Origin of the sequence: Paenibacillus pasadenensis DSM 19293 (genome assembly GCF_000422485.1) — a bacterium.
GTDB lineage: Bacteria > Bacillota > Bacilli > Paenibacillales > Paenibacillaceae > Paenibacillus_O > Paenibacillus_O pasadenensis.
Window position 1 is genome coordinate 1 of sequence record NZ_AULW01000015.1, and the last position, 111,864, is coordinate 111,864.

The 111,864-nt window shown below is 65.6% G+C and carries 112 protein-coding genes and 1 riboswitch (1 of these 113 only partly in view); of the genes, 25 read left to right on the forward strand and 87 right to left on the reverse strand.

Annotation, left to right across the window (positions count from 1 at the left end):
• The coding region (locus H582_RS0102455; RefSeq protein ID WP_028597231.1) for a Tn3 family transposase at positions 1-229 on the forward strand (229 nt) is incomplete at its 5' end.
• Between the two features lie 162 nt (positions 230-391).
• On the forward strand, positions 392-1,450 hold the full coding sequence (locus tag H582_RS0102460; protein WP_028597232.1) for a hemolysin family protein: 1,059 nt from the start codon (positions 392-394) through the stop codon (positions 1,448-1,450).
• A gap of 133 nt (positions 1,451-1,583) precedes the next feature.
• Here the strand turns inward: H582_RS0102460 and ndk are convergent, their stop codons facing one another.
• From ndk to H582_RS0102480, 4 genes are all read right to left on the reverse strand, one after another.
• Positions 1,584-1,988, reverse strand: coding sequence for a nucleoside-diphosphate kinase (ndk, locus tag H582_RS0102465; RefSeq protein ID WP_028597233.1), 405 nt, complete (start codon positions 1,986-1,988; stop codon positions 1,584-1,586).
• A 121-nt stretch (positions 1,989-2,109) separates the two neighbouring features.
• Positions 2,110-5,568 carry a CARDB domain-containing protein gene (locus H582_RS0102470; RefSeq protein WP_028597234.1) on the reverse strand — a complete coding sequence of 1,153 codons (3,459 nt, stop codon included), beginning with the start codon at positions 5,566-5,568 and terminating at the stop codon, positions 2,110-2,112.
• A gap of 333 nt (positions 5,569-5,901) precedes the next feature.
• The gene (locus H582_RS30640; protein WP_084136501.1) at positions 5,902-6,075 is read right to left on the reverse strand and encodes a DUF3934 family protein; all 174 of its coding nucleotides are present in this window, start codon (positions 6,073-6,075) and stop codon (positions 5,902-5,904) included.
• 58 nt (positions 6,076-6,133) lie between these two features.
• The gene (locus H582_RS0102480) at positions 6,134-6,499 is read right to left on the reverse strand and encodes a GIY-YIG nuclease family protein (protein WP_028597235.1); all 366 of its coding nucleotides are present in this window, start codon (positions 6,497-6,499) and stop codon (positions 6,134-6,136) included.
• A gap of 156 nt (positions 6,500-6,655) precedes the next feature.
• On the opposite strand from H582_RS0102480, the gene H582_RS0102485 reads away from it, so the two are divergent.
• Positions 6,656-7,822: an MFS transporter gene (locus H582_RS0102485; protein WP_028597236.1), complete on the forward strand. Its 1,167-nt coding sequence runs from the start codon at positions 6,656-6,658 to the stop codon at positions 7,820-7,822.
• Positions 7,823-7,995: 173 nt separating this feature from the next.
• Here the strand turns inward: H582_RS0102485 and H582_RS0102490 are convergent, their stop codons facing one another.
• The 13 genes from H582_RS0102490 to rlmD all read right to left on the reverse strand — a co-directional run bounded on the left by H582_RS0102490 (position 7,996) and on the right by rlmD (position 22,005).
• Positions 7,996-8,487 carry a DMT family transporter gene (locus H582_RS0102490; RefSeq protein WP_043110829.1) on the reverse strand — a complete coding sequence of 164 codons (492 nt, stop codon included), beginning with the start codon at positions 8,485-8,487 and terminating at the stop codon, positions 7,996-7,998.
• On the reverse strand, positions 8,484-9,200 hold the full coding sequence (locus tag H582_RS0102495) for a Crp/Fnr family transcriptional regulator (RefSeq protein ID WP_164820153.1): 717 nt from the start codon (positions 9,198-9,200) through the stop codon (positions 8,484-8,486). The genes H582_RS0102490 and H582_RS0102495 overlap by 4 nt, the downstream gene beginning before the upstream one ends.
• A gap of 29 nt (positions 9,201-9,229) precedes the next feature.
• Entirely contained in the window at positions 9,230-9,682 is a 453-nt protein-coding gene (locus tag H582_RS0102500) for a DMT family transporter (protein WP_228551470.1), read from the reverse strand.
• 65 nt (positions 9,683-9,747) lie between these two features.
• Positions 9,748-10,191, reverse strand: coding sequence for a zinc ribbon domain-containing protein (locus tag H582_RS0102505; protein ID WP_084136503.1), 444 nt, complete (start codon positions 10,189-10,191; stop codon positions 9,748-9,750).
• A gap of 26 nt (positions 10,192-10,217) precedes the next feature.
• Entirely contained in the window at positions 10,218-11,960 is a 1,743-nt protein-coding gene (locus tag H582_RS25655; protein ID WP_101809149.1) for an ABC transporter ATP-binding protein, read from the reverse strand.
• Positions 11,957-13,846 (reverse strand): ABC transporter ATP-binding protein, encoded by a 1,890-nt coding sequence (locus H582_RS0102515; protein WP_052332900.1) that lies wholly within the window; start codon positions 13,844-13,846, stop codon positions 11,957-11,959. Before H582_RS0102515 ends, H582_RS25655 begins: the two co-directional genes overlap by 4 nt.
• 1,095 nt (positions 13,847-14,941) lie before the next feature.
• Positions 14,942-15,373, reverse strand: a complete 432-nt coding sequence (locus H582_RS0102520; RefSeq protein ID WP_028597242.1) for a rhodanese-like domain-containing protein — start codon at positions 15,371-15,373, stop codon at positions 14,942-14,944.
• A 114-nt stretch (positions 15,374-15,487) separates the two neighbouring features.
• Positions 15,488-16,408 carry a LysR family transcriptional regulator gene (locus tag H582_RS25660; RefSeq protein ID WP_052332901.1) on the reverse strand — a complete coding sequence of 307 codons (921 nt, stop codon included), beginning with the start codon at positions 16,406-16,408 and terminating at the stop codon, positions 15,488-15,490.
• A gap of 72 nt (positions 16,409-16,480) precedes the next feature.
• Positions 16,481-17,200, reverse strand: coding sequence for a YebC/PmpR family DNA-binding transcriptional regulator (locus H582_RS0102530; RefSeq protein WP_028597243.1), 720 nt, complete (start codon positions 17,198-17,200; stop codon positions 16,481-16,483).
• A gap of 243 nt (positions 17,201-17,443) precedes the next feature.
• Entirely contained in the window at positions 17,444-18,601 is a 1,158-nt protein-coding gene (locus H582_RS0102535; protein ID WP_028597244.1) for a cobalamin-independent methionine synthase II family protein, read from the reverse strand.
• A 777-nt stretch (positions 18,602-19,378) separates the two neighbouring features.
• The gene (locus H582_RS0102540) at positions 19,379-19,867 is read right to left on the reverse strand and encodes a DoxX family protein (protein ID WP_373864122.1); all 489 of its coding nucleotides are present in this window, start codon (positions 19,865-19,867) and stop codon (positions 19,379-19,381) included.
• A gap of 74 nt (positions 19,868-19,941) precedes the next feature.
• The gene (locus H582_RS0102545; RefSeq protein WP_028597246.1) at positions 19,942-20,538 is read right to left on the reverse strand and encodes a TetR/AcrR family transcriptional regulator; all 597 of its coding nucleotides are present in this window, start codon (positions 20,536-20,538) and stop codon (positions 19,942-19,944) included.
• A 261-nt stretch (positions 20,539-20,799) separates the two neighbouring features.
• A complete protein-coding gene (rlmD, locus tag H582_RS25665) occupies positions 20,800-22,005 on the reverse strand; it encodes a 23S rRNA (uracil(1939)-C(5))-methyltransferase RlmD (protein ID WP_052332902.1) in 1,206 nt (401 codons plus the stop codon).
• A 51-nt stretch (positions 22,006-22,056) separates the two neighbouring features.
• Between rlmD and H582_RS25670 the strand changes: the two genes are divergently transcribed.
• From H582_RS25670 to H582_RS25680, 3 genes are all read left to right on the forward strand, one after another.
• Positions 22,057-23,379: an endospore germination permease gene (locus tag H582_RS25670; protein ID WP_164820152.1), complete on the forward strand. Its 1,323-nt coding sequence runs from the start codon at positions 22,057-22,059 to the stop codon at positions 23,377-23,379.
• Positions 23,380-23,405: 26 nt separating this feature from the next.
• Complete coding sequence (locus tag H582_RS25675) at positions 23,406-24,815, forward strand: spore germination protein (RefSeq protein WP_240478912.1); 1,410 nt, start codon at positions 23,406-23,408, stop codon at positions 24,813-24,815.
• Positions 24,816-24,900: 85 nt separating this feature from the next.
• Positions 24,901-25,986: a Ger(x)C family spore germination protein gene (locus H582_RS25680; RefSeq protein WP_052332904.1), complete on the forward strand. Its 1,086-nt coding sequence runs from the start codon at positions 24,901-24,903 to the stop codon at positions 25,984-25,986.
• A gap of 118 nt (positions 25,987-26,104) precedes the next feature.
• Here the strand turns inward: H582_RS25680 and H582_RS0102570 are convergent, their stop codons facing one another.
• Together H582_RS0102570 and H582_RS0102575 are read right to left on the reverse strand one after the other, a co-directional pair.
• Positions 26,105-27,400: an MFS transporter gene (locus H582_RS0102570; protein ID WP_028597247.1), complete on the reverse strand. Its 1,296-nt coding sequence runs from the start codon at positions 27,398-27,400 to the stop codon at positions 26,105-26,107.
• Between the two features lie 62 nt (positions 27,401-27,462).
• Positions 27,463-28,011, reverse strand: a complete 549-nt coding sequence (locus H582_RS0102575) for a cysteine hydrolase family protein (RefSeq protein ID WP_028597248.1) — start codon at positions 28,009-28,011, stop codon at positions 27,463-27,465.
• A 125-nt stretch (positions 28,012-28,136) separates the two neighbouring features.
• Between H582_RS0102575 and H582_RS0102580 the strand changes: the two genes are divergently transcribed.
• Positions 28,137-28,499 (forward strand): DUF423 domain-containing protein, encoded by a 363-nt coding sequence (locus H582_RS0102580; RefSeq protein ID WP_028597249.1) that lies wholly within the window; start codon positions 28,137-28,139, stop codon positions 28,497-28,499.
• A gap of 118 nt (positions 28,500-28,617) precedes the next feature.
• Here H582_RS0102580 and H582_RS25685 read toward each other — a convergent pair whose 3' ends face one another.
• Both H582_RS25685 and H582_RS31555 read right to left on the reverse strand, forming a co-directional pair.
• A complete protein-coding gene (locus H582_RS25685; protein ID WP_043110832.1) occupies positions 28,618-28,914 on the reverse strand; it encodes a hypothetical protein in 297 nt (98 codons plus the stop codon).
• A 37-nt stretch (positions 28,915-28,951) separates the two neighbouring features.
• Entirely contained in the window at positions 28,952-29,215 is a 264-nt protein-coding gene (locus tag H582_RS31555) for a hypothetical protein (protein ID WP_127464492.1), read from the reverse strand.
• Positions 29,216-29,233: 18 nt separating this feature from the next.
• Here H582_RS31555 and H582_RS0102595 point away from each other — a divergent pair, with 18 nt between their 5' ends.
• Positions 29,234-29,542, forward strand: coding sequence for a hypothetical protein (locus H582_RS0102595; RefSeq protein WP_028597250.1), 309 nt, complete (start codon positions 29,234-29,236; stop codon positions 29,540-29,542).
• Positions 29,543-29,700: 158 nt separating this feature from the next.
• Positions 29,701-30,978, forward strand: a complete 1,278-nt coding sequence (locus H582_RS0102600; RefSeq protein ID WP_028597251.1) for an N-acetylmuramoyl-L-alanine amidase — start codon at positions 29,701-29,703, stop codon at positions 30,976-30,978.
• Between the two features lie 96 nt (positions 30,979-31,074).
• Here H582_RS0102600 and H582_RS0102605 read toward each other — a convergent pair whose 3' ends face one another.
• Positions 31,075-31,953: a LysR family transcriptional regulator gene (locus H582_RS0102605; RefSeq protein ID WP_028597252.1), complete on the reverse strand. Its 879-nt coding sequence runs from the start codon at positions 31,951-31,953 to the stop codon at positions 31,075-31,077.
• A 135-nt stretch (positions 31,954-32,088) separates the two neighbouring features.
• Here H582_RS0102605 and H582_RS25690 point away from each other — a divergent pair, with 135 nt between their 5' ends.
• Complete coding sequence (locus tag H582_RS25690; protein WP_052332905.1) at positions 32,089-32,994, forward strand: DMT family transporter; 906 nt, start codon at positions 32,089-32,091, stop codon at positions 32,992-32,994.
• A gap of 79 nt (positions 32,995-33,073) precedes the next feature.
• Here H582_RS25690 and H582_RS0102615 read toward each other — a convergent pair whose 3' ends face one another.
• The 6 genes from H582_RS0102615 to H582_RS0102640 form a co-directional block, all read right to left on the reverse strand.
• A complete protein-coding gene (locus H582_RS0102615; protein WP_028597253.1) occupies positions 33,074-33,307 on the reverse strand; it encodes a hypothetical protein in 234 nt (77 codons plus the stop codon).
• A 156-nt stretch (positions 33,308-33,463) separates the two neighbouring features.
• A complete protein-coding gene (locus tag H582_RS0102620) occupies positions 33,464-36,238 on the reverse strand; it encodes an FtsX-like permease family protein (RefSeq protein ID WP_028597254.1) in 2,775 nt (924 codons plus the stop codon).
• Complete coding sequence (locus H582_RS0102625; RefSeq protein WP_043110833.1) at positions 36,232-36,918, reverse strand: ABC transporter ATP-binding protein; 687 nt, start codon at positions 36,916-36,918, stop codon at positions 36,232-36,234. The genes H582_RS0102620 and H582_RS0102625 overlap by 7 nt, the downstream gene beginning before the upstream one ends.
• A gap of 166 nt (positions 36,919-37,084) precedes the next feature.
• Complete coding sequence (locus H582_RS29725; RefSeq protein ID WP_084136507.1) at positions 37,085-38,281, reverse strand: sensor histidine kinase; 1,197 nt, start codon at positions 38,279-38,281, stop codon at positions 37,085-37,087.
• Positions 38,278-39,012, reverse strand: a complete 735-nt coding sequence (locus H582_RS0102635) for a response regulator transcription factor (protein ID WP_028597257.1) — start codon at positions 39,010-39,012, stop codon at positions 38,278-38,280. Before H582_RS0102635 ends, H582_RS29725 begins: the two co-directional genes overlap by 4 nt.
• Before the next feature lie 153 nt (positions 39,013-39,165).
• Positions 39,166-39,552: a hypothetical protein gene (locus H582_RS0102640; RefSeq protein ID WP_028597258.1), complete on the reverse strand. Its 387-nt coding sequence runs from the start codon at positions 39,550-39,552 to the stop codon at positions 39,166-39,168.
• 132 nt (positions 39,553-39,684) lie between these two features.
• Positions 39,685-39,839: riboswitch (FMN riboswitch) on the forward strand.
• Positions 39,840-39,992: 153 nt separating this feature from the next.
• Between H582_RS0102640 and H582_RS0102645 the strand changes: the two genes are divergently transcribed.
• Positions 39,993-40,949, forward strand: a complete 957-nt coding sequence (locus H582_RS0102645; protein WP_052332932.1) for a DMT family transporter — start codon at positions 39,993-39,995, stop codon at positions 40,947-40,949.
• A 114-nt stretch (positions 40,950-41,063) separates the two neighbouring features.
• Here H582_RS0102645 and H582_RS0102650 read toward each other — a convergent pair whose 3' ends face one another.
• The 4 genes from H582_RS0102650 to H582_RS32320 all read right to left on the reverse strand — a co-directional run bounded on the left by H582_RS0102650 (position 41,064) and on the right by H582_RS32320 (position 44,530).
• Positions 41,064-41,372, reverse strand: coding sequence for an MGMT family protein (locus H582_RS0102650; RefSeq protein WP_028597260.1), 309 nt, complete (start codon positions 41,370-41,372; stop codon positions 41,064-41,066).
• A 20-nt stretch (positions 41,373-41,392) separates the two neighbouring features.
• Positions 41,393-41,707: a DUF6509 family protein gene (locus H582_RS0102655; RefSeq protein WP_043110834.1), complete on the reverse strand. Its 315-nt coding sequence runs from the start codon at positions 41,705-41,707 to the stop codon at positions 41,393-41,395.
• Complete coding sequence (locus H582_RS0102660; protein WP_028597262.1) at positions 41,707-43,650, reverse strand: ATP-dependent DNA helicase; 1,944 nt, start codon at positions 43,648-43,650, stop codon at positions 41,707-41,709. Before H582_RS0102660 ends, H582_RS0102655 begins: the two co-directional genes overlap by 1 nt.
• Positions 43,651-43,849: 199 nt before the next feature.
• Positions 43,850-44,530, reverse strand: a complete 681-nt coding sequence (locus H582_RS32320) for an NAD(P)H-binding protein (protein ID WP_028597263.1) — start codon at positions 44,528-44,530, stop codon at positions 43,850-43,852.
• Positions 44,531-44,583: 53 nt separating this feature from the next.
• Here H582_RS32320 and H582_RS32325 point away from each other — a divergent pair, with 53 nt between their 5' ends.
• On the forward strand, positions 44,584-44,742 hold the full coding sequence (locus tag H582_RS32325) for a hypothetical protein (RefSeq protein WP_164820151.1): 159 nt from the start codon (positions 44,584-44,586) through the stop codon (positions 44,740-44,742).
• A gap of 1,100 nt (positions 44,743-45,842) precedes the next feature.
• Here the strand turns inward: H582_RS32325 and H582_RS0102675 are convergent.
• From H582_RS0102675 to H582_RS0102700, 6 genes are all read right to left on the reverse strand, one after another.
• Positions 45,843-46,280, reverse strand: a complete 438-nt coding sequence (locus H582_RS0102675) for a PaaI family thioesterase (protein WP_043110835.1) — start codon at positions 46,278-46,280, stop codon at positions 45,843-45,845.
• Entirely contained in the window at positions 46,277-47,965 is a 1,689-nt protein-coding gene (locus tag H582_RS0102680) for a long-chain-fatty-acid--CoA ligase (protein WP_028597265.1), read from the reverse strand. Before H582_RS0102680 ends, H582_RS0102675 begins: the two co-directional genes overlap by 4 nt.
• Positions 47,966-47,986: 21 nt before the next feature.
• Positions 47,987-49,768, reverse strand: coding sequence for an acyl-CoA dehydrogenase family protein (locus H582_RS0102685; protein WP_028597266.1), 1,782 nt, complete (start codon positions 49,766-49,768; stop codon positions 47,987-47,989).
• A gap of 54 nt (positions 49,769-49,822) precedes the next feature.
• Positions 49,823-51,007 carry an acetyl-CoA C-acyltransferase gene (locus H582_RS0102690; protein WP_028597267.1) on the reverse strand — a complete coding sequence of 395 codons (1,185 nt, stop codon included), beginning with the start codon at positions 51,005-51,007 and terminating at the stop codon, positions 49,823-49,825.
• 40 nt (positions 51,008-51,047) lie between these two features.
• Complete coding sequence (locus H582_RS0102695; protein ID WP_028597268.1) at positions 51,048-53,447, reverse strand: 3-hydroxyacyl-CoA dehydrogenase/enoyl-CoA hydratase family protein; 2,400 nt, start codon at positions 53,445-53,447, stop codon at positions 51,048-51,050.
• Between the two features lie 163 nt (positions 53,448-53,610).
• Positions 53,611-55,875, reverse strand: a complete 2,265-nt coding sequence (locus H582_RS0102700) for a heterodisulfide reductase-related iron-sulfur binding cluster (protein WP_028597269.1) — start codon at positions 55,873-55,875, stop codon at positions 53,611-53,613.
• A gap of 186 nt (positions 55,876-56,061) precedes the next feature.
• Here H582_RS0102700 and H582_RS0102705 point away from each other — a divergent pair, with 186 nt between their 5' ends.
• The 4 genes from H582_RS0102705 (at position 56,062) to H582_RS0102720 (ending at position 59,361) form a co-directional block, all read left to right on the forward strand.
• On the forward strand, positions 56,062-56,643 hold the full coding sequence (locus H582_RS0102705; RefSeq protein WP_028597270.1) for a TetR/AcrR family transcriptional regulator: 582 nt from the start codon (positions 56,062-56,064) through the stop codon (positions 56,641-56,643).
• Positions 56,644-56,690: 47 nt separating this feature from the next.
• On the forward strand, positions 56,691-57,452 hold the full coding sequence (locus H582_RS0102710) for an electron transfer flavoprotein subunit beta/FixA family protein (protein WP_028597271.1): 762 nt from the start codon (positions 56,691-56,693) through the stop codon (positions 57,450-57,452).
• Positions 57,453-57,469: 17 nt separating this feature from the next.
• Entirely contained in the window at positions 57,470-58,435 is a 966-nt protein-coding gene (locus H582_RS0102715) for an electron transfer flavoprotein subunit alpha/FixB family protein (protein WP_028597272.1), read from the forward strand.
• Between the two features lie 92 nt (positions 58,436-58,527).
• Positions 58,528-59,361 carry an SDR family oxidoreductase gene (locus H582_RS0102720; RefSeq protein WP_373864126.1) on the forward strand — a complete coding sequence of 278 codons (834 nt, stop codon included), beginning with the start codon at positions 58,528-58,530 and terminating at the stop codon, positions 59,359-59,361.
• Between the two features lie 97 nt (positions 59,362-59,458).
• Here the strand turns inward: H582_RS0102720 and H582_RS29730 are convergent, their stop codons facing one another.
• Positions 59,459-60,799: a PDZ domain-containing protein gene (locus tag H582_RS29730; protein ID WP_164820165.1), complete on the reverse strand. Its 1,341-nt coding sequence runs from the start codon at positions 60,797-60,799 to the stop codon at positions 59,459-59,461.
• Between the two features lie 139 nt (positions 60,800-60,938).
• On the opposite strand from H582_RS29730, the gene glsA reads away from it, so the two are divergent.
• The gene (gene glsA, locus H582_RS0102730) at positions 60,939-61,880 is read left to right on the forward strand and encodes a glutaminase A (RefSeq protein WP_028597274.1); all 942 of its coding nucleotides are present in this window, start codon (positions 60,939-60,941) and stop codon (positions 61,878-61,880) included.
• 17 nt (positions 61,881-61,897) lie between these two features.
• Here the strand turns inward: glsA and H582_RS0102735 are convergent, their stop codons facing one another.
• Both H582_RS0102735 and H582_RS0102740 read right to left on the reverse strand, forming a co-directional pair.
• Positions 61,898-62,998 (reverse strand): ATP-binding protein, encoded by a 1,101-nt coding sequence (locus tag H582_RS0102735; protein ID WP_028597275.1) that lies wholly within the window; start codon positions 62,996-62,998, stop codon positions 61,898-61,900.
• A 119-nt stretch (positions 62,999-63,117) separates the two neighbouring features.
• On the reverse strand, positions 63,118-63,795 hold the full coding sequence (locus H582_RS0102740) for a Na-translocating system protein MpsC family protein (protein ID WP_228551508.1): 678 nt from the start codon (positions 63,793-63,795) through the stop codon (positions 63,118-63,120).
• Positions 63,796-63,970: 175 nt separating this feature from the next.
• On the opposite strand from H582_RS0102740, the gene H582_RS29735 reads away from it, so the two are divergent.
• Positions 63,971-64,684, forward strand: coding sequence for an HAD family hydrolase (locus tag H582_RS29735; protein WP_052332907.1), 714 nt, complete (start codon positions 63,971-63,973; stop codon positions 64,682-64,684).
• Positions 64,685-64,696: 12 nt separating this feature from the next.
• Here H582_RS29735 and H582_RS0102750 read toward each other — a convergent pair whose 3' ends face one another.
• Together H582_RS0102750 and H582_RS0102755 are read right to left on the reverse strand one after the other, a co-directional pair.
• Complete coding sequence (locus H582_RS0102750) at positions 64,697-64,912, reverse strand: hypothetical protein (protein WP_028597277.1); 216 nt, start codon at positions 64,910-64,912, stop codon at positions 64,697-64,699.
• A gap of 84 nt (positions 64,913-64,996) precedes the next feature.
• Positions 64,997-65,326 (reverse strand): antibiotic biosynthesis monooxygenase, encoded by a 330-nt coding sequence (locus H582_RS0102755; protein ID WP_028597278.1) that lies wholly within the window; start codon positions 65,324-65,326, stop codon positions 64,997-64,999.
• Between the two features lie 116 nt (positions 65,327-65,442).
• On the opposite strand from H582_RS0102755, the gene H582_RS25715 reads away from it, so the two are divergent.
• Positions 65,443-66,462: a DMT family transporter gene (locus tag H582_RS25715; RefSeq protein WP_228551509.1), complete on the forward strand. Its 1,020-nt coding sequence runs from the start codon at positions 65,443-65,445 to the stop codon at positions 66,460-66,462.
• Positions 66,463-66,483: 21 nt separating this feature from the next.
• Here the strand turns inward: H582_RS25715 and H582_RS0102765 are convergent, their stop codons facing one another.
• Positions 66,484-66,744 (reverse strand): HPr family phosphocarrier protein, encoded by a 261-nt coding sequence (locus tag H582_RS0102765; protein WP_028597279.1) that lies wholly within the window; start codon positions 66,742-66,744, stop codon positions 66,484-66,486.
• Between the two features lie 157 nt (positions 66,745-66,901).
• Here H582_RS0102765 and H582_RS31560 point away from each other — a divergent pair, with 157 nt between their 5' ends.
• Entirely contained in the window at positions 66,902-67,039 is a 138-nt protein-coding gene (locus tag H582_RS31560; RefSeq protein WP_153783691.1) for a hypothetical protein, read from the forward strand.
• A 148-nt stretch (positions 67,040-67,187) separates the two neighbouring features.
• On the opposite strand, the gene H582_RS0102775 is transcribed toward H582_RS31560, so the two are convergent.
• The 11 genes from H582_RS0102775 to H582_RS0102825 all read right to left on the reverse strand — a co-directional run bounded on the left by H582_RS0102775 (position 67,188) and on the right by H582_RS0102825 (position 79,117).
• Positions 67,188-67,793, reverse strand: coding sequence for a thymidine kinase (locus H582_RS0102775; RefSeq protein ID WP_028597280.1), 606 nt, complete (start codon positions 67,791-67,793; stop codon positions 67,188-67,190).
• A gap of 62 nt (positions 67,794-67,855) precedes the next feature.
• A complete protein-coding gene (locus tag H582_RS0102780) occupies positions 67,856-68,905 on the reverse strand; it encodes a M42 family metallopeptidase (RefSeq protein WP_028597281.1) in 1,050 nt (349 codons plus the stop codon).
• A 31-nt stretch (positions 68,906-68,936) separates the two neighbouring features.
• Positions 68,937-70,238: a pyrimidine-nucleoside phosphorylase gene (locus H582_RS0102785; RefSeq protein WP_028597282.1), complete on the reverse strand. Its 1,302-nt coding sequence runs from the start codon at positions 70,236-70,238 to the stop codon at positions 68,937-68,939.
• Between the two features lie 202 nt (positions 70,239-70,440).
• Positions 70,441-71,148 (reverse strand): purine-nucleoside phosphorylase, encoded by a 708-nt coding sequence (gene deoD / locus H582_RS0102790; protein ID WP_028597283.1) that lies wholly within the window; start codon positions 71,146-71,148, stop codon positions 70,441-70,443.
• Between the two features lie 64 nt (positions 71,149-71,212).
• Positions 71,213-72,385, reverse strand: coding sequence for a phosphopentomutase (gene deoB / locus H582_RS0102795; protein ID WP_028597284.1), 1,173 nt, complete (start codon positions 72,383-72,385; stop codon positions 71,213-71,215).
• Positions 72,386-72,516: 131 nt separating this feature from the next.
• Positions 72,517-73,191 carry a deoxyribose-phosphate aldolase gene (gene deoC / locus H582_RS0102800; protein WP_028597285.1) on the reverse strand — a complete coding sequence of 225 codons (675 nt, stop codon included), beginning with the start codon at positions 73,189-73,191 and terminating at the stop codon, positions 72,517-72,519.
• A gap of 208 nt (positions 73,192-73,399) precedes the next feature.
• Positions 73,400-73,657, reverse strand: coding sequence for a hypothetical protein (locus tag H582_RS0102805; protein ID WP_028597286.1), 258 nt, complete (start codon positions 73,655-73,657; stop codon positions 73,400-73,402).
• Positions 73,654-75,090, reverse strand: coding sequence for a dihydropyrimidinase (gene hydA / locus H582_RS25720; protein ID WP_052332908.1), 1,437 nt, complete (start codon positions 75,088-75,090; stop codon positions 73,654-73,656). The genes H582_RS0102805 and hydA overlap by 4 nt, the downstream gene beginning before the upstream one ends.
• Positions 75,087-76,382, reverse strand: coding sequence for an NAD-dependent dihydropyrimidine dehydrogenase subunit PreA (preA, locus tag H582_RS0102815; protein WP_028597287.1), 1,296 nt, complete (start codon positions 76,380-76,382; stop codon positions 75,087-75,089). The genes hydA and preA overlap by 4 nt, the downstream gene beginning before the upstream one ends.
• 21 nt (positions 76,383-76,403) lie before the next feature.
• Positions 76,404-77,843: an NAD(P)-dependent oxidoreductase gene (locus H582_RS25725; RefSeq protein ID WP_052332909.1), complete on the reverse strand. Its 1,440-nt coding sequence runs from the start codon at positions 77,841-77,843 to the stop codon at positions 76,404-76,406.
• A complete protein-coding gene (locus H582_RS0102825; RefSeq protein WP_028597288.1) occupies positions 77,822-79,117 on the reverse strand; it encodes a M20 family metallo-hydrolase in 1,296 nt (431 codons plus the stop codon). Before H582_RS0102825 ends, H582_RS25725 begins: the two co-directional genes overlap by 22 nt.
• 209 nt (positions 79,118-79,326) lie before the next feature.
• Here H582_RS0102825 and H582_RS0102830 point away from each other — a divergent pair, with 209 nt between their 5' ends.
• Positions 79,327-80,688 carry a PucR family transcriptional regulator gene (locus tag H582_RS0102830; RefSeq protein ID WP_028597289.1) on the forward strand — a complete coding sequence of 454 codons (1,362 nt, stop codon included), beginning with the start codon at positions 79,327-79,329 and terminating at the stop codon, positions 80,686-80,688.
• Positions 80,689-80,781: 93 nt separating this feature from the next.
• Here the strand turns inward: H582_RS0102830 and H582_RS0102835 are convergent, their stop codons facing one another.
• From H582_RS0102835 to H582_RS0102875, 8 genes are all read right to left on the reverse strand, one after another.
• Positions 80,782-81,471, reverse strand: a complete 690-nt coding sequence (locus H582_RS0102835; protein WP_028597290.1) for a hypothetical protein — start codon at positions 81,469-81,471, stop codon at positions 80,782-80,784.
• 314 nt (positions 81,472-81,785) lie between these two features.
• Complete coding sequence (locus H582_RS0102845) at positions 81,786-83,375, reverse strand: aminotransferase (protein ID WP_255309700.1); 1,590 nt, start codon at positions 83,373-83,375, stop codon at positions 81,786-81,788.
• Between the two features lie 31 nt (positions 83,376-83,406).
• Positions 83,407-84,888: a CoA-acylating methylmalonate-semialdehyde dehydrogenase gene (mmsA, locus tag H582_RS0102850; RefSeq protein ID WP_240478913.1), complete on the reverse strand. Its 1,482-nt coding sequence runs from the start codon at positions 84,886-84,888 to the stop codon at positions 83,407-83,409.
• Positions 84,889-84,946: 58 nt separating this feature from the next.
• A complete protein-coding gene (locus H582_RS0102855) occupies positions 84,947-85,828 on the reverse strand; it encodes a nitrilase-related carbon-nitrogen hydrolase (RefSeq protein ID WP_028597294.1) in 882 nt (293 codons plus the stop codon).
• An 82-nt stretch (positions 85,829-85,910) separates the two neighbouring features.
• Positions 85,911-86,969, reverse strand: a complete 1,059-nt coding sequence (locus H582_RS0102860; protein ID WP_240478914.1) for an ABC transporter substrate-binding protein — start codon at positions 86,967-86,969, stop codon at positions 85,911-85,913.
• A gap of 73 nt (positions 86,970-87,042) precedes the next feature.
• Positions 87,043-87,981: an ABC transporter permease gene (locus H582_RS25730; protein ID WP_084136517.1), complete on the reverse strand. Its 939-nt coding sequence runs from the start codon at positions 87,979-87,981 to the stop codon at positions 87,043-87,045.
• Positions 87,978-88,790, reverse strand: a complete 813-nt coding sequence (locus tag H582_RS0102870) for an ABC transporter permease (RefSeq protein WP_028597296.1) — start codon at positions 88,788-88,790, stop codon at positions 87,978-87,980. The genes H582_RS25730 and H582_RS0102870 overlap by 4 nt, the downstream gene beginning before the upstream one ends.
• Positions 88,787-89,575, reverse strand: a complete 789-nt coding sequence (locus H582_RS0102875; RefSeq protein WP_028597297.1) for an ABC transporter ATP-binding protein — start codon at positions 89,573-89,575, stop codon at positions 88,787-88,789. Before H582_RS0102875 ends, H582_RS0102870 begins: the two co-directional genes overlap by 4 nt.
• 317 nt (positions 89,576-89,892) lie before the next feature.
• Here H582_RS0102875 and H582_RS25735 point away from each other — a divergent pair, with 317 nt between their 5' ends.
• Entirely contained in the window at positions 89,893-91,149 is a 1,257-nt protein-coding gene (locus H582_RS25735) for a DNA glycosylase AlkZ-like family protein (RefSeq protein ID WP_043110837.1), read from the forward strand.
• 104 nt (positions 91,150-91,253) lie between these two features.
• Here the strand turns inward: H582_RS25735 and H582_RS0102885 are convergent, their stop codons facing one another.
• The gene (locus H582_RS0102885) at positions 91,254-91,769 is read right to left on the reverse strand and encodes a DinB family protein (RefSeq protein WP_043110838.1); all 516 of its coding nucleotides are present in this window, start codon (positions 91,767-91,769) and stop codon (positions 91,254-91,256) included.
• 170 nt (positions 91,770-91,939) lie between these two features.
• On the opposite strand from H582_RS0102885, the gene H582_RS0102890 reads away from it, so the two are divergent.
• Both H582_RS0102890 and H582_RS0102895 read left to right on the forward strand, forming a co-directional pair.
• On the forward strand, positions 91,940-92,530 hold the full coding sequence (locus tag H582_RS0102890) for a CGNR zinc finger domain-containing protein (RefSeq protein WP_028597299.1): 591 nt from the start codon (positions 91,940-91,942) through the stop codon (positions 92,528-92,530).
• A 22-nt stretch (positions 92,531-92,552) separates the two neighbouring features.
• Positions 92,553-93,023, forward strand: coding sequence for a GNAT family N-acetyltransferase (locus tag H582_RS0102895; protein WP_043110839.1), 471 nt, complete (start codon positions 92,553-92,555; stop codon positions 93,021-93,023).
• 109 nt (positions 93,024-93,132) lie between these two features.
• Here the strand turns inward: H582_RS0102895 and H582_RS0102900 are convergent, their stop codons facing one another.
• From H582_RS0102900 to H582_RS0103000, 21 genes are all read right to left on the reverse strand, one after another.
• Positions 93,133-93,924: an SDR family oxidoreductase gene (locus tag H582_RS0102900; protein ID WP_028597301.1), complete on the reverse strand. Its 792-nt coding sequence runs from the start codon at positions 93,922-93,924 to the stop codon at positions 93,133-93,135.
• Positions 93,925-94,005: 81 nt separating this feature from the next.
• Complete coding sequence (locus H582_RS0102905) at positions 94,006-95,076, reverse strand: lactonase family protein (RefSeq protein ID WP_240478916.1); 1,071 nt, start codon at positions 95,074-95,076, stop codon at positions 94,006-94,008.
• Between the two features lie 22 nt (positions 95,077-95,098).
• A complete protein-coding gene (locus H582_RS0102910; protein WP_043110840.1) occupies positions 95,099-96,988 on the reverse strand; it encodes an LTA synthase family protein in 1,890 nt (629 codons plus the stop codon).
• Positions 96,989-97,102: 114 nt separating this feature from the next.
• Entirely contained in the window at positions 97,103-97,492 is a 390-nt protein-coding gene (locus H582_RS0102915) for a DUF350 domain-containing protein (protein ID WP_028597304.1), read from the reverse strand.
• On the reverse strand, positions 97,486-98,178 hold the full coding sequence (locus H582_RS0102920) for a hypothetical protein (protein ID WP_028597305.1): 693 nt from the start codon (positions 98,176-98,178) through the stop codon (positions 97,486-97,488). The genes H582_RS0102915 and H582_RS0102920 overlap by 7 nt, the downstream gene beginning before the upstream one ends.
• On the reverse strand, positions 98,175-99,377 hold the full coding sequence (locus H582_RS0102925; RefSeq protein WP_028597306.1) for a glutathionylspermidine synthase family protein: 1,203 nt from the start codon (positions 99,375-99,377) through the stop codon (positions 98,175-98,177). The genes H582_RS0102920 and H582_RS0102925 overlap by 4 nt, the downstream gene beginning before the upstream one ends.
• Positions 99,374-100,012: a hypothetical protein gene (locus H582_RS0102930; RefSeq protein ID WP_028597307.1), complete on the reverse strand. Its 639-nt coding sequence runs from the start codon at positions 100,010-100,012 to the stop codon at positions 99,374-99,376. Before H582_RS0102930 ends, H582_RS0102925 begins: the two co-directional genes overlap by 4 nt.
• A gap of 21 nt (positions 100,013-100,033) precedes the next feature.
• Positions 100,034-100,255, reverse strand: a complete 222-nt coding sequence (locus H582_RS0102935; protein WP_028597308.1) for a hypothetical protein — start codon at positions 100,253-100,255, stop codon at positions 100,034-100,036.
• 171 nt (positions 100,256-100,426) lie between these two features.
• Positions 100,427-100,732 (reverse strand): HNH endonuclease, encoded by a 306-nt coding sequence (locus tag H582_RS0102940; RefSeq protein WP_028597309.1) that lies wholly within the window; start codon positions 100,730-100,732, stop codon positions 100,427-100,429.
• Positions 100,732-102,780, reverse strand: a complete 2,049-nt coding sequence (locus H582_RS25740; RefSeq protein ID WP_240478917.1) for a peptidoglycan D,D-transpeptidase FtsI family protein — start codon at positions 102,778-102,780, stop codon at positions 100,732-100,734. The genes H582_RS0102940 and H582_RS25740 overlap by 1 nt, the downstream gene beginning before the upstream one ends.
• Positions 102,777-103,244, reverse strand: coding sequence for an SACOL1771 family peroxiredoxin (locus H582_RS0102950; RefSeq protein WP_028597310.1), 468 nt, complete (start codon positions 103,242-103,244; stop codon positions 102,777-102,779). Before H582_RS0102950 ends, H582_RS25740 begins: the two co-directional genes overlap by 4 nt.
• An 85-nt stretch (positions 103,245-103,329) precedes the next feature.
• Positions 103,330-103,737 carry a metal-sensitive transcriptional regulator gene (locus H582_RS25745; protein WP_084136522.1) on the reverse strand — a complete coding sequence of 136 codons (408 nt, stop codon included), beginning with the start codon at positions 103,735-103,737 and terminating at the stop codon, positions 103,330-103,332.
• A gap of 160 nt (positions 103,738-103,897) precedes the next feature.
• Positions 103,898-104,116 (reverse strand): cold-inducible protein YdjO-related protein, encoded by a 219-nt coding sequence (locus H582_RS0102960; protein ID WP_028597311.1) that lies wholly within the window; start codon positions 104,114-104,116, stop codon positions 103,898-103,900.
• Between the two features lie 76 nt (positions 104,117-104,192).
• Positions 104,193-104,972 carry a GNAT family N-acetyltransferase gene (locus H582_RS0102965; protein ID WP_028597312.1) on the reverse strand — a complete coding sequence of 260 codons (780 nt, stop codon included), beginning with the start codon at positions 104,970-104,972 and terminating at the stop codon, positions 104,193-104,195.
• A gap of 137 nt (positions 104,973-105,109) precedes the next feature.
• Positions 105,110-105,541 (reverse strand): organic hydroperoxide resistance protein, encoded by a 432-nt coding sequence (locus H582_RS0102970; RefSeq protein WP_028597313.1) that lies wholly within the window; start codon positions 105,539-105,541, stop codon positions 105,110-105,112.
• 91 nt (positions 105,542-105,632) lie between these two features.
• A complete protein-coding gene (locus H582_RS0102975; RefSeq protein WP_028597314.1) occupies positions 105,633-106,022 on the reverse strand; it encodes a hypothetical protein in 390 nt (129 codons plus the stop codon).
• A gap of 140 nt (positions 106,023-106,162) precedes the next feature.
• Positions 106,163-106,489: a hypothetical protein gene (locus H582_RS0102980; RefSeq protein WP_028597315.1), complete on the reverse strand. Its 327-nt coding sequence runs from the start codon at positions 106,487-106,489 to the stop codon at positions 106,163-106,165.
• Positions 106,490-106,569: 80 nt separating this feature from the next.
• The gene (locus H582_RS25750) at positions 106,570-107,550 is read right to left on the reverse strand and encodes a serine hydrolase domain-containing protein (protein WP_052332910.1); all 981 of its coding nucleotides are present in this window, start codon (positions 107,548-107,550) and stop codon (positions 106,570-106,572) included.
• 176 nt (positions 107,551-107,726) lie between these two features.
• On the reverse strand, positions 107,727-108,644 hold the full coding sequence (locus tag H582_RS25755) for a hypothetical protein (RefSeq protein ID WP_043110841.1): 918 nt from the start codon (positions 108,642-108,644) through the stop codon (positions 107,727-107,729).
• A gap of 186 nt (positions 108,645-108,830) precedes the next feature.
• On the reverse strand, positions 108,831-109,409 hold the full coding sequence (locus H582_RS25760) for a TraR/DksA C4-type zinc finger protein (protein ID WP_052332911.1): 579 nt from the start codon (positions 109,407-109,409) through the stop codon (positions 108,831-108,833).
• A 162-nt stretch (positions 109,410-109,571) separates the two neighbouring features.
• Complete coding sequence (locus H582_RS0103000) at positions 109,572-110,306, reverse strand: metallophosphoesterase family protein (RefSeq protein ID WP_052332912.1); 735 nt, start codon at positions 110,304-110,306, stop codon at positions 109,572-109,574.
• Positions 110,307-110,446: 140 nt separating this feature from the next.
• Here H582_RS0103000 and H582_RS0103005 point away from each other — a divergent pair, with 140 nt between their 5' ends.
• The gene (locus H582_RS0103005; RefSeq protein ID WP_307719981.1) at positions 110,447-110,893 is read left to right on the forward strand and encodes a GNAT family N-acetyltransferase; all 447 of its coding nucleotides are present in this window, start codon (positions 110,447-110,449) and stop codon (positions 110,891-110,893) included.
• On the opposite strand, the gene H582_RS0103010 is transcribed toward H582_RS0103005, so the two are convergent.
• Together H582_RS0103010 and H582_RS0103015 are read right to left on the reverse strand one after the other, a co-directional pair.
• Positions 110,894-111,166: a hypothetical protein gene (locus H582_RS0103010; protein WP_028597318.1), complete on the reverse strand. Its 273-nt coding sequence runs from the start codon at positions 111,164-111,166 to the stop codon at positions 110,894-110,896.
• 266 nt (positions 111,167-111,432) lie between these two features.
• Positions 111,433-111,864 carry the 3' portion of a hypothetical protein gene (locus H582_RS0103015; protein ID WP_028597319.1) on the reverse strand. 21 nt of this gene lie beyond the right edge of the window, so the window shows 432 of its 453 coding nt (coding positions 22-453); the start codon falls outside the window, past its right edge — the gene reads right to left on this strand; the stop codon is at positions 111,433-111,435.

The following is a 111,864-nucleotide window of genomic DNA, read 5'->3' on the forward strand; positions in this document are numbered from 1 at the left end:
AAGTGCGTTGAACATTATCATCAATGCAATTAGCGTTTGGAATACCGTCTATCTCCAGCAGGCAACTGAACACCGCAAAAAGCAAGGTAAGCTTCAGGAAGAACTGCTAAATCACATTTCCCCCCTTGGATGGGAGCACATCAATTTTCTAGGTGAATACAAATTCAACTTCAAGCAGAATACGTCTCTCAACTCATTACGACCGCTGAAACAACAGGAAGGTGAGTGATCGGTAGTCCGGGCGGTGTAGCCCGGACTATTGGGCTTAGAGTAAGAAAAAACGCTAAGCCAGGTACATCCGAAGGCTTAGCGTATATTATCGTTAAAATGTTGGCGGTACCCCTTCAATCGATAAGATGGAGGTGAATCCCTCCTCATGGAGGGAATCCGCTTGGATGGAATCATTGGCTTGAATCTCTTTTTGGTGGCGGTATTCATCGGCCTCACCGCCTTTTTTGTCGGAGCCGAGTTCGCGATCCTCAAGGTCCGGATGTCCCGGCTCGACCAGCTCGTCGCCGAAGGCAGCAAAAAAGCGGTCAAAGCGCGCAAGGTGGCGGCGGATCTCGACTACTACCTGTCCGCCTGCCAGCTCGGCATCACGATTACCGCGCTCGTGCTCGGCGCGCTCGGCGAGCCGACGGTCGAGCGCATGCTTCACCCGCTGTTCGAGCGCTTCGACGTGCCGGCGGCCGTCTCGACCGTGCTGTCGTATGCGATCGCTCTGTCGATCATCACGTTTCTGCACGTCGTCATCGGCGAGCTCGCTCCCAAGACGCTCGCCATCCAGTATGCCGAGAAGATGACGCTGCTGCTCGCCGGACCTCTCTATACGTTCGGCAAAATCATGTACCCGATCATCGTCGCGCTCAATAACTCCGCCCGCGCCTTGCTCCGCCTGTTCGGCGTCAAGCCGGCCGGACATGATTCGGTGCACTCCGAGGAGGAGCTGCGGCTGATCGTCGCCCAGAGCTACGAGAGCGGCGAGATCAACCGCACCGAGCTCGACTACCTGAACAATCTGTTCGACTTCGACGGCCGCAAGGTCGGCGAGATCATGATTCCGCAGGTTTCGATCGTCTCGGTGCCCGGCGGCCTGCCTCCGGAGGCGCTGCTCGAGCAGATGGACCGGCATGGCTACACCCGCTATCCGGTCGCCGCGCCGAGCGGCGGCGGCTACCTCGGCTACATCAACGCCAAGGAGATGCTGACGGGCATGGCCGCCGGCCGCAAAGCCGGACTCGATACGCTCACGCATCCGCTCCCCCGCTTCAAGGAGAGCGCCTCGATCCGCGACGTCATGATCAAGATGCAGCAGAGCCGCGCCCATATGGCGCTCGTCATGACCGAAGCCGGAGCCCCGGCCGGCCTCGTGACGCTGGAGGACATCCTGGAGGAGATCGTCGGCGACATCCGCGACGAAGCTGCCGGCCAGCCGCTGTCCGCCTTCTAGCGCAGCGTGCGCGGGCCGGACGGGCTGGAGCGCCGGGTCAGGTCAGGTGCTCGCGTCGACATGAAGAAGCCTCGCGCACTTGGCGCGAGGCTTCTTTCTTGTTGCGGCTCTCATTCGGCCGAGCTGACGCCGCTCAGCGGATGAAGAAGCGCTCGATTTCGATGCGGGCGTTGTCGATGGAGTCGGAGCCGTGGATGACGTTTTCCGACACGTCGAGGCCGTAGTCGCCGCGGATCGTGCCGGGCGCGGCATCCGCCGGGTTGGTCGCGCCGATCAGATAGCGGGAGTTCTTCACCGCCGCCGTGCCTTCCACGATCATCGCGAACGAAGGGCCGGACGTGATGTAGTCGACCAGCTCGCGGAAGAACGGCTTTGCTTCCAGATGGCCGTAATGCTCCTTGGCGGTCGCCTCGCTGACCTGGATCAGCTCCGCCTTGACGACGGACAGGCCCTTCTTCTCGAAGCGGGAGACGATCTCTCCGATCAGTCCCCTCCGTACCCCGTCGGGCTTGATCATGACGAATGCTCTTTCGCTCATCTGCCTTCCTCCTTCTGCTTCCTGCTTCATCGTACCTGACATGAGGCCATGTCCGGCGTGAGCGATGTCACATGTTCGCACCCACAGGAAACAGTTCGACAAAGACCGCCCGAGGTCCTGCCTAGTTGAAGGTCAGATTGAAGCCGCTCTGCACGTAGTTCGTGCCGGCATAGGCGATGTTGCTCGTCTGCAGATTGTTGAACGTGGCGGCGCCGTTGCCGGTATAGGTGAAGATCGCCGCCCCTAGATGCGGTCCGGAGAAGCGCGAGGTCGTGATGCCGTCGCGGCCGGTGCCGTTGATCGTGACGGAGTTGAACACGATGTTGGAGAAGCCGCCGCCGTAGCCGAACTGGATGCCGTCGCGTTGGGCGTCGACGATGTCGATGTTCGTGAACGTCACGTTTCGGATCGCGTCATTGGACGCTTCCAGGTCGATCGCGCCGCGCTCGCCGTTGTACAGATCCTGGCTCGTGCCGCAGCGCAGGATCGTCGTATCGGAGAACGTGATGCCGGTATTGTTCGCGAAATGGTAGCCCGGGAACACCGTGTTCATGCGCAGGCCGGAGCCGCCGACGCAGTCGACGATGACGTTGCGCTCGGCCTTGTGGCCGCTGCCGCCGAAGAAGGCGATGCCCGCCGCGCGCCAGTTGTTCTCGATCGTATTGGACGAGAACGTGTTGTTGACGCCGGCCGGAGCGCCGTTCACGTCGCTCGTCCAGACGGCGAGGCCGTCGTCGCCGTTGCCCCGGACGCTGCTGTTGCGGACGGTCGAGCCGCTCGTGCCTTGGGCGAAGTTGACGCCGTCGGCCAGATTGTTGCGGATGCGGCTGTTCTCGATGACGAGGCCGGTCGCCGTGATCGCCGGCGTATGGGCGTAGTCGCCGACCCAGAAGCCGCATTCGAAGTGCTCGACCCAGACATTGCGGATGGACGAGTTCGTGCCGAAGTTGTCCATGAAGCCTTTGTAGATGGCGTTCTGGCCGTAGCGCGAGCGCAGCTTGGAGTTCAGATAGACGTTGCTGAAGTCCAGCTTGCCCGAGATACGCAGCGAGATGCCGCCGGATGCCGCGTTCGGGTTGGTGAACTGGATGTTCGTATGCCACATGCCCGCGCCGGTGATCGTCAGGTTCTGGATCATGCTGCTGGCCGAGCCGATTTCCCACATGCCGTTCAAATGGAACGTGCCGGTCGGGATGTACAGCGTCTTGCCGCCCGACACGGCTGCGGTCACGGCGGCCTTGAAGGCGGCCAGATCGTCCTGGCCGTCGTTCGCGACGGCGCCGTACTGCGTCACGGAGACGGAGTTCGCCGGCTGCGCGATCGCGGCCGGAACGTTCTCGATCTCGAGGAAGTCGACGCCGTACTCGATGCTGTCTCCGGCCGGCTTCTGGACGCGCACGACGTCGCCCGGCTGCAGCGGCGTGTCGAGCTTCCAGTGCACCTCGTCGAAGCGGAACAGCGGCCTGCCGCCGCCCGGAGCGTCAGCCGGCATGTCGCCGGAGAAGTACTGCCAGTTGTAGTAGGACGAGACCGGCACGTTTTTCACCTTGGTCCCGTTGACGTACAGGTCGAGCGAGCCGCTCAGGCCCATGCCGTCGGCCGAGTCGGGCATCGTGTAGCGCATCGTGACGCCCGCTCCGCCTTCGTTCGGACGGACGGTCCACTGCGCGTAGGAGCCGCTCGACGGCAGCGAGATGTAGGCTTGGCCGGACGCTTCCGAGGCGGTCAGCGCCTGGTTGAACGTCGGCGCGGTCATGAGCGCCGCTCCGCCGCCGCGCGTCGCGTCTTCCGTGTCGTAGCGCGTGTACGGCACGCTCGCGCCGCGGGCGGAGTAGACCGTAAGCGGCGTCTGGCTGGCGTTGTTGCCTTGCTTGGCGGGCAGCTCGTTGCCGTCGGCGGTCACGGAGAGCGCGGCCGTGTACGAGCCGCTGACGGCCGTCCAGCTGCCGGAGAGCGCGACGTTCGCCGTCGCGCCTGGCGCGAGGCTGCCCGTGTACGAGCCGCTGAACGTCTGCACGGTCGCGCCCGCGGACGTCTTGAGCGTCACGCTGACCGGATGCGCGCCGCCTGCGGTGGCGATCGTGCCCTGGTTTTTCAGCTGTACGGTGAAGCTCACGCTGCTGCCGGCCGACGGAGCGGACGGCGTCCAGGAGACGGTGCCGACGAGGTCGGAGCTGGACAGCGGCGAGACGGTCAGATTGGACGGATGCGCATAGCTGTTGTTGCTCTCGTTCTGCTCGAAGACGGCATTGCCCTCATCGGCCTTGGCGCCGATCGCGTAGGAGCCGGCCGCCTTGGCGCCGATCGCCAGCGATACGTTCGCCGACGCGCCGGCTGCCAGCGCGGGAGCGGCTGCGGTTCCGGCCAGCTCGCCGTTCACATAAAAGCCGACCGAGGATGCCGCGGCGGCTGCGCTGCCGCTGTTGCGGACGGTCGCCGTCAGCGTGATCGCGCTGTCCTCGGCCGGAGCGGACGGCGTCCAGCTCATCGTCTGGATCGTCAGATCCGGATTGGCCGCCGGCGTGCCGAATACCTGGAACTCGGCGATCTGTCCGGCCGGAGCGCCGCTGTTGACGGAGATGGCCAGCTGCAGCCGCTTGACGGTCGCGCTGAGCGGGATCGTCACGGTGTTGCCCGTCGCCGGATTGAACGTGTAGGACTGCGCGGCCTTCAGGCTCGTGAAGCTGGTCGTCGTCTGGTCATGGCCGAGCACCTGGATCGTCTGGTTGCGCGTCGCCCATTCCGTCGCCGGATTCAGCTTGAGCACGATCGACGTGATCTGATGGTTCGCCCCGAGATCCAGCGTCAGGCTGCTCGGGTTGCCACCGCCCTCCCAGTAGGTCGAGGTCGAATTGTCGTTGGCGTTGGCCGCGACATACGTCTGCGTGCTGCTCGACGCGCTGATCGACTTGCCGATGGCGACATTGGAGCCCGGAGCCGGGGTCGGCGTCGCCGTCGGGGTTGCCGTCGGCGTAGGTGTCGGAGTCGGGGTTGCCGTCGGCGTAGATGTCGGGGTCGGGGTCGGGGTCGGCGTTGCCGTCGGAGTCGCGGTCGGGGTCGGAGTCGGAGCCGAGGCGCCGTAGATTTCCAGCTCGGACAGCTGCGCGGCCGGCCATGCGGTGTTCGCCGAGAAGCTCAGGCGGACGTAGCGAGCGCTGGCGGCCGGGAAGCTCGCCGTCGCCGAGTTGCCGCCCGCGGCTGGGTCGAACACATAGCTAGCCGAGGCGGCCAGCGTCGAGAAGCTGCTTCCGTTCGCGCTGCCCTGGATCGTCAGCGTCTGGGTCCGCTTCTCCCAGGCAGCGGGCAGCTTCATGACGACCTGATCGATGGAGACGCTGGCGCCCAGATCGACCTGGACCCACTGCGGAAAGGCGTTGTCCGTGCTTTCCCAGTATGTGCCCGCATTGCCGTCGCGAACGTTTTCCGGAGCGTACGTCTGCGTGTAGCCGCTCGAGGAGACCGCCTTGCCGAGCGCGAGATTGGGACCGCCTGCCGCTTCCGCCGGGCGCGACGGCCCTACGGCCGCCAGCACCGTCGTGAGCAGCAGCAGTCCGGCGAGCGAGATGGACTTGAAGTTCATGTACGTTTTCTTCCTCCCTTTAATGACAGCGTTTGCAAACCTTCCTTTCGCTTGCGGAAGCCTCCTTTCCCCGGAAAGATACCCCCATTATAAGTCAGGCTCGGCCGCGCGCTGAGGGGCGATCCTACGACAATCAGGTGCGATTCCATGCAAGCGCTAGACGGGACCGCATCGGAAGGGCACGGCAAAAAAACCCGGCAGCGTCTGCCGGGGGAACCGCTATGCCCTTCGGCTGAAGCTGCCGGAGGTTCAGGTGATATCGGACCCGCTCAGGCGAGGCGCGCTCGCCCCGACTGAACGGGTTTCAGCGAAGTGCTCCGTTCAGGGAAGCGCTCAGCTGGAAGGCTCGCTCTGGCGCGCCGCCTTCGCTTCCTCGGCCTTTTTCTGCAGCCCCTTGCTCACATAGGGCTTGGGCTTGCTCTTGGCCCGCCGCTCGGCGGCCTGCCAGCGGTTCCAGCCCTTTTTGCCCGTGCCGCGGCCTGTGCCGCCGCCTTTGGACTTGCTCATGTTCGTCTCAGCTCCATTCGTCTCCCCATCGTACCCGATCGGAGAGCCGGGGGCAAATCTAATCGCGCGAAAGACGGTTGTAGCCGGCGTCTCCATACGGCTGCAGCTTCTCCAGCCAAGGCTTCAGCAGCAGCTTGAGCTCCCACTTGATGTCGGTCATCTTGACCGGATCGAATTCCTTGCGCTCCAGCTCCGCGTACTCGAACGCCTCCTCCCCGTGCTCGTTCCAGTCGCGCTGCACGTCGAGATTGGCGAACCTGCCCATGCGCAGCTGCGCTTGCAGCGTCGTCCACTTGTTTTTCAAGTTCGGGTAGGCGGCGAGAAAGATCTTGCCGTTCGTCCGGTTCGTGAGGCGGATGACGCCGAGATAGGTCTTCATTTCCTTGTATTGCTCCTGCAGCTCCTTGCGCCGGTTCTTGTCCATCGGATGCCTCGCTTTCTGATTCACTAAATCAGTAATTTAGTAAATTCTAACGTCCGCTCCTCGGCCTGTCAACCGTCGGCGGCTTGTTTTTTCGGCTTCGCTTGGCGGATCGGCCCGTCAGAGGTAAGATGGATGGGGTTGGAAAGGAAGATCAAGATGAACTCGCTGAAGCTGTACTTTTGGTTCTATTTCGTGCTTTATTCGGCCAATGCCATTTACGGGACGTTTGCGCCGGTCTATTTCCGCCAGCTCGGATACGGCAGCTCCGACATCGGCCTGCTGCTCAGCATCGGCCCGTTCATCGCCGTGCTGGCCCAGCCGGCATGGGGCTCGCTCGCGGACAAGGCCCGCTCCAAAAACGCCGTGCTCGCGGCGCTGCTGGCGGGCAGCGGCCTGTCGATGCTGCTGTTCCCGCTGTCGTCCGCGCTGCCGTGGCTGATCGTCGCAGTCGGGCTGTTCACCCTGTTCCAAAGCTCCACCGGCGCGATCACCGACGCGATCACGCTGGAGGCGCTAGGCCGCGAAGCGTCCCGCTTCGGCCGCATCCGGATCGGCGGCACGCTCGGCTTCGCGGCGATGAGCGTCGGCTTCGGCATCTATGCGGAAAAGGTCCGGCTCGAAGGCATGTTCACGGCCTACGCGGCCGTCATGGGCGCGACGCTGCTGCTGCTCCTGCTCTACCCGCGCGTGCGGGGCCATCAGTTCGGCGGCCGCAAGCTGAATTTCCTGCATCTGCTCCGCAACCGCCGGCTCATGCTCTATATGGGCCTTTGCTTCGCCATCCATATGACGCTCGGCTACTACTACGCGTTCTTCCCGCTCTACTTCACGGAGATCGGAGCCGGCAAAGACCTGCTCGGCTGGTCGATGGTCGTCTCCGCGCTCGGAGAGCTGCCGTTCCTGCTGCTCAGCGCCCTCATCCTGAAACGGTTCTCCGTCTCGGCGATCCTGCTGGCGGCAGGCGGCGTGTCGGCGCTGCGCTGGCTCCTGTACGCGGAGATCGGCTCGATCTACGGCGCGCTCGCGGTGCAGGCGCTGCACGGGCTGACGTTCATCGTCGTCGCCGTCACGATGTCGGTGTACATCAACAAAGAGGTCGCGCCGGAGCTGCGGGCGAGCGGGCAGACGCTGAACGCGCTGCTGAACGCGGGCGCGGCGCGCATCATCGGCACCTATGCTGGCGGCTACGCGGTCGAGGCGTCGAGCCTGCAGGACGTGTTCCGCTACGCCGGCCTGCTGCTGCTCGCGGCGCTCGCGCTATTCGCGCTCGCGATCCGCCTGCTGGAGAAGCGCGGGCTGCCGGGAGCGTCGCGCGCGGGCTGACGAGCGGATAGGCGCACGGCGCAGACGGCAGCCGGACGGACGTTCGGCCGTCATGCGGACCGCTTGATTCCATAGGACAAAAAAGCGGGACGAGCCCGGCATGCTGCCGGTTTCGTCCCGCTTTTTTTGCAGATCAGATCCTAGTCAAGGGCGGCTCCGCCCGCAGGCTCCCCTCACGCGATGTCCTGCCCCGCTTCCGCAGCGGCGGGCAGGACCCGCTCCTTGCTACGGCCGCGGCCGCCGAGCTTGAACACGACGATGCCCGCAGCCAGCAGCAACACGCCGGCGAGCCGCGTCGGCTCCAGCGGCACCCGCTCCAGGCCGAGCCAGCCCATCGAGTCCCACAGCATGGCGAACGCCAGCTGCGAGCAGAGCGCGAGGCTGACGGCGAACGTCGGACCGAGCCGCTTCACGCCCTGCACCATGCAGGTGACGACGCCGATGCCGATCAGGCCGCTGAAGGCGAACCACGGCTCCATGCCGGCCAGCTGGAACAGCGCCGCTCCTTCCGCCGCCAGCCCGAGCAGCAGCGCCGCCGCGAAGCCCATGCCGAGCACGAGCGTCGTCGTCGTCCACATGCCGGCTTTGCGGTCGACGTTCGCGTTGAACAGATTTTGCAGGCTCAGCAGCAGTCCCGATGCCACAGCCCAGATGATGCCCGTCATTCCGATCGTCCTCCCGATTTCGGTTCGTAGATGTTTTCCTGCGCGAGCGCCGCAAGCGCGTCCCGGTCGCGGACCGCGATGCTCGAGCGCGCCCGCTCGATGAGCCCGTCGCGCGCGAACTGCAGCAGCACCCGGTTCAGATGCCGGTAGCTCGTGCCGATCAGGTTCGCCGCGTCTCGCAGCGCGCCGGCTTCCAGCCGGGCAGACTCGCGGCCGTCCTCCGCTCCGCAGACGCTGAGCAGATAGCTGGCGAGCCGCACCTCGACCGGATAGAGCAGGTTGAAGCTGAGCGAGTTGTTCTTCATCTGGAACTTGCGCGTGATGACCCCGAGCAGGAAGCGCAGGAACGGCGCATGATCGGCGGCCAGCCGGTCCGCCTCGCGGTACGGGATGCGGATGAGCGTCGCCGGCGTGACCGCCTCGACCGTATTCATCAGCTCCAGCCCGCGCTGCACGTACTCGATGTCGCCGAGCATCTCTGGCGGTCCGAGGAACGAGAGGATGAGCGACTTGCCGTCCGGCGTCGTCGTGTACACCTTGATCTTGCCCGCGGCGAGCAGCAGCAGGCTGTCCGATCGTCCGCCCTGGCGGACGATCGCCTCGCCCGGCTCGGCCGTGACGAGCGACGCCCGCCGCGCCAGCTCCGGCGGAATCGCCTCGCCGAGGCCCAGCTCAAGCAGATGCCGCCGGATCGTCTCCGCTTCGCTTTCCATCCTCATGCCTCCTCTCTGGCGCTGCCCGGTCATCCGATCGCCAGCAGCAGCACGCCGCCGGCCATGAGCGCGAAGCCGGCCGCCTGCGCCGGGCCGACGCTGATTCGCTTCGAGCCGAGCCAGCCTCTCCACTCGATCAGGAACGTGAGGGCGAGCTGGCCGAGCAGGACGAGCGACGTCGTCAGCGTGATGCCGATCTGATGGATGGCCGTCACATTGCCGAAAATGATGAGCGCGCCGAGCGCGCCTCCGGTCGCGTAGACCGGCTTGACCGCCAGCAGCGTCCGCGGCTGCAGGCCGCGCAGCAGCAGCGCGAGCGCGAGCGCCCCGACGAAGCCGGTCAGCTGCGTCAGCGCCGCCGCCTGCCAGGTGCCGATCGCTTCGCCGATGACGCTGTTGGCGGCGCCCTGCAGCGTGATGAACCCGCCGGCCGCGATCGCGGCGAGGATGCCTTTCATGATGATGCCCACTCCATTCCTCATCCGATGGTTTTCCCTACGAATCGTACTTTAACCGTTCGGATCGGAAAGGAAAAGGACATATGTCCTCAGCCGAAGAAGAGATCGGCGATCGTGCTTCCTTCGCCGCTTTTCTTTCCGCGAAGCACGTCGGGATCGGACACCTTCACCAGGCCGCAGCCCTGGCAGCTGACGAACAGATAATGATGATGCTGCAGGTCGATCAGCTTGCTGAGGCCCGTCCCGGTCATCGCGACCTCGGTCGCCTCCGCCTCGTTGCCTCCGCAGTCCCTGCACCGGAACCGACGGCAGACGAAGTCCTCGAGGGACTCGCCGCCTTCGCGGTCCCAATCGCCGCTGTCCTCGCTGGCATCGGCCTGCCGGACGGCGGCTTCATCCGCCTCGTCGCCGCTCGGCTCGAGGCCGGTATCGAGATGCTCCGGCAGCACCTCGTGCCGGCACTCGGGACAGATGCTTCCTTGCAGCACGACCGTTCGGCCGCACCATGGACATTCGATCGGATGGTCGTTCATCGGATCCTCTCCTCGCCTCGTTAAAGTCAATGCTGGGAAACCTGCCGCTCCTCGAACTGATGGCGGTGCAGCTCGCGATAGCGTCCGCCGGCGCGCATCAGCTCATCATGGGTGCCCCTCTGCTCGATGCGCCCTTCGTGCAGCACGAGAATCTGATCCGCGCGGCGGATCGTGCCAAGCCGGTGGGCGACGACGATCGATGTCCGGCCTTTCATGAGGCTGGCCATCGCCTTTTGGATCTCCAGCTCCGCGAGCGTGTCGACGCTGCTTGTCGCCTCGTCGAGCAGCAGCACATCCGGGTCGGCCAGCAGCGTGCGCGCGATCGAGATGAGCTGGCGCTGGCCCAGGCTCAGGTTGCCGCCCTCCGGAGCAAGGCGGGTGTCGTAGCGGTCCGGCAGCTTCTGGATGAAGCGATGCGCCTGCGCCGCGCGCGCCGCCGCCTCCACCTCCGCGTCGCTCGCATCGAGCCGACCGTACCGGATGTTCTCGCGGACGGTGCCGCTGAACAATTGCGTCTCTTGCAGCACGATGCCGATCCGGCTGCGCACGTCGTCGCGATGCAGCGAGGCGAGGTCGACGCCGCCGATGGAGATCGTGCCGGAGGTCGGATCGTGGAAGCGCGCGAGCAGCGAGACGATCGTCGATTTGCCGGCGCCCGTCGGGCCGACGAGCGCGGTCATCGTGCCGGCCGGGACGGCGAAGGAGACATCCCGCAGCACCGCTGCGCCTGCGCCATACCCGAAGCCGACCTCGCGGAACTCGACCTCTCCCTGCAGGACAGGCGGCCGCTCGCAACGCTCCGCGGCGGAGCGCTCCGGCTCCGTGTCCAGCGTCTCGAAGATGCGCTCGGCGCCGGCGACGCCGGCTTGGATCAGGTTGTACTGGTTGGCCAGCTCGTTGACCGGTCCGCTGAACTGGCGGGAATACCCGAGGAAGCTGACGACGAGGCCGACCGAGGCGAGCTCGCGCGAGGCGAGCCAGCCGCCGGCCGCCGCGATCAGCAGGTAGTTCAAGTGGCCGAGCAGATTCATGGACGGCCCCATCAGGCCGGAGTAGATCTGCGCCCGCGTGCCGGCCGCCCGCAGCCGCTTGTTGACAGCGGAGAATTCGGCTGCTGCGCGCTCCTCTTGGTGAAACAGCGTGACGACGTGGCGGCCGGTCACCGTCTCCTCGATGCGGCTGTTCGCCTCGGCGAGCTCGACCTGCTGCAGCTTGAACTGGCTGCGCGTCGTGCGGGCGACGAGCCGCGCCACGCCGTATAGCAGCGGCACCGTCGAGACGGCGACGAGCGTCAGCAGCGGCTGCAGCCACAGCATGAGCGCCAGGCTGCCGACGATCGAGATGACGCTGGAGATGAGCTGCACGAGGCTCTGGTTCAAGCTGTTCGAGACGTTGTCGAGGTCGTTGGTCGTGCGGCTCATCAGCTCGCCGTGCGAGCGCTGCTCGTAAAAGCCGACGGGCAGCCGCTGCATGCGGGCGAACAGCTCGCCGCGCAGCTGCCAGACCGTGCGCTGGGTGACGGCGGCGAGCAGCCGCGCCTGCAGCCAGCCCGCCAGGCTGCCGAGCAGATAGACGGCGGCCAGCGTCAGGCAGATCGCGGCGAACCCTCCGCTGCCGCCGATCAGCGCGTCGAGCGCTTGCCCGGTCAAATACGGAGCTGCAAGCGCGCAGCCCGAAGCGCCTAGCGTCGAGACGCCGATGGCGAGCAGCAGGCGGCGGCTTTGCAGCAGATAGGCGCCGAGGCGGCGCAGCGCCGTGGAGGTTTTCATGCGGGCTCCGCCCCTTTCTGGGATTCATCCAGCTCTCGGTAAAGGGGGCTCGACGCCAGCAGCTGCTCCTGCGTGCCGACAGCGGCCAGCCGCCCTTCGTCCAGCACGACGATCCGGTCGCAGCGGCGCAGCGAGGCCAGCTTCTGCGAGACGAGCAGCAGCGTGCAGCTCTCGCCCATCCGCTCGATCGACTCGGTGATCGCCGTCTCCGTGGCGGCGTCGACGGCGCTCGTGCTGTCGTCGAGCAGAAGCAGCTCCGGCTTCAGCAGGAGCGTGCGCGCGATCGACAGCCGCTGCCGCTGGCCGCCGGACAGGTTGACGCCTTTTTGCCCGAGCCGGGTGCCGTAGCCCTCCGGCAGCGCGCCGACGAAGCCGGCCGCAAAGGCGCTGCCGGCCGCTTCGAGCATGTCGGACTCCGGGGCGTCCGGGCGGCCGTAGCGGATGTTGTCCGCGATCGAGCCGCTGAACAGATGCGCCTGCTGAAGCACGAGTCCGACCTTGGAGCGAAGCTCCTCCGGGTCCCATTCGCCGAGCGGCTTGCCTTGAAGGCGGATCGATCCTTCGGTCGGCTGGAGCAGGCCGGCCGTCAGCAGCGCGAGCGTCGACTTGCCGGATCCGTTCATGCCGACGATGCCGATGCTCTCGCCTCGCCGGATGCTCAGGCTGAAGCCGCGCAGCGCGTATTCGTCCGAGCCGGGGTAGCGGTAGGCGACCGCGCTCCATTCCAGATACGGCGCTTCCCGCGCAGCGGCTCGAGCGCTCTCCGGCATACCTGATGGATCGTCCAGCGGCGCATCGCCTTGCTGCAGGGCGGCGTCTGCCGCTGCGTCACGCGCCGCATTTGGATCGACTTCTGGCGCTTCTTTGCGCTTTCGCTCCGCATCTGCATGGCTGCCGGAACCCGCTTCGTCCTTCGCCCCCAGCACCTCGCGGATGCGGGTCGCGGACGCCGTCGCCCGGGACAGCGTCAGCAGATGGTTGCCGAGGCCGTTCAGCGACAGCAGCAGCTGGCTCAGATAAGTGAGGTAGGCGGCCAGCTGCCCCGGCTGGATCGAGTCGGAGCCGGCCAGCGCTCCGCCGTACCAGAGCGCCGCCGCCGTCGTGAAGCCGAGCAGCAGCGACAGCAGCGGCTGGCTGAGCGCGCCGATGCGAGCGGCGGCAAGGCTGCTCGCGCGGTAGCCGTCGTTCGCGGCGCCGAATCGCGCTTCCTCATGCGGCGCGCGCACGAACGCCTTGACGACGCGCATGTTCGCGAGGCTTTCCTGCAGCCGCGTATTGACCTCGTCGAGCGCCTGCTGCACCGAGGCGAACAGCGGCACCGTCGTCCGCTTCAGCCAGACGAGCAGCACGGCAAGCGCAGGCACGGTGACGATGAGCACGAGCGACAGCCGCGGGCTGAGCGCGATGCACATGACGAGGCTGCCGAGCGCGATGAACAGACTGCGAGCCAGCATCCGCAGCGCGACGAGCGTCGTCTGCTGGAGCTGCGAGACGTCGCCGGTGAGGCGCGTGACGAGGCTGCCGGTGCCGAAGCGGCCCAGCAGCTCCGGCGACAGCCGCATCGTCCGCCGGTAGAGGCCTTCCCTCAGATCGGCGCCGAACCGCTGGGAAGCGAGCGTGGAAAAGACCGTGCAGCCGATGCCTCCCGCCAGGCCGACCAGCGCGGCCAGCAGCATCCACCCGCCGACCGTCCAGATTGAGGAGGTGTCCCCGCCGATGATGCCCTCGTCGAGAATGCGGGCCATCAGCCTCGGCTGCAGCAGGTCCATCGCGACCTCCAGCAGCATGAGCAGCGGAGCCGCGACGGCGACCGCGAGATGAGGCCGCATATAGCTGCGCAGCCGAATTCGAGCCGCTTGCGGCGGCGAGCCGGTCGTTTTGTTCATCAGACATCCCAACTTTCCGTTTTGCACTTTACGATATATCGTATTGATTTAAGTTCCATTTTAAGGCGGACCGTCTTCATCGTCAATGCTGAAAACGCCGCGCATGGCCGGCGCACGGCGAGATGGGAATCATCGTTTCGGACGGCGATGCTGCCCCGTCCGATCCATCGCAGCGTCTCGCTTCGGCTTTGGTGGCTATGCCATGGTTGCCAGAGCCGAAACGGCGCCTCCTTCCCGTTGCGGGCATTGAAAACCGGCATCCGCTTCGCGGAGCAGACCCCTGACCGGCAACCGCTTCGCGGAGCGGAGACTCGTTCCGATCTCCCTGGAGCCCAGATTCCTTTGATCCCATTCCCCAGCAGGGGTGGAATCCGGCCTCCAAGGTAACCGCTGCCGCTTCTCCACGAGTTCCCCGCCACGCTTCGCTCCGGTCCGCAAGCTCTACTCATGTCCCGCATACGGAGCGCAGCTCCACAACACCAAGCCCCCACTTTCCTTTTAGATCCGAGCTGCTCGGTTTTTCCGCGCAATTCCCCCCCGTTTCGCCACCTGCCTACCGGAGTTACTCGGTTTTTCCGCGCAACTCCCTCCATTCCGCCACCAGCCAACCCGAGTTACTCGGTTTTTCCGCGTAACTCCCTCCGTTCCGCCGTCCGCCTACCCGAGTTACTCGATTTTTCCGCGCAACTCCCTCCGTTTCGACTCCTGCCTTCCCGAGCTGCTCGGTTTTTCCGCGCAATTCTCCCCCATTCCGCTCATTAGCACAGTTAAGTAACTCGATTATTTCGACTTAACGCCTCAACTTCGAGCCTCCATCTACTATTCCTTACTCGAACGAGCTTACCCAGGAGCGTCAGCTCCTCCGATACTTACGCATCGGAGAGGGGATTCTGTCTACTGCCTCCCCGGCATGCGACAAGGCGAAGCGCTGCGAAATTCGTGTTCCATAGGCCGGCTGCTCCGGCTCACCCCGGATACGAGCAATAGTCAATGCTGAAAACGCCACGGGCATCATGCCCGTGGCGCTCTTGCATCAGCCTGCATCAACTTGCATAAGCGTCAGTCAGCCTCAACTTGCCTCTGTCTCAACTTGCCTCAGCCGACGACCGGCGCGCTGCCGGCTCGGCTCCCTTCGACCGGGAATCCATCCCGCTGCCAGTACTCGATGCCGCCGAGCATCTCCTTGACCCGGAAGCCGAGCTCGGAGAAACGCAAGCCTGCTTTGGCCGCGCCGTTGCAGGCCGGGCTCCAGCAGTACAGGACGAGCAGCCGGTCCTTGGGCCAGCCGGCCGTCGAATCGGGGCTGATATCGCCGTACGGCAGGCTGACCGCCCCGGCCGCATGGCGTTCCGCATAGGCGGAGGCGGCGCGAACGTCGACCAGCAGGAACGAGTCGAGGCCGGTCAGCTGATCGTGGCGCACATCGGACGGATCCGTCTCGACGGACAGCTTCCCGAGGAAGTGGCGGCGCGCTTCTTCCGGCGATGCGGCAGGCGTTTCATGGACGAGCGAAATCGGGCTTTTCATCGGTCATCATCTCCTTGGCTTAGGTTTGTTCAACCTTGGAAATGATCCTACCACGAGCCGGCCCGCATCCGTTATCCAACGGTTTCGATGGCAGCCATCGCCCGCGCCGATGGATCACGCTCTTCGAGGCGGCTCGGCTCCCTCTGTCCGTCCGAGCGGTACGTCGGCGCCGACGCTGGCCAGAAACTGGACAAACGCCGGCGACGACCGCCGCTTCGGCAAATGGACGAGCTGGATGTGGAACTCGGCGGCCAGCGGCTCCGTGAACGCGGCGGCGCAGAGCTTGCCCTCCTCGACCTCCTGCCGCACGGCGATCGACGGCAGCAGCGCGACGCCCAGTCCTTGGGCGACGCAGCGCTTGATCGCCTCGATGCTGCCGAGCTCGCAGGAGATCCGCGCCTCCGCGCCGATCTCCTGGAGCCGCCGCAGCAGCGCCGCCCGGTACGTGCAGCCGTCCTCGGTCAGCACGAGCGGCTCCCCGTCCAGCTCCGCTGCAGCAGCCTCCGTACGCCCGGCCAGCCGATGGCCCGGCGCGCAGACGAGCAGCAGCGGCTCCGGCCGCAGCAGATGCACATCCAGCTCCGGCTCCCGCAGCGGCGGATCCAGAATGAGAGCCGCATCGAGCGTGCCCGACTTGACGCCGCGGATCAGCTCCGGCTCATTGCCGGGCAGCAGCGTCAGCGAGACGTTCGGCTGCCTCTGCCGAAAAGCCTGCAGATGCGGCGGCAGGAAATACGAGGCGAGCGTCTCAATTGAGCCGATCGTCAGGCTGACCTCTACCGCCGCTCCGACCGCTTCCAGCGACTCGGCATGCAGGCGCAGCATCTCCTTCGCATAGCCGAGCAGCTTTTCGCCCGCCGCCGTCAGCTCCATCCTTCTGCCTCTGCGCTCCAGCAGCTCGGTTCCGTACAGCTCCTCCAGCTTCTGCAGCTGCGCCGTCACGCTCGACTGGGCGTAGCCGAGCCGTTCGGCGGCCTTCGTGATGCTGCCGCAGGCGGCGACCTCGCGGAAGCTTCGCAGGCAGATCAGGTCCATCGGCCTTCCTCCTCGCTCAGGGATGGGATAAAAAAACAGACCCGCGCGTAAGCGCGAGTCCGGCGGAGGCGGTCATTCGGCGTAGTCGACGTTGTGATACACCTGCTGGACATCCTCGAGATCCTCCAGCGTGTCGATGATCTTGTCAAACTGCTTCTGGGCGTCTTCCGGCAGCTCGACGAAGTTCTGCGCGAGCATCGTCAGCTCGGCGACGCTGAACTCCTCGATGCCCGATGCGCGAAGCGCCTCCTGCACGGCATGGAACTGATCCGGCTCCGCGTAGACGAGCACGTCCTCGTCCTCTTCCACGATGTCGCGCACGTCGACGTCCGCTTCGAGCATCAGCTCCATGATCTCGTCCAGCGACTTGCCGGATACGCCGATGACGGCCGTGGCGTCGAACATATAGGCGACCGAGCCGTTCACGCCCATGTTGCCGCCGTTTTTGCTGAAGGCGGCGCGCACGGCGGAGGCGGTGCGGTTGACGTTGTTCGTCAGGGCGTCGACGATGACCATCGAGCCGTTCGGCCCGAAGCCTTCGTAGCGGAGCTCCTCATAGATCTCGTCGGAGCTGCCCTTCGCTTTTTCGATCGCGCGGTCGATGATCGCCTTCGGCACGTTGTACGTCTTGGCGCGCTCGAGCACGACCCTCAGAGCTCGGTTCGATTCCGGATCCGGCTCGCCCTTGCGGGCGGCGACGTAGATCTCCAGGCCGAACTTGGCGTAGATACGGCTTGTATTGGCGTCCTTGGACGCCTTCTTTTCCTTGATATTGTTCCATTTGCGACCCATGCTGAACCAACTTTCCGCTTGAATTACCCTCGCCTTGCATCCTTTTCCGGTGAAGGAGGGCGCCTTGAGCTCTCTCCCTATTATACTTACCGCGGGCCGCGCTGGACAAGTCGGAGTCGGGATGAGATTGTCACGCCGGTCGCGAAGTCGAACAGCATAAAGAGGCCGCATGAACAGGTCTGGACCACCGACCTTTCACGCAGCCTTTTTTTTATCAGCTTATGAATCCGCTCGCTCTCATCCCTAGCCCCAGTATTGCTTCGCGATCTTCTGGCCTTGATCGATCTTGGCCCATTGCTCGTCTTCGCTCAGCTCGTTGCCGCCATCGCAGGAAGCGAAGCCGCATTGATGGGACAGCAGCAGGCGATCCTTGTCGATGATCTTGGACGCTTCGTCAAGCAGGCGCACGACGCGGGCTTCATCGTCCAGCGTATTCGTCTTCGAGGACAGCAGGCCAAGCACGATTTCCGTCTCCGGCTTGTCCTTGAATACTTCAAGCGCCTCCAGGGAGCCGGCGCGGTCGTCGTCCCATTCCAGGAAGAACCGATCGTAGTTCAGCTGCTTCAGGAACAAGTTGGCGATCTTGACGTACGATCCTCCGCCCATGTTGCGGGAATCGTAGTTGCCGCGGCAGTTGTGGGTCCACATGCTCAATCCGAGGCTATGGCCGTAGTCGATCAGCGTATTGTTGATGTCGATGAATTCCGCGGCGAGCGCCTGGACTTCCGATTGATTGATCTGCTCGCCGGTATACGGCGAGTTCGGATTGTCATCCGCGAACAGCTCCCACAGGCAGTCGTCGAACTGCAGGATCTTGCCGCCGACAGCGGCGAAGTCCTCGACAAACTCCTTGTAGGCCTTCACCAGGCCTTCTTTGAGCTCCTGGGTCGTCTGATAGACGGCGGCCGCGCCTCCGATATTGCCGGACCAGGACAGCTCCCCGAAAATATGCGACGGAGACGGCACGCAGAGCTTCGTCGGCTGCTCGCCGGCCGTTTCCTGCAGCTGCCGGAACGTCTTGAGGAAAGGGTGGTTTTTCCCGCTCAGCTCGCCGGTGATGCGGAGGCCGATGTCCTTGCGCGTCTCATATTTGGAAGTGCCATCTATGTCGCGGAAGAAATAGCCGTGGTCGGCAATGTAGCGCTTCACTCCACTGAATCCCCAGACAAAATCCAGATGCCACATCGATTTGGAAAATTCCCCGTCAGTCACGATCGACAGCCCATGCTCGATCTCTTTTTTCACCACTTGCCGGATCGCATCGGCCTCGCACTGCTCATACCCTTCGAAATGGTCGTAAAAAGGATATTGAATGTCGTCGCGATGTTCGATCTGCGTCTTGTAGCCGAGCAGCTCTTTCGGGCGAAGCAAGCTGCCTACGATCTGAAACTTGTCTGTCATTTGGGATGGCCTCCTCATTCTGCAACTGCTGCTTATGCGTACAACCAGTATACCAAGCCGCTTGTCGCTATCGGAAAGCCCAATAAACCATAGCTGGCTATAGCTAATCGCTATAGAGACTGAATCTTAGATCTCGTCTTATGAACCTGGAAGACTGGCCGCGATCCAGAGGCACTCCTTCCCGTGTATAAGACGAAAAAGGAGTACCAGCAGGTACAGCCCATTCAGCGCGGTCAACTTCGGGTGCCAGCCTACGCCTGGTTTATTTCTTTGAAATGAAATTCGTTATATCCAACGTCTTGATTTCTGAACCATGGTCTGTACCTTCTTGATTATAAGTCACCAAATCAAACGAAATGGATTTCCCATTAATTAGCTTTAGATCGCGCAAATCTTGATTATTCTCGGTTTGAAATATTTTTTGGTTTTGATTGTCCTTAATGTCCAACAAATAGAGGGCATGATTTGATGAAACGGCCCCCTCTCTCTGTTTTCAACATTATTTTCGGAATTTGAGCAAAAAGAAAGACAGCCTGCAGCTGTCGTCGAGTTTTGAATATGGATTTATCTAACCTTCCGTTTAACTGTTTTTTTATTCTGGGTGGAAAAAGGATTTCTACGTATCATTTTCGTTGCATTCCTGCTACCGCCTCCACATGGCTTGTGTGCGCGATATTGCCGATTTAAACGATTTTTTTGTTAAGCGAAGCGAGCCTAGGGAAATCGCATTCCTGACCTCATTATTGCCAGTGATGCTCTCAAGCGCCGTAGTCGGATTCACTGCCCAAAAATCGGTGAAGCCAATATCACTGCTGTGATAAATATGAGCTGTAGCAAAGTACGGACAAACAATCCTGGCACCGGCTTGCCGCCAATCGTCAGTTTTTCTCGTGCAGCACGCACATTTGCAGGAAACATAGCAATCAGCAGAACCGTTAAACAAACGGAAGCGGCTTCGGAGGTGGCTGGAATCATGATACCGATCGCTGCTGCGATTTCGAGCCACCCGGTTGCCGTCACGATCAAATCTCTTCTTGGGAATGACGGAGGAACCATCCGGATCAGATCAGAACGCCTTTTCCCCCAGTGAGCGGTAGCGGTAAGCAGCAACATGACAGCAACTGCTCCTTGCAGTGATGGATGCCAGCCGTCAAAATAAGCCCAACCGAAAAATCCAGCAACTCGAAACAATAAAAAAGATGCGATAAGTACAATAAAAGGCGCCACCTTGATCCCTCCTTTGAAATTAAAAATTTTCATGATCATGTTTGAGAATAGCAAGCAAAACACGAAGCCGACGATATGGAAGACCAGCCATCATTTCTTGATCCACTCTTCTTTTACTTCTTATATTTTAAACTACTTATCATGAATGCCGATAAATCTTGGGCTGTAAAAGACGCCGTAATCGCCGGTAATGAGGAACGGACACGCAGGCCGAGCGAGATCAGAACGAACATTTCAGCCATTTTATCCGAATCAACCGATTCTTGAATAACACCGTGCTGCTGGCCAATCGAAATCCATTGTTTGGATAAGTCTACTGCCCGCGTATAAAAATTTTGGAGCACATCCGCGACAGCAGGCTCTTCTTCCCTGCCGAGCAAATACATCAACACCGTGTTTGTCACATCATGTTTATCTTCGAATGCCAGAAGGCTGTTCGAAATGATTTGCATCGGCCTGTCGAAAGTCTTGCCGCTTAATTCCACTTCGTTCATGAAATGCTTGTTGGTCTCTTCGAGCCGTTCCTGCAGCACCCAAGCAAAGATTTCGTCTTTGCTCTTCACGTAATGGAAGATCGCCCCCTTAGATAATTCCGATCTTTTCATGATATCCTGCATGGTGATAGCGTGGCAGCTTTTTTCCTGCAACAATTCTTTCGTTGAATGAAGTAATTTCTGAGTCGTTTGTTTCCTGCGGTCCTCATTTTTCAAGTTCATTCCTCCACGAACAGTAAACTAACACCTGTTTGAATTATATAAACAGACCGTCGGTTTGTAAATAGAATATGGCTGAATAGAGAAAAAAAACAATTCATCCTTCTGATTCATATTGTCTCTAGTAAACTTTATGCACTTCCACCACCTGCGGTATGGTCGTGACTTTCACCCGTTAGTCGTTGCGCCGCCAAGCGCACAACGAGGCTGCCGCGATCGCAGCAGCCCATTGTGATCCATGCTTCTGAGCGGTTACTTTCACATCTCATTTCGTACCATCAATATGAGGCATTCCACATGGCTCGTCTGCGGGAACATGTCCACCGGCTGCGCCCACTCCAGCCGGTAGCCTCCGGCGAGCAGCACCTTGGCGTCCTTGGCGAGCGTGGCCGGATTGCAGCTCACATAGACGAGCCGCGTCGGCCGCGCGGCCAGCACGGCGTCCAGCAGCTCGCGGCCGCAGCCGGTGCGCGGAGGATCGACGACGACGACGTCCGGGCGCACGCCTTGGCGCACCCACTCCGGCAGCAGCTCCTCCGCCCGGCCTTCATAAAAGCGGGCGTTGTCGATGCCGCTCGTCCGCGCGTTGTCGCGCGCGTCCAGCACCGCCTCCGGCAGCAGCTCGATGCCGCGAACCTCTCTCGCTCCGGCCGCGAGCCAGAGGCCGATCGTGCCGGTGCCGCAGTATGCGTCGACGACGAGCTCGCTGCCGCTGAGCGCGGCGGCTTCCTGGACGGCTCCGTACAGCTTGACCGTCTGCTGCGGATTGAGCTGGAAAAATGCGCGCGGAGAAAGCGAGAACCGCAGCTCGCCAAGCGTTTCCTCCAGCTTGTCCTCTCCCCACAGATGGATCGTCTTCTCTCCGAATACGAGCGGACTGCCGCCTTTGTGGATGTTGTGCGAGATCGAGCCGACCTGCGGCAGCTCGCGCCTCGCCGCCTGCACGAAGCGTCGGCTGTCCGGGAAGCGGTCGCCGGCGGTGACGAGCGTCAGCTGCAGCTTGCCTGTGCGGCGGCTGACGCGCACGGCGATCGTCTTGACGATGCCTTGGCGCTTCTTCTCCTCGTAAACGGGGATGTCCAGCTCTTCGAGAATCCGCTTCGTCTTCTCGACCGCTTCGTTCAGGCGCGGATCGTGGACGGCGCAGCCGCTGATGTCGACGAGCTGCCTCGTGCCGAGCGAGTACAGCCCGGCGACGAGCCCGCTCTCGCCGCGTCCGGCCTGCAGCTGCGCCTTGTTGCGGTACGCCCAGGGATCGTCCATGCCGAGGATCGGACGGAGCGGCAAGCGGTCGATGCCGGCATAACGCTGGAACGACTCCCGCACGAGCTCCTCCTTGGCCCGCAGCTGCGCTTCATAGGTCATATGCTGCAGCTGGCAGCCGCCGCAGCTGTCGTAGACCGCGCATGGCGGAACCTGCCTGTCGGGGGACTTCTTCTCGATCTCGACGAGATCGGCCTGCAATTGGAGGCGTCCATACTATACCCGAAATTCAGGAAGAAAGCGGGTGTGATCGTGAAGGGTAGAGTGATGAATGTCTTCCAGGTTTTTCTCGTCCTCATGCTGTCCGACGGCCTGGCTTGCCACGTCATCATCAATCCGATGCTGCTGGATGCATCCGGTCGCGATGCCTGGATCACCGCGATCGCCGCGGGCGTGTTCTTCGTGCCCTGGAGCCTGATGATCGTCTACATCATGAAAAAAAGCGGCCAGCAGCATTGGCGGGAATGGCTGGGCGAGCATATGCATCCGGTCTTCTCCTGGATTCTCGTCGTTCCGGTGCTGCTGGTAATGTTCCTGCAGGCGATGGAATGCGTCATGCAGACCGTCAGCTGGCATATCACGAACTATTTGCCCGCCAGCAATCCGCTGCAGCTCGGGATGCTGCTCATTTTCATCTGCGTCATGCTCTGCTGGTGGGGCTTTCGCGTCGTAGCCGTCGCCTCGGGCATCCTGCTGCCGATTGTCATCGGACTCGGCCTCCTCGTCGCCTCCGGCAACAGCGAGATCAAGGACATGTCGCTGATGCTCCCCATTCTGGAGCATGGCTGGAATCCCGTCTTTCGGGGCATGATCTACGCCGGCGCCGCTTATTCGGAGCTCATGTACATCCTGCTGCTGCAGCACCGGATCCGCGGACGAATGAAGGCGTGGCATATGCTGATCTACTCCTGCGTCATCGTTTTCATCATGGTCGGTCCCATCATCGGCGCGATCACCGAATTCGGTCCCGAGGAAGCGGCCAACCAGCTCACCTCCCCTTACGAGCAGTGGAGGCTGCTGCGCATCGGACAGTATATCGAGCATCTGGACTTCTTTCCGATTTTCCAGTGGCTGTCCGGCGCGTCGATCCGCATCGCGCTGCCGGTGCTCGTGCTTGCGGAGACGTTCGCCAGCAGAAACGAGAAGGCCCGCCGCATCTTCATCCTGGCGGTGTTTCTATTTTACGGCGCCGCCACGTTCGTTCCTTTGGACGAGTACGATATGTACCTGTTCATGTACACCTATTTCATGCCGGGAGTCACGCTCGTGCTGCTGCCGGCATCGCTAGCCTGGTTCATCGTCGCCCTGTGCATCAAGCCGGACCGAAGGAGGGATTCCGATGGAGGACAACCGCAAGACGGATCAGACGGACAACCGGAAGAAGAAGGAAGCGGACAAGGACGAAGAGCAAGCCGAAGGAGCAGCCGGAGCCGGATCGGAAGAGCGGACCTCCGAGCACGAAGCAACCGAATCCGGACGAGCGTCCGGACGGCCGCAAGCCTCAGGGGCAAGCGCGGCGCCAGGAAGCGGAAGCGCAGGAGGCGCCGGCTAAAGGCTGGACGAAGGAGGAGCTGAAGCGCGTTTTCGAGCATTCGGCCGACGTGATCGTCAAGAGCTCTTTTTTTGGACGGGACAACGCCAAGGAAGTCGTGCTCGTCTTTTCGGTCGGCCTCTGCGACACGATGATGATCAACCGGCATGTCCTGCCATCGCTGAGCGCGCATTATGACCGCGACGAATCGCTGACCCGTCCGCTGCTCCGGCTGTCGGACGCTCTCACGATCGAAGGCTTCGTCAAGACGCCGATACGGACCGAGCTCGAGGAGGCCGTCTATTCCGGAGCGCTGCTGCTTCTATTCGTCCGGGAAGGCTTGCTGGCGTCCGTCGATCTGTGCAACGCGCCGAGAAGGACGCCGGACGAATCAAGCACCGAGATCTCGATCAAAGGTCCGCGCGATTGCTTTATCGAGGATCTGGACACGAACGTCGCGCTGATCCGCAAGCGGATCCGCTCCAGCTCGCTGCATGTGGAGGGCTTCACGATCGGCAGGCGGACCCGCACGCGGATATCGCTGCTGTACATCCACGATATCGCGGATCCAAAGCCGCTCGAGGAGGTGCGCAAGCGGCTTCGGGAAATCGACATCGACGGCCTGTATTCGATCAACCAGCTGGAGGACCTGCTGCTGCACAATCGGTTCAAGATCCTGCCGCTGATCGACTTCACCGGCCGGCCCGACTTTGTCGTCACGAGCCTGCTCAACGGGCGCTTCACGATTATCGTCGACGGCAATCCGATGGTGCTGATCGCCCCGGCGACGCTGTCGTTCATCCTGAAGTCGCCGGAAGACGTGCACTTCAACTTCTCTTATGTATCGTTCTCCAGAATCATCCGGATTTTGAGCATGTTCCTTTCGATCTTCCTGCCCGGAATATGGATCGCGCTCATGGCGTTCCATCAGGACCAGATTCCCTTCCGCCTGATGGCTACGATCTCGGTCTCTCGGCTTGGGCTGCCGCTGTCCGCGCAGATGGAGATGCTGCTGCTCCTGCTGCTGCTCGAAATCTTCAAGGAAGCGGGCGTCCGGCTCCCGAGCGCGATCGGGCAGACGCTCACCTCGATTGGCGGCCTCATCATCGGCGACGCCGCCATCCGGGCCGGCCTCGTGTCGCCGTCGGTCGTCGTCGTCGGGGCGATTACGGCCGTAGCGGGCGTGACGCTGGTCAACCAGGTGCTCAGCACGGTCGTGAGCATCTTCCGGATGTTCTTCTTTTTCCTCGCTTCCTTTTTCGGCATGTACGGGGTCATCCTCGGCATCGTGCTCATGGTCGCCTACATGGCGAGGCTGCAGTCGTTCGGCGTGAGCTATCTCGCTCCGCTGTCGCCGCTGCTGCCGAAGGATGCGTTCATGTCGTACCTGCGGCTCCCGTTCGCCTATATCACCAAGCGGCCGGACAGCATCGCCAAATCCGGCCAGGACGACGACCATCAAGGAGGCGACATGACTTGAGGAAGCTCCTTCTCGGAATTCTGGCAGCGCTGCTGCTGTCCGTGCAGGGCTGCGGCAACTCGAAGGACACCAGTCGCTGGCTTACGTGTCGGCTCTCGGACTGGACTACAAAAACGGCAAGTATGTCGCGTACGTCCAGGTGCTGAACTTCAGCAACATCGCGCGCAGCGAAACGGTCACGCTCGGCCAAGAAGTGCCGATCTGGATCGGGCGCGGCGACGGAGAGACGATCTCGGGAGCGATCGCCGAGACGAACGCCACCTCCCAGTCGCGGCTGTTCTGGGGCCATGTGAAGGCGGTCATCGTGACGGAGAATTTCATGAAGCGCGGGCTGTCCGGGCTCACCTCCTCGCTGCTGCGGGACAGGCAAGCCCGATATACCGTGCTGTTCTACGGAACGAAGGAAAAGATGGAGGACATTCTGACGCAGAAGTCGATCTTCAACCTTTCGCCGCTGGATACGATGATGTTCACCGCCGTGCAGATGAATACGCAGAAGGCGTACATCCTGCCCGTGAACGCGAACAAAGCGTTCGCGTATCTGAACGAGCCCGGCGGCGCCGGCATGCTGCCTGAGATCGGCATCTATCGCCACACCTGGCACGAGGACTTCAAGAAGAAGCCGATGTTCATCATCAAAGGGGCGTTTTTCTTCGAAGGCTACAAGTACAAGAACCATATGGCGATGGAGCCGCTCAAGGGCATACGCTGGCGGGACGAGAAGCTGGACCTCACTCCGCTCAAGCTGCTTAAAAATGGCCGGCCATCCGCCGTGCTCATGCTCGGCCATCCCCGGTTCTCGATCAAGATCCGAGTCGAGCAAGGCAAGCCGCGCTACGACGTCAAGATCAAGACGACCGGCTATATTTCGGAGCAGGTCCAAAAGGCTACGATCCAAGAGCTGCAGAACGAAGCGGCACTAGCGATCCGCAAGGAAGTGCAGAATACGTTCGCGATCGCCACGGCGGAAAAGACGGACTGCTTTCGGCTGCAGCTCGAGCTGTACCGCAAGCATCCGGAGCTATTCCGGCAGCTGATGCGTCAAGGTCCGTTTTTCCTGGAAAGCGACTCCCTCGCCTCGGTCGAGGCGGACGTGTACATCCGGACGACCGGCAAGTTCAAGGGCAGCGTATATTCGGACAAGCAAGACGGCGATGAAGACGGGTCCTGAGGGGCCCCTTTTTTGCCGTTTTTGGTTTATAATCGACGAATCAGGTTTACATAATTATTCGTACAAATTTAATGGGGCGAAAAACGACCCGACGCAGCCTTGCTGCGCCAGGCACTTGCTAGCCGCGATGGGCCTGCTCTTCCTCCTCGACCGGCTTGAACCGCTGCTTGGCGAAAAAGTAGCCGAACAGCAGCGCGATCAGCGTGTAGATGATCGCGGTCACCGTGAACGCTCGCGCATAACCATGGTACGCTCCGTATCTCGCGACGAGGCCGGTGCTGATCGGCGCGGCGATGAACCAGCCGAGATTGAACATCGCCTCCCCCGAGCTCGCCGCCAATCCTCGCAGCGACCGATGCACGTACCTCATCTTGATCGTGCTGTAGAACGGATTCGCCGCGTTCATGAGCGCCTGCCGGAACAGATAGCCGAAGCTCGCAAGCCAGAATTGATGCGTGTAGGCGGTCAGCACGAGGAACGGAATCGAGCTGAGCTGCAGCCATACGACCGCCTTCACCTCCCCCATCCTCCGGGCGATCGCCGGACCGAGCAGGAACGCGATCGCCGTCGCTCCCTGGCCGAGCGCCACGACGAGGCCGATGCTCGAGTGCGAAGCGTGGAACCTATCCTCGAAATAGACATTCAAATAGGGCACGACCATGCCGCCCGCCATCGCGGACAGCAGGCTGAGCAGCGTAAAGGCCGCGATCGCCGCATACGACGAGCGATGCAGCCGGAAGCGCTCGCGGAAGCTTGGCTTCGGCGAGCTCGCGGCGGCGGCAGCCGCCCCGGCCGCGCCGGCCGGGGCGCCGAACTTCAGGATCGGGACGAGCCCGGCCGCCGCGATCGCGACGCCGACCAGCAGCGTCGCCCGCAGGCTGGCGAGCTCGCTCCAGCCTCCGATCGCTCGCAGCGCGTCGCTGATCAGCCCGCCTCCGAGATTGCCGGCGACATTCGCCGCCATGACGAGCGCCATGTTGAAGCTGAACAAGTGGACGCGCTCCCGCGGCGAGGAGTTGTCGGCCATGAACGGCAGGATCGTGGCCGATACGATCGCTTGCGCCATGCCGGCCGCGAAGGCAAGCGCGGTCAGCTGGCCGCTGCCGGCCGCGAAGGCGCGGGCCGCGAGCACCGCGATGACGGCCGCCGCTCCGATGCCGATCATCCGCTTCGCGCCGAACCGGTCGTTGGCGAGGCCGGCGGGGATGAGGATGAGCGCGGCGGCCAGAGCCGTCGCCCCGACGATGTCTCCCACCATCGTCGGCGCATGTCCGAGAGCTTTGACATAGAGATTGTAGATGAGGCTGTACATGCCGAGACCGATGTTCCACAATAGGTTGAAGACGAAAAACAGCCGGATGTTGCGGCTGTAGCCGCCCAGCTGCTCGCGCCACTCTTGGATGAAGGTAGACATGTCCTCCATCGTACCGCAAAAGGCGGTTTCCTACAACGGGAACAGCGGGAGGAATCGGCCGCTCAGCGGATGTCCGCGCCCAGGCATCCGCGAAAATGCTGAAGCGCCCATTCGTGGCCGACCGCGTTGAAGCTGGCGACCGCCCGCTCGTGGATGACGAGCCGGTAGCCGAGATTGTAGGCGTCGACGGCCGTGTGCAGGATGCAGATGTCCGTGCAGTCGCCGACGAGATGCAGCTCCCGCACGCCTCTCTCCCGCAGTCGCAGGTCCAGGTCCGTGCCGGCGAACGCCGAGTAGCGGGTCTTGTCCCGGTACAGCACGTTCGGCAGCCCGCGGATCTCCTCGTACAGCTCGCCCAGCTTGCCGTACAGCTCCCTTCCCTTCGTCCCCCGCAGATTATGCGGCGGGAACAGCTTCGTTTCCGGATGCCAGGCATCCCCCGGTTCATGCACGTCGACGGCGAAAACGACCCACTCCCCGGCCTCGGCGAACTCCCGCGTCAGCCGCACGACCTCGTCCTCGATCGCCCGGCCCGGCTCGCCGCAGGTCAAAGCTCCGTCCTCCGCGATGAAATCGTTCGTGTAGTCGATGTTGATGAGCGCTCTTGCCATCGTCCATCCCTCCGCTTGTCGTTTTCCCCATCCTACCGAATCGCGGCTGCCGCTGCAAATCGGCCGAGGGATTGACGGAAGCGGCTTCGCCCGCTAGCATACGAAAGTGGAAGGAGCGTGTCCCCATGCCAACCGCTTTTGTGCTCGGAGCGGCATTTTTGTTTCTCGGCGTCGCGATCGGAGCGTTCGGCGCGCATGCGCTGAAGGCCCGCCTGGCCGGCGATGCCGGCAAGAACTATCAGACCGGCGTGCTCTACCATCTGCTGCACGGCGTCGGCATCGTCGCTGTCGGCGCATCGCCTGAGGCGGCCTCCTCGTCGCTGGTGCATGCCGCGGTGTGGCTGTTCGCCGCCGGCATCGTGCTGTTTTCCGGCAGCCTGTACGCGCTCAGCCTGAGCGGAGTGAAGAAGCTCGGCGCGATCACGCCGCTCGGCGGCCTGGCCTTTCTCGCCGGCTGGGCGCTCGTAGCGATCGCCTACATCGGATAGCGGAGCGAGTCCGATCGCAAGAAAAAGGGCTGTCCCCGGCCGACATTCGTCGGCCGGCAGGGACAGCCCTTTTTCTTTTCATCCGCAGGATGCGTCTCGGATCCGGCGGAAGCTGGCGCTACAGGCGGTCGAGCTGGCGAGACTTCAGCTTCGGCTCGCAGGCTTTGCAGACGCCGATGACCTGTCCGTTCTCATCGGAGTAAAAGGCGAGCCGCGCGGACGGCTGCCGGCAGAGCGAGCAGGGCTGTCCCTTGCCGCGGGCGGCGGCGGGATTGGGTTTGCTCTTGCGCCTGCGCGCTGCATCCAGCGCGATGACGTTGGAGTGGCGGCGCGAGCTGGCTTGGCGGCGGTTCAGCCAAACGACGAGCGCGCAGACGGCCGCGGCAGCTGCGATGATCAGCACCGGCACGAGCATGAGCCTCTCTCCTTCCTTGCAGCATAGCTTGTCATCCTTATTCTGCCTCTTTTTCCCCGTTTTGCGCAAGTGCCCGCAGATGGCGGCCGATGGATCCGCTCGCGCCGGTCAGCGCGATGACGGGACGAGCGCCGGCGGAGCCGGATTTTTCAGAGGTTGTCATGGCATGCAAGGCTCCTTCCGGACCGACGGCTTCAATAGCTTCTTGCCCGCTCCGTTCTCCGGCCAGCCGTGCCGGAGCCCAGCCTTGCGAACCGCGGGAAGGATATGCGATGATAAGGCCAGCAAGAACATTTTCCAAAAAGAGGAGTGACCTCCCATGCGCAAGGAGATGGAGCGGTTCAAGCAGCAGCTGAGCGAGCAAGGCAAGCTTCAGGGGCGCGAGGCGGTCCTGATCGCCTTCGACCATCTGCTCGACCTGCTGGATGAGCATGAGGAAAAGCACCGCCTGGAAATCGGCGCCCGCAGTACGAACGGCGAGAAGTCCAAAGGAGAGGTCGAGTCGGCGATCCGGGCCGAGACGGAATTTTTCCGCAATGCCGTCCATACGGTCATCGATCGCACGGTAGCCGATCTGGTCCATCGCGGCGACAAGGAATGGAAAAAGTTCTACGACCGCATTGAATAGGCTCCGCTCCGACGCCTTGCGCCCCTCGCTCCGAGGGGCGTTTTTTAACGCCTCCGCCCGCCCGCGCCGCATCCGCCCTTCCGCTTCGACGGCCCACCCCTCTTGTCCACCGGATGAATAGTCTATTCTATCTTGTTCCGCAAAGGAGTGATAGATAGATGGCGATTGCAAAAACCCCGATCCTCGGCCAGCCGGCCGTATCCGCGGACGCGATGGCCGCCTACGTGCGGACGGTCAATCCGTCGTTCAATGCGGAGATCGCCCGCCAGTTCCGGCTCGTCGGCAGCCGGCTCGGCATCCGCGGCGACATCGCGCTCTGCCAGTCGATCCACGAGACGAACTGGTTCCGCTTCGGCGGGGACGTAAGGCCCGAGCAGAACAACTTCGCCGGCATCGGCGCGACCGGCGGCGGCAATGCCGGCGCCAGCTTCGCGACGATCGCGGAGGGCGTGACGGCGCAGATCCAGCATCTGTACGCCTACGCCTCGACCGCGCCGCTGCCTGCCGGCGAGAGGGTCGTCGATCCGCGCTTCTCGCTCGTCGCTCGCGGCAGCGCGCCCAACTGGGAGGATCTCGCCGGAAAATGGGCCGTGCCCGGCTACAATCGGACGAAGTACGCCTCGCTGCAGGCCGCGCTCGAGGCCGGCGACACGTACGGCCAGAAAATCATGCGGCTGTACGGCACGATGACGGCGGCCGCAGCCGCGGCAGCGCCGCAAGCGCCGCTGCCGATTGTGGCGCTTGACGCCGGCCACGGCGGCACCGATCCCGGCGCCCAAGGCTTCGGCATCGTCGAGAAGGACAGCGCGCTCGACCTGACGCTGCGGGTCGCCGCGCTGCTGCGCGCCGGCTATGCCGTCGACGTGCGGCTCACGCGCAGCACGGACGTTTTCGTGCCGCTTGGAGAGCGGGCGACGATAGCCAACGGCTGGAAGGCGGATTATTTCGTCTCCCTGCATCATAATGCGGCCGGCGGCGAAGGCTTCGAGTCGTATGTCTACCCCGGCACGCGCTCCGGCCCGTCGGGCGTGCGCCAGGATGCGGTCCATGCGGCGATCATGAAGGCGCTCGCTCCGCTCGGCGTCGCGGACCGCGGCAAGAAGGAGGCGAACTTCGCCGTGCTGCGGCAGACGACGATGCCGGCGGTGCTGCTGGAGAACCTGTTCGTCGACAACGCGCTCGACGCAGGCTTGCTGAAGGACTCGGCCGTGCGCCAGAATCTGGCGGCGGCAATCGCGGAAGGAGTGGCGAAAGCGATGGCATTGACCCCGAACTATCCGGCCAGCACGCCGGACTACAAGATCCAGGCGATCGAATGGCTGTACACGCAAGGATACTTGACCGATTCGGTATGGAAGCAGCAGCCCGATACCCCTCTGCCCCTGTGGGCGGAAGCGCTCATCCTGCAGCGGATGTACGCGCAGCTTCAAGGATGACCCTCCTTTCGGAGGAGGAACCGTTCCAAGCCGCAAAAGGCAGCCCTCCCGGCCATCGCGCCGGCTCGCGGGCTGCCTTTTTCGTTGCTCCGCATTCTACTCGTCGAGACTGCCGACGTACTCGCGGATGTAGTCCATGAACCGCTTGGCCGCAGGGGACAGCAGCTTGAACGAGGCGGCGGCGATGCCGAGCGTGCGGTAGCGCCCGTCCTCAAGCTCGACCATGCTCGCCCGGTGGTCGCGACCGCGCAGGACAAGCTCGGGCAAGATGCTGATGCCGAGCCCATGCTCGACCATCGCGATGATGGCGTAGTCGTCATGCGTCTCGTATTTGATGCGCGGACGGCGGATCGACTCCTCGAGGATGCGCCGGACATCATAGTCCGAGCCTTCCTTCGGAATGATGAACACCTCGTCCTCCAGCTGGCTGAGGGACAATCGCCGCTCTCCGCAGAGCGGGTGGTCGGGCGGAAGCACGCAGAGCATCCGGTCCTTCTTGAGCGGAAGCGTGTCGAGCCCCTCCCTCGACGGCAGGGACAGGAAGCCCAGATCCATGTTGCCGCCCGCGATGCCTTCCTCGATGTCGCGATAGTCGCCCTCGATCAGCTTGAGCTCGATGCCGGGATAGTCGCGGTCGAACGCCTTGATCATCGCCGGCAGCCAGTGCACGGACACGCTCGTGAACGTGCCGAGACGGACGGTTCCGGCCTGCAGCCCTTTGATCAGGGCAATCTCCTGCTTCAGCTGCTCCTGGGCGGCCAGCAGCTCGCGCATCGGGCGGAGCAGCCGCTCGCCGCTCTCGGTCAGCCGGATGCCGGAGCGGCTGCGCGTCAGCAGCGCCAATCCGAATTCCTTTTCGAGGCTGCTGATCGCATGGCTGACGCCCGACTGCGTGAGGCCGAGCGTCTCGCCGGCGCGCGTCAGGCTGCCGAGCTCGACGACCGCGCTCAGCACCTCGTATTTGAACAAACTCATGCTCGATCTCTCCCGCCGGATTCATTCCTTTTTCTCATATTCTCCATGACAAACATTCAATTCCCTTATGCTTCCTTCCTGAGTATACTTGACCTCGGATGAAAGCTTCAAGAAAGAATGGAGAATGGAACGAAGATGAAGAAATCGGAATGGCTGCTGCTTGTCGTCACGTTATGCTGGGGGTCCGCTTACTTGCTGTTGAAGGCGGCGATGGAGGCGGTCGAGCCGCTCATGCTGATCGGGCTGCGCTTCATGATCGGCTTCCTGATCGCCGGCGCGATCCTGTATCCCCGGCTGAGGAAGGCGACGCGCCGAACCGTCGCGCTCGCCGCGATGCAAGGCGCGCTGCTGTTCCTCATCTCCGTGACGGTCACGTTCGCGCTCAAGTCGACGTCGACCGCGAACGCCAGCTTCCTGCTCAGCCTGACGGTCATCTTCGTGCCGCTCCTGTCCGCGACGTTCCTGCGCCAGAAGCTGACGCCGCAGCTGACGGCGGGCATCGGCTTCGCCATCGCCGGCATCGGCCTGATGACGCTGAAAATGCCGCTGTCGATGCAGCCCGGCGACCTGCTCTGCATGCTCGCCGCCCTCATCAACGCGACGTACGTGCTGCTGACGTCCCGAGCGGCTAAAGAAGTCGACACGATCAATCTCGGCGTCCTGCAGCTCGGCTTCGCCGGCCTGTTCGGACTGATCTTCGCCGGCTTCATGGGCCAGCTGTCGCTTCCGTCGACCGGCGGAGGCTGGGGAGCGATCCTCGCGCTCGCTGTCGTCTGCAGCGCCTTCTGCTACATCGCCCAGCCGGCCGCGCAGAAATTCACGACCGCCTCGCGAGCGGGACTCATCTTCTCGATGGAGCCGGTGTTCGCGGCGATGTTCGGCTTCCTCGTCGTGGGAGAAATGCTCTCTGCGCAAGGCTATGCAGGCGCGGCGCTCGTCCTCACCGGCGTGCTCGTCTCGGAGTACGGAGCCCGCTGGCTGCAAGCGCTGCGCCGCCGCAGCCGCCCGCAGGCGCAGCCGGAGCCGGGCATGCTGCCCTAGGCGCAAGGCTCGAGCGCATCGGATGCATAGGAAAGAGCGGAACGATTGCCGTTCCGCTCTTTTTCGTCTTCTTCTTTGTCTATAGCAGCACAGGCGAGCGCCGCGCCGCCAGCTTGACCGCTTGACGCATCGCGGCGGCGCGCACCCGCTCCGGTCCGTAGGCGGCGTCCTCGCTGCGGAACAGCTCGCACAGCGCCTGCTGGGCCGCCTGCACGGCGAGCCGCTCGTCGCCGAGCAGGTAATAGCAGACGGAATAGCATTCCTGCTCCGACTGCCGCAGCCTCAGAATTCTCTCCTCGGATCGCTTCCTCATGCCGCTCTCTCCCTTGCCTCGTTCTCTATCTAAGACGGATTATACCTGCAAAATGTATCCGGAATAGGTCCGACTTTAAGTATAACGGGCTTTGACCTGACAGAAAGCAACAAAAACATAGCATTTTCTGAAGTTTTTCTTAAACCGAGGCCGCGCTTACGCGTCGGCCTTGCGCAGCGATTCGACCGGCGTGCTCCGCAGCGCCGTGCGGACGGAACCGGCCTGCAGCAGCACGGCAAGCGCGGACAGCGTCAGCAGGATGCCGCCGAGCAGCCAGCCGTCGAAGTCGACCCGCAGCGGCTCCTCCCACGGGCGCAGATCCGTCTGGATGACGCGGGCGAACGCGCTCGCGCCGCTCCATCCGGCCGCCCAGCCCGCCGCGAGGCCAAGCAGGCCGAGCAGGCTCCCCTCCAGCATGAACGCCCGCCGGAGCGTCGGCGCCGGCACGCCGGCGCAGCGGAGCATCGCGAGCTCGCGCTCGCGGTCGAGCATCGAGCGCCGCTGCAGGACGGCCAGGCCGAGCAGCCCGATCGCCGCCGAGAGCGCGGTGAAGGCCAGGAAGCCGGTCACGAGCCGCTTCGAGGAAGCATGCTCCTTCCACGTGTCCAGATAGGGAATGGCGGCCGTCGAGGCGCCAGCGGACAGGAGCCGGGAGACGACCTCCTCGTCCTGCTTGAGATCGGTCGCGTCGAGCTGCAGCAGGATCAGCCCTTTGAACTTCTGATTGTCCCATGGGCGATGGTAGCCCTCGTGCAGCTGCTTCCAGACATCGGGATGGACGTAGGTCGTATCGTAGACGTACTCCGTATGGACGCCGGAAGCGGAATTCGGCTCGGCGAAGCCGGCGATCGTGAACGTCTGCTTCAGGTCGGGCGGCTGTCCGGCGGCCCTGACTTCTGCCTTGAAAAAGCCGAGCTCGATCGTGTCGCCGACGCGGTAGAGCTTTTCCGGAGACCAGAAGGTCGCGGACGGCTCGACGCCGAAGTCCTTGTAGCTTCGCGGCAGGACGATGTACCTCTTGTCCGCCATCACCTTGTCCCAGGCTTCCTGATCGGTCGCAAAGGCCAAGGACCGCTCCAGCAGCTTCCAGCCGCCTCCCCGGACGAGCTCGGGGGTGACCGGCACGAACGATTGCCCGCCCCTGCTGGAGCTGTCAGACAGCGAGATGGAAGCCATCGTCGGCTGGACATGCGCGTAGCTCTCTACCGCTTGACGCAGCGTCTCGTCGCTCTTCAGCAGCTCCAGCATGTCCTGCTTCTCGCTGTCGCTCTCGTACGCGACGAAGCCGCCGTAGCCGAGCAGCGCCTGCGGACCGCGCGCCGGATCCGAGTTCGGGAGGATGAGGCTGGATATGCCCGAGGTGAAGGTGATCGTCATCATCGCGACGGCGAACAGCAGCATGACGGTGAACGTGCGTCCCGGACGCTGCGCCGCATAGCGCAGAGCGAGCAGCACGTCCGCTCCGGCGCGCGCTCCGAGCCGCGAGCCTGCCGCCTGCAGCAGCAGTTGCAGCAGCAGCGTCAGCGCGGCGGCGGAGGCGAGCCAGACGAGCGCCAGCCGCAGCATGACCGAGCCGTCCGCAACCTGCGGCGACCAGCCCCAGGTGTGGTAAGCCTGCAGCCCGGCGACGGCGCAGGCCGCTGCGGCGGCGACGGCCAAGCGGATGGAGCGGCGACGCTTGCCGCTCGCAGACGCGCCCTCCCTTGATTCGCCCCGCATCGCGCCGACGATCGAGCCCGTGCCGGCCAGCCGGCTCGCCGCCAGCACGAGCAGCAGCTGATACAGCAGCACGGCCGCCCCTCCCGCCAGCAGCACCGGCAGCGGCAGATGCGGCTCGATCGGGATGCCCGACGCTTCGGCCGAGCGGCCGAGCTCCGAGCCGTAGATCGCCTTCACAAGCCCCCAGCCGCCGGCCAGTCCCGCCGCGATGCCGGCCAGGCCGGACAGCAGCCCGAGCAGCAGCGCCTCCGCCCGGAACAGGCTGCGCGCCTGCTTGCGGCTGAGGCCGATCGCCCGCAGCACGCCGTACAGCTCCGCCCGCGAGTCGGCGAGCATGAGCACGATCTGCCGCAGCAGGAACGCGCTGGAGAAGATCGCCGTCAGGCTGATGACGCCGATCAGGATGACGAGATTGCTGCGCGTCATGTCCTCCGCTTTCCGCTTGACGAAGCGAGTCTCGTACCAGCCCTCCTGCTTCGACGAAAAGCTCATGCCGAGCACCGAATCGGCCGGATTCATCCGCGAAGCGAGAATCGCCGACCAGCTGCCCTCCGGCAGCGCGGCCAGCCGCCGCGCGTCGTCCGGATGGAGCGCGAGCGTCGCGTTATGCCGCGCCCCGTCGCCCCGGTAGCCGGACAAGCCGGACGGAGGCGGCGCATCGCGCAGCTTGAAGCCGACGCGGGCGCCGTCCGGAGCGCCGGCATAAACGATGTCGCCGGCCTGCAGTCCGAGCGTCTCCGCCGCATCCGCGTCGAGCAGCGCCTCGCCCGGCCGCAGCGGCTCGTCCCACAGCCGCGAGCCCGGCTCGAACGCAGCGGCCGCCGGCGCCTCGAAGCCGATCGCGAGCGCCTGCTGCAGCATGGCCGCCTCCGCGTCGGGCTCCGGCGAAGCGTACAGCATCACCGTCGCCGACGCGGCGGGAAGATAGCGGTACGGAAACGGCCCTTCGCCGTTGCCCTCCGCCGCGACCTCCCGAGCCCTCTCCGCCGTGAAGCCGGCCTCCTGGCCGGCAGGGACGAGCTCCCAGTCGATCGGCCCGAAGTGGCGGCTCAGCCAGCGGTCGCCGCTTTCGCGGACAGAGCCGTAATGAAACAACGACATCGCCAGCAGCATCGCGCCGATCGCTCCGGCCAGCACGGCGAGCGCCGTCTGCCGCCCCTGCCGGCGCAAATAGCGCGAGCCCATCGCCCACGAAATGCCGCGGGTCAGCATGACGAGCCTCCGCGGTCCTCGACGATCCGCCCGTTGAACATGCGGATCTGCCGCGGCAGCCGCTGCGCCAGCCGGTCGTCATGCGTGACGAGCAGCAGCGTCATGCCGTACTGGCGGTTCATCAGCTCCAGCAGACCGATCACCTGATCGGCGGCATCGGAATCGAGCGCGCCGGTCGGCTCGTCGGCGAACAGGATGTCCGGCCGCCCGGCGACGGCGCGGGCGATCGCCACGCGCTGGCTCTGGCCGCCGGACAGAGCCGACGGCCGAGCGCGGCGCTTGGCGGCGAGGCCGACCAGGTCGAGCGCCTCAAGCGCCTGCCGCTCCGCCTCGCGGCGCGACATGCCGCCGGCGAGCAGCGGCAGCTGCACGTTCTCCTCCGCGCTCAGCACCGGCACGAGATGATACGCTTGGAACACGAAGCCCATGCGCTTCAGCCGCAGCGCCGCCAGCTCGCTTTCGCGCCGCCGGTGGACCGCCTCGTCTCCGATCCAGATCTCCCCGCCGTCGACCGGCTCCAGGCCGGCAAGCACATGCAGCAGCGTCGACTTGCCGCAGCCGGACGGCCCGGTCACCGCCGCCATCTCCCCCTTGTCCAGCGTCAGGCCGACCTCGCGGAGCGCTTTTGTCGCCTCGACTCCCGTTCCATACGTCTTATTCAGTTCTGTCGCTCTCAGCATCGGCTGCAATCTCCTTTTCCTCCCCGCGCTTCGGGGATGCCTCTACCGTACCAGGCCGGGATGCAGTCCTCGCCGAAACGATGTGCAGAACCTGTGCAGAGCGGACGGACTGTCGGCCTATTCGCGGAAATGCGGGCGCGAACGACGGGCGCGAACGATCCGACGCTCATTCGCGGAACAGCGGCAAGCGCACCGTGAATTCGGCGCCGCCGCCGACGCGGCTCTCCACCTGCACCGAGCCGTCATGCGCCTCGGCGATGCCCTTGACGACAGCCAGCCCGAGGCCGATGCCGCGCGGCGCCGGACTTCCGTCCGCATAGGTCGGCTTGCGGTAATACCGGTGGAACAGCTGCCCCGCCTCTTCGGGCTCGAAGCCCCAGCCGTCGTCGCGCACGCGCAGCACAAGCTCCGCTCCGCTCGCCGAAGCGCTCACCGTCACGCGGCTGCGGGCATGGCGGATCGCGTTGCCGAGCAGGTTGAGCAGCAGCTGCGAGAACCGCTTCCCGTCCCCGTACAGCAGCAGCTTGCCGTCCAGCTCGGCGACGAGCCCGATGCCCCGATCGTCGGCATCCGGCTGCAGCAGCTCCATCGCCGCCGCCGCGACGGCGGCCGGCTCGAACCAATTCTTCTCCAGCTGCAGGCGGCCGCTCTCGGCCAGGCTCAGATCCTGCAGATCCTGCACGAGCCGGCTCATCGCGGCGGCTTGCTCCGACAGAGCAGCCAGCCGCTCGGGCGGCAGCGGGCGCTGCTCGTACAAGGCGTTGTCGAGCGAGGCGCGGATGACGGAGAGCGGCGTGCGCAGCTCATGCGCGACCTCCGCGACCATGAGCCGGCGCGTCGTGCGCAGCTGCCGGATGAGCGCGTCGGCCCGCCCCAGCGCCTGCTCCAGCTGCCGCTCCTCGGCCGCGTCCGCGCGCGCGGACCCCGCCCGCTCGCCGGACCCGCCTGTCTCGTCCGATGGCAGCGCAGCCTCGGTCGCCGCGCCCTCGCGGGGGACATGGAGGCGCGCCGCAGCCGCCTGCCCAGCCTCAGTCTCAGCATCCGTCCGCGCGGCTGGCGCTCGCCCTCTGTCTGCCGCCGCGTCGCCTCCATCCCGATCCGGCTCATCCGCCAAGCGCTCGGCGACCCGGCTCCATGCCGCCAGGCGCCGCCGCCAGCGGCGACGCTCCAGCCGCATGGCTGCGGCGATCAGCAGCGCCGTAAGCGCAGCCGGCGGCAGGCAGCGCCCCAGCGCCGCCCAGGACGAGTCTCCCGCCACGGGACCGGCCGGCAGCAGCGCCGCGAGCAGCGCGGCGGCCGCCCCGCCGCCGATCGGCAAGGCCGCGGCGGCGGCGATCCGCTGAATCCGCTGCGCGTCCATCATCGGCCGGCTCCCGCATCGGGATTGAACTTGTAGCCGACCCCGTACACGGTCAGCACGAAGCGCGGATCGGCCGGATCGTCGCCGAGCTTGCGCCGCAGGTTGCGGATATGGCTGTCGATCGTGCGCTCATAACCGGCGAACGCGTCGCCGAGCGCCTCCTCCAGCAGATGCGTCCTCGTGAATACCCGGCCCGGCCGCGAGGCGAGCCGCAGCAGCAGCGCGAACTCGGTCCGGGTCAGCTCAAGCGCCCGGCCTTCGAGCTCCGCCTCATGCGACAGCGGCCGAATCGTCAGCTCGCCGCGCTCCAGCACCTCTCCTTCGCCGCCTGGCTCCTGGACGTCCGCGCCGGACGCCGTCGCCGTTCGGCCTGCGCGCCTCAGCACCGCCTTCATGCGAGCATGCAGCTCGCGCAGGCTGAACGGCTTCTGAATGAAATCGTCCGCTCCGAGCTCCAGCGCAAGCACGCGGTCGAACTCATCGCCTCTGGCCGTCACCATGAGCAGCGGCAGCTGCCAGCTGCGGTCGTTGAGCCGGCACAGATCCAGTCCCGTCCGCCCGCCTTCGAGCATCCAATCGACGAGCAGCAGGTCCGGCCTGCCGCGCTCGATGAGCGCTTCCGCCTCCTCCGCCGAAGCCGCTCCCTCGACCTCCCAGCCTTCCTGCCGCAGGAAGCGGGCTCCTTCCTCCAGCAGCTCCCGCTCATCCTCGATCCATACGACCTTCATGTCCATCCCCCGTCCGCTCCTGCTTGATCTCTCGGTTTCCTATTATATCCATCCCTGCATCCGCTGCAAAGCAAATACGGGACGAACGGAGAACTGCTCCGCTTCGTCCCGTATCGCTTTTCATGCCTGCAGCGCGCAGGCGGCGCTCCGAGCGGCCGGTCAGCCGACCTGGAACTCGTTGCGCTTGATGATGTGGATGTCGTCTCCGGCATAGATGTGGATGTAGATCACATACTTGCCCGGCTCCGGAAACGTATGCTCCACCTCATATTCCTTGTCCGACTTCTTCGTCGAGGTGAGCAGCACCGGGAGCTCCTGCTCCGTCTCCTCGCGGATGTCGAAGTCGATCTTGAGATCGTCCTCCTGCAGGAGGGACTCGATGCCCTCGATCTCCGCCGTCAGCTGGAGCGGCGAGCCGGCGACAGCCGCCGGCTCGCTCGCGATATGCGTCTCCACGGCGGATTCATCCACGCCGCCGCTGCGCGAGGAGCAGCCCGCCGCGACGAGCAGCAGCGCAGCCAATAGGATCAGTCCGAATTTCTTCAACGTCATTAGCCTCCTTGGCATGTTCCCTATCCTTTCCCATTATACCCGCTCGTCCGCTCTTTGGCTTCGGCGAACCATGAACTTTTCTTGTCGAGCGCTGCCGGATTGTGCTACAATTCGGTCTAACTGAATCTGAACCTTCGGGGCAGGGTGAAATTCCCTACCGGCGGTGACGGCGCCAGCTTGGCGCCGAAGCCCGCGACTCCCGCTGCCGCTTCATGCGGCGGCGGGACTGACTTGGTGCGAGTCCAAGGCCGACGGTATAGTCCGGATGAGAGAAGGTGAAACCCTGCTTGGCGCCATTTTTGGCGGCAGGCGGGTTCTTCATGCCCCCGTCCTGATCCTTCAGGCGGGGGCATGCTGCTTCTAACGAGGTTCAATTCAAATTCCGTTTCATGGGGGTTTTTGAATTGGGTACGACCGCTGCCGCATCGAGTCCGCTGCAGGCGGACCGCGGCGGACTGCTCTCCTGCGGGCGCGGCATCTGGTATGTCGCGCTCGGAGCGACGCTCTGGGGAGTCGATCCGCTGTTCCGCATCCTGCTGCTCCAGCATTTCACGTCCGCGCAGATCGTCTTTCTCGAGCATCTGCTGCTGGCCGTCTATTCCGTTCCGGTCCTGATCCATTACCGTCATCAGCTCGCCGGCAAGCTCACGCTCGGCATCGTCGGCGCGATGCTGTTCATCTCCTGGGGAGGCTCGGCGATCGCCACCGTCATGTTCACCGCGGCGTTCAGCTACGGCAACTTCAACGCCGTCCTGCTGCTGCAGAAGCTGCAGCCGCTGTTCGCGATCCTGCTCGCGCGGATCGTGCTGCGCGAAGCGCTGCCGCGCCGCTTCGGCTGGTTCCTGCTGCTGGCGCTGGCCGGCACCTACCTGCTGACGTTCGGCTTCGGCTCCCCGGCGCTCGGCCTGCATGACCTCGCTACCCTCGGCTGCCTGCTCTCCATCGGGGCGGCGGCGCTGTGGGGCGGATCCACCGTCATGGGCAAGTACCTGCTCACCAAGGGCATGGGCTTCCACTTCGTGACGGCGCTGCGCTTCCTGCTCGCCATCCCGCTGCTCGGCCTGCTCGTCCTCGTCGCCGGCGACGGCTGGCAGACGCTCGGCGCAGGGGGTGCGGCGGCGCTGCTGCTCGTGAACCTGCTGTTCCAGGCGTTCATCCCGGGCTTGCTGAGCATGCTGCTCTATTACAAAGGGCTGTCCGGCACCAAAGCCTCGCTCGCCACGCTCGCGGAGCTGGCGTTCCCTGCCGTCGGCGTGCTCATCAACTGGCTCGTCTTCGACCAGGCGCTCACCGCCGGCCAAGTCGCCGGCTTCGTGGTCATCTGGACCGTGCTCGTGCTGCTGAGCCGCAGCGCCTCGCGCTCCGCTCAGCCCGCCGCTCCTGCGGGCTGACTTCAGCCTTCAGCCCCCGGCAACGCTGCCAGATCAAAAAGGGCGGCAGCCCGAATCCTCCCCTCTGAGGCGGATCCGGGCTGCCGCCCTTTTTACGTCCTATCCTGTCGATGCTCAGGCTTCGTCCGCACGCATGAACCGCGCTTCGTCGAAGCAGCCGTCCAGTCCGGGCTCCGTGCCCTCCGCCGCCAGCAGCGCCAGCTGCAGCTCGCCTCCGTCGCCGGGCAGGCTGATGCGCCGCGCCGCGTTCATGACCCGATGCCAAGGCAAGCCTTGGGACTCGCCCATGCTGTGCAGCACGCGCACGACTTGGCGCGCCGCGCGCGGCTGGCCGGCTGCCGCCGCCACCGCGCCGTACGTCATGAGCCGTCCTTCGGGAATGGCTTTCACGACTTGGACGACGCTTGCCGTGAATGGCTGCATGTCATCCGCCTCCCCTTTGCTCAGACGTTGTCGGCTTCGCCCGCATGGGCGGCGCAGAACGCCGCCGCTTCCGCCAGCTCGTCCTCCTCCAGCCCGAAGTCCAGCAGCTGGTCGGTGCCGCGCTCGCGGATCTCATGCGAGACGACGCGGCCTTCCCCGCCAGACGCGAGCGCGTAGACGACGCGCACGTACAGGCCCGCCGGGCGGTACAGCTCGTCCTCCTCGTCGACCTCGATCAGCAGCGTGAACTCGTAGCGGTCGCCGCTCAGAATGCCGAACGGATCCTTCAGCTTCTCGACCGTATATTCGCTAATTTCCAATAGCTCCAGCTCCATCAGCTTCCCTCCTCATCTTGAAGCGTGCCCTCCGGCACGAGCTCCAGCACCGCCTGCCGCACCGCCGGCTCGTCCAGCCGGTCCGACAGCACGACGATCTCGCCGCGATCCTCGCGCGTCCGGATGAGCCGCCCGAATCCTTGACGCAGCCGCAGCTGCATGAACGGCTTCTCCACCTCGGCGAAAGCATCCTGCGCTTCCGACCGCCGGGCGTTGTAGACCGGATCGGCGGGCGGCCACGGCAGCTCCCAGACGACGACGAGCGACAGCGAAGGACCCGGTATGTCCAATCCTTCCCAAAGCGTCGCGGCGGCAAGCACGCTTTCCTCGTCGTTTTGGAACCGGCCGATCAGATGGCTGATCTCCGCGTCGCCCTCGTACAGCATCCGGTAGCCGTCCAGCTCCCCGCTCGACGCCGCCCAGTCGCGGAACTCCGCCAGCTGCCGACGGTCCGGGAACAGCAGCAGCGCGCGGCCGCCGCTGCGCCGAAGCGCCTTCAGAGCAGCAGCGCGCTTGGCCTCCGGTCCGTCCGTGCGGACCGTCCGCACCTGCATCTGCTCGGCGTAGTCATACGGACTCGGCGTGCTGAACTGCAGGTAGTCCCGGATGCCGAGCGAATCGGCCACATAATGGAACGAGCCGCCCGCCGAGAGCGTCGCCGACGAGAAGATGATCGGCATCGGACGCGCGAACACGCGCTCCGCCAGCACCTCCTTGACGAGCCGCGGCATGAGCACGAGCGACAGTCCGTCCGCCTCGTCGGCGAGCCAGGCGATCAGCCCGTCCGGACGGTCGAACAGCGCGAGCGCGGTGCCGATCATGTCCAGATGCTCCTCGACGATCGTCAGATGATAAGCGTCAAGGGTGAACAGTCCGCTTTCGAACACGAGTTGCTCCTCGATCTCCTCCAGCTGCGAGCGGAAGGCGCGGACCTCGCGCGTCAGCTCCGGCGTCCAGCGGAACTCGAGCCGGTCCGAGCCGGCCACCGGCCTGGCCTCGCGCCGCAGCAGGCGGAACAGCGACTCGCTGCGCGCGATCGCGTCCTCGATGCCGTAGGCGAGCGACTCGCGGATGTCGTTCTGCAGCAGCCGGCTGACGATCGACTCGAACATCGCATGCTGCAGCTTGTAGGTGAGCGCGTTCTGCGCGGCCGCCTCGAGCAGATGGCCCTCGTCGAAGACGACCGAGCTATGCTCCGGAAGCAGCGGCAGCTGCCCTTCGCGCTTGCGCGCCTCTGCCGTCCACACATGCTCCATATAGAAGTCATGCGAGCAGATGAGCACGTCCGGCGCCTTGCGGTAGTGGTCGCGCGAGAGCGTCATGCCGCAGCGATGGCGCTGCAGGCAGATGAGGCAGTCCTGGAACACGTCCCAGCCGATGCGCGACCAGTCGGCGTCGTCGAGCTCGGGGTAGTCCTTGCGGCTGCCGTACGGGTGGAACGCCTGCATCGTCGCGGGACGATGCACGAACTCCGGCAGCGAGCGGTGGAGCTCGTCGAACCGCTCGCCCCCTTCGCCGCCGCGGGCCGCGTCAAGCTTGTTCAGGCACAGGTATTGGCCTTGCGACTTCGCCACGCGGGCGTCGACGGCAAGTCCGAGATGGCGGGCGATCTTGGCCAGGTCGCCCTCCGGCTTCGTCAGCTGCTCGATCAGCGACTCGTCGGCGCAGGCGATGACGGCGGGCTTTTGCGTATAGCGGGCGTAGGCGGCGGCGTACAGCAGGTAGACGAGCGTCTTGCCGGTGCCGACGCCGGCCTCCGCGAACAGCGTCTTGCGCTCCTGGTAGGCGCGCTCGAGCTGGAACGCCATGAAGATCTGCTCGTCCCGCACCTCGAAGCCGGCCTCGGGAAGAATGTCGTAGAAAACGTCGGCGATCCAGTCGCTCGCCTGGCCGATGAACGGCAGCGAAGGATCGTAGACGAACGGATAGCGGGTCTGGGTCAAGCGGGCATAGCCTCCCCTTGCAGGTTGAAGATCAGGAGAGCGGACGGCTGCGGGCGGTTTCGGTTGCCCTGCCTCGCAGCGCTCCGCTGCCCATGTCGAACCTTCATCATAATCCGCCGGGTAGTCTGTGTAAAGGGGCTTGCCTCCACCCGCCGCCGATCCGCTGCCCGTCGGCAGCACATTTTCTCGAGTGCGCTACCTAGCTCCGCTGCTGCAGCTTGCGCGCTTCGGCCGGGAGCGCCTCCGACTCCAGCACCGTCTTGCCCTCCGGCGCATGCTGGGCGGCGGCCAGCATCGCGGCCGCGATGACGCGGGCCTCGACCGGCCGATAGCGGGCGAGCGGCCCTTTCATCAGCGGACCGAACGCCTTGCCGACCGCTCCAGCCGCCGCTTCGAGCGTGCGCTTCTCGGCGCGGGCGCCCAAGATTTGGGACGGCCGCAGCAGCACGAGCTTGCGCAGGCCGAGCTTGCCGAGCTCCTGCTCGAGCTCGCCTTTGACCCGCAAGTAAAAGGCGCGGGACGACGCGGAGGCGCCGATCGACGAGACGATGACGAGCGAGGCGGCGCCTTCGGCGGCAGCCGAGCGGGCGAGCCGCAGCGGCAGCTCGTAGTCGACCTCCCGGAATGCCGCCTGGCTGCCGGCCTTGCGGATCGTCGTGCCGGTTGCGATGAACAGATCCGCTCCCTTCAGGCGGCCCTCCAGCGCCGCCTCCGGCCGATCCTGCTCCCAAACGACCCCCTGCAGCTTCGCATGCGTTGTCCCCGTGCTTCGGCGGCCGGCCGCGATCACTTCGGTGTAGGCTTCGCTCTCCAGCAGCAGCCGCAGCAGCTCTCCTCCTACGAGTCCGGTCGCGCCGGCAATGACGGCCGTTCGTGCCATCCGCATCCCCCTCCTTCTTCGATCTGTCCTCATTATTCCATGCCGGAGAGAACATGGCAAAACGGCCGATCGGACGGCGGAGCGGAAACCGGAAATCGCTTCGCGGAGCGAGCGTCGTGACCGGCATCCGCTTCGCGGAGCATCGTGACCGGTATCCGCTTCGCGGAGCCGGCGTCGTGACCGGCACGCGCTTCGCGGAGCGAGCGTCGTGACCGGCATCCGCTTCGCGGAGCGGGCAATGTGACCGGTATCCGCTTCGCGGAGCGGGCAATGTGACCGGTATCCGCTTCGCGGAGCGGGCATCGTGACCGGTATCCGCTTCGCGGAGCGGGCATCGTGACCGGTATCCGCTTCGCGGAGCGGGGACTCGTTCCGATCTCCCTGGAGCCCAGATTCCTTTGATCCCATTCCCCAGCAGGGGTGGAATCCGGCCTCCAAGGGAACCGCTGCCGCTTCTCCACGAGTTCCCCGCCCCGCTTCGCTCCGGTCCCCAAGCTCTACTCATGCCCCGCATACGGTACGCAGCTCCACACCAAGCTCCTACTTTCCTTTTAGATCCGAGCTGCTCGGTTTTTACGCGCAACTCCCTCCGTTCCGACTCCTGTCTACCCGAGCTGCTCGGTTTTTCCGCGTAACTCCCTCCGTTCCGCCACCTACATACCGGAGTTACTCGGTTTTTCCGCGCAACTCCCTCCGTTCCGACTCCTGCCTATCCGAGTTACTCGGTTTTTCCGCGTAACTCCCTCCGTTCCGACTCCTACATACCGGAGTTACTCGGTTTTTCCGCGTAACTCCCTCCGTTTCGCCTCCTGCCTATCCGAGTTACTCGGTTTTTCCGCGCAACTCCCTCCGTTTCGCCTCCTGTCTACCCGAGCTGCTCGCGGAGCGAGCCGATGCCTTTCGGAGAAGCGGCAGCGGTCCTCTTGGAAGACGGATGGCCTCCGAATAGGAGGTCAGGGGATCAAGCCATCCGGCTTCCAGTGGAATCGGAGAAAGGCTCGGCTTGCGCAGCGGCCTTCTTGTCCCATCGGACTTGCCAGCTTCCTGCCGAGAAAGGATCGGCTCGCGCAGCGTGTTCCTTGTCGCACATGGCCTGCTTATCCGGCTTACCGCCGAGAAAGACTCGGCTCGCGCAGCGAATTCCTTGTCGGACACAGCTCGCTTTTCCGGATCGTTCCGGAGACAAAATAAAGCCGTCTCCCAAGCAGCCCGAAAGCCTGCCGGGAAACGGCTTGAAGCGCGCAAGAGCTGCGCATCCGGAACATAGCGGGAACCCGCGACGTCCGCATGCAGATGCTGCGCCCTTGCTCCCCTACGAGCCGAGCACGCGGAAAGTGCCCGTGCCGAAGGCGCACAGCTCGCCCGACTCGGTGCGGGCGTAGGATTGCGTGCTCACCATCTTGCGCGACTGATGCACGATCTCGGCGCTGACGATGAGCCGTCCCTCCTTGATCGGAGAGACGTAGTTCAGGTTCAGGTTCGTCGTCACGACGGCCCGGTCCGGATGGGCGGCCATCGCCACGAGCCCCATCGCGGAGTCGATCAGCGTCGCGTACACGCCGCCGTGCAGGATGCCGATCAGGTTCATATGATGCGGCTTGATGTCGAGGTACACCTCCGCGTAGCCTTCGCGGATGACCTTCATCTCCGCTCCGAGGAAGCCCCAGAACGACTGTTCGGCGGCGGCGGACCACTGCTCCAGCAGCTTTTTGCCTTCTTCGGATGAATCCGCTTCCAAGTTCAGGTTCATTTCGTCTCCTCCTGCTTCTGCAGCTCCTCGTCCAGCAGCTTGCGGCGCAGCACCTTGCCGACGAGCGTCTTGGGCAGGCTGTCGCGGAACTCGTACGCCTTGGGCACCTTGTAGGCGGCGAGCCGCTCCTTGCACCAAGCCTTGAGCTCCGCCGCATCCGGCTCGGCGCCGCTGCGCAGCACGACGAACGCCTTCACCGTCTCGCCCCGGTACGGATCGTTGACGCCGGCGACGATCGCCTCCTCGACGTCCGGATGCTCGAACAGCACCTCCTCCACCTCGCGCGGATAGATGTTGTATCCGCCCGCGATGATGAGGTCCTTGCGCCGATCGAGGATGTAGAAAAAGCCGTCGTCGTCCATGCGCCCGAGGTCGCCGGTGTACAGCCAGCCGTCCTTGAGCGTCTGCGCCGTCTCCTCCGGCCGCTTCCAGTAGCCGGACATCACCTGCGGCCCGCGCACGATCAGCTCGCCGATCTCGCCCGGCCGCACGTCCTCGCCCGTCTCCGGATGCACGATGCGCGCCTCCGTGTCGGGGAGCGGGATGCCGATCGAGCCGCTCTTGCGCAGCTCCCAGATGTTGTTCGCATGCGTCACCGGCGACGCCTCCGTGAGGCCGTAGCCCTCGATCAGCTTGCCGCCCGTCAGCCGCTCGAAGCGCTCCTGCACCTCGAGCGGCAGCGCGGCGGCGCCGCTGATGCAGACGTTGATCGAGCTGAGGTCGTACTTGGCGACGTCGGGATGGTTGATGATCGCGATATACATCGTCGGCGCGCCGGGGAATACCGTCGGCTTGTGCTTGTGGATCGCCTTGAGCACGGCATTGATCTCGAAGCGCGGCATCAGATACAGCGTCGCGCCGAGCCGGATGCCCTGGTTGAGCAGCACCGTCATGCCGAAGACGTGGAAAAAGGGCAGAGCGGCGAAATACCGCTCCTTGCTCCCTTCGTTGCGATAATTCCACAGCTCGCTCTGGATCGTGTTGGCGATCAGGTTGCGATGCGTCAGCATGACGCCTTTGGCGAAGCCCGTCGTGCCGCCGGTGTACTGGATGAGCGCCAGATCATGCCGCGACTCCACCGGGACGCGGCATGGATCGGAGAGCGACTCGCGCAGCAGCTTGACGAAATTCAGCAGCTGGCGGTCGCCGTAGTCGAGCTTCGGCAGCGGCGTGCCGTCCTTTTTCGCCTTGAGCGGGTAGAGCAGGTTTTTCGGAAAGGGCAAGTAATCGGCGACGGAAGCGACGATGATCCGCTCCAGCGGCTGCTCGCGAGTCGCCTGCCGCACCCGCCCGACGAGCAGGTCGAGCGCGACGATGAAGCGGGCTCCCGCGTCGAGCAGCTGATGCTCCAGCTCGCGCGGCATGTAGAGCGGGTTCGTCATGACGACGATGCCGCCGGCCAGCAGCGTGCCGTAATAGGCGATGACCGCCTGCGGGCAGTTGGGCAGCATGACCGCGACCCGGTCTCCTTTTCTGAGGCCGAGACTGATCATGGCGTTGGCGTAGCGGTAAGACGAGTCGAGCAGCGTGCCGTAGGACATGCGGGCGCCCATGAATTCGAGCGCCGTCTGGTTCGGACTTCTCTCCGCCGTGCGCACGAGGAACTCGGCCAGGTTCTGGTCGGGATAATCGTACGTCGGCGGGACTTCATGCGGGTAGTGACTGAGCCAGGGTCTGTTCGCCATGCCGTCCACCCCCATCTGTGCTTATGGCACGTACCGTTCGGCCTCGATGACGCGGGAAGCGATGCGGCGCTTCAGCTTCACCGTATCGAGGGCGCCGTTTTTCGTCAGCTTCTTCAGCACGGACAGCTGCGTCTTGAGCATGTCGCCCGTCTCCATCGCCGCCAGCGTCTCCTTGGCCAGCTCGGCGATGCGGCTGAACTCCTCCTGCACGAACACGCTCGTCATGTCGACGCCGAGCTGCGCCTTCGCCCCGCCCTGCAGCGAGATCCGCTTCTGCGTCCGCAGCAGCGCGCTTTCCATCGCGAACACGCCGATCATGATGTCCGCGAGGTTGCTCAGCACCTCCTGCTCCTGCTCGAGCTTCGTCTGGTACTTCTGCACGGCCGACGCGCCGGCCATGAGGAAGATCTTCTTGGCGCTGGCGAGCAGATGCGCCTCCAGCTCCAGCGGCTGCTCGAACTGCAGGCTTGAGGCGCGCAGCTCCATCAGCTCGTTCTGCAGCTTCATCGCCTTTTGCAGCAGAGGCAGCTCGCCCTTCATCGCGCGCTTGATGAGCGTACCGGGGATGAGCAGGCGGTTGATCTCGTTCGTGCCTTCGAAAATGCGGTTGATGCGCGAGTCGCGGTAGATGCGCTCGATGCGGTACTCCTGCGTGAAGCCGTAGCCGCCGTGGATCTGCACGCCTTCGTCGGCGACGAAGTCGAGCCCCTCGGAGGCGAACACCTTGTTGATCGAGCACTCGAGCTGGTACTCGGCGATCGCCTTGGCGGACTGGTAGCCGACATCCGCCGCCGCGTAGTCCACGTCGGCGAGGCCGACGTCGAACAGGCCGGCGGTGCGGTACACCATGCTTTCCATGACGTAGGTGCGGATGTTCATCTCGGCCAGCTTCTTGCCGACGAGCGGGAAGCTGCTGATCGGACGGCCGAACTGCGTGCGCTCATTGGCGTACTTGGCGGAATACTCGATCGCGTCCTTGGCCGAGCCGACGCAGCCGACGGCGAGCTTGTAGCGGCCGATGTTGAGGATGTTGAAGGCGATCAGATGGCCTTTGCCGACTTCCCACAGCAGGTTTTCGACCGGCACCTTGACGTCCTCGAGGATAAGCGGGCAGGTGGACGAGCCCTTGATGCCCATCTTCTTCTCCTCCGGCCCGATGCTCACGCCCTCCATCGTACGCTCGACGATGAACGTGCTGAAGTCGGTGCCGTTCACCTTGGCGTAGACGATGAACACGTCGGCGAAGCCGGCGTTCGTGATGAACTGCTTCGTGCCGTTCAGCACGTAGTGGCTGCCGTCCTCGCTCAGCACCGCCGTCGCCTTCGCGCCGAGCGCGTCGGAGCCGGAGGACGGCTCGGTCAGGCAGTACGCCGCGATCAGCTCGGCGCTCGCCAGCTTCGGCAGGTACTTCTGCTTCTGCGCCTCGTTGCCGAAATAGACGATCGGCAGCGTGCCGATGCCGACATGCGCGCCGGCCGACAAGGCGAACGCGCTCGCCTTCGTCATCTTCTCGCTGATGAGCGTGCTGCTCACCTTGTCGAGTCCGAGGCCGCCGTAAGCCTCCGGCACGTCGGCGCCGAGCAGGCCGAGCTCGCCGGCCTTGCGCAGCTTCTCGACCGTCAGCTCATAGCTCAGCTTCTCGATCTGCTCGTCGACCGGCTCGATCTCGCCGGCGACGAAGTCCTCGGTCGTCTCGGCGATCATGCGCTGCTCCTCGGTCAGCTCCTCGGGGATGACAATGGCGTTGAAATCGAGATCGTCGATGATGAAGCTGCCTCCGAGCACTTTGCTTTTGGTCGTCATGGTTCGTCTCTCCTTTGGATGGTAGGTTCAAATGGACCGGACGTCCTCCTGCGCTCAGGCTGGATGGACCTCGAACACGCCGGCGGCTCCCATGCCGCCGCCGATGCACATGCTGACGACGCCGTAGCCGCCGCCTCGGCGCTGGAGCTCGCTGATCAGCGAGACGCTGAGCTTCGTGCCGGTGCAGCCGAGCGGATGGCCGAGCGCGATCGCGCCGCCGTTGACGTTGACCTTTTCCTCGTCGAGGCCGAGCTCGCGGATGATGTGCAGGCATTGGGAGGCAAACGCCTCGTTGATCTCGTACAGCTCGACCTGCTCCTGCCGGATGCCGGCGCGCCGCAGCGCCTTGGGGATCGCCTCGACCGGGCCGACGCCCATGATCTCCGGCTCGACGCCCGCCAGGGCGAACGAGCGGAACGTCGCCAGCGGCTTCAGTCCGAGCTCGTCGGCCTTCTCGCGGCTCATAATGACGACCGCCGCCGCGCCGTCGCTCACCTGCGACGAGTTGCCCGCCGTCACCGAGCCGCCGAGCTTGAACGCCGGGCGCAGCTTCGCCAGCGTCTCGGCCGTCGTATCGGCGCGCACGCCCTCGTCGGTGCGGAACGTGAAGCGCTCCGTCTTCACCTTGCCGTTGTCGCCGAGCTCCTTGAGCTCCGCTTCGACCGGCACGATCTCGCCGTCGAACTTGCCGGCCGCGATCGCGGCCGCCGCCTTGGCATGCGAGCGGGTGGCGAACCGGTCCTGGTCCTCGCGGGAGACGCCGAACCGCTCGGCGACGCGCTCGGCCGTATGGCCCATGCCGATGTACACCTCCGGCATCTCGTCGACGATGCGCGGGTTCGGCGAGATTTTGAAGCCCGTCATCGGCACATGGCTCATGCTCTCGACGCCGCCGGCGATCAGCACATCCGCGCCGCCGGTCATGATGCGCTCCGCAGCGAAGGCGATCGACTGCAGCCCCGACGAGCAGAACCGGTTGACCGTCAGCGCCGGCACCGTCACCGGGAAGCCCGCGTACAGCGACATGATGCGGGCGAAGTTCAGCCCCTGCTCGCCCTCCGGCATCGCGCAGCCGATGATGATGTCCTCGACATCCTCCTTCTTCAAGCCCGGCGCGCGGCGGACGACCTCGTCCAGCACGATGCGCCCGAGGTCGTCGGCGCGCGTCTGCCGCAGGCTGCCCTTCTTGCCCCGGCCGACCGCCGTTCTAGCCATCGATACGATTACCGCTTCTCTCATTGTATGCTCACGCTCCTCTTCGCTTGGAACCTCGATTGCTCTAATTGCGCAGCGGACGGCCCTTGGACAGCATGTGCTGCATGCGCGCCTGCGTCTTCGGCTCGCCGGTCAGGCTCAGGAACGCCTCGCGCTCCAGGTCGAGCATGTACTGCTCGGTCACGAGCGTGCCGGCCGGCAGATCGCCGCCCGCCAGCACATGGGCGAGCTTCTTGGCGATGAGCAGGTCGTGGTCGCTGATGTAGCCGCCCTCGTGCATGCCGATCGCCGCCAGCTGCAGCGCCGCCTTGCCCTCGGAGCCGGCGATGCGGATCCGCTCCTCGGCCGGCAGCCGGTAGCCGTCCGCCGCCAGCTGGAGCACGGCCTGCTTGGCCTCGTAGATCAGATGGTCCTGGTTCGGCACGATCCGGTCGACGCCGCGCAGGTAGCCCAGACGCTTGGCGTCATGGCCGCTCGACGACACCTTGGCCTGCCCGACCGTCTCGAACACGCGTCCGAGCTGCGGCAGCAGATCCGCCTCCGGATGGCCGGCCTGCTGGCTGACGCGCAGCGCGAACTCCTTGCAGCCGCCGCCGGCCGGGATGAGCCCGACGCCGACCTCGACGAGGCCGTAGTACGTCTCCGCCGCCGCGACGACCTGGTCGGCCGGCATGCACGCTTCGACGCCGCCGCCGAGCGTCATCCGATGCGGCGCCGCCACGACCGGCTTGTCGAGGCGCTTGAGCTTCAGCATGCTCTGCTGGAACAGATGGATGATGTCGTCGACCTCATCCCACTCCTCGTCCTGCGCCTCCATCAGCAGCAGCATCAGGTTCGCGCCGACGCAGAAGTTGCGGCCCTGGTTGGCGACGACGAGCCCGGTCCAGTTCTGCCGCACCTCCTGCACGCTCTGCTGGATCATCGTCAGGATATCCCCGCCGATCGCATTGTTCGGAGAGTGGAACTCGAGGCAGGCGACGCCGTCGCCGAGGTCGATCAGGCTGGCGCCGCTGTTGCCCTGGACCACCTTGCCCTGTTCCTTGAGGGCGCGCAGGTCGATGAGCTCCGGTGCCTGCTCCGCTTGGCGGAACTCGCCGCGGCTCGCATAGAAGCGCTTGCCGTCCTGCTTGCGGTAGAAGCTCGTGTTGCCGGCGGCGATCCATTCCTTGACCCAGTCCGGCACCGCCGTGCCTTCCTTCTCCATGCGCTCGACCGAGCGCGCCAAGCCGATCGCGTCCCACGTCTCGAACGGGCCGAGCTCCCAGTTGAAGCCCCATTTCATCGCCTCGTCGATCTCCTGGATCGAGTCCGCGATCTCGCCGACCTTTTCGGCGGCATAGACGAGCACCTGCTTGAGCACGTTCCAGGCAAGCTCGGAGTAGCGGTCGCCAGCGCCGAGCAGCGCTTTTGTCTTCTCGCGCGCGCCTTTGGCGAGCTTCGCCGCCTCGAGCGAGCCGGACGCCGGTTTTTTCTGCGGGCCATGCTCCATCGTCTTTAGGTCGAGCGAGAGGATCTCGCTCTTGCCGCCCGCGCCCTTGACCTTCTTATAGAAGCCTTGGCCGCTCTTCTCGCCGAGCCAGCCGCGCTCGACGAGTCCCGTGAGCGACGCCGGCGGCGTGAACGCCTGGCGCTCGCTCTCGCTGTCCACGTTCAGCCGGACGTTGTCCGCGACGTGGAGGAACGTGTCGAGGCCGACGAGGTCGAGCGTGCGGAACGTCGCGCTCTTCGGCCGTCCGAGCGCCGGGCCGGTCGCGGCGTCCACCTCTTCGACCGTATAGCCGCCCCGCTCCATCTCCTGAAGCGTGACGAGCAGCCCGTACGTGCCGATCCTATTTGCGATGAAGTTCGGCGTATCCTTGGCGATGACGACGCCTTTGCCGAGCACCGTCTCGCTGAACTGCTTCATCTGCTGCACGAGCTGCGGATCGGTGCCGGCCGCCGGGATGATCTCGAGAAGCTTCATGTAGCGCGGCGGATTGAAGAAATGCGTGCCCATGAAGCTGCGGCGGAACGCCTCGCTGCGGCCTTCGGCCATCGCGTTGATGGAGATGCCCGACGTGTTGGAGCTGACGATCGTGCCGGGCTTCCAGACCGACTCGACGCGCTCCAGCAGGCTGCGCTTGGCGTCGAGGTTCTCAACGATGACCTCGATGATCCAGTCGACGTCCGCGAGGCCGTCCAGATGGTCCTCCAGGTTGCCGGGGGTGATGCGCTCCGCGAATGCGGGGTCGTAGAGCGGAGCCGGATTCGTCTTGGCGAGCTTGGCGACGGCGCCTGCGGCCAGGCGATTGCGCACGGCGGGATGGTCCAGCGTCCAGCCCTTCTTCTCTTCCTCTGCGCTCAGCTGCTTCGGCACGATGTCGAGCAGCAGCGTCGGGATGCCGACGTTGGCCAGATGGGCGGCGATGCCGGAGCCCATAATGCCGGAGCCGATGACGGCTGCCTTGCGGATCGTTATGCTCATCGTAATGTTGCCTCCTTGGACATGGTTGGACACGGTTGGATCTGCATCAGTGACGGCGGATCGGTCGGAAATGCCGCTGCCTCGGACCGGGGCTCAGGGCGCGGACGCAGCCGCGCCCTAAGGCGCCCGGGCCATCCGGACCGCTCGGGAAGGCACGCTCATGTCAGCTGGCCGCTCCTTCCGGGCGGCCGGCGGAGGCGGCCGGTCCGAAGACGGCCAACTCGAGAATCTCCGCGATGTCGCGCGCCTTGACCTGCTCGTCGACCTCCTTGAGCTTGGTGCCGTCCTCCAGCATCGTCAGGCAGTACGGGCAGGCGCTGCTGATGAGCGTCGGATTGACCTCGAGCGCCTGCTCGGTGCGGGCGAGGTTGACGCGCTTGCCGCTCGTCTCCTCCATCCACATCAGGCCGCCGCCCGCGCCGCAGCACATGCCGTTCTCGCGGCTGCGCGCCATCTCGACGAGCTCGACGCCGGGAATCGCGCGCAGCACCTCGCGCGGCTCGTCGTACACGTTGTTGTAGCGGCCGAGATAGCAGGAATCATGGTAGGTGATGCGCTCCCGCACCTCGTGGGCGGGGGTCAGCCGGCCGTCCTTCAGCAGCTCGGCGAACAGCTGCGTGTGATGCAGCACCTCGACGCCTTCGAGGCCGAAGTCCGGGTATTCGTTCTTGAGCGTATTGAACGTATGCGGGCAGGCGGTGACGATCCGCTTGACGCCGTAGCGCCGGAACGTCTCGATGTTCTCCTGGCACAGCTGCTGGAACAGCATCTCGTTGCCGAGGCGGCGCGGCGTGTCGCCGGAATTGCGCTCCTCGTTGCCGAGGATGGCGAAGCTGACGCCCGACTCGCGGAGCAGCCTTGCGACGGCGCGCGAGATCTTGCGGCTGCGCAGGTCGTACGAGCCCATCGAGCCGACGAAGAACAGCAGCTCGAAGTCCGGGTTCTCCTTGACCGTCGGGACGGATACGCCCTCGACGTCGCCGGTCCATTTGACGCGGTCGCTGCGGCTGATGCCCCACGGATTGCCCTGGCGCTCGATGTTCTGCATCGCGCGCTGGCCTTCATGCGGCATGCTGCCCTCCATGAGCACGAGATGGCGGCGCAGGTCGATGATCTTGTCGACATGCTCGTTGCCGACCGGGCACTGGTCCTCGCAGTTGCGGCAGGTCGTGCAGGCCCAGATCTCGTCCTCGGTCATGACGTCGCCGATCAGCGACACCTCCTCGGGCTTCCGCTCCTGCACCGTCCAGGCGGCCTTCTGCCAAGCGAGCGTCGGGCGGATGTCGGTGATCGAGCGGCCGGGATCGGCCCATGGCACGCCTGCGGATGCAGCCGCCTCCGCTGCCGCCGCCACCTCCTGCTTGCCCGAGCCGGCCAGATCGAGCAGCGACGGACCGTGGTCGAGGCTGCGCGGCTCGAACAGATGGGCTTTGCCCGGATCCGGCGCGCCGAAGGCGAATGCCGGCACCCACGGCGAGCGTCCGGTGACGGCCGCGCCTTTGTCGATCAGATGGTCGCGCAGCTTGACGATCAGATGCATCGGCGAGAGCGCCTTGCCGGTGCTCGCCGCCGGGCAGACGTTCGTGCAGCGGCCGCATTCGACGCAAGCATAGAAGTCGAGCATCTGCTTTTGCGTGAACTCCTCGATCCGGCCGACGCCGAACGACTCCGCCTCCTCGTCCTCGAGGTCGAGCTTGGCGAGCCGCCCCGCCGGCTCCTGGCGGCGCAGGTAGATGTTGATCGGCGCCGTGATGATGTGGAAGTGCTTCGACTGCGGCACGTAGACGAGGAAAGACAGCAGGATGACCAGATGCGCCCACCAGGAGACGAGGAACAGGACGTGGGCCGCGGTCTCGGACAGTCCTCCCATCGCCGTCGCGAGCAGCGAGGAGATCGGGGCGTAGCCCGACGGGTCCATGCCGAGCCAGATCCGCTCGAAGGCGAGCGAGAGGACGACCGACAGCATGAGGCCGAAGATGAAGAAGACGACGATGCTCGGCTTGAGCCCCCGCTTCAGGCGGGCCAGCTTCTCCCCGTAGCGGCGGTAGGCCGCGTAGCCCATCGCGAGCAGGATGAGCGCGACGGTGATTTCCTGCACGAGGCTGAACAGGTCGTAGCCGGGGATCGGCAGATGGCCGCCTCCGGTCAGTCCTTTGACGATGAGGTCGATCGCCCCGAGCTGCAGGATGACGAACCCGTAGAAGATGACGATGTGCATGATGCCGCTCTTCACGTCCTTGAGCAGCTTCGTCTGGCCGAATACCTGCGCGAGGAACTCCTTCATCCTCCCCGGCGCCTGCTCCGGCAGCTTGGCCGGACGTCCGAGCTTCAAATAAAGATAGCGATGGTATACGGCCCGGTAGAACAGGTAGACGCCGTAGCCGGTGACGGCGAGGAACAGCGCGAATTGAATCCATGCTCCGATCATGGTGGTCATCCTTTCTTCTTGGCGGCTTCCAGGCATCCCCATATGAAGCGCTTACATATAGGAGACGAAAAAATCTTAGCGGAACCAGGAGCGTTTCGTTGACAATCCGTGTCCTATCCCCTAAGATGAAGAAAATGAATGTGTATTCATTCACCATACGTAAATACTACCACCGAGGTGCAGCCCATGACAAGTAGGAAGCAGGAAAAATATGAATTGATTCTGGAAGCCGCGCTCAAAGTGATCGCGGAGAACGGCTACCACGGCTCCCAGGTGTCGAAGATCGCCAAGGAAGCCGGCGTCGCCGACGGTACGATTTATCTTTATTTCAAAAAGAAAGAGGATATCCTCATTTCTTTGTTCCAGGAGAAGCTCGGCAGCCTTGTCGAGCGGTTCAACGCCCGCGTGCGGGAAACGTCGTCGGCCGAGGAGGCGCTGCGCGCCGTATGCGAGATCCACTATACCGAGCTCGAGAGCAACGTGAACCTCGCCTACGTCACGCAGATCGAGCTGCGCCAAAGCTCGCTGGAGCTGCGCAAGGCGATCGGGCTGGCCGTCAAGCCGTATATCGAGCTGATCGAGCATATTCTGGATAAAGGGGTGAGAGAGGGAGAATTCCGTCCGGACCTGGACCTGAAGCTGACCCGCCTGCTGCTGTTCGGGGCGATGGACGAGGTCGTCACGTCCTGGCTCATTTCCGGCATGAAATACTCGCTGACCGCCCAGGTCGGCAAAACCGTCGAGTTTTTCCTGCGCGGCCTCAAATAGCCGCCGCTTTGAAATCATTCGCGACCTACCAAGGAGGAGCTGAGCGCATGAATATTTATGTCCTGCTGAAGCAAACGTTCGATACCGAGGAGAAGATCGTCATCGAGGACGGCCGCGTGTCCGACGACGGCGTCAAGTTCGTCATCAATCCGTACGACGAGTACGCCGTCGAGGAAGCGCTGCAGCAGCGCGACCAGCACGGCGGCAAGGTGACCGTCGTCTCCGTCGGTCCGGACCGGGCGGCCGAGGCGCTGCGGCAGGCGCTCGCCATGGGCGCCGACGAAGCCGTGCTGCTGACCGACGGGCGCATCGGCGCTGACGAAGGCGCGGCCGCGGCCGCGCTGGAGAAGTATCTGTCCGGCCAGTCCGTCGATCTCGTGCTCGGCGGCAACTTCTCGGTCGACAGCGGCGGCGGCCAGGTCGCGGTGCGGCTGGCGAGCCGGCTCGGCCTGCCCCATGTCTCCTCCATCACCTCGCTCCGGATCGACGGCTCCACGGCGACCGCGAGGCGCGACGCCGAGGGCGACACGGAGACGCTTGAAGTGACGCTGCCCGCCCTCTTCACCGCGCAGCAAGGACTCAACGAGCCGCGCTACCCTTCCCTGCCGAACATCATGAAGGCGAAAAAGAAGCCGTTCCAGACGTTGTCGCTCGACGATCTCGGCCTGAGCGCCGCGGAAGCGCTTACCGAGCGCGTCTCCCTTTCCCTGCCGCCGGAGCGCGGCGCCGGCCAGCTGATTCCGGGATCGCCGGCCGAGCAGGCCGCGCGCCTGGTCGAGCTGCTCCGCACCGAAGCGAAAGCCATTTGACCCGAGGAGGAATTACGATGAGCCAACCTGTACTCGTCATCGCCGAAGTCCGCGGAGGCAAGCTCCGCCAAGTCTCGCTGGAAGCGCTTCAAGCCGCGCGCATCGCTCGCGGGGAAGGAGCCGACGTCCAGGCCGTCATCGTCGGCAGCGGCATCACCGCGCTCGCCGCCGAGCTGGCCGGCTATGTCGGCGGCAAGGTGCATGCGGTCGACCATCCCGAGCTGGCCAGCTACAACGCTCCGGCCTATGTGCAGGCGGTCAAGGGGCTGCTCGAGGAGCTGCGGCCGGCGCGAATCTATCTCGGCCATACCGCCGAAGGCCGCGATCTCGCGCCGCAGCTCGCCGCGCTGCTCGGCGCCGGGCAGATCTCCGACGTCATCTCGATCGGCGAGGGCGAGCTCTACAAGCGTCCCGTCTACGCCGGCAAGGCGTTCGAGGAGAAGCGCTTTCTGTCCGGCTCGGGCGTCGTCACCGTGCGTCCGAACAACATTCCGCCGGCCGAGCCGGCCGCCGCGCCGGGCGAAGTCGTCGACCGCGACTACGCGCCTCCGGCCGACCTGCGCTCGATCGTCCGCGACGTCTTGCGCAAGGCCGGCGGCAAGGTCGATCTCGCCGAAGCGAAGATCGTCATCTCCGGCGGACGCGGCGTGAAGAGCGCGGACGGCTTCAAGCCGCTCGAGGAGCTCGCCGACGTGCTCGGCGCCGCCGTCGGCGCCTCCCGCGGCGCCTGCGACGCCGGCTACTGCGACTACGCGCTGCAGATCGGCCAGACCGGCAAGGTCGTCACGCCCGAGGTGTACATCGCCTGCGGCATCAGCGGCGCGATCCAGCATCTGGCCGGCATGAGCCAGTCGCGCGTCATCATCGCGATCAACAAGGACCCCGAGGCGCCGATCTTCAAGGTCGCCGATTACGGCATCGTCGGCGACCTGTTCGACGTCGTGCCGCTGCTGACGGAGGAATTCCGCAAGGTGCTCGCCTGATGGAGGCGGATCCGCGCCTCGGAGCGGACGCCGCCGCTCCGTCCAGGCCGAGCCCGGCTGCGGCGGCGCCCGGCCCGTTCCGGGCCGACCTGCTGGCGGGCAAGACGATTCTCGTCACCGGCGGCGCGACCGGCCTCGGACGGGCGATGGCCGAAGGCTTCGGCCGGCTCGGCGCGCGCGTCGCGCTGGCCGGGCGGCGCGAGGAAAAGCTGCGCGAGGCCGAGGCGGCGCTCGCGCAGGCCGGCTGCGACGTCTTCGTCCACGCCTGCGACGTCCGCGATCCCGAGGCGGTCGCCCGGCTCGCGGACGCGCTGGACGCCCGCTTCGGCGGCATCGATGTCCTCGTCAACAACGCCGCCGGCAACTTCATCAGCCCGACCGAGCGGCTCTCGCATCGCGCCGTCGACGCCGTGCTGAACATCGTGCTGCACGGGACATTCTACGCGACGCTGGAGTTCGGCAAGCGCTGGATCGCCGCCGGTCGGCCGGGGACGGTGCTGAACATCGTGACGACGTATGCCGAGACCGGCTCCGCCTACGTCGTGCCCTCTGCCGCCGCCAAGGCCGGCGTGCTGGCGATGACGCGCTCGCTCGCCGTCGAGTGGGCGCGCTACGGCATCCGCCATGTGGCGATCGCGCCCGGCCCTTTTCCGACCGAGGGCGCCTGGTCGCGGTTGCTGCCGACGCCGGAGCTGGCCCAGGGCATGCTCGACCGCATCCCGCTGAAGCGCGTCGGCAGCAAGGAGGAGCTGGCCGATCTGGCCTCCTATCTCGTCTCCGACTATGCCGGCTATCTGAACGGCGAGTGCGTGACGATCGACGGCGGCGAGTGGCTGCAGGGAGCCGGACAGTTCAACGGCCTGCTGGCCGTCACCGAGCCGCAGTGGGACCAGCTTGCGGAGCTGAGCCGCAAGGGCGGCAAATAAAGCGCGGCCTCGCCGTCAACCGAATCGAAAACGGGAAGAAGCGGAGCGATCATCGCTCCGCTTCTTCCCGTTTTTTCTGTTTTGAACGCTCATGAAATCAACGCTTCGGATGCGCCTTCAGCCAAGCCAGCATGTCGTCGAGCGTGGCGACCGGCACGATGTTGAGGCGATCCGCCCCTTTGCGGGCGTCCTCCTCCTGACCGGCCGGCACGAAAAACACGTCCGCGCCGGCGCGCTGCACCGCATAGGCTTTCTGCTCGATGCCTCCGATGCGGCCGATCCGGCCCGCCGCGTCGATCGTGCCGGTGCCGGCGACGCGGTTGCCTCCGGCGACGCCTCCCGGCGTCAGCTGGTCGATGACGGACAGCGCGAGCATCGCCCCGTGCGATGGACCGCCCTGATAGAGCAGATAGCTCCGGTAATCCATCCGCCGCGTCAGATCGGCCTTGGTCCGGTCCTGCACCTGAATGCCGAGCACGGCGCGCTGCGGGTCTTCGTCCAACGCCTTGGAGCGGATGACGGCGACGGCTTTGGCGCTCCCGCGCTCATAGCCGATCTTGACCGGCTCGCCCGGCGCGACGTCCGCCATCCGCTCCGCCAGCTCGCCGGTCGTGCGCGCCTGCCGGCCGTCTACCGACAGCAGCAGGTCTCCTGGCTGCAGCAAGCCCTCCGCCGGACCGCCCTCCTGCACGGCGAGCACCTGCACGCCCTGCGGCAGGACGCCTTGGCCGAGGCCCAGCTTCTGGAGCGCGACGGCGGTGCCGACCTCATTGGCGCCGGCCCGCTGGATATGGACCTGGCGCTGGATTTCCGAGATCGGGATGCTCGTATCGCGCTTCTCCAGCCTCATCTGCGGCAGCAGCGCGGCCGCGAGCCAGTCGATCGGAAACGCGGGCCGCTCGATGACGAGCACGCCTTCGAGCGAGCCTGCCGCATGCCCGCCCTCCACCTGGGCGTAACGGCTCATGCTGAGGGTGAAGCCCGGCGTAATCGCCGAATACGGCATCGGATAAAGCAGCGCCGCTCCGAGCAGCAGGACGGCGGCGGCAAAGCCGAGCGTGCCGTACGGAACGCTGCGCCGGCTCCGCTCCTCGAGCGCCGCATCGAGCAGCACGAGCGCGGCCGTCAAGCCGCAGGTCCAGGCGAGAAAGCCGAGCCGCTCCGGCGCCGCCAGCAGCAGGCACGCGGCGAGCAGCCCGCCGGCCGCGATCGGCAGCCGCAGCCAGCCGAGCCGCCTGCGGCCGGTCCGGCTCCACGCCCGGTAAGCTCCGACCGTCCAGCAGAGCGGGATCAGCGCGCAGGCGCGGGCCAGCGCCTCCAGCAGATCGATCCAGTACAGCCCGCCTGCGCGCACCGGGTCGGCCAGCCAGACGAGCGGACCGCATGCCGCGACGGCCAGCGCCGCCGCGAACGATGCGACATACCAACGATTGTTCAAGCCCACCACGCCCCGTTTCCGCGTCATTCCCTGTTCTTTCCTTTCCTAAGCATACAGGAGACGCCGAGCCGATTTCAAACTGCGGGGGGACGCATGGTACAATGAAGCAAAGCGCTGCGACAGAAAGGTTGAGCCCGCCATGAACGAACTGAATTGGAACGCCATCAACGCCGGACTTCCCCGCTGGATGGAAGAGGCCCGCGGCATCGCGCCGCTCGGCAAAGTCGCCTCCTATATTCCCGAGCTGTCCAAAGCCGATCCGGAGGCGCTCGGATTCCACATCCTGGCCGCGGACGGCAAGTCGCTGTCCGCAGGTGACTGCGGCCAGCGGTTCACGATGCAGAGCATCTCCAAGGTGTTCACGCTCATGCTCGCGCTGATGGACAACGGCGAGGAGCGCGTCTTCAGCAAGGTCGGCATGGAGCCGACCGGGGACAGCTTCAACAGCATGCTGAAGCTCGAGCTCGTGCAGCCGGGCATCCCGTTCAATCCGCTCATCAATGCCGGCGCGATCGTCATCAGCTCGCTCATAGCCGGCTCGTCAAACGAGGAGAAGTCGGAGCGGATCGCCGCTTTCCTCGGCCGGCTCGCCGGCGGCGGGCCGCTCGAGCTGGACGAGGCGACGTACCGCTCCGAATCCAGCTCCGGCCATCTCAACCGCTCGATGGCGTATTTCCTGACGGACAACGGCGTGCTCGAGAGCGCCGTCGAGGATGTGCTCGAGGTGTACTTCAAGCATTGCTCGCTGCTCGTCGACTGCGGCCAGCTCGCCCGCATGGCGCTCGTGCTGTCGCTGGACGGGCTCGATCCGGTCAGCGGCGAGCGGCTCATTCCGCGCCGCTTCGTGCAGATCGCCAAGACGTTCATGGTCACCTGCGGCATGTACAACGGCTCGGGCGAGTTCGCGATCGACGTCGGCCTGCCGGCCAAATCCGGCGTATCCGGCGGCATCCTCGCCCTGCTGCCGGGCCGCGCGGGCATCGGCGTCGTCGGCCCTTCGCTGAACCGGCACGGCAACAGCATCGCCGGCGTGCATCTGCTCGAGACGCTGTCCAAGGAATTCGACTGGAGCTTGTTTTGAAGCCGCGCGGCGCGGAGCTAGCCGGCGCGCCGCACCTGAAAGGTCATATGCAAGCCCCAGCCCGCCTCGCCTTCTTGCTCCCACAGCTCTCCGCCGTTAAGCTCGACGATCCGCTTCGCCTCGCTCCGCCAGGCGGCGGAGCCCGGTCCGCTCCCTCCCTGCCGGTCGAGCAGCAGCTGGATCAGCAGATCGAGCTGGCCGTCCTGCGAATTGACCGAGTTGACATGGATGTTGAGCCGGGTGCTTCCGACCTCGGGCTCCTCCCGGGCGATCTGCAGCAGCAGATCGAGCAGCTCGGACAGCTGCTCCTTGCGCCCATGCACCTGATGGGGCACCTCCGCCGACACCCAGCAGGTCAGGCGGCTCGGGGATTCCGACTCGCCGTGCTTGTCCGTCAGCTCCTTGGATAGATCGAGGATCGAGAACGGATGCTCGTCGAAGCCCACCCAGCTGTCCTCCTGATCGGCATGCTTCAACAGCGTCTGGGCGAGCGAGGCGAGATGCTCCGCGTTCATCCGCAGCTCGTCGAGCATGTCGAGCTGGCTCTGGTCGAGCGTCGTATCCGCCAGCAGCTGCGCCATGCCGTCGATGTTGGTCAGCCCGTTCATCATGTCAAAGGCGAGCTGGCGCAGCCGCTCCCCCTTCGTGATCAAAGCCGGACCTGCTGCGGCCCCGCCGCCGTCCGGCAATCCGGACGAGCCGCTCTCGACCGGCCGGCCCGCGGCCGGTGCGAGGGGAGCCCTCGAATCGGCGGCGCGGAGCAGGCGGTCTTTCTCCTCTCCGCTGAACGAGCGCTCCTTCCGCAGCATGCCGAGCTTCTTGACGTCTGCCGCCTCCTCGGCGATCCGGACCTGAATGCGATGGAAGCGGAGCACGACATCCTCCTCCTCCGGCGCCTCCGCGAGGGGGAGCACCATGCCCAGATGCAGCACCGGCTCTCCGGCATGATGAAGCGCGACGACGCAGTCGCCCTCTCCCGTCTCGTCGGCTATGTAATAAGCGTCCGCCTGCACGGCTGCGCTCAGCTCCTGCAGCACGAGATTCAGCTCGTCCTGCGCCTGCCGGACCTCTGCCCGAGGCAGGCTCGCTTCGTCGATATGGCCTTTTCTCTCCATCATTCTCTCCTACTTTCTCTCCTTTCCTTTTCCCAAAAAACAAATAGAGCCTCGGAGCAAGCCGTCACGGTGGACGGCTGTTTCCTCGGCTCATGTTCAGCGTGGCTACGGCCATCTGTTCATTAAGTCGATGTTTCGGACGGAAAGGTGAATACGATGATGCTCTGGTCCTGATCAAACTTCCAATCCAGATAAATCCCGTCGGACGTGCGTCCGAGCGCCTCGATCATATCGACCTCGGTCACCAGCAGCGATTTTTCAAGCGCTCGCTTGGCGACCCTCAGGGCGGGCTCGTAGCCGGCTCTCAGCAGCTCCTTCTCAAGCTTGATCAGGATGCCGGAGCGGACGATGACGAGCGTGCGCGCGTTGGTCCAGAACGAATGCATGGCATCGGGCATCTTCTCGGCTTCGGCCGAAATGCGCTCGACTTGGCGGTGGATGTACTCCTTGCCGCGGTACGATTCCTGATAGCGGTCGAACAGCGAGCTGTCGACGAGGCCGATCATGATGCCGGAGTGGTTGTCCAGGTTCCAGTCGTAATAAATGTGCTGAAGCTCGAGACCTAACGTACGGAGGATCAAAGCCTTGAACTCCGGCACGATCAGGTCCATCACCAGCTGCCGCGTATCCCTGACGGCCTCGTCCTTGTTCTGCTGGAGCATTATTTTCTCCACGACGCTGACGAACTGGCGGAAATGCATGCTTACACATACCTCGTTGGCGGAAACGTAAATCGACTCCGGCCCTTTGCCGAAGCGGTCCCGGAGCAGCTTCCCCATCTGGCTCGTAAGCTGAGTCATAGCCATGCGGTTCTCCAAGACTGAACTCATCCTTCTTCCCCGATTCTCCTATTAACCACAAAAATAAGTTCCGAATCATTCGGGAACGAATCGTATTATAGCATACGCGAAATGTTTCCGTCATCTGTTTGCTTCTGCTTGTTCGCAATCGGCGGAGCATGATAGGATACGAATTATGGACAACACTACCCATCCGTTGAAATGGATCTTTTTCGACGTCGGCGAAACGCTCGTCGACGAATCCGAGCCGATCGAGGACATCACCCGCCAGCTCATCGCCGCCGCTGGACGCCGCGGCATCGCCGTCCGGCGCGAGCAGGTGCGCGAGCTGTGGATGGAAGCGCATCGGCGCTTCTCGCCGTTCCCGATGGCCGACATCCTGCAGGAGCTGTTCCCAGATGGCGAGCTGCGCCGCGCGATCTGGTCCGAGATGAAGTACCGCAAGGAGCTCGACCGGCCGTTTCCGGACGCGCTCGGCATCCTGAAGCGGCTGCGCCGCGACTATCGGATCGGCATCATCGCCAACCAGAGCGCCGGTACGGCGGACCGGCTGCGCAGCTACGGCCTGCTGGAGCATATCGACGAGGTGTTCGCCTCCGCCGAGCTGGGCCTGGCCAAGCCCGACCCGAAGCTCTACGAGTACGCGCTGCAGGCGACCGGCTGTCCGCCCGAGCGCTCGCTCATGGTCGGAGACCGCATCGACAACGATATCGTGCCGGCCAAGCATCTCGGCATGAGGGCCGTCTGGGTCCGCCAAGGACTGGCGCTGCGGCAGTACAGCCCGTCCCGGATCAGCCTTCCCGACGGCGTCATCGACGTCATCGGCGAGCTCGAGGGCTGGCTCGCCTCCTGGCGGCCCGCCCCGGACGAGTCGTTGCCGCCCCGATGACAAAGACCGCTCCTAGGAGCGGTCTTTGTCATCGAACAGCGAAGCGCCGCTCTCGCCTGGCGATGGCGACGGCGCGGCATGCCGGCCATCGCCGAAATCTTCCTCTTCGTCGTCGGAATCGTCCAGCTTCTTGAAGCCGAACCAGAACAAAACAAGCATGCCGATCATAAGGACGGCGAATAAGCTCAAATAAAACCAGTCTACCGGAGTCGAGGATTCTGCGTGCATCGTTCAAAGCCACTCCTTCCTGCTCCTAGTGTAACGGATCGGGGAGGGTCGGCGATGGCTCTTTCGGGCTATAAATGTGACAAATCACGTACCCTTGCGGATCGGCTCCTTGACCGCTGCGAGCTCGTAGCGGGAAACCTCGGTCTCCAGCACGTAGTCGGGCTTCTCCTGCCCGCGGCTGTTGCGATGGCCCTGGATATGGACGTCGCTCTTCTCCCAGTTTTTCCACGCCTGCTCCGATTCCCAGCGGATCTGGACGATGACCTCCTCCTCGCCGCGGCGCACGACCTTCTGCAAAATCTGTATGTCGACGAAGCCGTCGAACTCCTGCACCGGCCCCGGCTTGCTGAACCGCTCGACCACCTGAGCGGCATGTCCTTCCTTCACCTTGATCCTGCGTTGGATGACCAGCATCTGCATTCCTTCTTTCCCATTCCATGAATTCCGGCTCGATTCCAGTCTAATTGATAATCATTATCACTGTCAAACGAGCGTCCAGCATCTTGATCATGGAAAGGGCGCGCCGTACAATGAAGCTTATGTCACCTACAACTAGAATCCGAATCCCGCTTGTCGTCCCGTTGCTCGTCGGCATGGCCGCGATTTCCTTCGCGCCGATTCTCGTGCGCTTTTCCGAAGCGCCGGTATCCGTGCAAGGCCAATACCGCATGCTGCTTACGTTTCTGCTCATGCTTCCCTTCGCCTGGAAGCAGCTCCCCGCGATCCGCAGGCTGACGGTCCGGGACTGGGCGCTGCTCGCCGGAGCCGGCTTTTTCCTGGCGCTGCACTTCCTGCTCTGGATGGCGTCCCTGTCCTATACGTCGATCGCCAGCTCGACGATCATGCTGACGCTGGAGCCCGCTTTTGTCGCTGCGCTCGCGTTCTTCTTCCTTCGCGACCGGCTCGGCAAGCTCGCTGTCGCCGGCATGGCCGTCTCGATCGGCGGCGCCGTCCTCGTCAGCTCCGGCGACTTCGGCCTGTCGCGCGAAGCCTTTTTCGGCGACGCGCTGTCGCTGCTGTCGACCGTCGCGATCGCCTTCAATATGATCCTCGCCAAGCGGCTGCTCGAGCGGATGCCGTCGTTCGTCTACAGCCTGATCGTGTTTGGCGTGACGACTGTCCTGTTCGCCGGCTACAACGGCGCCATGGGCTACTCGATGACCGCCTATCCGCCTCGCGAATGGGTCCTGTTCCTGCTGCTCGCGGTCATCCCGACCGTATTCGGCCATCTCCTGTTCAACTGGCTGCTGCAGCATCTGCGGGCGACGACCGTCTCGATGACGGTGCTCGCCGAGCCGATCGGCGCCAGCCTGCTCGCCCTGCTGCTGTTCGGCGAGACGCTCTCCGCCGGCCAGCTGATCGGAGGCGCCGTCATGATGGCCGGCTTCGTCATCTACCTGCGCGGAGAGAGCTCCGGCCCGCTGCCGGCCGCCGCTCCCAAGGAAGCCGCCGGCACGGAGCCGCACGCAGACGACTCTGCGGCAGCCCCGGCGTCTCCGGCGGCCCCAGCCGCTCCGGCTGCTTCGGCGGCCGCTTCGGCCGCGCCCTGACGGCTCCCGGGCAGCGCCGGGCTACTCCTTCTCGAGCGCGTCCAGCATGAAGGCGAACGCTTCTTCCTCGTCCTTCCCGCGCACGCGCAGCAGCACCTCGGTCCCGCTGCGGATCGGCAGCAGCAGCATGCCGAGCAGGCTTTTGACATCGACGATATTGATGTTGTCGCCGTTCGCGAATTCCAGCTTGATGTCGGACTGGAACCTCGCCGCCTCCGCCGACAGGCGCGTCAGGTCCTCGCGGCCAAAATCGGCCTGGATGGTGAATTCATGCACTCTCATGTTCTCTGACCTTCCCTTGACGATAATGGGCTTGCTTCCCTCTTCTTCGTATTGATATTCGGCTTGCCGCCAAAGGTTCCTCCATGCGGATCGGAATGGAGGCTTAAAGCGGCGCGCATCGGGTAAAGATGAGAGAGAAGAACGGAGGCGATGCGACATGATGATGACCCCATTCGAGGACAGGCTGTACGCCATTCTGTTCTATGTGCTGGCTGCGGCCGTCGTCGCCGGCGTCGGCATCTGGGTGCTGTGGCTGAGCCGCAAGGCCAAGCGCGGCAAAAACCGGGGCCGCTGATATCCGGAACGCGCGAAAAAGCCTCCGCAAACCGCCCTTAAGGGCAGCTTGCGGAGGCTTTTTCATGCCGATCGAAGACATGCCGCATCGACGGCGGCCGGCATCCCGGCCGGAGCGGCGTCGCCGTCGATACGGCGGGAGCGGACGATCAGGCTCCGCCTTTTTCCTCCTGCGCGAAGGCGGCCTTGTAGCATTTGCGGCAGACCGGCTTGTAGTCCTCGTTGCCGCCGATGTGGATCTGCGCGCCTTCGTTCGCCGGACGGCCGTCCACATAGCGGATGACCATCGTCGCCTTGCGGTCGCAGAACCAGCAGATCGTCTTGATCTCCTCGATCTTGTCCGCCTGGGCGAGCAGATAATAGCTGCCCTCGAACAGCTCGTTGCGAAAATCGTTTTTGAGGCCGAACGCCATGACGGGCACGTTCAGCTCGTCGACGACGCGCGTCAGCTGGTCGATATGCGTCCGGCTCAAAAACTGCGCCTCGTCCACGAGCACGCAGTAGATCCGCTTCTCGGCTCCCGGCGGCTGATGCGCCGCGACCTGCTCGTACAGATCCGTAGCCGCGCCGACCGGAATCGCCTTGCGCTTGAAGCCGACCCGCGAGCCGACCTCGTCCTTGCCGCTGCGGGTGTCGATCGCCGGCGAGAAGATGAGCACCGCCTTGCCCTGCTCCTCGTAGTTGTGGGCGACCTTGATGATCTCAAACGACTTCCCGCTGTTCATCGTGCCGTACTTGAAATAAAGCTGCGCCAATCCGGCTCCCTCCTGCTCCCGCTTCGAAAGCCGCCGTCCGCTCGGCGCGGACGGCGCTTCCTCTAGTCCATGATGTATGCCAGCAGCAGCGCAGCCGTTCCGAGCACCGCTTCGGCATGGGTGCGCTCCATGCCGTGGGAGGCATGCACGCCCGGTCCGATGAGCGCGGCTCGGATGTTCGCGCCTCCGCGCAGAGCAGCGCTCGCATCCGAGCCGTAGAACGGATAGATGTCGACGGCATGCGGGATCGACTGGTCGCCGGCGAGGGCGATCAGCCGCGACGTCATCCCGTAGTCGTACGGGCCGGACGAGTCCTTGGCGCAGATCGACACATCCTTCTCGGTCGCGCTCAGATCGTCGCCCATCGCCCCCATGTCGACCGCGATCATCTCGACCGTGTCGGCCGGCACCCAGGAGCTGCCGTGGCCGACCTCTTCATAGGTCGAGACGAGCAGCTTGACCGGCCGCTTCAGCTGCAGCCCGCCGCGGCGGACCGCCTCCATGAGCGCCAGCAGCGCGGCGACGCTCGCCTTGTCGTCGAGATGGCGCGACTTGATCCAGCCGCTGTCGAGCATCCGCACGCGCGGATCCCAGGAGACGAAATCTCCCGGCGCGATGCCGAGCGCCAGCGTCTCGGCGCGGCTCGCGCTGTCGGCGTCGAGCCGCACCTCCATGCTCGCCTCGTCCCGCTTTTGCGAGCGCGCGTCCGGATAGACGTGGACCGAAGGCATCGTCGACAGCACGGTGCCCTCATAGATGCGCCCGTCGCGCGTATGGACGAGGCAGTATTCGCCCTCCACCGTCGACATGTCGTAGCCGCCGATCGGCGTCATGCGCAGCTTGCCGTCGCCCTTGACCGAGCGCACCATCGCCCCGAGCGTGTCGACATGCGCCGTCAGCAGCAGCGGCTCGCCGCCCTCGCCGCCGAGGTCGATCAGGCCGTTGCCCTTGGGCGTGCGCTCGAACGGGAATCCGAGACGAACCGCCTCGGCCTCGATCTTGTCCATGATGGCGGCGCAGAACCCGCTCGGGCTCGGCGTCTCCAGCAGCAGCCTCAGCTGGCCCAGCATATAGTCCCGGTCCAGCCGGTCCTTCCATATTGTTCTTGTCATCGCGGCCCGCTCCTCCCTGTGCTCGATTCGATCATTCCGTCACGATGCCGCGGACGAGCTCCGGCGCCTGCGCCGACGGCGCGATCTCGATCGCCGCGTTCAGGCGCTCCAGCACGTCGCCGACCTGCTCCGTCGCCGCATGGATCGTCGCAAGCGACTCGCCGGCCTGCACGGCGTCGCCGATTTTCTTGCGCAGCACGATGCCGACCGACAGGTCGATCTCCGACTCCTTGGTCGCCCGTCCGGCCCCGAGGATCATCGCCGCCGTGCCGATCGCATCCGCCGTCATGCCCGAGACGAAGCCGCTCTCGCGAGCCGGCAGCTCGATCCGGTACGGCGCTGCCGGCAGCAGGTCCGGATCGTCGACGACGGCGGGGTCGCCGCCCTGGTTGGCGATGAATTCCTTGAACTTGTCCAGCGCCTTGCCGCTCGCGAGCAGCTCCTTGAGCAGCGCCTCCGCCTCCTCGATGGAGCCGGCGGCTCCGCCGAGATAGACCATCTGGCTGCCGAGCGCGAGGCAGAGCTCCCGCAGGTCGTCCGGCCCTTCGCCGCGCAGCGTGTCGATCGCCTCCCTCACCTCGAGCGCGTTGCCGATCGCAAGCCCGAGCGGCTGGCTCATGTCCGAGATGACGGCCATCGTCTTGCGGCCGACCTGGTTGCCGATGGCGACCATCGCCGCGGCCAGGCGGCGTGCGTCCTGCTCGTCCTTCATGAACGCGCCGGCGCCGGTCTTCACGTCCAGCACGATCGCGTCTGCGCCGGCGGCGATCTTCTTGCTCATGATCGAGCTGGCGATGAGCGGGATCGACTCGATGGTGGCGGTGACGTCCCGCAGCGCGTACAGCTTTTTGTCGGCGGGGGTCAGGTTGCCGCTCTGGCCGATGACGGCGATCGACGACTCGTTGACGCGGCGGGCGAACTCCTCGCGCGTCAGCTCCACATGGAAGCCGGGGATGGCCTCCAGCTTGTCGATCGTGCCGCCGGTATGGCCGAGGCCGCGTCCGGACATTTTAGCTACGGGCACGCCCGCCGCGGCGACGAGCGGAGCGAGCACGAGCGTCGTCGTATCGCCGACTCCGCCGGTCGAATGCTTGTCCACCTTGACGCCTTCGATGTCCGACAGGTCGATCGTCTCGCCCGATTCCACCATCGCCATCGTCAGATCGGCCCGCTCGCGGTCGGTCATGTCGCGGAAAAAGACCGCCATCGCCCACGCGCTCACCTGGTAGTCCGGAATGCGGCCGTCCGTATAGCCTTCGACGATGAAGCGGATCTCCTCCGTCGTCAGCTCCCCGCCGTCTCTTTTCTTCTCGATCAGCTCGACCATTCTCACGGGCGTTCCCCCTTCTTTAACCTCATGTCTATTTCATGCCGTAAAATATCGTATCATAAGCTGAGATTCAGTCAGAAATCCTTGTCTGCACAACGATTGAAGCGGAGGCCCGTCTTCATTAATGCCATAAAACAAAACGGCCAAGCCCCGCTGTCGATTCATGTCATTAAAGAACGAATCGCCTGCCGGGCCGAGAAGCGCTCTAGAGCCCCGCCGCCGTCTCCAGCGCCGCCACCATCATGTCGTTGAACGTCGACTGGCGCTCCTCGGCGGTCGTCTCCTCGCCGGTCAGCAGATGATCGCTCACCGTCAGCACCGTAAGCGCCTGCGCGCCGTGGCGGGCCGCGATCGTATACAGCGCCGTCGTCTCCATCTCCACGCCGAGCACGCCGTGGTCCATGAGCCGCTGCACGGCCGTCGTATCTTCCTTGTAGAACACGTCGGTGCTGTAGACGTTGCCGACATGCACGTTCATGCCGGCCGCGGTCGCATGCTCGTAGGCGGACTTCAGCAGGCCGAAGCTGGCGATCGGCGCGAAGTCGTAGCCGAGGAACTGGTTGCGGTTCATGCTGGAATCGGTGCAGCTCGCCTGGGCAAGGATGACGTCGCGCACCCGCACGTCCCGCTGCATCGCGCCGCAGGTGCCGACGCGGATCAGGTTGCGCACGCCGTAGCTGCGGATGAGCTCGTTCGCGTAGATGCTGATCGACGGCAAGCCCATGCCCGAGCCCTGCACGGAAATCCGCTTGCCTTTGTAGGTTCCCGTGTAGCCGAGCATGCCCCGCACTTCATTGTACAGCTCGATCTCGCTGAGGTAGGTCTCGGCGATATATTTGGCGCGCAGCGGATCGCCCGGCAGCAGCACCGTCTCGGCGACTTGTCCTTCTTTGGCTCCGATATGGACGCTCATGAAGTCATCTCCTGTTCGTAGAGGGAATGTAGGTGAATAGGAACGGGTCCGATTCGGATCGAGATCAGCGCAGCTCTCCGAGGAAGCTCGTGCCGTGCTCGGGCGCGGCGACGCCGAAATTGTCCGCAACGGTCGCGCCGACATCGGCGAACGTGAGGCGCAGCGGAAGCTCGCGTCCGGCCTCGAAGCGAGGCGAATAGACGAGCAGCGGCACGTACTCGCGCGTATGGTCGGTGCCGGTGTAGGTCGGATCGTTGCCGTGGTCCGCTGTCACGATGAGCAGATCGTCGGCGGTCAGCCGCTCCAGCACCGCCGGCAGCTGGGCGTCGAACGCCTCCAGCGCCTGCGCGTAGCCCGCCGGGTCGCGGCGATGGCCGTACAGCGCGTCGAAGTCGACCAGATTGAGGAAGCTGATGCCGGAGAAATCCTCCGCGCACACTTCCGTCAGCCGCTCCATGCCTTCGTCGTTGGAAGCGGTGCGGATGCTGCGCGTGACGCCCTCGCCGTCGAAAATGTCGGAGATCTTGCCGATCGCCACGACTTCCCGTCCGGCCTCCTGGAGCGTGTTCATGACGGTCGGCTGGAACGGCTTGAGCGCGTAGTCATGGCGTCCGGCCGTCCGCTTGAACGTGCCCGGCCCGCCGACGAACGGGCGGGCGATGATCCGTCCGAGCATGTACGGATCGTCGAGCGTGATCTCGCGGCAGAACTCGCAGATCGCGTACAGCTCCGGCAGCGGCACGATCTCCTCATGCGCGGCGATCTGCAGCACGGAGTCGGCGGAGGTATAGACGATCAGCGCTCCGGTGCGCATATGCTCCTCGCCGAGCTCGTCGATGATCTCGGTGCCGCTGGCCGCCTTGTTGCCGATCACCTTGCGCCCCGTATGGGCCTCGATGCGGTCGATCAGCTCCTGCGGGAACCCGTGCTCGAAGACGCGGAACGGCGTGTCGATGCGCAGGCCCATCATTTCCCAGTGGCCCGTCATCGTATCTTTGCCGCTCGACGCCTCCTGCATCCTTCCATAAAAGGCGAGCGGCTCGTCCGCCGGCTCGATGCCCGCGAACGGGCGGATATTGGCGAGGCCGAGGCTGCCCATGACGGGCATCCGCAGTCCTCCCTGCGCCTCGGCGATATGGCCGAGCGTATCGGCGCCGACATCGCCGAACGAGGCCGCATCATGCGCCTCGCCGATGCCGACGGAATCCATCACGATGATATGGATGCGTTTGAACATGACATCAAGTCCTTTCCTGGTCCTTCCTGCTGCTCTATCATAGCGGAACCGCCGCCGCGCGGGCAACCTTGCCCATGCCAAGACAAACAGCCGAAAAACCGAGGTTTTCCGGCTGCTGCAAAGGCCAGCGGTCAGTAGGGGCTTTCCGAACGGCCGCCTTCCATGATCTTGACGCCGGAGCTGGCGCCGATCCGCGTCGCGCCGGCCGCCACCATGCGCTCCATGTCCTCCAGGCTGCGCACGCCGCCCGAGGCCTTGACCCCGATGTCGGGGCCGACCGTACGGCGCATGAGCGCGATGTCCTCGGCCGTCGCGCCGCCGGTCGAGAAGCCGGTCGACGTCTTGACGAAGTCGGCTCCCGCCCGCACGGAGCATTCGCAAGCGCGCACCTTCTCCTCGTCGCTGAGCAGGCAGGTCTCGATGATCACCTTGACGATCGCCTTGCCCGCGGCCGCCTCCACGACGGCGCGGATGTCCGCCTCGACGTCGGCATCGCGGCCGTCCTTGAGCGCGCCGATGTTGATGACCATATCGATCTCGCCGGCGCCGGAAGCGATCGCGTCCGCCGCCTCGAACGCCTTGACGGCGCTCGTCGTCGCGCCGAGCGGGAAGCCGATGACGGTGCATACCTTCACTTCGGTGCCCGCGAGCGCCTCGGCGGCCGTCCGCACCCAGGTCGGATTGACGCAGACGGAGGCGAAGCCGTATTGGCGAGCTTCCTCGATCAGCTTGCCGATCTCCGGCGCGGTCGCATCCGCGCGCAGCAGCGTATGGTCGATCATTGCAGCGAGTTGTCCCTGTTGCATGTCCATATCCACCCCATTCTTGAACTGCCTCCATCATAGCATCGGTCTGAACAAATGTACAAGCCGCTTCAATCATATGTTCAGTCCGTCGGGACACGACGGGCTCTCCGTCTATCCCTGCCCAAATCGCCGGGAAATCAGACCCGCTGCTGCCGCTGCGTAAAAAAACGGGCGGCCGTCCGGTTGCCCGGTCGACCGCCCGCCATCCTCAATCCGCCTCGCCGCCCGCTTCTCCCACCGCCAGCTGGCGGATCAGCAGCACGGCCGCATGCTTGCGCGCGTCGGCCGTGCCGATGCGCAGCCCGAGCGCAGCGTCCTCCCCCGTCCCCCTCGCCGCTCCCGGCGCAGCCGAAAAGCGGATGACCGCCCCGTCCAGATCCTCCCGGATCTCCTCGATGAGCCGGCCCTCCTCGACCAGCGCGTCAAGCCGCTGCTTCTCCTCCGCATAGGCTTCATACGCGCTCATGACGGGCTTCCTCCGATCGGAACCGCCGGCAGCGCCAGGCTCCCGCCGAGCCCGAAGCGGCTTCTCTTCAAGTAACGGCCGCTGCCCGCCTGCCCGACGAACTGCTTGTCGCGCACGACGAACTCGCCGCGCACGAGCACGGACACCGGCTCGCCCTGCACCTCCATGCCCTCGAACGCGCTGTAGTCGACGCGCAGATGATGGTCGCGCGCCGACAGCGTCCGCGTCGCCGACGGGTCGAACAGCACGAGGTCGGCGTCGCTGCCGACCGCGATCGTGCCTTTGCGCGGGAACAGCCCGAACAGCTTGGCGGCGTTCGTCGCCGACAGCTCGACGAACCGCTGCAGGTCGATCCGGCCTTTGGCCACGCCTTCGGAGAACAGCAGGCTGAAGCGGTCCTCGATCGTCGGGCCGCCGTTCGGAATTTTGGAGAAGTCGCCGCGGCCGAGCTCCTTTTGCCCCTTGAAATGAAAGGAGCACTGATCCGAGCCGAGCGCCTGCAGCGTGCCGGACGACAACGCGTTCCAAAGCGCCGTCTGATGCCAGGCCTCGCGCAGCGGCGGCGACCAGACGTATTTGGCGCCCTCGAAATCCGGACGCTCGAGCGCGGAGATGTCGAGCGTCAAGTACTGCGGGCAGGTCTCGCCATAGACGCGCAGTCCGCGCGCCCGCGCGGCGGCGATGCGCTCGACCGCTTCGGCGCAGGTGACATGCACGACATAAAGCGGCGCTCCGGCCAGGCCGGCGAGCTCGGCGGCCCGCCCGGTCGCCTCGCCCTCGAGCTGCGGCGGACGCGTGAGCGCATGCCAGATCGGCTCGGTGTCGCCCCGCTCCAGCGCCTCGCTGACGAGCCGCTCGATGACGTCGCCGTTCTCGGCATGCACCATGACGAGCGCGCCTTCTTCGCGGGCGAGCTGCAGCGTCCGGTACAGCGTGCCGTCGTCCGCCTGGAACACGTTTTTGTACGCCATGAACACCTTGAGCGACGTAATGCCCTCGCGCTCGATCAGCTCCGGCAGCTCTGCCAGAGCCTGCTCGCCGGCATCCGCGACCATCAGATGGAAGCCGTAGTCGATGACCGCCTTGCCCTCGGCCTTGGCATGCCAGGCGGCGACCGCATCGCCGAGCGGCCGTCCGCGCTCGGTCAGGCAGAAGTCGAGGATCGTCGTCGTGCCGCCGAACGCCGCGGCGATCGTGCCGCTCTCGAAATCATCCGCCGTCACCGTGCCGCCGAACGGCATGTCGAGATGCGTATGCGGGTCGATGCCGCCGGGAAAGACGTACAGCCCGGCGGCGTCGACCGTCTCGGCGCCCGTCGCGTCGAGCGAGCGGCCGATCGCCGCGATGACGCCGTCCTCGATGCGGATGTCCGCGACGCTGACGGAGCCGGCCGTCACGACCGTGCCGCCTTGTATGATCCGTGCTTTTTTCATCCTTCCACCGCCTCCGCTCGTATGGATTCGCGGTCCAGCCGCGCCAGCGCCCGCTGACGCTCGTTCCACGTCAATGACGGCGCTGCCGGCGGCAGCTCGACCATCTCGATCGCGCCGTCCACCGGGCAGACGATCGAGCACAGATTGCAGCCGACGCAGTCGTCCTCGCGCACCTGCAGGTACGGCTTGCCGCCGGCGCCGTTCAGCATGTCGATGCATTGATGCGACGTGTCCTCGCAGGCGATATGGCATTTGTTGCAGTTGATGCAGGTATCCTGGCGGATGCGCGCGACGACGCGGTAGTTCAGGTCGAGGTCGCCCCAGTTCGTGTAGCGGGCCACGCTCTGCCCGGTCAGCTCGGCGACGGAGGCCAGTCCTTTGCGGTCGAGATAGCGGCTCAGCCCGTCGACCATCTCGCCGACGATGCGGAAGCCGTGATGCATCGCCGCCGTGCACACCTGCACGCCCGCCGCGCCCATGAGCAGGAACTCCGCCGCGTCCTGCCACGACGAGATGCCGCCGATGCCCGAGATCGGCACGCCTACGAGCGGATCGCGCGCGCATTCGGCGACCATGCTGAGGGCGATCGGCTTGACCGCCGGACCGCAGTAGCCGCCGTGCGCGCCTTTGCCGCCGACATGGGGGACCGTGTTCCACGTCTCCAGATCGACGCCGGCGAGGCTGTTGATCGTATTGATGAGGCTGACCGCGTCCGCGCCTCCGAGCACGGCGTGGCGGGCGGTGACGGTGATGTCGGTGATGTTCGGCGTCAGCTTGACGATGACCGGCGTGCGCGCCGCCTCCTTGGCCCACATCGTCTGCTTCTCGACGAGATCCGGCTGCTGGCCGGAAGCCGCGCCCATGCCGCGCTCGGCCATGCCGTGCGGGCAGCCGAAGTTCAGCTCCAGCCCGTCGACGCCGGCGTCCTCGACGCGCTTCACGATCTCATGCCACTTCTCCCGCTTCGGCTCGACCATGAGCGAGGCGACGAGCGCCCGGTCGGGAAACAGCCGCTTCGTCTCGCGGATCTCCCGCAGGTTCACCTCCAGCGGCCGGTCGGAGATGAGCTCGATGTTGTTGAAGCCGGCGACGCGCTTGCCGCCGAAATGGACGGCCGCGAAGCGCGACGACGTATTGATGATCGGCTCGCCGAGCGTCTTCCAGACGGCTCCGCCCCAGCCGGCCTCGAACGCCCGCTGCACCTGGTAGCCGGTGTTCGTCGGCGGCGCGGAGGCGAGCCAGAACGGATTGGGCGAGCGTATGCCCGCCAGCGAGATGGACAGATCGGCCATCGTAGTCGACCTCCTTTTCGGTTAGATTCGGCCGGCGGACCCGGCATGGCGCGAAGGGACGGCGACAGCCGGAGCGCGGCGGCGCGAGGCGAAGTCCGGCCCGAGCCAGGCGGCCGCGATCGCGGCGGCGGCCCGCTTGCCCTGCTCCGCCGCCGAGACGACCGTCGCCTCGCCCGCTCCGGTGCCGTGCAGGATGTCGCCGGCCGCATAAATGCGCGGATCGGACGTCAGGCCGGTGCGCGGATCGGCCTCCGGCACGCCTGCTCGATGCGCGATGCCGAGCTGTTCGGCCAGCGTCGCGAGGCGCTCCTGCCCCGTCGCCAGCACGACGGCGTCCGCCTCCAGCAAAAAGGCGGAATCCGGCACGGGCGATGTCAGCCGGCGGCCGTCGGACCCGACGCGTCCGTCAGGCTGCAGCCGCATGCATTCGAGCCCGGCGGCCTTGCCGTCCGGCCCGGCGACGATGCGCAGCGGCTGGGTCAGCCAGACGAAGCCGACGCCCTCCTGCTTGGCAAACTCGTATTCGAACGGGTAGGCGGTCATTTCCGCCGCCGTGCGGCGGTAGACGATCTTCACCTCCGCCGCGCCGAGCCGCACGGCGCAGGTCGCCGCGTCGATCGCCGTATTTCCGGCGCCGATGACCGCGACCCGCGCGCCGGCGAGCGCGGACGGCATGCGTCCGGCCTTCGTCGCCTCGACGAGCCGGATCGCGTCGTAGACGCCCTCCAGCCGCTCGCCCTCGAGCCCGAGCGGCGGCACGTAGCCCATGCCCGCCGCCAGCACGAGCACGTCATGGCGGCCGCGCAGCTCCTCGACGCTCAGCGAGCTGCCGACTCGCACGCCGGTATGGAAGCGGACGCCGAGCTCCTCGACCTGCCGCACCTCCCAGTCGGGCACATGCGTCGGCAGGCGGAAGCTGACGATGCCGCTGCTGTCGAGTCCGCCCGCCACCTGGCGGGCCTCGTAGACGTCGACGTCGAAGCCGAAGCGGGCCAGCTCCCGCGCCGCCGAAAGGCCGGCCGGTCCGCTGCCGATGACGCCCGCGCTCACGCCGGCCGGCTCGCCGGGCGCGAACAGCCGCAGCCCGGCGCTCGCCGCATAGTCGGTCGCATGGCGCTGCAGCCTGCCGATCGCGATCGGCGCGGACGAGCCGTTCAGCACGCATGCGCCCTCGCAGAGCAGCTCCGTCGGACAGACGCGCGCGCAGCTCGCGCCGACCGGATTCGCGTCCATGATCGCATGCGCCGCGCCTTCGGGATTGCCGGTGGCGATCCGCTTGATGAACGACGGGATGTCGATCGACGTCGGGCAGGCCTTGATGCAGGGCGCGTCATAACAGTAGAGGCAGCGGTTCGACTCCTCGGCGGCGGCCGCTCGCGTCAGCGGCGGCACCAGCTCGCGGAACGGCTCCGGCACGGCCGGATCGCCGAACGCCGCGCTCAGGCGGATGTCATCGACCATGATCCATCGCTCCTTTCCGACCCGCTCGGCGAGGCCAGCCTTTTCAGCGTACGGTACAGCAGCTCCACGCCCAGGCCGATATCCTCGGCGGAGGAGAATTCCCGCGGATTATGGCTGATGCCGTCCCGCGAGCGGACGAAGATCATGGCGTACGGGCAGACGTAGGACAGCGCCAGCGCGTCGTGGAACGGCCCGCTCATCAGCTCGGGCAGCTCCAGCCCCATGTCGGACGCCTCCGCGCGGACCGCCGCCATCAGCTCGGGGCTGCATGCCCGCGGCGGACTGTCGGTATCGACCTTGACCGCATAGGCGAGGCCGTTGTCGGCCGCCGTCTCGGCGATCAGCCGGCGCAGCTCCGCCTCCAGCCGGCCGCGCCGCTCCATGTCGATGTCCCGCAGGTCGACGGTGAAGCGGACGCGTTCGGGGATGATGTTGCGCGAGGCGGGAAACAGCTGCAGCGTGCCGACCGTGCCGACCGCGGGCGTGCCCGCCTCGGCGCGCACGAGCCGCTGGAAGCCGCTGATGATCGACGCGGCGCCGGCGAGCGCGTCGCGGCGCATCGCCATCGGCACCGAGCCGGCATGGCCGGCGAAGCCTTCGAGCTCGACCGTCAGCCAGAGCGGACCGCTGATCGCGGTCACGAGGCCGACGGCCGCTCCCGCCGCCTCGAGCACGGGTCCCTGCTCGATATGCAGCTCCAGATAGGCGGCGATCGCGCCGTCCGGATAACGGGCCTCGTCGAGCCGGGACGGATCGCCGCCAAAGGCGGCCAGCGCCTCGCGGCGCGTCACGCCGTCCAGGTCGGCGCGCTCCAGCTCGCCCGGCTCCAGCCGGCCGGACATGGCCCGCGAGCCGAAGATGCCTTTGTCGAACCGGCAGCCTTCCTCGTCAGAAAAAGCGACCACCTCGATCGGGAGCGCGGGAGCGAAGCCTTGGGCGGCGAGCGCATGCGCCGCCTCGATCGCGCCAAGCACGCCGACGATGCCGTCGTACGTCCCCGCATACGGCTGCGTGTCGAGATGGGAGCCGAGCATGAGCACAGGCCCGGCCGCTCCGTCCGCGGCCTCCAGCCGGCCGATCAGGTTGCCCGCCGCGTCCATTCGCACGCTCAAGCCGGCTTCCTCCATCCAGCCTCTCGCCATGTCGGCCGCCTGACGGTCGAGCGGCGTCATCGCCAGCCGGCTGACGCCGGTCTCGCTGATGCGTCCGAGCTCGGCCAGCTGGCCGAGCCGCCGCATGACCCGTTCGTTCGATGTCGTGCAGGATCGTATCATCGCTCTCCTCCTTTTTTGAACTCACTGAACTGGGATTTGCGAGAGGTCTCGTGTTAGGATACATGACGTATCATACTTAATTTTCTGAATTTTTTGAATCATTATTTTCGAAACGGCTCTTTTGATGTAAGCTTAACAGACACGAACGATGCGGATCGCCGCGCCTGATCGCGGCTGCGGCCGGCATCGAAGAACGGGAGGATAAGTCCATGAGGGATGGCGAAGCAACTCGCCTGTCGATCGAGGAGCAAGCCGGCGCCGAGCCCGAGCGGGGCGTGACCGTCCGGGAGACGCTGTCGACGCGGCCGTTCGACGGAGCGCGGCTTGAAGCCGGACGCGCGGGACTCGGACGGCGCATCCGCTGGGTGCATGTGCTGGAGGCCGCGGAGGCGGCGGAGCTGCTGCATGGAGGCGAGATGGTGCTGACGACCGGTCTCGGCTTCGGCTCCGACGAGCTGCGGCAGACGCAGTTCCTCACCCGCCTGCTCGAGCGCGGCGTCAGCTGCGTCTGCCTCGAGCTCGGCTCCCGCCTGCGCGAGCTTCCGCGCGGCTGGCGGCAGCTCGCCGAGGAGGCGGCGACGCCTCTCATCGTCTTTCCGCGGACCGTAAGGTATGTCGACATCACCCAGGAGCTCCATTCGCTCATCCTCCAGCGCCGGCAGGCCCTCTCTCCCGCCGCCCGCGCCGACCCCGAGGCGGCGCTGCTGCGACGCGCCCTGCGCGGCCCGGAAGCCGGCTCCGCGGACGGACTCGCCCATCCGCTCGAAGGGCTGGTGTGGCGGGCGGCGGCGGCCGAATGGGACTCCGCTCCGGCCGCCGCCGCAGCCGCCGATGAGCTGCGCCGCAGGCTGCGCGCCGCGGGCTTCGTTTGCCTCGCGGAAGCGCGCGGCCCGCGGCTGCTCGCCGTCGCCGGCCAGTCGGCGCGCTCCGCCGCGGGCGAACGGCTGGAGCGGACGCTGCGCGCCGCGCTGTCGGCCGTGCCCGGCGGCTGCGCCGGCGCCAGCTCGCGCTTCGCCGGGGCGGTCGGCGCGGAGGAAGCGCGCCGCGAGGCCGAGGAGGCGCTGCGGCTGTGCCTGCTCCGGCAGCCGCAGCCAGCCGCGGCGCGTTCCGCCGGAGGCGGCGGTCCGGCGACGGGCGGAGCTGCTGGCGGTCGGGCGACGGCGGGCGAAGCGGCGGGCGGAGCTGCTGGCCCGTATGCGTGCGAAGACGCAGGAGAGCTGCTCTGCTACGAGCAGCTCGGCGTGCTGCAGCTGCTGCCCGCGCTCGACGACGGGAGGCGGCTGCAGGCGTACGTCGCCCGGCATCTCGGTCCTCTTCTCGAGGCGGACCGGCTGCGCGGTGGCGAGCTGCTGCGAACGCTCCAGGTGTTCCTCGACGCCGACGGCTCCAAGCAGGAGGCGGCCAGGCGGCTCTATGTCGCCCGCCAGTCGCTGTACTATCGGCTCGAGCGGATCGAGGAGCTGATCGGTCCCGTCTGGCTCGATCCCGAGCGCCGGCTCGCCGCCGAGCTTGCCCTGCGCGCCTACCGGCTGCTGCATCCCGGCGGGCTTGCCGGAGACGCGGCCCGCTAGCGCGAGCGACTGCCGCATCGGATGCGGATGCGGATTTGCTATGATGGCGCTGCCAGATCGGATGCGGGCAGCCGTCGAAAATGGCTTGATGCGTCATCGGTTCGTCCGGACTGGCACCACCAGGGAGTCGAGAGTTCCTTCGCCCGCGTAAACCCGGCGCATCGGCTCCACCAGGGAGTCGATAGTTCCTTGGTTCGCGGAAACCCGGCGTACCGGCTCCACCAGGGAGTCGAGAGTTCCTTGGTTCGCAGAAACCCGGCCCGACGGCCCCACCAGGGAGTCGAGAGTTCCTTCGCCCGCGTAAATCCGGCGCATCGGCTCCACCAGGGATTCAATAGTTCCTTCGCACGCGTAAACACGCTGCATTGGCTCCACCAGGGAGTCGAGAGTTCCTTGGTTCGCAGAAACCCGGCCCGACGGCCCCACCAGGGAGTCGAGAGTTCCTTCGCCCGCGTAAATCCGGCGCATCGGCTCCACCAGGGATTCAATAGTTCCTTCGCACGCGTAAACACGCTGCATTGGCTCCACCAGGGAGTCGAGAGTTCCTTGGTTCACGGAAACCCGGCGCATCAGCTCGACCAGGGAGTCGAGAGTTCCTTGGTTCGCAGAAACCCGGCCCGACGGCCCCACCAGGGAGTCGAAAGTTCCCTGGTTTACGGAAACCCGACGCATCAGCTCTACCAGGGAGTCGAGAGTTCCTTGGTTCGCGGAAACCCGGCGCATCGGCTCCACCAGGGAGTCGAGAGTTCCTTGGTTCGCGGAAACACGGCGAATCAGCTTCACCAGGGAGTCGAGAGTTCCTTGGTTCGCAGAAACCCGGCCCGACGGCCCCACCAGGGAGTCGAAAGTTCCCTAGTTTACGGAAACCCGTCGCATCGGCTCCACCAGGGAGTCGAGAGTTCCTTGGTTCACGGAAACCCGGCGCATCAGCTCAACCAGGGAGTCGAGAGTTCCTTCGCACGCGGAAACCCGGCGCATCGGCTCCACCAGGGAGTCGAGAGTTCCTTCGCACGCGGAAACCCGGCGCATCAGCTCGACCAGAGAATCGAGAGTTCCTTGGTTCGCGGAAACCCGGCGCACCGGCTCGAATCCTCCTCCTATCGAGCGAGCGGCAGCAGCGACTCCAGCAGCGCCGTCTGCAGAAACGCCATGTCCTCGTCTGTGGACGACAGCGGCGGCGCAATCGTGAGCACATTGGCCATGCCGGCGACGGTGTCGCCGTTTTTGCCGATGATGAGCCCCGCTTCCCGGCAGCGGTCGAGCACGGCCTGCACCACTGCCGCGCCGAGCGGCTCGCGGCTGGACCGGTCCGCCACCAGCTCGATGCCGGCCATCAGCCCGAAGCCGCGGATGTCGCCGACCTGCGGATGCGAGGCGAGCTCCGCGCGCAAGTCGCCGAGCAGCTTCGCGCCGAGCTCCGCCGCCCGCTGCGGCAGCCGCTCGCGCTCCAGCAGCTTCAGATTGGCGAGCGCCAGCGCGCACGCGGCGGGATTGCCGCCGAACGTATTGATGTGGCGCAGATGCGCCAGCGCGCCGGTGCGCCGGAACGCCTCGTGCAGCTCGCGCTTCACCGCCGTCGCGGCGAGCGGCAGGTAGCCGCTCGTCAGTCCTTTGGCCATCGTCACGATGTCGGGCGAGACGCCGTAGTTGTGATGGCCGAACTTGCGGCCGGAGCGGCCGAAGCCGCAGATCACCTCGTCGACGATGAGCAGGACGCCGCGCTCCGTGCAGATGCGCCGCACCTCCTGCATATAAAGCGGGTCGGGCACGATGACCCCCCCGCCCGTAATTACGGGCTCGAGAATGACGCCCGCGACCGTCTCCTCGCCTTCCCAGACGATGCGCTCCTCGATCTCCCGCGCGCACAGCAGCTGGAACGCCTCGGCCGTCATCCCCTCCGGCCTGCGGTAGCTGTCCGGCGGCCGCACATGCAGGAAGCCCGGAGCGAGCGGCTCGTAGCCGAGCTTGCGCATCGCCTGGCCGGTCGCGGCAAGCGCGCCGAGCGAGTTGCCGTGATAGCCCCGGTAGCGCGCGACGAATTTCGTCCGCAACGGGTTGCCGCTTTGCAGATGGTATTGGCGGGCGATCTTGAACGCGACCTCGTTCGCCTCGGAGCCGCTGTTGGAGAAAAAGACGACGTAATCGCCCTCCAGCCACTCGCCGAGCTGCTCGGCCAGCTCGATCGCGGGCAGATGGGACTGGGTCAGCGGATAATAGGGAAGCCGCTCCAGCTGCCGCGCCGCCGCGTCCGCGAGCTCCTTGCGTCCATAACCGGCGTTGACGCACCAGAGGCCGGACATGCCGTCGAGGTAGCGTCGGCCGTCCTCGGCGGTCACCCAGGAGCCCTGCCCTTCCACGATGACGAGCGGCCGGTCGGCCGCCCGGTACGGGCGCATGCCATGCCACAACTGTCCGCGCCGCTGCACGGCCGGCGCCCCCGCTTGGGCTGGGGCTGCTTCTGCAGGAGCCTCTGCCGTTTCTGCCAATGCCTCCGCAGCAGCTGCCGCTCCTGCCAGCCCGTCTGCAGCTCCTGCCGCCCCGTCTGCCGCTCCTGCCAGCCCGTCTGCATCTCCTGCCAGCCCGTCTGCATCTCCTGCCAGCCCTTCTGCCGCCCCTGCCAATCCGGCCGTTCCGGCCGAGACGGGAACGCCCTCCGCATCCGATGAGCCGATGCCTTGCTGGACCATGCCGTTTCAGCTCCTTGTCGGCCACACGCCGTCAGTAGCGGGCGGTGACCATCTTTTTTCGCGTGTAGAACTCGACTCCGTCCCGCCCGTTCGCATGCAGGTCGCCGTAGAACGAGCCTTTCCAGCCGCTGAACGGGAAAAACGCCATCGGCGCCGGAACGCCGATGTTGATGCCGAGCATGCCCGCGTCGATCTCCTCGCGAAAGCGGCGCACGGCGCGGGCGCTGTCCGTATAGAGGCAAGCGCCGTTGGCGAACAGCGAGCGGTTGGCGAGCTCGATGCCCTCCTCCAGCCCGCCGATCTCCGCCACGCACAGCACGGGGGCGAACAGCTCCTCCTGCCAGACGGCCATCTCCTCCTGCACCTTGACGACGATCGTCGGGCCGAGGAACGAGCCGCTGCCCGGCGGCGCCGGGTCGAGCCGGCCGTCGCGCAGCAGCTCCGCGCCGCCTCGCAGCGCCTGCTCCAGCAGCGCCAGCACGCGGTCGCGGCTCTCGCAGCGGATCATCGGCGTGGCGATGCCGGCCGGGCCGCCTCCCTCTGCGGGACGCATCGCATCCGCCTGCTCCAGCAGCAGCCGCAGAAACTCCGGCGCCGCGCCGCGCTCGACGCAGACGACGGCGCAGGCCATGCAGCGCTGGCCGGCGGAGCCGAACGCGGCCGCGGCGACCTGGCGGGCGGCGGCGGGCAGATCGGCGTCCGCCAGCACGAGGCTGAAGTTTTTGGCGCCGGCCAGCGCCTGCACCCGCTTGCCCTCCGCCGCGCCGCGCCGATAGACGGCCGCGGCCGCCGGCTGCGAGCCGACGAAGCTGACGGCGGCGATGCCGGGATGAGCCAGCAGCGCGTCGACCGCCTCGCGCGCGCCGTGCACGATGCTGAGCACGCCGGGCGGGAAGCCCGCCTCCGCGAACAGCTCGGCGAGCCGGCAGGCGAGCAGCGGCGTCCGCTCCGACGGCTTGAGCACGAACGCGTTGCCGCAGGCGACCGCGAGCGGGAACATCCAGCACGGCACCATCATCGGAAAGTTGAACGGCGTAATGCCGCAGACGACGCCGAGCGGATAGCGGTACATCCCCGATTCCAGGCCCGAGGCGATGTCCGGCAGCTGGCTGCCCATGAGCAGCGTCGGCGCTCCGGCCGCGAACTCGACGCATTCGATGCCGCGCTGCACTTCGCCGAGCGCCTCCTCGCGGCTTTTGCCGTTTTCGGCGGCCAGCAGCTCCGCCAGCTCCTCCCTCCGCTCCGACAGCAGCGCCTGATAGCGGAACAGCAGCCTCGCCCGCGCCGGAACGGGCGTGCGGCTCCAGCCGCGGAACGCCTCCTGCGCCGCCGCGACGGCCCGCCCGACCTCGGCCGCGCCGCCGAGCGGGACGAGCGCCAGCACCTCGCCCGTCGCCGGATCGGCGACCGGCGCGAGCTCAGCTCCCTCGGGCGCTTCCTCCCAGCGGCCGCCGATCCAGTTCGCCAGCCGGCGCGGCGCGGGCGCTTCTTTCATTTCCAGCGTATCCTCCATGCGTCCTCTCCCTTCTCCCTTCTCCCATCTCGCTCAAGCTCTTCCGCCACGCGCCGGGCTAGAGCCGCGAAAGCTCGCCGTACGTCTCCGGCCTCCGGTCGCGGTAGAACTGCCACGCCTCGCGCGCCTCGCGGATGACGCGCCGGTCGAGCACGCCGACGATCGCCTCGTCCCGGTCGCGGCTGCCCTCGGCGACGATCGCTCCGCGCGGATCGACCAGGTAGGACTGGCCGTAAAACTCGCCCATCCGCCACGGCGGCTCGACGCCGACGCGGTTGATCGCGGCGACGTAATAGCCGTTGGCGACCGCATGCGCCGGCTGCTCCAGCTTCCATAAATATTCCGACGTGCCCGCGACCGTCGCCGACGGATTGAACACGATCTCCGCTCCGGCGAGTCCGAGCGCGCGCGCCCCTTCCGGGAAGTGGCGGTCGTAGCAGATGTACACGCCGACCTTGGCGTAGGCGGTATCGAACGTCGGATAGCCGAGATTGCCCGGCTTGAAGTAGAACTTTTCCCAGAAGCCATGCTCTCCCCCGCCAGCGCCGACATGCGGAATATGATGCTTGCGGTACTTGCCGAGATAGGCGCCGTCCGCGTCGATGACCGCCGCCGTGTTGTAATACGAGGCGACGCCCTCGCGCTCGTAGACTGGGACGATCAGCACGACCTCCAGCTCCCGCGCCAGCTCCCGCATTGCCGAGACGGTCGGGCCGTCCGGCACTTCTTCGGCGAACTCGTACCACCGGGACGACTGCTCCGCGCAGAAATAAGGACCGGCGAACAGCTCCTGCAGCCCGATGACCTTCGCTCCGCGCGATGCCGCCTCGCGGATGAGCCGCTCCTGCTTCTCGAGGCCGTGCCGCTTGTGCGCCGCGACGTCCTCGCCGCCGTCCAGGTCATGGCTCGCCTGGATAAGTCCGATGCTTACCGTATCCACTGCACATTCCCCCTTTCTGATCTGCCGCCTGGCCGCAGCCCGCGAGCCGCTCGCCTGTCCTCCGCTCGCGGCCGCTCCGGCGTCATTTCACGGCCATGTCGTAAATCTCCGTCGTATACGCCGCCCCGAGATCGGCCGCTTTGGAAATGACGCCGAACTGCAGCGCGATGTCCGCCGTCTGCTTGAACGCCGCCTCGTCGATCTTGCCGATGCCGGCCGGATCGAAGCCGTCCGGAGCGACCAGCTTGGCGACCTCCTGCATCATCTTCAGCTGATGATCGCGCGAGGTGCTGTCCGCCTCGGCCGCCTTCATGACGGCGTCGACGGCCGCCTCCGGCTGCTGGATCGCCTCCTGCCAGCCCTTGATCGAGGCGCGCACGAACTTGGCGGCCGCCTCCTTGTTGTCCGCCAGCCAATCGGCGTTGGCGAACAGATTGTCCTCCAGCATGGCGACGCCTTCCTCGTTCATGTCGATGACGTTCAGCTCCGACTCGGGGATGCCCTGCTCCAGCACGACCTGATATTCGTTGTACGTCATCGCCGAGGCGGCATCGAGCTCGCCGGCGAGGAACTGGTCCATCGTGAAGCCCTGCTTGGCGAACTGCACGTCCTTGGCCGGATCGAGCCCGAGCTTGTCGAACAGCGCCAGCAGCTCGAACTCGTTGCCGCCCATCCAGTTGCCGACCTTCCTGCCCTTCAGGTCGGCTGCGGCGGCGATGCCGGCGCTCTTTTTGGACACGAGCACGAGCCCGCTTTTTTGATAGATCTGCGCGATCTCGACGAGCGGCAATCCCTGCTCCTGATGGGCGAGCAGGCTCGCCACCCAGTCGACGCCGATGTCGGCCGCTCCGCTCGCCACCTGCTGCTCCGGCACGATGTCCGGCCCGCCCGGCAGGATGTCCACGTCGAGCCCTTCCTCCTTGTAATAGCCCTTCTCGAGCGCCATGTAGTAACCGGCAAACTGCGCCTGCGGCACCCACTTCAGCTGCAGGCCGATCTTCACGGCCGCCGCCCCTTCCGCCGCTCCGCCCGCCGCCGGCGTCTCCTGGCCGTTGCCGCATGCCGCCAGCGCGGCAGCCAGCGCCAGCGCCGCCCCCGCCTTGGCCAGCGCGCCGCGCCGGCCTCTCCTCGTCATGCCCATCTTCATCCGCTCCCCCCGAATTGGTCTGCGCGTGCCGCCCGCTGCCGGCTGCGGGCGGCCGTTCTCTCTGTCGCTAGCGCGCTTGCTTGGAATCGGCGCCGTCCGGCTGCCCGTGCAGCAGCCTCCGCTCCGCCAGCTGCAGCAGCCCGTACGAGGCGATGCCGGCCGCCGCCGCGACGGCGATGCACGCCCAGCCGAGCGGCATGCGCGCGATCTTGACCGAGTTGGACAGCAGGTAGCCGAGTCCCCCCGAGGCGAAAAAGAACTCGCTCACGATCGCGGCGATCAGGCTCGCCGCCGCGTTGATCTTGAGCGCGGTCAGCGTGTAGGGCAGGCTCGACGGCAGCCGTAGCTTGCGGAATTCCGCCGCCTTGGAAGCGCCGAGCGAGCGCATCAGGTCGAGCTCCGCCGAGCTCGGCGACGTCAGCCCGCGCCAGCTGCCGAGCGCCATCGGCGCCAGGCTCGCGACCGCGGCGACACCGGCCCGCGAGGCGATGCCGTCGCCGAGCCACAGGCTGAACAGCGGCGCGAGCGCGACGATCGGCACCGCGCTGAGCGCGGCGGCAAGCAGCAGCGCGCCGCGGCCGAGCGCGGGCCGCAGGACGGCCGCCGCTGCGGCCAGCCAGCCGAGCAGCGAGCCTGCGGCGAGCCCGAGCCAGGCTTCCGCCAGCGTGACGCCGGCGGAGCGGAGCAGCAGCTCCGCGTTCGCGGCTGCCGCCGCCGCGATCGCCGACGGCAGCGGCAGCTGGTACGTGCGCAGGCCGAGCAGCGCGTGAAACAGCTCGGCCTGCCACAGCGCGAGGACGGCCAGCCCGGCCGCCAGCGGCAGCAGCAGCTCCGGCAGACGGGAAGCGGCGCTCCGGCCGCCGAGCAGCTTATTCGCATGCGGCCGGGCCCGGCGGGACGGCGTCGGCGCCTCCGGGATCGCAGCCTCCAGCGCCGCCGCAGCCGCGGACACGCTCGCTCCGCTGCGGGTCGCGCCCTTCGGCTCGATATCCGCTCCAGGCGTCATGCGCCCGCCCCCTTTCCGGCGGCGGCCGGGCCGCTGCGCTGCCACGGAAGCAGCAGCCGCTCCAGCAGCGCGACCGCTCCGTAGGCGAGCAGGCCGAGCGCGGCCGAGAGCAGCACCGTGCACCAGAACAGATACGCATGCGACGGACCGTAATACAGATACCGCAGCATGAGCACGCCGATCCCATGCCGCGCGCCCATCAGCTCGACGAGGATCGCGCCGGTCACGGCGAGCGGCGCCGCCGTCTTCAGCCCCGTGAACAGCCCCGGCAGCGAGGCGGGCAGCAGCAGCGTCCGAAAGGCGAACCAGCGCCCGGCCGCCAGCACGCGCTGCAGCTCGCGGTCCTCCGGACGGATCGACTTCAGCCCGCGCAGCATCTGCAGCGCGACCGGGAAAAAGGCGATGTAGGCGGCGATCAGCAGCCGGGCCATGCCCTCATCCCGAAAGATGCCGTACACGATCGGCGCCAGCCCGAGGATCGGGATCATCTGCGACGCCACCGCATAAGGCGCGGCGATCCGCTCGGCCGTGCGCGACGCTCCCATGAGCAGGGCGAGCGCCGCTCCGGCCAGCGCTCCCGCCAGAAAGCCTTTCGCGGCGCTGCCCAGCGTCGCCGCCGCTTCGGCGAGCAGCTTGCCGCCGTCCCTTGCCAGCGCCTCCGCGACCCGATGCGGATAGGGCAGCTTGGACTGGGCGAGCGGCACCTGCAGCCGCTCCAGCAGCAGCCACGAGCCGAGCTCCCACAGCAGCAGCGCCGCCGCTCCCCATAACGCGAGGTCCTTCCATCCTCCGGCCGCTCCCGCCCTCACGGCTCCGCCTCCCCGAACAGCTGCCGGATCGACGACGTGAGCCGGTGGAACTCCGGCTCGGCGCGCAGCGAGCCGACGCGCGGACGCGGCAAGCCGACCTCCACCTCGGCGGACAGCCGGCCCGGCCGCGCCGACAGCACGAACACCCGGTCGCTCAGGAACGCCGCCTCGGCGATGCTGTGCGTGACGAACACGACCGTACAGCCGGTGCGGCTCCACAGGCCGAGCAGCTCCTCGCCGAGCCGCTCGCGCGTGAACTCGTCAAGCGCCGAGAACGGCTCGTCCATGAGCAGGATTTGCGGATCCGCGGCCAGCGCCCGGGCGATCGAGACGCGCTGCTGCATGCCGCCGCTCAGCTGGCGCGGACGCTTGCCCGCGAACGCTCCCAGCCCGACCAGCTCCAGCAGCTCCTCGGCACGCTCGCGGCGGCGCGCCCGCGGCATGCCGGCCAGCTCCAGCGGCAGCTCGACATTCCCTCTCACCGTCCTCCACTCGTACAGCGCCGGCGTCTGGAAGACGATGCCGAACTTGCGGGTCAGCCGCGCCTGCCGCGGCGTGCCGCCTGCGATGCCGACGCCGCCGCTCGTCGGCTCCAGCAGGTCCGCCATCATCCGCAGCAGCGTCGTCTTGCCGCAGCCGGACGGTCCGAGCAGGCTCACGAACTCACCTTTGCGGATGCCGAGGCTGATCTCGCGGATCGCCGGCTCGGAGCCTCCGCCGTAATCCATGCCGACTCGGTCGACGACGATTTCTTGCTGGGCAGCATTTTGCGCCAAAGCTCCCATCCCCCTTCCGTTTCCGTGAAGCTTTCGCCGGAATGGTTCCATCGTAAGCGGGAGCGGTCCGGTTTTCATTAGACAGAACGGCCGATTCGCATTTGACACAGTGTCTGAACGGTCGACAACCGATGGAAGGAAACATTCCGCGGCGCCGGCAGCCTGGCCGCGACGGAAGCGCCGTGCGAAGGCTCCGCTTCGAGCGCTCGCTCGCCTTGCCGGATTCGGCGCGCTCCGGCTCGCCGCCGAGCCGTCTCCCTTCCCTTGCCCCGCTGGATCCGCTATACTGGACGAATAGAACATTCGTTCGAGGAGGAGTCGACCGCATGGCCCATCGCAAGCTCAAGCTGTCCCGTACGGAGGCCCGCCGCTTCCTGCTCGATTATCATGGCCTCGGACCGGAGCGGCGCTACACCGGCAAGGCCGGCATCATGGACTACATCCGGCAGGCCGGCTGCATCCAGTTCGATCCGCTCGATCCGGCCGGCCGCAATGCCGAGCTCGTGCTGCAATCCCGCGTGGAGCGCTTCGAGCCGTCCCAGCTCGACGAGCTGCTGTACGCGGACCGGCTGCTGGTCGACGGCATGGACAAGGTGATGAGCATCTATCCGACCGCCGACTGGCCGGCGTTCCGGAGAACGCGCGAGCGGGCCCGCAGCCGCTACGGCTCCATTCCCGAGGTCGAGGCTTTCGTGCCCGTCGTGCGCGAGGCGCTCGAGGCTCGCGGACCGCTGCTCTCGCGCGAGCTGGAGAGCGGCGTCAAGCTCAACTGGGCCTGGTCTCCGGCCCGCCAGGCCAAGGCGACGATGGAGAGCATGTATTTATGGGGAGAGCTCGTCATCGACCGCAAGCAGCGCAACCAGCGCGTCTACCAGCTGGCCGAGAAGCTTCTTCCCGAGGAGCTGCTGGACGCCCCGGACCCGCATCCCGCCGACGAGGATTACGCGCGCTGGCGGGTGCTGCGGCGGGTCGGAGGCGTCGGCCTGCTCTCGCCGCGCATGTCGGACGCCTGGGTCGGCACCTACTTTCTCAAGGCCGCCGAGCGTACGCGCATCTTCCGCGAGCTGGCGGAGCAAGGCCGGCTCGTGGAGGTGGAGACGGAAGGACTGAGCGCTCCCCACTATGCGCGGACGGACGATCTGGAGCGCTGGCTCGATTCAGGCTCCGCCGAGCGCTGGTCCTCGCAGCCGGCGCGCACCTCCTTCCTCGCGCCTCTGGACAACATGCTCTGGGACCGCCGCCTCATCCGCGAGCTGTTCGACTTCGCCTATATTTGGGAGGTGTACAAGCCGGCCGCGATCCGCCTGTTCGGCTATTACACGCTCCCGGTGCTCCAGGGCGAGGCGTTCGTCGCCCGCATGGAGCCGGGCCGCCTGGCGAGCGGCGAACGGGCCGTGCTCGGCTGGTGGCCGGAGCCCGGCAGGCGGCTGACGCGCGACAGCCAGCGCAGCCTGGCGCTCGCCTTCTCGGACTTCCGCGCCTACCTTGGCTGCGATCGGCTCGCCGTTTCCGAGCAGGCCGCCTCCGCCGAGCCGCGCCTGGAGCGGCTCGCCAACTCGCGGCCGAGCCGCGCCCGGGCTTAAGCCGATCCCCCTCTGGTCTCGCGCTTCCGCGTCCCATGCCAAAAGAGGCGAAGCCGAAAAACTCCGGCCTCGCCTCTTTTCGCGCTTGATTTTTCCGCCGCTCCTTAACTGAACGAACGCGTCGGCGCCCATGAGCCCTGCAGCTTGCGCACGAGGATGATCTGTCCCGCATGGTAGGCATCGTGGACCGCCAGGCTGTTCACCCAGGTCCCCGCCTCCGAGCCCTTGCCGATCCGCTTCTCGTACAGGCTGTCATCCTCCCACTCGCGGACGATCGCCCCGATGGCCGCATGCGCCTGCCCCAGCCTGCGCCGCGTTTCCTCCCATGACGCCTCCGCCGCGCCGATCCCCGCCGCATGGAACGTGTCCGTGTTGGTCACGCCGTCCGCGGCCGCGTCGCTCTCTCCGCGCCAAGCCCGCAGGAAAGCCTCCTTATAGAAAATCAGGTGATGGACCGTCTCGCGGATCGTGTTGGCCGCGGCTCCTTGCGGACGCCAATCCGCCTGCTCCTCCGTCACGTCTTCGAGCGCCGTCTGCAGCGGCGGCGACCAGTCCTCCTTGCTGTAAGCAAACTCCCAGGCTTTTTCCAACAGCTTCGTCTTTTCCCGGTTCGACCTCATGGTTCTTGTCTCCCTTCCTTGGCGACGCTATAATGGCGAAGAAGACGGTAACGATGAAATGGAGGTTGACTCGTTACCTTTTGCTGCTCTTACTATACCCGGGATCGACCTATTTGTAACCTTCTTTTTCATTTTAGATCGTTACCACTGGCAGCAGGGAAGGAAGTCGCATGATCTGGGAAGATTTTTTGAACAGCCTATGGCATGACTGGAGAGGCAGCGGAGCGAGCGAGGACCGTCTCGAGCACGCCGCTTGGAGGCAACAATTCTGGGCCAAGCACGGTTCGGACGATGCGCTGGCGCCCGAGCCTTCCCCGGCCGAGCTGTCCGAGCTGCGGCGGCTGCGGGACGAGCTGCGCCGCCTGACCCTCGCGATCGTAGACGCCCGTCGGGAGTCGCTGCCGCTGGCAGCGTCCGCGCTGGAGCCGCTCCAGGCGGCGCTGCGCGCAGCTCCTTTCCACTTGGAGCTGGAGCTCGAAGCGAGCGAGCGGCCGCTCGGGGAGGTCGGCTTCCGCCTGGAGCGCCGCCCGCTCGCTTCGGACTGGCAGGCGGTCCGCTGCCGCGTGGCGGCGGCATACGCCGACATGCTCGCGGCCGGCAGAGCGGAGAGGCTGCGCGTATGCGACAATCCGGACTGCAAGTGGATCTATTACGACGAGACGAAAAACCGCTCGAAGCGCTACTGCGACGACAAAGCCTGCGGCAATCTGCTCAAGGTGCGCCGCTTTCGCGAGCGGGCGCGCCAGCAGCCGAAAAACTGACAATATGGGAGATTAAATAAACATGAATTTGTCCCTGCATGTGATCGACGTGACCGATCCGGCCGCCTCGCTGGAGCTGCGGGAGCTGCAGACCAAGGCGTACCGGGAGGAAGCCAAACGGATCGGCTTCGACGCCATCCCCGGCATCGACGAGAGCCATGAGGAGCTGCTCGAATGTCCGGCCGAATTTTACGGCTGCGCGCTCGACGGCCGATTGGCCGGCGCCATCGCCGTCGAGGCCGAGCAGGACGGCAGCCGGACGATATCGCGCCTCGTCGTGCATCCGGACTTTTTCCGGCGCGGCATCGGTCGCTTCCTGCTGCAGGAGGCGCTCGCGCGGCACGCCGGAGCGACGATCCACGTCTCGACGGGCGAGGCCAACGTCCCGGCCGTCGCTCTTTATCTGTCCTCCGGCTTCCGGCCCGACGGACGCTTCGAGCCGGCCCCCGGCCTCTGGATCGCCCGTTTCCGCCGCGAGCCGAACGCCGGCTGAACGCTGCAGCGGCTGACGACGGATCCCCCCGCGAGTACCGCCTAACCAAACAAGCCGCCCCGCCATTCCGTGGAATGGCGGGGCGGCTTGTTGTCGATGCGCGCAGCGGCTACAGCAGCGATTCCGCTCCGTCGATGTAGATGTCGGTGCCCGTCACATGCGAGGCCAGATCGGAGGCTAGGTAAGTGACGAGATCGGCGACTTGGGCCGCCTTGCCGGGCTTGCCCGCCAGCGGATGCGAGCCCTCCGGATATTCGACCGGAATCTTGGCCTGCTCGGCTTCCTCCGTCCGTTCCGTGTTGTCGTCGATGTTCGTCTCGATCGCGCCCGGACAGACGGCGTTGACGCGGATCCGATGCGGAGCCAGCTCCAGCGCGGCCATCTTCATGAGCGCGACTTGGCCGGCCTTGGACGCGCTGTACGCGGTCGCGCCCGTGTTGTTGAAGATCCGGTTGCCGTTGATCGAGCTCGTGATGATGATGCTGCCGCCGGCCTGCTTCTTGAGATGCGGAACGGCATATTTGAGCGTGAGGAAGGTGCCGCGCAGGTTGATGCCGAGCGTCTGGTCCCAGTCCTCGACCTCCATGTCCTCCAGCGTCGTCCAGACGCCGTTGATGCCGGCATTGGCGAAGACGATATCGAGCCGGCCGAAGCGCTCGACGATCTCGTTGATGCCCTGCTCGACCGCCTTGGCGTCGCTGACATCCGTCGCCGTGACCCAGGCTTCCCCGCCCTCGCGCTCGATTTCCGCCTTGACCTTCTCCGCCTCCTCCGGCGTCCGGTCGAGGAAGCCGACCTTGGCGCCGCGGCGCGCCAGATCGAGCGCTGACGCCCGGCCGATGCCGGAGCCGCCGCCGGTGACGATGGCGACCTTTCCTTCGAGAAGCTTGTCTGCATGCATGGCAATCACCCTTTCGAAAAAGTATCCCCACCGGAACCAGCATGGCCCCGATGCTTATAAAGGATACTTAATCGCGCGGCGTCAAGCTTGAAACGGCTGAATGCAGACCGGCTGCGAAACGGCATGCTTCTTGCCGGCATAGGCCAGCTTGCCGCTCTCGGCATCAACGGAGAAGATCGAGATGCCGTCCGTGTCCTTGTTGGCCGCCAGCAGCCACCGTCCGCCCGGGAGCAGCGCGAAATGGCGCGGATGCCGGCCCTCGACGGAAATATGCTGGATCGGCTCCAGCGTGCGGCCGCCGTTGCGGGCGGCAAACACGACGAGGCTGTCATGGCCGCGGTTGGAGCCGTAGACGAACCGCCCGTCCGCGGAGACGGCGACTTCGGCGCAGGTATTGTCCCCTTGCCAGCCGTCCGGAAGCGTCGGCACATAGCCGAGCTCCGCGAGCTCGCCAGTCTCCGGCTCGTAGCCGAGCACGCTGACGGTCGAATCGACTTCGTTGATGACATAAGCGAAGCGGCCCTCCGGATGGAAAGCCAGATGGCGCGGACCGGCTCCGGGATGGATCCGGTTGTCCCGGACCGGAACCATCCGGTCGTCCTCGAGCCGGTACGTGCGGATGAGATCAAGGCCGAGATCCTGCACGAACGCCCAGCGGCCGTCCGGGCTGAAGCGGGTCGAGTGCGGATGCGGGCGGTCCTGGCGATCCGGGTCGATACTGCTGCCCTCATGCTGCGGCTGATCGAGGCGGCGTCCGATCGTTCCGTCCTCCTCCAGCTCCATCAGGCCCGCCATGCCGCCGTGATAGCTGACGACGACCAGCCGCCGGCCGTCGGGGCTGCGCTCGATATGGCAGGTCGGCCCGTCGGTCGTAGGCGCTTCGCCGATGCGCTCAAGCGTCCCCTCTCCCGAGTCGAACCGGTAGGAGACGGCGGTGCCGCTCTTGCCTCCCGCCTCGTTCACGCCCTCGGATATGGCGTACAGCTTGCCGCCTTCCGGGTCGACGTTCAGGAACGTCGGATTGCGGAGGCCGTCCGCCTCCGCGAGCGGCTCCAGCGCCAGCTCCTCCTCGTTCCAGCGATACAGATAGACGCCAGGCCCTTCGGGCTTAGCGTACGAGCCGACGAACAGATACGTCTTCTTTTCGTTCATGAGCTTCATCTCTCCTTATCGGTCATCGTTTCGGCAGCAGCTTCACGTATTGGTCGGACAGCGCCATCAGCTTGAGCATGTACTCGTAGTCGTCCCGGTACGCGGAGAAGTCCGCCACCGGCTGCAGCGTATCGAGCCGGATCGCTTCTCCGTCCTCGAAGCCTTTGCCCGGCACGAACAGGATGTCGTCGTTCAGGAACGAGCCCGTCGGCAAATAGTACCTCATGCCGATCACGTTCCGCTCCGTATTGAGCAGATCGCGGCCGAACGGCAGCACGCCTCCGTCCTCCGGACGGAGGCCGAGCAGATTGGCGATCGTCGGCAGCAGGTCCATCTGGCCGCCGGTGCGTTCGATCGTCCGCGGCTGCTGGCCCGGATAGCGGATGACGAGCGGAATGTTGAGGCGGCTGACCCGCTTGTCGTAGTCGATGCCGAGCTGCTCGCGGATCAGCTCCGGGTCCGCGTCCTGCGGCTGCAGGCCGAAATGGTCCCCGTACAGCACAAGCGCCGTCCGGTCCCACAGCCCCTTCTCCTTCAGCCCGTCGATCAGGCGGCCGACCGCCCAGTCCGTATAATGCACCGACTGCAGGTAGTCGCCGACGACCGTCCCCCGCAGCCCGTCCGGCAGCGTCAGCGTCTGCTTGTCCTCCGGAATGCGGAACGGAGAATGGTTGGACGTCGTGATCAGATGCGCGTAGAACTTGCCGCCTTGCGCCGCCGTCTTCGCCAGCTCGTCGACCGCCGTCCGGTACAGCTCCTCGTCGGAAGCGCCGAAGCTGTTGAAATGATCGTTATGGAAATAGGGCTTGTCGTAATACTTGTCGAAGCCGAGCGCCGGATACAGCTTGTTGCGGTCCCAAAAGCCGACGTTGTTGATGTGGAACGTATACGCGCGGTAGCCCCGCTCCTGCAGCAGCCTCGGCAGGCTCGGCAGCTTCCGGTTGCCGTAGCCCGTGCTCATCGCGATCGTGCCGGTCGGATAGATCGACGTATTGGCGATGAATTCGGCGTCGGACGTATTGCCCTGGCCGATCTGCTGGAAGAAATGCGGAGCATACCACCCCTCGTCCGCCAGCCGGTTCAGCACCGGCGTCACTTCCTGCTCTCCGAGCTTCAGCCGGATCGGAAAGTTCTGCAGCGCCTCCAGCTGGACGACGATCAGGTTCATGTCCTTCATCGCGCCGAAGGCTTGCGGCGTTGCCCCGGCGTTGCCGCCGGCGCCTCCATACGGATAGGAGGCCTGGAGCGCCTTGGCCGCTTCGATCGTCTCGGCGATGTTGCCGGAGGCGATTTCCTTGTCCTCCTCGTAGGACTTGAGCGCGCTCACGATCTGATAGTTGAACAGTCCGACGCTCTCCGCCTGGGCGAGCTCGCTCTTGGTCGCCTCCGCCTCGCGGACGAACCACAGCGAGCCTGCCGCCCCGGCCAGGCACAGCGCCGCTGCAAGCGGCTTGAACAGGCTGCGCCTGCCTCGCGGCGCGCTGCCTCTCCTGCGGCGCAGCGCCCATACGGCCGCGATGACGGCCAGATCGGCGAAGTAGACATAGTCCAGCGGCCGGATCGTGCCCTTTACGCTCTCCCGCACGCCCAGCACCTGGCCCAGATTGCCGAGCGCCGTGTACGTCGCGACCGTGCCGAAGTTTTTGAAATAAAGCGTCACCGCGAACAGCAGCCCGGAGAAGACCAGATTGAATGCCCAATAGGCCGGACCTTTGCCCCGTCTCGGCGTCGCCAGCTCGAGCAGGCCGAGCAGCGCCAGCAGCGAGAGCGCGTCCGCCGCGAGCGCGAGCGGCTCGATGCCGCCGAACAGCTCCATGCGCATCCATTGCAGCTTCAGCAGCAGCAGCAGGTACAGCCCGCCGAACAGGCTCCTGCCTTCCTGCCTTTGCCCGAAGGACAAGGAACGTTTCATAGCGAATTCCTTCTTTCTCTAGCGGCTTTGCAAAATCTTAACCAGTATAGCACAACGCGCAAGAAGCCCGCATTCGCGAGGAATGCGGGCCGGGCCCTTGACGGAAGGAGCGCGTCAGATGATGAGGCTGCTGACCGCGAAGCCGGTTCCGATATAAACGGCGGCGAGCAGGATGCCGACCGCCACGTTGCCTTTCTGGAGCTCCTCCGACACCTTGAAGTTCGGCGTCGCCAGCTCGAAGACGAGATAGGCGAGCACGAGGCAGACGTAGCCGACCGCGAACCAGAGCATCAAGTACCAGATCGAATGGTTCGTGTAGGAAGCGACGCCGAGCAGGATCGCCGTGCCGAGGAACTTGCCGCCCATCGCGAGTCCGGCGGCGACGTTCCCCCGCTTCAGCTCCTCGAGGTCCTTGTAGGGCGTGATCCAGCTGAAGATGAGCATTCCGACGAGCTGAAGAGCGATGATGACGACGATGCTGACGAGCAGATTGACGACTATGATGCGGCCCACCCCCTGAATTTGCTGTATGCGAGATCATACTCGCTGAAGTCGTGGATTTCTTCCAGAATGACGTCCGCCTGCTTGGCGGACTTCAGCGACGCGTAGCGGTCCTCGTCGATCGGCTGCTTGACGACCTGGCCGGAAGGCAGCTCGAGCACCGCGAACTGCCGGCTCTTGCCGTCCAGCTCGGTCTTGTACACGCCGACCAGATCGACCTTCGTCTTGAGCCGCAGCTTGAGCCGCTCCAGATCGGCGTCCGCTTCGGCCTTCGCGCGGTAGGACTTGATCGGCGTCCATGCCGACAGGCTGACGGACGCCTTGCCTTCGCTGTTCTCCTTGAGGTTGGCCGTCATGTACTGCAGCGTGAAGATCTTGTCTCCGGTCGCGTACTGGCTGTCGTTGGCCATCAGCTGATTGTCCGGCAGGATCGTCATGTCTCCGCCGATCAGATCGCCGACCTCGGCTTCCGCCACCCGGTAGTCCCAAGGGACGACCGACGTGTCGGCGGCGGCGCTTTGGCCGGCTGCAGACGCCCCGGAGGAGCTGCCTCCGCTCGTGTCGAAGACGCTGCTCGAGCCGGTCGAGCAGCCCGCCAGCGCCAGCGCGAGCAGCGCCGCGCCGAGCGCGCCGGCGATGCGGCCGCGCGCGCGCCGGACGGCTCCCGCCCGGTTATGGGGAACGTTCATTTCGCTTTCACTCCTATCGGTACAAAATGGCTCGTATTGCCGGTGATCAGGCCGCCGGCGCGTCCAAGCAGGCCGCACGGCTCGCCTCCGAGCATGAACAGCCCCGTCAGCACGCGGTAGCTGGAGCCGCCAAGCTCAAGCTCCGGCAGATCGGCGCGGCGCTGGTACACGGTCGGGAAAAAGACGCTCGTATCGAAGCCGTCCTTGTCCTCGAGCTCCAGCCCGCCGCCTTCGCCGTACAGCTTGACCGAGCCGCCCTCGCGGCCGAACATCGACTTCGAGACGTAGCTGCCGTCGAACAGCGGCTTCGTGTACGTCGGCAGCAAATAGCTCTCGATCGCCTCGCGTTCCGGATCGGTGTACAGCATGCCGAGCTCGTACAGTCCCCAGACGAGCGCCTGCAGTCCTTTGGATTGCAGCAGGATCGCATGAGGAGCATTGAACAGCGTCAGCCGGCCGGTCTCGATCGCATAAGCGAGCGCTTCTCCTCCGTCGTCGAGCGCCATCCACTCCTTCGGGTAAAGGGCGAACAGGCGACGGATCGGCGCTCCGTCCCCGTCCAGCACGACGCCGTCGTCGACCGACAGGTCGAGCAGATCGAGCTTGCGCAGCTCGAGCCCGCTATGCCGGGCGAGCAGATCGACCGTGCCGGTATCCTCCGCATGGGAGCCGTAGGCGGCGCAGGCGACGGCGTCCGGGCGCTCCGCGCTCCAGGCCGCCGCCAGCCGCTCCGCCATCGCCTCGTTGGGCGAGCGCAGGCCGGCCATCCGGCAGAGCCATGGCGTAGCGGCTGCCGCTTCGGCGTATCCGGTCGGCGTATCCGCGTTGAGCTCCAGCAGCTTGATGCCGCCGTCCAGGCTCACGGCGAAGTCGAAGCGCGCGTACCGGCTGATCTGTCCTGGCGGAGGCAGCTCCAGGCCGTCCAGCATGTTCCAGAGGATCGGCGGAATGCCGGTCAGCGCGTACAGCTCGCGGCGTCCGTGCATATAGCGGACCGTGCGGTCGAAGATCGCCCACAGCGACGAGGCCGCCCGTTCCAGCCGCTCGTAGACGTCCGCATCCATGGCGACGACTTCATCGAGCCAATATTCCTCCTCTTCGAGATCGGCCCAACCGAAGCCGAGCTCCGCCAAGCGCGCCGTGGCTTCGGCTCGGTCGAGCCGCTCGCGGCGGACCGCTTCCAGCGCGGGCGCCGTCATCCGGAAAATCCGCTTGACTTGCTTGAGCTGGAGGAATACCCGCTTGAGTTGCCGCCGATGCTCCCTTTCGACGAGGAGGTCGAGCGGCGCGTAATCGTGCCGCTGCCCGACGAAGTCTTCGGGCGGACGGACGAGCCGACCGTCGGCTTGTTCTGGAATCGCGTGCTGTCATACGTCGGCCGCTTGTACAGCTGGCCGGTCGAAGGATGATACGCCGGACGCGAAGCGCCCCAGCCGCTCGAGGAGTAGCCGCCTCCGCGGTTGAAGATCAGATGGTACAGCAGCATGTCGTCCCAGCCGAAGCCGCCTCCGGTATGGATGACCGTCGTGCCGCCTCCGCCGCCGGACGAGCCTCCTGCGCCGCTGCCCGCCTCGCCCGAAGCGTCTTCTTCCTCCGGCTGCAGCTCCGGCAGGTTCCAATCCTGCGCGGGATCGTAATAGGCCTTCACTTCGTCGCTCGACCACTCGACGAGCTTCGGCGAGCCGCCGCCCGCAGCCGGACTGGCCGTCGGAGCCGCGGCCGAGACGGCCGTGCCCGCGCTTCCGGCGAGCAGGACAAGGCCGAGCGTCGTCGCCATCACCTTCGGCTGCCTCGGCGCGGACGAGGGGGCGTTGCGTTTTGTAGATTCGCTCATGGATGTCTCCTTTCTCCGGCTCTAGCGGGAGCCGCTCGGGATCGAGATCAGCAGCAGCTCCATCACGCCTTCATCGACGTTGAGCCTGCCTTCGACCGTCTCGAACTCTTCTCCGCCGACGGTCAAATAGTTGATATGATGCAGCGCGGCGAGCATTTCGGCCGACCAGCTGCGCTCGTCGATCTTGCGAAGACTGCCGCCGGGCAGCTTCTGGTACAGCACGACCTTCATCGACCCTTCCAATTTCCCATCACCTTTTCCATTTCATATGCATTCCAGCCAAGCCACCACGTATATACGCAGGTTAAAGCAAAAAGGTTTACTTTTAAAGAAAAAAATTGCCGCAAGCAAAAAAGGCTCTGCCCGTCGGACGGGCAGAGCCTTGAGCGCCAGGGAGGTCCCGGCGCGTCCGTCTCAGCGGCGCCGGACCCGCGCGGACTTGCGCAGCGCCGGCAGCGCGCCGGGCGGCTGCTTGCGGATGTAGCGGACATAAGCGGCGATCGCCGGATCGGCCCGCAGCGCCGCGACGCTCGTGAGGCCGAGCTGCACGAGGTCGCAATTCGTATACAGGGCGTGGATCTGGCGATGGCAGGCCGGGCAGAGCCGCGCCTTGTCCAGCAGCGCTCCGCCCTGCTCGCGCGGCGTCAGATGATGCTCGGTCAATGCCGGCACGACGCGGCCGCACAGCTCGCAGCGCAGCTCGGAGCGGCGCTGCTCCATCAGTCCTTGCTGCCCTTGGGCGTGCCGTACAGTCCGACCGCCTCGTCATACGCGTCGAAGATCTTGCGCGCGACCGGAGCGGCTCCGTAGCCGCCGTAGCCGCCCTCGGGGATGACGATGGCGATCGCCAGCTTCGGCTTGTCGGCCGGCGCGAAGGCGATGAACACGGAGTTCTCGACTTGCTTGCCACGCGCGACCTGCTGCTGCGACGTGCCCGTCTTCCGCAGGAACGAGTAGGAGACGCCCTCGAAGCCCTGGACGGAAACCTTGCTCATGCCGGAGTAGATCGTGTTCCAGTAGGCGTCCGGGAAGCTGACCTTGTTCAACACCTCCGGCTGCACCTTCTCGATGACCTCGCCCTTCGGATCGAGGATCTCGCTGACGAACAGCGGCTTCATCCGCTTGCCCTTGTTGGCCAGCATCGAGGCGTACTGCGCGAGCTGCAGCGTCGTGTACTTGCCCATCTGGCCGAACGAGGCGCGGACGAGCGCGGACTGGTTGCTCGCCGTCTCCGCCTCGTGGAAGTAGTCCTCGACGCCGGGCTGCTCGTACGGCAGGCCGCTGCCGGTCAGCACGCCGAGACCGAACTGCTTCATATAGTCGTCCCATACCTCGACCGCCTTGCGGCCTCCGTAGTTGTTGAGCAGCCGCTCGCCGACCATGGCGGACATGAAGGCGTTGGAAGATTTAGCGATGGCTTCACTAGCGTTGATGTATCCATTCGGCTTGCTGCTGGCGTTGTTGATCGTCACTTCATTCCCTTTGCTGCCGAAAACATAACGACCGACATCATGGTAGCTCTCGCGTGCCGTGAACAGCTTCTCGTTGAGCCCGATCAGGATCGACAGCGGCTTTTGCGTGGAGCCGAGATACACGAGCGACGGCGTATGCTTCGCCTGCTCCTTGGGATCCTGGTAGTTCGGGAAAACGGTGCGGATCGTGCCGTTCGTAATGAAGTTTTCGACCGGCTTGAGCTTTTCCGTCGTAGCCGATCCGCCTTTCCAGATGTTCGTATCGTAGTCGGGCATGCTCGCCATCGCCACGACCTTGCCGGTGTCGACCTCCATCGCCACGGCGAAGCCCATGCGCGCGTCGTTGCCGGCGTTGAGCGGCTTGCTCGTCGCATGCTTCAGCACGTCGAGCTGGTCGGTGATCGCCTGCTGCGCCGTCAGCTGCACCTTGCGGTTGATGCTGAGGACGAGGTCGTTGCCGCGCTGCGGCGGCTGCACGACGGGAACTCCCGTCACCTTGTTCGTGCGGTCGACGGGATACGTCTTGAGCCCGTTGATGCCGCGCAGCTGCTCCTGGTACATGTACTCGAGGCCGTCGAAGCCGACCGTCTCCTCCTGCAAGTACTTGTTGGCGGGATCGTTCTTCTCCTTGATCTCCTTGTACTTCGTCAGGTCGCCGGCCGACTTGTATTTCTTGAGGTAGCCGACCAGCTGGGCGGCGACGCGGTCCTCGCTGTAGTTGCGGACGCTCTCCTCGACGATGTCGACGCCGACGAACTGCTCCTTGTTCTCCGTGATGTAGGCGATCTCGCGGTTGGACAGGTCGGAGCGGATGCGCCGCGGCACGGAGATCGTGTTCGTACGGAAGTCCAGATCCATGTTCTTCTGGATCTCCTCCGGCGTCATCTGCGCGTCGGGGTCGTCGTTGTACTTCTTGAACACCTCGGACAGCTTGACGCTCATGTCGATCGCGATCTGCTTGTTCCTCTCCGCCTGCAGCGTGTAGGTGAGCGTCTGCGTCGACGTCGAGTAGGCGATCGGCTTTTTGTCGGAGTCGAGGATGTTGCCGCGGAACGGCGGAATCGAGACGTCGCGCGTGCCTTGATCCTCGCGCAGCAGCTTCAGCTCCGGCCCGTCGATGAACTGCAGCACCGCCAGCCGCACGATGAGGATGCCGAACATGACGAACGCCGCGAAAAAGAACAGGTTGAGGCGGAACATGAACTGCCGCCGCACCACATAATCCTTCTCCTCGTCGCGGCCGATGATTTCCGGCGGCTTGCCGTTGCCCTTCGGATGCGTGCCCGGCTTTTTCACGCGCCGCCACCTCCGTCCGCAAGCAGCCGCACCTCAGGCCGCGCCTCCACGCGCACGTTGCCGGCGAGCGCGCGCGTGATCATGCACGACAGCTCCGCCTTGAGGGCGATGCGGCGGGCGCGATCCGCCGCCGCCTCGTCCGCTCCCGCCTCCAGCTCGATGAGCGGCCGATGCTCGATCGAGCGGTACGTCGGCTGGCCGGCGTCATCGGTATCGACGAGTGCCGTCGAGCGCAGCGACAGCCGCGCCGCTGGGATGCCGGACCGCTCGAGCATCGCCGCCAGCGAGATGACGTAGCAGGACGCCGCCGCGCCGAGCAGCAGCTCGTCGGGATTCGTGCCGACGCCGGGCCCGTCCATGCCGGCCGGGATGGAGACCGCCGTCTGCAGCGCGCCGCTCGCGATCGTGCCCGATCCGCCTCGGCCGCCGGCCCATGCCGCCTCCAGCTCAAACTTGTGTTCCATTTCCGTGCTCCTTTTATTGGATATGCCTTCCTGATGCTGTAGACGAGCGAAGGCCGGAAAAAGTTCGCTCCGGCCAGCCGGACGTTCAGCGGATCAGCTTGTTCATCGTCACCATCAGCTCGTCGATGACCGCGCTGTCGCCCTCCTGCAGCCGCTCCGCGACGCAGGACTTCATGTGATGCTCCAGCAGCAGCTTGCCGACGCCGTTCAGCGCCGATTGGATCGAGCTGAGCTGATTGAGCACGTCGTCGCAGTACGTATCCTTCTCGATCATGCCCTTGATGCCGCGCACTTGTCCCTCGATGCGGTTCAGCCGGCTGACGAGGCTGGTTTTCGTCTTTTCGGAATGATGGCTCTTGCGATGGTCCGGGCAGCCGCAGCCGGCTCCATGCTCCGGCTGGTCCGGATGCTCCGGCTGGTCCGGATGCTCCGGATGCCGCTCTGGCGCCTGCTCGGGCGCCTGCTCCTGCGTGCTCTTCGGTCGGGTTTCCACTCCAGCGCCCTCCTTGTCGAAACGAATTATGGTCTGCCTTCTATTGTAGCATACCGCCAGGCCGAAGGCATGCCGCCGCAAGCAGCAAAAACCGCTCCAGCCTGCGGCGGCGGAGCGGCGGTAGCGGCCTAGGCGAGTCCCGGACGGGACCCGCGATCGGTCAGAGGCCGTATTCGTTTTTCGGCTTCGGCTGGCGCTTGATCTTGTTCACGACGGCGGGCAGATGCCGGATGCTGCGCAGCATCGGTCCTTTGCACATCGGGCAGAGCTGGGATTCGGCGGCGAACTCGTCGCGCACCCACGCCTTGCAGTCGGCGTTGCGGCATTTCCAGATCTTCGTCGGGATAAGCTCGGGCTTCGTTTCTTCGGTTGTACTCAAGGGGAAGCAGTCCTTTCTGATGTCGGTTCAGTCCTGTCCGCGAAAAAGACAGCCTGACTACTATATCACCCTCGATTCAGCCAAGTAAAGACTTGACAGGCTCGCCTTGCTGCACTCGGTACCAATAGGGGTACGCCTCGCGGAAGCCGAGTCCGGCGTACAGCCTTTCGGCGGCTTTGTTGCCGCTGACGACCTGCAGGTACGCCTGCTCGGCGCCTTGCTCCCGGCCCCAATGCAGCAGATGGCGGAGCAGCCTGCGGCCGTAGCCTCTGCCCCGGCACTCCGGCGCCGTCATAATGTCGTAGAAGCCGAGCAGCCGGCCGTCGAGGACGGCCAGTCCGAGCGATACGGGACGTCCCTCGGCATGCAGCAGCGCGAAATGGCAAGGCAGCGTCGACGCCTCGAACATCATTTCCGTCAGCCGCAGCGCCTCCTCCCCGCAGCCTCCCCACTCCTGCATGAGCCGCAGCCAGGCGGCCGTCGGATGGCCGGAGACGAGCGCGTCCGCGCCGGCCGACTCCGGCTCCAGCTCGCCGATGTCCGCCGTCATGACGATCGACGGATCGGCGATGCGGTAGCCGCGCCGCGCCAGCTCCGCGTCGAGCTCCGCTGGCTCGGCGAACGGCGTGATCTTGAATATCGCCGGCTGGCCGGTCTGCCGGTAGATGGCCTCGCAGCGGCGGATCTTCGCGTCCAGCAGCTCCTGGCCGCCTGCGAGATGGGCAAGCGGCTGGACGGAGTTCGAACGCTTCGTATAGCCTCGGTTCGATTTGACGAGCCAGCCTCCGCAGCTGCTCGTCTGCAGCGCCGGCCAGCTGTTCAGCGCCGCTTCCTCGATTTCGTAATATGCTCTCACTTCGTTTTCCTCCCGGTCGCCTTGGCTTCAATAAGCATGAATATACTATTTAATTTATTTTTATTCAATACAAGGCCAAAAAGAACCCTCCGCCCGAAGGCGGAAGGCTCTTGACCGTTCGATGGGCAGGCTGCGGGTCAAAGGGACGGCGCGGCTTGCAGCACTTCCAGCTCCACGTCGATGTTGCCGCGCGTCGCCTTGGAGTAAGGGCAGAACCGATGCGCCTGCTCCGCCAGCTCGCGGACTCGGGCGGGATCGGCATTCGGCACGTAGATCTGCAGCTTGGCGCCGAGCTTGAAGCTCGGCTCGTCCTTGAAGATCGACACCTGAGCCGTCACGATCGCTTCCTTGGCGTCGATGCCTCCCTGGCGGGCAGCGAGCTGCAGCGCGCCCTCGAAGCAAGCCGCATAACCGGCGGCGAACAGCTGCTCCGGATTCGTCGCCTCTCCGCCGGGACCGCCGAGACCTTTCGGAATCGCGAGCGGCAGCTCCAGCACGCCGTCGGTCGAGCTCACCTTGCCTCCGCGGCCGCCTTTTGCGCGTACTTCCGTCGTGTACAATGCTTCCATTTGGATCTCCTCGCTTTCGGGTTGCTGTCGTCTGTCTCTCTTACCCGAATGCGGGCAAGTCCAACCGCGACCGTCCGGAGGAATCCCGCCGCTACAGCCGGCTCATCCCGCTGTGGACGCCGATCAGCTGCAGCATGCGCGGCGGTATCGGCAGGATGAACTGCATCGCTCCCATCTGGAAGCGGCCGCTGCGGTTATGCATGACGGCCGCGCTGACATGGATGCGGTACGCCGACGCGCCCGCTCCGCTGACCGCGTATTCGGCGGTGCCGCCGCGGCTGTGTCCCGCTTTCATCTCCTTGGTCTGGCGAAGCTCGAACGGCATGAGGCTGACCATATCGTCCAGCTTGAGATAATAATTGACATGCGGCTTGTGGTAGACAAGCTCGCGGGTCGACACGGTAAGCCCGAAATCCGGCTTTTTGACGGACAAGAGCAGATGGCCCTCGAGGTCGCGCACCGGCAAGAAATCGGCATTCATGAAAGCCAGGCCTCCTTTCGGTTCCATCCAGCATAGCACAGAAGCGTTCGGCCGCTCCATCCCGCCCTGCGAAATGCAAAAGCCCCGCTGTCCGGAGCCGGCACGGCGGCTTCGAGACAACGGGGCTTCGGATAAACGAGTCAGTGAGGCGCCGAGCCGCCAAGCGAGGCGCGGACCTCCGCCTCGATCGAGCTTGCGCGCTCCTTGAGCTTGCGCAGCTGACGGAGCTGGGCGTCCGCCTGCACCTGGATTTGATTTTCGGTCATGCTCAGCTCCTGCACGAGCTCCTGCATCGTATTGACGAGGCCGCGCACCTTTTCGGAGCTGCTGTCCGCTCCGGCCCGCTGCAGCGCCATCCGGCCCTCGATCATTTCCTGCTCGCGGCGCTGCCGCTGCTGCTCCTGGAACTGCTCGTACGTCAAGCTCAAGCTCGTATCGCCTTGCGGCTGCTGTTCGTTCGGGTTCATGGGGTTCCAGCCTCCTGCCCTTGGTCTTTCCTGCCCTGCCGGACAGGCTTGCCGTTAGCCATTCCCCATTCCGCCGCCCTCTATCCCTGCCGCAGCGCGGGCAGCAGCTGCGTCTCGAACAGACGGCGCGAGCGGATCGCCTCGTTGCGGCCTTCCAGGCTCTTGCGGACGACCGCGACGGCCTCGAGCTGCGGCACGACAAACAGGTATTGCCCGCCATAGCCGAACGCGAAGAAATAATCCGGTCCCGGCTGCTTGTCCTGCGGCGACACCCACCAGTGATACCCGTAGCAGCCGTACACCTGCGGCTCGTAATGAAGCAAGGCTTTGTGGCGCGGCTTCGCCGATGCCTCCACCCATTCCGCCGGCACGACCTGCGTCCTCTCCCAGCGGCCGCCCTGCACGTACAGCCTGCCGAGCTTCGCAAGGTCCCGCATCGAGATCGACAGCCCGGCGCCGCCTTCCTGCCCGCCGGCGAGGCGGCTCCAGCGGACCGGACCGATGCCGAGCGGTCCGAACAGATGCTTCCTCGCGAACTTGGCCGCGCTCATGCCGCTCGCCCGCTCCAGCGCGATCGCGAGCAGCTGCGAGCCGCCCGTATTGTAGGCGAAGACGGCTCCCGGCTCATGCGCGAGCGGCCGGCCGAGCACGAAGGCGGCGGGAGCGTCCGAGCGCTTCAGCTCCCGATAGGGCTTGTCGAAATCCGGCCAGTCGAGGCCGCTCGTCATCGTGAGCAGCTGCGCGATCGTAATGCCGCGCTTGCGCGGATCGTCCCGGAGCGCCTCGGCCAGACGCGGATCCGACTCGTCCAAATAAGCGCAGATCGGATCGTCTGCGCCGCCGATCAGCCCTTGTCCGATCGCGATGCCGATCAGCGCGGACAGCACGCTCTTCGTGCACGACAGCACGGCGGACGGACGATCCTCGCCCGTCGCGCTCCAGTGCAGCCGCTCGCGCCCGGCCTGCTCCACATGCACGCCCTGGATGCTCCATTTCTCCAGCATCCCCAGCGCGTCTTTCCCGAGCCGCAGCTCCTCCTTCGTCCCTGCCGTCGTCTGCATGCCGCATTCCCTCCCGAAGTTGGCGGATCGTCCGGATAGCATGCCGCTCCGCTGGCGGCCTTATCCTTGTTCCACCTTACCCCGAAACGAAGCGCTTGTCCCGCGGAAAAATCGGCGCGGCCCTGGCCGGACGCGCCGGCAAGCGAAGGAGCGGCGCCGAGCGCAGCGTCCTGGCGTCAAGCTCCCGCAGCGGCCGCCAGCGCCGCCTCGGAGCGCAGCCGCTGCAGCAGCAGCGCGCTCAGCTCCGAGGGGTCCTGCCAGCGGAGCGGCGCCGCGCCGGCCCATGCCGGAGGCGCAGCGGCCCCTTGGCGGGACGTCCAGAGCAGCGGGATGCCCGCACCAAGCGCGTAGCCGCCGGCGAGGCTGGCCGATGCCGCGTCGCCGGACAGCTCGGCGAGGACAAGATCGGCCCGCGCCAGCAGCTCGAGCGGCCGCTCGGCCTCGGCATCGCCTTCGCGGCCGAGCATCCGCGGCGTATAGCCGCATTGCTGCAGCAGCGGCAGCACATGGCCCGTCCATTCGGCGTCGGCCTCGGGATCGCCGCTGCCGGCGACGACGCAGATTTTCTGCATGCCGCCGTCGGCCGCCAGCCCGGCCTGCTCCCAGCCTTTGGCCGTCAGCGAGAAGACCGAGCCGGTCCGCTCGAGCAGCTCTTCGTCGCGCAGCTTCTCGATGACATACACCATCTCCTGCAGGTTTTGCGAATACGTAAGGTTGTAGCTGCGCGCGAGCCGGTGCACGATGACGGGCTCGCCCGGCCCGGCGCACTGGCGGCGCAGATAGGCAAGCAGCTTGGCGCTCTTGGCCTCCACCGTCAGCGGCACATGAGGCGAGGCCGGCAGCGCCTCCACTTCCTCGGCCGTGACGACGATGTCCCGGCCGAGGCCGGTCATCTCGCGGATGTAAGCGGAAGCCAGCGGAAACAGCTCGCGCTGGCGCGGATAGGAAAGCGCTCCGAGCGCCTCGTAGTGCTCCGCCGCGATGCCGTAGTCCGCCGCCGGCGCGCAGTCGCAGCCGATGAAGCGCTCCAGCGTCCCGGCGCCGGCCTTCACGGGCACGGGCGAGTCGCAGAAGAGGCAGCGTTTGGTGATCATGATGTCATTCCTCCTGTCCAGTCGTCGTCCCAGTGTAGCGGAAAAGAGCCGGGAGCAGCGTTAAGCTTCTCTCATCCGGCTCTAAGGATTCTCATCGAATAACCGCCGTCCCGCGCGGCGAAGGCGATTCGACCCGATGCAAAAAGGAGACAGAACCGGAGCTTCCGGTTCTGCCTCCCTCGCCGTTCAGCGCAGCTTCTCCATTTCGTTCGCCGCCTCGGCCTCGGCCTGCGGATCGACCGTCCGGGAGGCGTTGCCGTAATCCTCGACCGCCTGCCACGCTCCCGCGTCGTCGAACCGGCCGGCATGGGACTGCCGGCCTTCGCCGGCGCCCTTCGGAGGCAGCGTCATGACCTGCTCCTCGACCGGCCGCTCCGGCGCCGGAGCGCGATCCGGCACGTTCTGCACCGTATGCCGAGTCGACGGAATCGCTTCGAGCCGCTCGAACGGGATCGGCTCTCCGGACTCGGCGTCGAGGCCGTACGTGCCGTCCTCCATCTGGCTGAGCGCGCGGTTCACCTGAGCGAGCTTCTTGCCCAGCTTCTCGTCCAGCGCCATGTCGCGCTCGCGCTCGAACGTCGTCGTCGCCGCATCCGCGGGATGATTGTCGTAGCTCGACAGCTCCCCGTCGGCTTCCTGCATCGTCGCCGGCCCGCCGTCCTCCGTATGGGCCGCGTTCAGCTCAAAATGCGCTTCCAGCTCGGCCTTCTCCTCCAAGAGAGCGGCTTTCAGCTGTTCGATCTGCGATGGCTTCAAATGGTTCATATCGGCTTCCTCCTCTGCGTTCGTGCGGGATTGAATACCTATACCCTCGGAAGCGAGCCGATGAAGCAGCCTGGCCGCCGGATCGAAGCCGAGAGCGGGCTGGGCAGCCACGAAAAAAAAACCCGTCCTGGCCGCGAGGCGGCAAAGACGGGGCGGATCGCATCAAGGCTTCGCCGGCACGCTGGCTTCCTCCCAGCTTCCGCTCGGATCGATCAGCAGCGCGTTCAGCTGATGCCCGTAGGCGCAGCCGCCGTCGATGCCGATCTTGTCGCCGGCGTTCCAGACGCCGGAGCCGTCCTGCAGCTTGCGCGTCTGCGTGTGGCCGAACACGACCGTCTTGCCGGCGGCCACCGGATGGCGCAGGAACGGCTCGCGGATCGTGTAGAACATCGGCGCGGGCTGCTTTTTCCACCGCTTGCCCCAGACGGGATCGAGGCCCGCGTGCGCGTAGATGAACCGCTCGTCCTCGGCGAACAGCTCCATGCCCTGCAGCAGCCGCACATGCTCGGGATGGCGCCGCCGGATGAGGCGCAGCGCTTCCTCCAGCTCGCCCTGCGGCCAGCTCCGATCCTCCGGCCAGCCCCCGTAGCTCGACAGAGCCGCCTTGCCTCCATGCTCGAGGAAGCTCCGCGCCAGTCCCGGGTGGCCGGTCTTCATCAGCTCCAGAAACCGATGGTCGTGGTTGCCCTTGAGCAGCACGACGCTCGCCCCGCCCTCGGCCTTCAGCCGGATCAGGGCGTCCAGCGCCCCCTTGCTGTCGGGTCCGCGCCCGACATAATCGCCGAGGAGCAGCAGCCGATCGGCCGCAGGGGCGTAGCCGACCTTGTCGAGCAGCCGGCGAAGCGCATCCGGACAGCCGTGGATATCGCTGATCGCGATCGTCCTTTTCATGCCCATCGCCCTCTCTCCTTTTTCGCTCTCGATCTCTCGATAGAGCCGTTTCCATTGCGAACGCCTGCGATCATTGCTAGAATACGAGTCGATGCCAGTCCACCAGCTTCTTACACCAGCGTCTTATCAGAAAGGAAGGATCGATCTTGCTGCAAGCCATCGTAGTGAACACGCCGGATCAGCTGGCCCAGTGCCTCGCCATCCGCAAGGAAGTATTCGTCGTCGAGCAAGGCGTCTCTCCCGAAGAAGAGTGGGACCTCTACGACGCCTCGCCGGACAGCTGCCTGCATCTGCTGCTCCTCGACGAGGAAGGAGCCGCGGTCGGCACCGGAAGAGTCAAGCCGTTCGACGACGGCATGGCCAAGCTGCAGCGCATCGCCGTGCTCGCCGGCCGGCGCGGCCGCGGCACGGGAGCCGCGCTCGTGCGGGCGATGGAGGATGCCGCTCGCGAGCGAGGTTATGCCGGAGCGGTGCTCGACGCGCAGTGCCAGGCGGAGGGCTTTTACGCCAAGCTCGGCTACGAGCCGGTCTCGCCGGACATTTTCCTCGATGCGGGCATTCCCCATGTGCGCATGTCTCGCCGCTGGAGCTGATCAGCCCTCGGCGGCATAGGTGGAGCGGGCGGCCTCGATGAGCGCTTCATACAGCTCGTCGTCCTCCTCCAGCTCCTCCTCCACTTGCTCGATCTCTTCCTCGGGACCGGCCTCGTTCAGGAAGAACAGGCCGTACGCCCAGTCCTTGCCCTTCTTGCTCTGCAGAGCGATCTCATACGGCTTTTTGTGGCCCGGCACCTCGAACTGCACCTTGCCGACGAATCCGTCTTCGTCCGTGCGGGTCATTTCCGCGTGAATCAGCTTCCATTCCATGCCTATTTTCCTCCCAAGCTCGAATAGACCTATCATACTCGATTCCGGGCAAAGGAAAAAGCTTCGCCAATGGCGAAGCCCGCTTAGGGGGGCCTTTTCGCCAACGGCGAAGCCCGACTAGGGGGCCTTTTCGCCAACGGCGAAGCCCGACTAGGGGGCCTTTTCGCCAGCGGCGAAGCCCGACTAGGGAATCTTTTCGCCAACGGCGAAGCCCGCTTAGGGTACGTTATCCGCTGCCTGGACGAGCAGGCAGCGACTGAATCGCGTCAGCGCGATCCCGGCAAGGGCGCGATCCGGCTGGCCAGCCAAGGATAGAGGCGCGCTCCCGTGCTGGAAGCCGCGAGCACGTATTCGACGCTGGAGCTGCGGCTCGTCAGCCGGACCCAGTCCCCCCAGGTCGGCAGCGGCTGATCCCGCAGCGGCGGCAGCGGCGACACGTACAGCTCCGAGTAGCGGAAGCGGAACGTCAGCGAGCGATTGAGCCCGTAGAACTGGAACACCGCCACGCTCGAGAACGTCGGGCGCAGCGCCTCGAACTCAAGCTCCTTTTCGCTCAACGTCAGCTGGCCGAACGCCTCGAACGGAATCGGCACCTTGCGCAGCAGCAGCCGCATGCGCGGAAACAGCGGATCGCGCTGCCGCTCGGACAGCGTGCATTCGCGGATGTAACGGTCGAGCATGCCCGGTCCGGCGACCCA

What these genes read in the sequence shown, in the direction of transcription:
- H582_RS25725 (WP_052332909.1), bottom strand. Translation starts at nt 77,843, where the DNA reads ATGGTCGATGACATCCGCCTGAGCGCGGCGTTCGGCGATCCGGCCGTG.
- mmsA (WP_240478913.1), bottom strand. Translation starts at nt 84,888, where the DNA reads ATGGAGGATACGCTGGAAATGAAAGAAGCGCCCGCGCCGCGCCGGCTG.
- H582_RS0102705 (WP_028597270.1), top strand. Translation starts at nt 56,062, where the DNA reads ATGACAAGTAGGAAGCAGGAAAAATATGAATTGATTCTGGAAGCCGCG.
- H582_RS0103000 (WP_052332912.1), bottom strand. Translation starts at nt 110,306, where the DNA reads ATGGGCATGAAAAGGACGATCGCGATCAGCGATATCCACGGCTGTCCG.
- deoD (WP_028597283.1), bottom strand. Translation starts at nt 71,148, where the DNA reads ATGAGCGTCCATATCGGAGCCAAAGAAGGACAAGTCGCCGAGACGGTG.
- H582_RS0102675 (WP_043110835.1), bottom strand. Translation starts at nt 46,280, where the DNA reads ATGAACCTGAACTTGGAAGCGGATTCATCCGAAGAAGGCAAAAAGCTG.
- H582_RS0102595 (WP_028597250.1), top strand. Translation starts at nt 29,234, where the DNA reads ATGCGCAAGGAGATGGAGCGGTTCAAGCAGCAGCTGAGCGAGCAAGGC.
- H582_RS25685 (WP_043110832.1), bottom strand. Translation starts at nt 28,914, where the DNA reads ATGCTCGTGCCGGTGCTGATCATCGCAGCTGCCGCGGCCGTCTGCGCG.
- H582_RS0102780 (WP_028597281.1), bottom strand. Translation starts at nt 68,905, where the DNA reads ATGACAAGAACAATATGGAAGGACCGGCTGGACCGGGACTATATGCTG.
- H582_RS0102950 (WP_028597310.1), bottom strand. Translation starts at nt 103,244, where the DNA reads ATGGAACACAAGTTTGAGCTGGAGGCGGCATGGGCCGGCGGCCGAGGC.
- H582_RS0102615 (WP_028597253.1), bottom strand. Translation starts at nt 33,307, where the DNA reads ATGAGGAAGCGATCCGAGGAGAGAATTCTGAGGCTGCGGCAGTCGGAG.
- H582_RS0102715 (WP_028597272.1), top strand. Translation starts at nt 57,470, where the DNA reads ATGAGCCAACCTGTACTCGTCATCGCCGAAGTCCGCGGAGGCAAGCTC.
- H582_RS0102975 (WP_028597314.1), bottom strand. Translation starts at nt 106,022, where the DNA reads ATGAATGCCGATTTCTTGCCGGTGCGCGACCTCGAGGGCCATCTGCTC.
- H582_RS31560 (WP_153783691.1), top strand. Translation starts at nt 66,902, where the DNA reads ATGATGATGACCCCATTCGAGGACAGGCTGTACGCCATTCTGTTCTAT.
- H582_RS0102620 (WP_028597254.1), bottom strand. Translation starts at nt 36,238, where the DNA reads ATGCTGACCCGCGGCATTTCGTGGGCGATGGGCTCGCGCTATTTGCGC.
- H582_RS0102805 (WP_028597286.1), bottom strand. Translation starts at nt 73,657, where the DNA reads ATGAGCGCGTATGAAGCCTATGCGGAGGAGAAGCAGCGGCTTGACGCG.
- H582_RS0102540 (WP_373864122.1), bottom strand. Translation starts at nt 19,867, where the DNA reads ATGATCATGAAAATTTTTAATTTCAAAGGAGGGATCAAGGTGGCGCCT.
- H582_RS0102750 (WP_028597277.1), bottom strand. Translation starts at nt 64,912, where the DNA reads ATGCACGCAGAATCCTCGACTCCGGTAGACTGGTTTTATTTGAGCTTA.
- H582_RS29735 (WP_052332907.1), top strand. Translation starts at nt 63,971, where the DNA reads ATGGACAACACTACCCATCCGTTGAAATGGATCTTTTTCGACGTCGGC.
- H582_RS0102920 (WP_028597305.1), bottom strand. Translation starts at nt 98,178, where the DNA reads ATGAACGTTCCCCATAACCGGGCGGGAGCCGTCCGGCGCGCGCGCGGC.
- H582_RS0102625 (WP_043110833.1), bottom strand. Translation starts at nt 36,918, where the DNA reads ATGCTGAGAGCGACAGAACTGAATAAGACGTATGGAACGGGAGTCGAG.
- H582_RS0102655 (WP_043110834.1), bottom strand. Translation starts at nt 41,707, where the DNA reads ATGGAGCTGGAGCTATTGGAAATTAGCGAATATACGGTCGAGAAGCTG.
- H582_RS0102520 (WP_028597242.1), bottom strand. Translation starts at nt 15,373, where the DNA reads ATGAAAAGCCCGATTTCGCTCGTCCATGAAACGCCTGCCGCATCGCCG.
- deoC (WP_028597285.1), bottom strand. Translation starts at nt 73,191, where the DNA reads ATGCAACAGGGACAACTCGCTGCAATGATCGACCATACGCTGCTGCGC.
- H582_RS0102860 (WP_240478914.1), bottom strand. Translation starts at nt 86,969, where the DNA reads ATGGGCATGACGAGGAGAGGCCGGCGCGGCGCGCTGGCCAAGGCGGGG.
- H582_RS25735 (WP_043110837.1), top strand. Translation starts at nt 89,893, where the DNA reads ATGGCCCATCGCAAGCTCAAGCTGTCCCGTACGGAGGCCCGCCGCTTC.
- H582_RS25755 (WP_043110841.1), bottom strand. Translation starts at nt 108,644, where the DNA reads ATGATCACCAAACGCTGCCTCTTCTGCGACTCGCCCGTGCCCGTGAAG.
- H582_RS0102700 (WP_028597269.1), bottom strand. Translation starts at nt 55,875, where the DNA reads ATGATCGGAGCATGGATTCAATTCGCGCTGTTCCTCGCCGTCACCGGC.
- hydA (WP_052332908.1), bottom strand. Translation starts at nt 75,090, where the DNA reads ATGAAAAAAGCACGGATCATACAAGGCGGCACGGTCGTGACGGCCGGC.
- H582_RS0102710 (WP_028597271.1), top strand. Translation starts at nt 56,691, where the DNA reads ATGAATATTTATGTCCTGCTGAAGCAAACGTTCGATACCGAGGAGAAG.
- H582_RS25690 (WP_052332905.1), top strand. Translation starts at nt 32,089, where the DNA reads ATGAAGAAATCGGAATGGCTGCTGCTTGTCGTCACGTTATGCTGGGGG.
- H582_RS0102930 (WP_028597307.1), bottom strand. Translation starts at nt 100,012, where the DNA reads ATGAGCGAATCTACAAAACGCAACGCCCCCTCGTCCGCGCCGAGGCAG.
- H582_RS0102765 (WP_028597279.1), bottom strand. Translation starts at nt 66,744, where the DNA reads ATGAGAGTGCATGAATTCACCATCCAGGCCGATTTTGGCCGCGAGGAC.
- H582_RS32320 (WP_028597263.1), bottom strand. Translation starts at nt 44,530, where the DNA reads ATGGCACGAACGGCCGTCATTGCCGGCGCGACCGGACTCGTAGGAGGA.
- H582_RS0102845 (WP_255309700.1), bottom strand. Translation starts at nt 83,375, where the DNA reads ATGGTCCAGCAAGGCATCGGCTCATCGGATGCGGAGGGCGTTCCCGTC.
- H582_RS0102490 (WP_043110829.1), bottom strand. Translation starts at nt 8,487, where the DNA reads ATGACGGGCATCATCTGGGCTGTGGCATCGGGACTGCTGCTGAGCCTG.
- H582_RS0102575 (WP_028597248.1), bottom strand. Translation starts at nt 28,011, where the DNA reads ATGGCAAGAGCGCTCATCAACATCGACTACACGAACGATTTCATCGCG.
- H582_RS30640 (WP_084136501.1), bottom strand. Translation starts at nt 6,075, where the DNA reads ATGAGCAAGTCCAAAGGCGGCGGCACAGGCCGCGGCACGGGCAAAAAG.
- H582_RS0102890 (WP_028597299.1), top strand. Translation starts at nt 91,940, where the DNA reads ATGATCTGGGAAGATTTTTTGAACAGCCTATGGCATGACTGGAGAGGC.
- H582_RS0102570 (WP_028597247.1), bottom strand. Translation starts at nt 27,400, where the DNA reads ATGTCTACCTTCATCCAAGAGTGGCGCGAGCAGCTGGGCGGCTACAGC.
- H582_RS25750 (WP_052332910.1), bottom strand. Translation starts at nt 107,550, where the DNA reads ATGCAGACGACGGCAGGGACGAAGGAGGAGCTGCGGCTCGGGAAAGAC.
- H582_RS0102910 (WP_043110840.1), bottom strand. Translation starts at nt 96,988, where the DNA reads ATGAAACGTTCCTTGTCCTTCGGGCAAAGGCAGGAAGGCAGGAGCCTG.
- H582_RS25655 (WP_101809149.1), bottom strand. Translation starts at nt 11,960, where the DNA reads ATGAAAACCTCCACGGCGCTGCGCCGCCTCGGCGCCTATCTGCTGCAA.
- H582_RS0102690 (WP_028597267.1), bottom strand. Translation starts at nt 51,007, where the DNA reads ATGAGAGAAGCGGTAATCGTATCGATGGCTAGAACGGCGGTCGGCCGG.
- H582_RS0102885 (WP_043110838.1), bottom strand. Translation starts at nt 91,769, where the DNA reads ATGAGGTCGAACCGGGAAAAGACGAAGCTGTTGGAAAAAGCCTGGGAG.
- H582_RS0102470 (WP_028597234.1), bottom strand. Translation starts at nt 5,568, where the DNA reads ATGAACTTCAAGTCCATCTCGCTCGCCGGACTGCTGCTGCTCACGACG.
- H582_RS25760 (WP_052332911.1), bottom strand. Translation starts at nt 109,409, where the DNA reads ATGAACCATTTGAAGCCATCGCAGATCGAACAGCTGAAAGCCGCTCTC.
- H582_RS0102905 (WP_240478916.1), bottom strand. Translation starts at nt 95,076, where the DNA reads ATGAACGAAAAGAAGACGTATCTGTTCGTCGGCTCGTACGCTAAGCCC.
- H582_RS0102635 (WP_028597257.1), bottom strand. Translation starts at nt 39,012, where the DNA reads ATGGACATGAAGGTCGTATGGATCGAGGATGAGCGGGAGCTGCTGGAG.
- H582_RS0102485 (WP_028597236.1), top strand. Translation starts at nt 6,656, where the DNA reads ATGAACTCGCTGAAGCTGTACTTTTGGTTCTATTTCGTGCTTTATTCG.
- H582_RS0102830 (WP_028597289.1), top strand. Translation starts at nt 79,327, where the DNA reads ATGAGGGATGGCGAAGCAACTCGCCTGTCGATCGAGGAGCAAGCCGGC.
- H582_RS25730 (WP_084136517.1), bottom strand. Translation starts at nt 87,981, where the DNA reads ATGACGCCTGGAGCGGATATCGAGCCGAAGGGCGCGACCCGCAGCGGA.
- H582_RS0102875 (WP_028597297.1), bottom strand. Translation starts at nt 89,575, where the DNA reads ATGGGAGCTTTGGCGCAAAATGCTGCCCAGCAAGAAATCGTCGTCGAC.
- H582_RS0102600 (WP_028597251.1), top strand. Translation starts at nt 29,701, where the DNA reads ATGGCGATTGCAAAAACCCCGATCCTCGGCCAGCCGGCCGTATCCGCG.
- H582_RS0102650 (WP_028597260.1), bottom strand. Translation starts at nt 41,372, where the DNA reads ATGCAGCCATTCACGGCAAGCGTCGTCCAAGTCGTGAAAGCCATTCCC.
- glsA (WP_028597274.1), top strand. Translation starts at nt 60,939, where the DNA reads ATGAACGAACTGAATTGGAACGCCATCAACGCCGGACTTCCCCGCTGG.
- H582_RS0102530 (WP_028597243.1), bottom strand. Translation starts at nt 17,200, where the DNA reads ATGGGTCGCAAATGGAACAATATCAAGGAAAAGAAGGCGTCCAAGGAC.
- H582_RS0102925 (WP_028597306.1), bottom strand. Translation starts at nt 99,377, where the DNA reads ATGACGGCGCCCGCGCTGGAAGCGGTCCGCCGCGAGCGGCTCGACCGA.
- H582_RS0102940 (WP_028597309.1), bottom strand. Translation starts at nt 100,732, where the DNA reads ATGGAGCAGCGCCGCTCCGAGCTGCGCTGCGAGCTGTGCGGCCGCGTC.
- H582_RS0102900 (WP_028597301.1), bottom strand. Translation starts at nt 93,924, where the DNA reads ATGCATGCAGACAAGCTTCTCGAAGGAAAGGTCGCCATCGTCACCGGC.
- H582_RS0102535 (WP_028597244.1), bottom strand. Translation starts at nt 18,601, where the DNA reads ATGACAGACAAGTTTCAGATCGTAGGCAGCTTGCTTCGCCCGAAAGAG.
- H582_RS0102980 (WP_028597315.1), bottom strand. Translation starts at nt 106,489, where the DNA reads ATGAACCCGAACGAACAGCAGCCGCAAGGCGATACGAGCTTGAGCTTG.
- H582_RS25715 (WP_228551509.1), top strand. Translation starts at nt 65,443, where the DNA reads ATGAAGCTTATGTCACCTACAACTAGAATCCGAATCCCGCTTGTCGTC.
- deoB (WP_028597284.1), bottom strand. Translation starts at nt 72,385, where the DNA reads ATGTTCAAACGCATCCATATCATCGTGATGGATTCCGTCGGCATCGGC.
- H582_RS0102825 (WP_028597288.1), bottom strand. Translation starts at nt 79,117, where the DNA reads ATGATACGATCCTGCACGACATCGAACGAACGGGTCATGCGGCGGCTC.
- H582_RS0102735 (WP_028597275.1), bottom strand. Translation starts at nt 62,998, where the DNA reads ATGATGGAGAGAAAAGGCCATATCGACGAAGCGAGCCTGCCTCGGGCA.
- H582_RS0102495 (WP_164820153.1), bottom strand. Translation starts at nt 9,200, where the DNA reads ATGGAAAGCGAAGCGGAGACGATCCGGCGGCATCTGCTTGAGCTGGGC.
- H582_RS0102605 (WP_028597252.1), bottom strand. Translation starts at nt 31,953, where the DNA reads ATGAGTTTGTTCAAATACGAGGTGCTGAGCGCGGTCGTCGAGCTCGGC.
- H582_RS0103010 (WP_028597318.1), bottom strand. Translation starts at nt 111,166, where the DNA reads ATGGAATGGAAGCTGATTCACGCGGAAATGACCCGCACGGACGAAGAC.
- H582_RS0102970 (WP_028597313.1), bottom strand. Translation starts at nt 105,541, where the DNA reads ATGGAAGCATTGTACACGACGGAAGTACGCGCAAAAGGCGGCCGCGGA.
- H582_RS0102755 (WP_028597278.1), bottom strand. Translation starts at nt 65,326, where the DNA reads ATGCTGGTCATCCAACGCAGGATCAAGGTGAAGGAAGGACATGCCGCT.
- H582_RS25660 (WP_052332901.1), bottom strand. Translation starts at nt 16,408, where the DNA reads ATGGACCTGATCTGCCTGCGAAGCTTCCGCGAGGTCGCCGCCTGCGGC.
- H582_RS32325 (WP_164820151.1), top strand. Translation starts at nt 44,584, where the DNA reads ATGGCAAAACGGCCGATCGGACGGCGGAGCGGAAACCGGAAATCGCTT.
- H582_RS29725 (WP_084136507.1), bottom strand. Translation starts at nt 38,281, where the DNA reads ATGATGGACGCGCAGCGGATTCAGCGGATCGCCGCCGCCGCGGCCTTG.
- H582_RS0102500 (WP_228551470.1), bottom strand. Translation starts at nt 9,682, where the DNA reads ATGAGGAATGGAGTGGGCATCATCATGAAAGGCATCCTCGCCGCGATC.
- preA (WP_028597287.1), bottom strand. Translation starts at nt 76,382, where the DNA reads ATGGCCGATCTGTCCATCTCGCTGGCGGGCATACGCTCGCCCAATCCG.
- H582_RS0102515 (WP_052332900.1), bottom strand. Translation starts at nt 13,846, where the DNA reads ATGAACAAAACGACCGGCTCGCCGCCGCAAGCGGCTCGAATTCGGCTG.
- H582_RS0102685 (WP_028597266.1), bottom strand. Translation starts at nt 49,768, where the DNA reads ATGACGACCAAAAGCAAAGTGCTCGGAGGCAGCTTCATCATCGACGAT.
- H582_RS0102895 (WP_043110839.1), top strand. Translation starts at nt 92,553, where the DNA reads ATGAATTTGTCCCTGCATGTGATCGACGTGACCGATCCGGCCGCCTCG.
- H582_RS0102740 (WP_228551508.1), bottom strand. Translation starts at nt 63,795, where the DNA reads ATGACTCAGCTTACGAGCCAGATGGGGAAGCTGCTCCGGGACCGCTTC.
- H582_RS0102695 (WP_028597268.1), bottom strand. Translation starts at nt 53,447, where the DNA reads ATGAGCATAACGATCCGCAAGGCAGCCGTCATCGGCTCCGGCATTATG.
- H582_RS0102680 (WP_028597265.1), bottom strand. Translation starts at nt 47,965, where the DNA reads ATGGCGAACAGACCCTGGCTCAGTCACTACCCGCATGAAGTCCCGCCG.
- ndk (WP_028597233.1), bottom strand. Translation starts at nt 1,988, where the DNA reads ATGAGCGAAAGAGCATTCGTCATGATCAAGCCCGACGGGGTACGGAGG.
- H582_RS0102580 (WP_028597249.1), top strand. Translation starts at nt 28,137, where the DNA reads ATGCCAACCGCTTTTGTGCTCGGAGCGGCATTTTTGTTTCTCGGCGTC.
- H582_RS0102505 (WP_084136503.1), bottom strand. Translation starts at nt 10,191, where the DNA reads ATGAACGACCATCCGATCGAATGTCCATGGTGCGGCCGAACGGTCGTG.
- H582_RS0102480 (WP_028597235.1), bottom strand. Translation starts at nt 6,499, where the DNA reads ATGGACAAGAACCGGCGCAAGGAGCTGCAGGAGCAATACAAGGAAATG.